The organism is Streptomyces sp. NPDC001914 (assembly GCF_042891215.1).
In the GTDB taxonomy this organism is placed as follows: domain Bacteria; phylum Actinomycetota; class Actinomycetes; order Streptomycetales; family Streptomycetaceae; genus Streptomyces.
The window spans coordinates 1-115,343 of record NZ_JBIASW010000020.1 but is presented as its reverse complement, the minus strand read 5'-3'; the positions used below and the strand labels follow the sequence as shown (position 1 = coordinate 115,343).

The window sequence follows — 115,343 nt, the reverse complement described above, 5'->3', positions numbered from 1 at the left end:
TATTCCGCGAGATCAGTCCACTGTCACCGGCACGCGGTGACCGACGCCACGTGCGACGGCACGGCTCGGGGCGTGTGCGACGAGGCGTGAACGCAGTGCCACGAGGGTCGCCAGAGCCAGTGCCGTACCGGCCATCGGCACCAGGAAACCGGCGCCGTCCCAGAGCCTGTCCTCGAGCTGTCCGGCGACCGTGACGGCCGCCGCCTGGCCGAGCGCGACGGCACCGGTGAGCCAGGTGAAGGCCTCGGTGCGGGCCCCCTGCGGGACGAGGCTCTCGACCAGGGTGTAGCCGGTGATCAGGCTCGGAGCGATGCACATGCCCACCACGAGGCCGAGGCCGGCGAGCACGATCACCGAGTTGGCGGCCCACAGTCCGGAGGCGGCGACCGCGAGGGCCGCGTACCCGACGACGAGCCGTCGCTGCGGGGCCACCTTCCAGGCGATGGCGCCGCAGACGATGCCCGAGAGCATGTTGCCGGCCGCGAAGACGCCGTACAGGACACCGTTCAGGCCGGGCTCGCCGATCGACTCGCTGTACGCGGCCAGCGAGACCTGCATGCCGCCGAAGACGGATCCGATGCCCAGGAACGTCATGACCAGAACGCGCACTCCGGGGATGCGCAGAGCGGAGACGTGCTCCACGCGCGCGTGCCCGGCGGCGGACACCGCGGGCTGGGTGCTCCTCTGCGCGGCGAACAGCAGACCGCCGACCAGGGTCAGCGACGCCTCGGTCAGCAGGCCCGCGGCGGGGGCCACGGTCGTGCACAGCGCGGTGGCGAGCAGCGGGCCGAAGACGAAGGTCAGCTCGTCCGTGACGGACTCGAAGGCGGCCGCGGTGGACATCAGGGGCGAGCCCTGGAGCTTCACGCCCCAGCGGGCCCGCACCATGGGGCTGATCTGCGGCACCGAGGCACCGGTGGGCACCGCGGCGGCGAAGAGCACCCACAGGGGGGCGCCCCCCAGCGCGAGCGCGGTCAGGGAGAAGCCGGCCACGGCGTGCACGAGGACGCCGGGGAGCAGGACGGCCCGCTGTCCGTGCCGGTCGGCCAGACGCCCGGTGAACGGAGCGAACAGGGCCATCGAGACACCGGTGACGGCCGCGACGGCGCCGGCCGCCCCGTACGAGCCGGTGGTGTGCTGTACGAGCAGCACGATGGAGATCGTCAGCATGGCGAACGGCTGACGGGCGGCGAAGCCGGGGAGCAGGAACGTCCAGGCGCCGCGGGTACGCAGCAGCTGTCCGTACCCGGGGCGGGAGGTGACCGTGGATGCCACGGCCCGTGCCTTTCTGCCGCCTGGTAGCGCGCCCGTGCGGGGGGCGCCGAGAGCTGTCCTCTTGCGCGGATCTGCGGTAGATACCGGCGTCCTGGCCAAAGGACGTCACGGCCGCCATACGGTCGCGCCAGCTCTGCGTCAGGCAGAGTTGGTTCGATCAAGGTGTGCGTTCATCGTACAGGGGGTGGCCGCCCCGCCGGGCCTGTGAAAAAGAGCACTCCGCGTCCGTGGGCCTGTGAAAGCCCGCCGCATTCGGTTTCTCGTTCGATGTCTCGTAAGGCCCGGAGGGGTTTCGTAAGACGCGGGTCCGTAGTTCCGTAAGAACCGGCCGGGGACCTGCGCCCGCGTCACAGGCCCGTTCTGTGCTGGGTCCGGTGTTCCGTCCCGTCGCCGCCGTCGATGCCCAGCCAGTCGGCGAGCTTGCCGCCCTGGCCCACCGCGCGCAGGCGTCTCTCGGTCGCGTCGCGCACCGGGTCGGTCGCCACGACGAGCAGTTCGTCGCCGAGCCGCAGCACCGTCGTGGGCAGGGGGACGAAGGACTTCGACTCGCGGACGACGAGGGTGACCGCGGCGCCCGGGGGCAGCCGCAGCTCGCCCACCTCGACACCGTGCATGCGCGACCCCTCGGGGATCGCGACGGACAGCAGATGGCCGCGCAGCCGCTCCAGCGGCGCCGACTCGATGCCGAGGTCGGCGGCCCCCGCGGACACCCCGAGACGGAGCTTGCGGGCCAGCCACGGCAGGGTCGGACCCTGGATGAGGGTGTAGACGACGACCAGGACGAAGACGATGTTGAAGATCCGCTTGCTCTCGGCGACGCCGCTCACCATCGGGATCGTCGCCAGGATGATGGGCACGGCGCCGCGCAGTCCCGCCCAGGACAGCAGCACCTGCTCCTGCCACGGGATGCGGAACGGCAGCAGGCCCGCGACCACGCTCAGCGGCCGCGCCACCATCGTCAGCACCAGGCCGATGACGAGGGCCGGGACGATGTCGTCGCCCATCTCGTGCGGGGTGACCAGCAGGCCGAGCAGCACGAACATGCCGATCTGGGCGATCCAGCCGAGCCCCTCGGCGAAGCCGCGCGTGGCGGGCCAGTGCGGCAGCTTCGCGTTCCCGAGGACCATGGAGGCGAGGTAGACGGCGAGGAAGCCGCTGCCGTGGGCGAGCGCGCCGGCGGCGTAGGCCGCGACGGCGATCGCCATGACCGCGATCGGGTACAGGCCGGAGGCCGGCAGTGCCACGTGCCGCAGTCCGTACGCGCCCAGCCAGCCGACCGCGACACCGATGGCGGCGCCGATGGTCAGCTCCAGCGCGATCTCGCCGAGCAGCGTGTACCAGTGCTCGACCGGGCCCGCGGTGGAGAACGCGACGACCAGGATGACCACGGGGGCGTCGTTGAAGCCCGATTCGGCCTCCAGAATGCCCGTCACGCGCGTGGGGAGGGGGATCTTCCGCAGGACCGAGAAGACCGCCGCCGCGTCCGTCGAGGAGACGACCGCCCCGATGATGAACGCCTGGTGCCATTCGAGGCCGATCAGGTAGTGCGCGCCCGCGGCCGTGACGCCGACGCTCACCGCTACGCCCACCGTCGCCAGCGAGGAGGCCGCCGGCAGGGCCGGTCTGATCTCCTTCCACTTCGTGCCGAGTCCGCCTTCGGCCAGGATCACGACCAGGGCCGCGTATCCGATGACCTGGGTCAGTTCGGCGTTGCTGAACTGGACGTCGCCCACTCCGTCCTGGCCGATCGCGACGCCGATCCCCAGGTAGACGAGCAGCGTGGGGAGCCCGCTGCGTGAGGAGATCCGGACCGCCGCCACCGCGACGAGGAGGACGAGCGAGCACACGAGCAGGAGCTGGTTGAGGTGGTGGACAGTCAGGGGCTGTTCCTTTCTCGCCGATCCGGTTCCGCCGGGGACGGCAACCGGATCCCAGCACCGGAAGCCGGCTACTTCAGTGCAAGTACTTCGTTACCTTACCTAACTCTTGACGCTTTCTTGACGTTCCCGGAGGCAAGATCGAACTGTCGTGCTTCCCGGTTTCCTACTCCGCGTCAAGGCGCGGTGGGCCCTGCGCCTATGGTTGCCCCAGCACTCCAGGACCGCCTGCCGCTCGCGTTAGGACAGCAAGGACAGCGATGCCCCCCAACACCACCGCCTCTTCCGGCCAGCAGCCCGGCAAGTCCGGCAGGAAGAAGGGGCGCAAAGCCCGACTGTTCTTGATTGTCCTGGTTCTCGCCATCATCGGAGGCCTCGCCTTCGGCGCGTACTGGAGCATCAGTACGGTCCGGGCCTCCTTCCCGCAGACCAAGGGATCCATCCAGATCGACGGGCTGTCCGGGCCCGTGACCGTGCAGCGCGACGGCAACGGGATCCCGCAGATCTACGCCTCGTCCGACGAGGACCTGTTCATGGCCCAGGGCTTCGTCCAGGCGCAGGACCGGTTCTACGAGATGGACGTGCGCCGCCACATGACCTCGGGCCGGCTCTCCGAGATGTTCGGCGCGGGCCAGGTCAAGAACGACGAGTTCCTGCGCACGCTGGGCTGGGACCGGGTCGCGAAGAAGGAGTACGACACCAAGCTGTCGGCCTCCACGAAGAAGTACCTCCAGGCGTACTCCGAGGGGGTCAACGCCTACCTCAAGGGCCGGAGCTCCAAGGACATCTCCCTGGAGTACGCGGCCCTCGGCTTCACCAACGACTACAAGCCGACCGCGTGGACCCCGGTCGACTCGGTGGCCTGGCTCAAGGCGATGGCCTGGGACCTGCGCGGCAACATGCAGGAGGAGATCGACCGCTCCCTGATGACGAGCCGGCTCGGCCCGAAGCAGATCGCGGACCTCTACCCGGAGTACCCGTACAGCCGGAACAAGACGATCGTCCAGACGGGCTCGTACGACAGCGTCACCGGGACGTACGGCCCCTCGGACACCACCTCGGCGTCGGGCGCGGGCACGGGCCTGGCGGGCAACACGCAGACGCCCACCGGGTTCCAGAGCCAGCTCTCGGGGCTCTACGACGTCCTCGACGACCTGCCCACCGCCGTCGGCGTGAACGGCAACGGCATCGGCTCCAACTCCTGGGTCGTCGCCGGAAGCCACACGATCACCGGCAAGCCGCTGCTGGCCAACGACCCGCACCTGTCGGCGTCGCTGCCCTCGGTCTGGTACCAGATGGGCCTGCACTGCACCGCGGTCTCCGCGAAGTGCCAGTACGACGTCTCCGGCTACACCTTCGCGGGCATGCCCGGCGTGGTCATCGGCCACAACGCCGACATGGCCTGGGGCATGACCAACTCCGGGGTCGACGTCACCGACCTCTACCTGGAGAAGATCACCGGCGAGGGCTACGAGTACGACGGCAAGGTGCTGCCCTTCACCACCCGCAAGGAGACGATCAAGGTCGCGGGCGGTGCCTCCAAGTCGATCATCGTCCGGCTGACCCAGGACGGGATGCCGCTGCTCTCCGACCGCGACGACGAACTGGTCCAGGTCGGCAAGAAGGCCACGGTCGACTCCGAGGCGCCCGACCGCGGAGACGGTTACGCGATAGCACTGCGCTGGACCGCGCTGGACGCGGGCAACACCATGGACGCCGTCTTCGCGATGGACAAGGCGTCGAACTGGAACGAGTTCCGCAAGGCGGCCGCGTCCTTCGAGGTGCCGTCCCAGAACCTGGTCTACGCCGACGGCGCCGGCGCGAGCGGCAACATCGGCTACCAGCTCCCCGGCAAGATCCCCACCCGCGCCAAGGGCGACGACGGCTCGCTGCCCGCGCCCGGCTGGGACTCGAAGTACCGCTGGACCGGCTACATCAAGCAGTCCGCCCTGCCCTACGAGTACAACCCCAAGCGCGGCTACATCGTCACCGCCAACCAGGCGGTCGTGAACCCGGACAAGTACCCGTACACGCTCACCACGGACTGGGGCTACGGCACCCGCAGCCAGCGGATCACCGACCTGATCGAGTCGAAGACCAGGGGCGGCGCCAAGATCTCGACCGACGACATGCGCCAGATGCAGCTCGACAACAGCAGCGAGATCGCCAAGCTGATCGTGCCCAAGCTGCTCAAGATCGACGTGCCCGACAAGGACGTCCGCGAGGCGCAGAAGCTCCTGGAGGGCTGGGACTACACCCAGGACGCCGACTCCGCGGCGGCGGCGTACTTCAACGCCACCTGGCGAAACATCCTCAAGCTCGCCTTCGGCAACAAGCTGCCCAAGGAGCTGCGGGTCAAGGGGCAGTGCCTGTGGGTCGAGCGGGCCGACACCACCGGTCCCGCCGACGAGGACCAGACGGTGCGCGAGTGCGGCGAGCGCGAGCCGGACCAGGCGCAGCCGGACGGCGGCGACCGCTGGTTCGAGGTGATCCGCAAGATCATCGACGACGAGCACAACGACTGGTGGAAGCTGCCGCAGATGCGTACCGCGGAGGCGTCCACCGACCGGGACAAGCTGTTCAGCCGGGCCATGACGGACGCCCGCTGGGAGCTGACCGCCAAGCTCGGCAAGGACATCGACACCTGGAGCTGGGGCCGGCTGCACCGTCTGTTCCTGAAGAACCAGACCCTCGGTACCGAAGGCCCCGGTTTCCTGCAGTACATGCTCAACCGCGGCCCCTGGAACCTCAGCGGCGGCGAGGCGACGGTCAACGCGACCGGCTGGAACGCGGCGGGCGGCTACGGAGTGGTCTGGGTGCCCTCGATGCGGATGGTCGTCAACCTCGCGGACCTCGACAAGTCCAAGTGGATCAACCTCACGGGCGCCTCGGGGCACGCCTACAGCGCGCACTACACGGACCAGACGGAGCTGTGGGCCAAGGGCGAACTCCTGCCGTGGGCCTTCAGCAAGAAGGCCGTCGACGACAAGACGACCGACACCCTGGTCCTGAAGCCCTGACGCTTCGGCGGCCGTCGGCGCCGGCGTCCGCGCCGTGCCCGACGCCCTGAAGCCGGCGCCGGACGAAAGTGGCCCTCCACGCACGCGTGGAGGGCCACTTCGCGTCCGCCGTCCGCCGTCCGCCGTCCGCCGCCTTCGGCCGCTGCGTCGCCGCCGGTCCCGCGTCAGCGGAAGCGGCGTACTCCGGAAGGAGTCACCACCGCGTGGACGGGCCGGTCGTGCGCCTCCTCCGGGACCCGGCCGACGACTTCGGAGTCGTACAGGAGCACCACCAGCGCGGGATCGGCGCCCGAGCGCTCCAGGCGGGCCAGCACGCGGTCGTAGGAGCCTCCGCCGCGCCCCAGCCGCATCCCACGGGCGTCGACGGCGAGTCCGGGGAGCAGGACGGCGTCGGCACCCTGGACGGCCTCCGGTCCCAGCCGCTCGCCCGCGGGCTCCAGGAGGGCCATCTTCCCGCCGTGCCGGACCTCCGTGAGGGAGTCCGGCCCCGTGTACGCGCCCCAGTCGAGGTCGTTGTCCGGCAGCAGCACCGGCAGCAGGACGCGCACCCCGCGTGCGTGGAGCGCGTCCAGGAGTGCGAGGGTGCCCGGTTCGCTCCCCACGGACACATAGGCGGCGACCGTGCGGGCTCCCGCCAGTTCGGGAAGTTCCAGGGCGCGGGCGGCGAGCGCGGCGGCGGTCTCCCGCACGTCACCGGCCGTCAACCCGTTTCTCACCGACAGGAGCCCTCGCCGCAACATTCGCTTGTCAGGCTCTGGTTCGGGTCCGACGTCTCTCACAGGTGACTCCTGTAGCTCTCATAATCCGTTCAAATGATCGTGAATTAACCGGAGCCACAGATTCTGCACATAGCCACCGGTTATGGTTGCGGACATGACTGAGTCACACCCCAGGATCACCAAGGCTGTCATTCCCGCGGCAGGCCTCGGCACCCGGTTCCTGCCGGCCACCAAGGCCACTCCCAAGGAGATGCTGCCGGTCGTCGACAAGCCGGCGATCCAGTACGTGGTCGAAGAGGCCGTGTCGGCGGGTCTTGACGACGTCCTGATGATCACCGGACGCAACAAGCGCCCCCTGGAAGACCACTTCGACCGCAACTACGAGCTGGAATCCGCCCTCCAGAAGAAGGGCGACGCGAGCCGGCTCGCCAAGGTCCAGGAGTCCAGCGACCTCGCGACCATGCACTACGTGCGCCAGGGCGACCCCAGGGGCCTCGGCCACGCCGTCCTGTGCGCCGCCCCGCACGTCGGCCGCGAGCCCTTCGCGGTCCTCCTCGGCGACGACCTGATCGACCCCCGCGACCCCCTCCTCGCCCGCATGGTCGAGGTCCAGGAGCAGTACGGCGGCAGCGTCATCGCGCTCATGGAGGTCGCGCCGGAGCAGATCCACCTCTACGGCTGCGCCGCCGTCGAGGCCACCGACGAGGGCGACCTGGTCAAGGTGACCGGCCTGATCGAGAAGCCGGACAGGGCGGACGCTCCCAGCAGTTACGCCGTCATCGGACGGTACGTCCTGGACCCGCACATCTTCGACATACTGCACAAGACCGAGCCGGGCCGCGGCGGCGAGATCCAGCTCACCGACGCCCTCCAGCAGCTCGCCGCGGACGAGAAGGTCGGCGGCCCCGTGCACGGCGTCGTCTTCAAGGGCCGCCGCTATGACACCGGCGACCGCGGCGACTACCTGCGTGCCATTGTCAGACTCGCATGCGAACGTGAAGACCTGGGCCCGGACTTCCGGGCCTGGCTCCGCAGTTACGTAGCCGAGGAGATGTAGGGATTTGAGCAGCGCCGCGACCCGCACCACCGGCCAGGAACACCTCTGGTCGGTGGACGACCACCTGGAGGACATCCTCACGACCGTCCGCCCCCTCGAACCCATCGAGCTACAACTCCTCGACGCCCAGGGCTGCGTCCTGCTCGAGGACGTCACGGTGCCGGTGTCCCTGCCGCCGTTCGACAACAGCTCGATGGACGGGTACGCGGTCCGGATCGCGGATGTCGCGGGCGCGAGCGAGGAATATCCGGCGGTCCTGACGGTCGTCGGTGATGTCGCGGCCGGCCAGGCCGACCAGCCCCACGTGGGCCCCGGCCAGGCCGCCCGCATCATGACCGGCGCCCCGCTCCCGCCGGGCGCCGAAGCCGTCGTCCCCGTCGAGTGGACGGACGGAGGACTCGGCGAGGGACCGGTCACCGGGATGCGCGCGCACAGCGCGTCCCCCGAGGGCTCCTACGGACAGGTCCACGTCCACCGCCCGGCCGGAGCACGCGCGCACGTGCGGGCGATGGGCAGCGACGTGAAGGCGGGCGACCGCGCCCTCGAAGCCGGCACCGTCCTCGGCCCCCCGCAGATCGGCCTGCTCGCCGCGATCGGCCGCGGCACCGTGCGGGTGCGCCCCCGCCCGCGCGTGGTCGTCCTGTCCACCGGCAGCGAACTCGTCCAGCCCGACGAGCAGTTGGGCTCCGGCCAGATCTACGACTCGAACAGCTTCGCCCTGTGCGCGGCCGCCCGTGACGCGGGAGCCATCGCCTACCGCGTCGGCGCCGTCGCCGACGACGCCGAGACCCTGCGCTCCACCATCGAGGACCAACTCGTCCGCGCGGACCTGCTGGTCACGACCGGCGGGGTGAGCGTCGGCGCCTACGACGTCGTCAAGGAGGCGCTGTCGTCGGTCGCCGACGAGGACGAGGAGGGCGGCGGCATCGACTTCCGCACCCTCGCCATGCAGCCCGGCAAGCCCCAGGGCTTCGGCTCCATCGGCCCCGACCACACCCCGCTGCTCGCGCTCCCCGGCAACCCCGTCTCCTCCTACGTCTCCTTCGAGCTCTTCGTGCGCCCCGCGATCCGCACCCTGATGGGGCTGCGGGACGTCCACCGGCCCACGACCCGGGCGAAGCTCTCCGCGGACAAGGCGCTGACCTCGCCGAAGGGCCGCCGGCAGTTCCTGCGCGGCACGTACGCGGACGGCACCGTGACGCCCGTCGGCGGCGCCGGATCGCACCTGGTCGCCGCCCTCGCGCACGCCGACGCCCTGATCGTCGTCCCCGAGCAGGACACCTCCGTCGAGCCCGGCGCCGAGGTCGAGGTCGTCCTCCTCGGCTGAACCGCCGCCCGGAGCGGGAGCCCGCCGCGGCTCCCGCAGCCGGGCTCCCGGGCGGGCCAGGGGCGCAGGGCCCCTCACGGCGGCGTAGCGGTGGACGGGCGGGCGGTAACGTGTCGCGCACACCAGGCCCACGCGCCGCACCGCGACGGGCCCTGACCGGGAGCGCCCACGCACATGACTGTTCCGTCCCGGGGGGAGACCTCCGGACCCCCCGTGCAGAACCGGCTGACACACATCGACGAGGCCGGCGCCGCCCGCATGGTCGACGTCTCCGCCAAGGACGTGACCGCCCGCACCGCGCGCGCGAGCGGACGGGTCCTGGTCTCGCCGCGTGTCGTGGAGCTGCTGCGCGGCGAAGGGGTCCCCAAGGGCGACGCCCTCGCCACCGCCCGCATCGCCGGGATCATGGGAGCCAAGCGCACCCCGGACCTGATCCCGCTGTGCCATCCGTTGTCGGTGTCCGGTGTCAAGATTGACCTGTCGGTCTCGGACGACGCCGTCGAGATCCTCGCCACCGTGAAGACGACCGACCGCACCGGCGTGGAGATGGAAGCCCTCACCGCGGTCAGCGTGGCGGCCCTCACCGTGATCGACATGGTCAAGGCTGTCGACAAGGGGGCGGTCATCACGGACGTACGGGTGGAAGAGAAGACCGGCGGGAAGTCGGGCCACTGGAGCCGGGCATGAGCGGCGACACCGTCACCGGCGGGGCCCTCACGGCCGGCTACAGCGCGCTGGTCGTCACCGCCTCCAACCGCGCCGCCGCCGGCGTCTACGAGGACAAGGGCGGCCCCCTGGTCGCCGCGGGCCTCACGGGAGCCGGCTTCGCGGTCGACGGGCCGTGGGTCGTCCCCGACGGGGACCCCGTGGAGGAGGCGCTGCGCTCCGGAGTCGAGGCGGGCTACGACGTCATCGTCACCACCGGCGGCACGGGAATCTCGCCCACCGACCTGACCCCCGAGGCGACCCTGCGCGTGCTCGACCGCGAGATCCCCGGAATCCCGGAGGCCATCAGGGCGTTCGGCAGGGACAAGGTGCCCACCGCGGCGCTCTCGCGGGGACTCGCCGGAGTCGCCCGGGGGACGCTGATCGTCAACCTGCCGGGCTCCACCGGCGGGGTCAGGGACGGACTGGCCGTCCTGGAACCCCTCCTCATCCACGCCGTCGACCAGATCCGCGGCGGCGACCACCCGAGACCCAGCGGCAGTGGGGGTGCGAGCTGAACAGCCCATCCTGGCCGGTCGAGCTGGTGGACGGCGACGTCGTCCTCCGGCCGATAAGGCTGCGCGACCAGCGGGCCTGGCGCGAGGTGAACCGGCGCAACCGCGACTGGCTGCGTCCCTGGGAGGCGACGATCCCGCCCCCCACGCCGAGCGGTCCGATCGCGCACCGGCCGACGTACCGGCAGATGGTCCGCCACCTGCGCGCCGAGGCCAACGCGGGCCGGATGCTGCCCTTCGTGATCGAGTACCAGGGCCGGCTCGTCGGTCAGCTCACGGTGGCCGGGATCACCTGGGGCTCCATGTGCTCCGGGCACATCGGCTACTGGGTCGACCAGTCGGTGGCGGGCCGCGGAGTGATGCCGACGGCCGTGGCGCTGGTGAGTGACCACTGTTTCCGCACGGTCGGACTGCACCGCATCGAAGTCTGTATTCGCCCCGAGAACGGGCCGAGCCGCAGGGTCGTGGAAAAGCTCGGATTCCGGGAGGAGGGGCTGCGCCCGCGCTATCTCCACATCGACGGCGCCTGGCGGGACCATCTCGTCTTCGCGCTCACCGCGGAGGAAGTGCCCGAGGGTCTGCTCGGGCGCTGGCGTCGGACGCGTTCGGCGCAGGGGCGCTCGGATCAGGTCGGATCGGAACAGGCCGGTTCACAGAACCCGAGCAAGCGCGGACACCCCGGAAAATGAAATAGGTGTTCGAAAATGATCGGCAGGCGATCGCGTCGGGGCATTAAATTCGCGCTCGCGGTGGCCTGCTGATCGCATCGGTCACAAAAAAAGCTCGAAATATCAGCCGGATCGTGCGACACACCGGCGCAATTGGCAGATGGCCTCATACAAACCCCTCTACCGTGTGAGGCGTGAGCAGCAGCGGCCTCATCTACGCAGTCATTGTCGGGGCCTGGGCCGCCTACTTGGTGCCGATGTGGCTCCGTAGGCAGGACGAGCTGAACGAAGCCCGTCCGACGGAACGCTTCAGCACCGCCATCCGGCTGCTGTCCGGACGGGCGGGCATGGAGCGTCGATACGCCAAGGACCTGCGCGCACGCTCCACCGAGGAGGAGGAGCCCAGCGCCGACCCGGACGGCGTCACCGATTCGGTGGACGTCCGGGCCTTCGCCGTATCCCCGCCCCGGCCCCAGGCGACGGACCGGCACCGTCCGCACGTACAAGAACGTGTGCAGGTGACGGAGCCGGCCCAGGAGCAGCAGGAGCCGGGCGCACGCGCGACCGGCAACGAGAGCGGAGCGTACGAGACCTCGGGCACCGCCCGGTCCGTGCCGCACCAGGCGGGCCCGGCCGCGCCGAGACCCGCGGCCAAGCCCACGCCCCAGCAGGCCGCGGCGGCCACGCCCGGCACGCGCCGGGCGGCCTCGGCGGAGGCCGCCGCGCGGGCCCGGCGCACGAAGGTCCTCGCACGCCGTCGGCGTACGACGGTCCTGCTGTTCCTCGCCTTCAGCCTCGGCGCGATCGTGGCGGCCGTGGGCGGGCTCGCGTTCCTGTGGGCACCCGGCGTGCCGGCCGTGATGCTGAGCTCGTACATCGTGCATCTGCGCGTCCAGGAGCGGCGGCGCTTCACCTACACCATGGACCGCCGCCGGGCCGAGGCCGCGGCGCAGCGGCTCCGGGAGCGGCAGCCCCGCCGCCGGACGGCCGCCGAGCCCGTGGCGGACGAACCGGAGGCGGGCCCCGCCCCCGACACCGACCCCGGTCTCCTCGCGCTCGCCGCCGACCGCCGCGCGCTGGTCGAGCAGACCGACCACGCCGAGTGGGTCGACCAGCAGCGTGAACGGCAGTGCGGGCCGGCGCAGGGCGACAGCTGGGACCCGGTGCCGGTTCCCCTGCCGACCTACGTGACCGCGCCGGTCGCGCCCCGGGCGACCTCCAGCGTGGACCTGGGCGCCCCGGACGCGTGGAGCTCCGCGCGTTCGAGCGCGGTGGAGCCGAACGCGCCCGGGGCGGAGACGGCCGAAGAGGACCTGCCCGAGGGCTCCGAGGGCGCCGGGGCGGCGGACGACACGCGCAGCGACGCCCGGCGGGCCGCGTCCGCGCGGCGCGCCCGCGAGCGCGGGCGGACGCCGCTGTTCGACCAGTACGAGGACGGCGAACGGCCGCGTGCGGCCAACGAGTGACGGGTGCGGCGACGGGTGTGCGCGGGGGTCCGGCTGACCAGGCAGGAACGGATTACCGAGCACCTCGATCGGGATGCTAGAGTTTCACTCGTTGCAAGGGCCTGTGGCGCAGTCTGGTAGCGCACCTCGTTCGCATCGAGGGGGTCTGGGGTTCAAATCCCCACAGGTCCACCGCAACAAGAGGCCCGTTCCCATCCGTGGGAGCGGGCCTCTTGCCATGTCCGGACACGGTGGCGGCAACTCCCGCCGGTGGCCCCGGGACTGGCGGTCCTTCGGACGGCGCCCGTGCCCGGTCGCGGGAGGCGGACGCCGGGGCGGCGGCCGGGCCGGCCGCCGCTCCCGACGGCCGGACGGGCACCGCCCCGGTGTCTAGAGGGCCTTGGCGTAGCAGAGGCTCAGTTCGTGGAAGCGGTAGTAGCCGAACTTGGTGCACGGCTCGTAGCCGCTCGACGCGTAGAGGGCGACCGCCTCGGGCTGCTTGGAGCCGGTCTCCAGGACCATGCGGGTGCGGCCGGCCGCGCGGGCGTCCTCCTCCAGGGCGGACAGCATGCGCCGGGCGAGGCCGAGACCGCGGGCCTCGGGGATCACGTACATGCGCTTGAGCTCGGCGTCCCCGTCCGTGTAGCCCTCGTCGTTCTCGTCCTGGGTGCGCCAGCCGCCCGTGGCCACCGGGCGGTCCCTCTCGTCGTACGCGATCAGGTAGAGACCCGCCGGAGGGGCGAACATCCGCGGGTCCAGATGCGTCGCGTCGCCGCCGTCGCCGTAGCGCACGGCGTATTCGGCCTGGACCTGGTCGTTGAGCTTCACGGCGTCGGGGTGGTCGAAGGGGACCGGGCGGAAATTCATGCGTAATACCGTACATCTATGCGATATGAATGAGTGTGCCGGCGATACCGGAGGCCGGCCGCCCCGATGGAGATCGAGTTCTGGGCGGCCGTATGGATTAAGTATCGTGCCCGGGTGCTGACTGTGACCTCTGTGAATGTGAACGGGCTCCGTGCCGCCGCGAAGAAGGGTTTCGTGGAGTGGCTCGCGGGGACCTCCGCGGACGTGCTGTGCCTCCAGGAGGTGCGGGCGGAGCCGGGGCAGCTTCCCGAGGAGGTGCGCGCGCCCGAGGGGTGGCACGTCGTGCACGCCCCCGCCGCCGCCAAGGGCCGCGCGGGTGTGTCCCTCTACACACGCCGAGAGCCCGACCGGGTCCGCATCGGCTTCGGGTCCGAGGAGTTCGACTCCTCCGGGCGGTACGTCGAGGCGGACCTGCCCGGTGTCACCGTCGCGAGCCTCTACCTGCCCTCGGGCGAGGTCGGGACCGACCGCCAGGACGAGAAGGTCCGGTTCATGGGCGAGTTCCTGGCCTACCTGAAGGATCTTCGGGTGCGGGCCGCCGCCGACGGACGCGAGGTCGTCGTCTGCGGCGACTGGAACATCGCCCACCAGGAGGCCGACCTCAAGAACTGGCGCGCCAACCGGAAGAACTCCGGCTTCCTGCCCGAGGAGCGCGAGTGGCTGGGCCGGGTCCTCGACCCGCAGGACGGCGGCTACGTCGACGTCGTACGCACCCTGCACCCGGACGCGGAGGGCCCGTACACCTGGTGGTCTTACCGGGGGCGGGCTTTCGACAACGATTCAGGGTGGAGGATCGACCTCCATGTCTCCACGCCGGGGCTCGCGGGCAAGGCGGTCAAGGGGTTCGTGGAGCGCGCGGCGACGCACGAGGAGCGCTGGTCCGACCACGCCCCGGTCACGGCGGTCTACGACCTCTGAGCGGCCTCGTCCCGCCCCTCGGGTCCAGGGGCGGGACCGTCCTGCGGGCCCCGGTGATCCCGCAGTCGGCGGTCCATGGCCATCGACAGTTCCGCCTCCACCACGCTCTTGGCCAGGGGGCGCAGGCGTTGGAGGTCGTCGGGGGTGCGGTCCTCGGTGAGGACCAGGGTGGTGAAGAGTTCGGCCAGGGCCTCGGTGTGCTCGCGTACGCGGCGGGCCGCCGTCAGGACGTCCGCGAGCGGAATGCCCTCGCGGACCAGGGCGGCCGAGACGTCGAGGAGGCGGCGGCTGATGTGGACGATCTCGCCGCCGTCGGTGCCGAGGTAGCCGAGGTCCAGTGCCGCGGCGAGGTTCTCGCCGGTGGCCTGGCCCGCGAAGACGTCGGCCAGTTCCTCGGGGGAGAGGCGGACCGGGGTCTCCTCGCTGGGCTCGCCGAGGCCGAGCAGTTCGCCGACGTCGCGTCCGTGGTCGAAGGCCTCGGCCAGTTCCGCGATGCCGTTCAGGGTGTGGCCGCGCTCCAGCAGGGCCGAGATCGTGCGCAGCCGGGCCAGGTGGGTGTCGTCGTACCAGGCGATGCGGCCCTCGCGGCGGGGCGGCGGTATGAGCTTGCGCTCGCGGTAGAAGCGCAGCGTGCGCACGGTGATGCCGGCCATCTCGGCCAGTTCCTCCATGCGGTACTCGCGGCGGCCCGGGTCCTGCGCGGAGCCGGTGGGGGCGGTGAGCGGCCCGGGGCCGGGTTCCGGGGCTCCGTGCGCCGCGTGTGCCGGGCGGTCGCCGGCGTTCCGCGTCGCCGCGCCCCCTGTCCGCGTCTCCGCGCCGCGCTTTCCTGATCCCTCGGCCACGTCCGCACCCTACGTCGTACCCCCGGTAACTTTCCCGGTCGCGACCCCTACCCATGAGTACGAAGCTGCTCTACCCTCCCGATTGTGCCAGTGTTCACTGGCAGGATCGTGCGGGCTAGGGAGGCGTCGGGATGACCGAGCACGAGCATGTACGGGTGGCGGTGATCGGATCCGGGTTCGGCGGGCTGGGCGCCGCCGTCCGGCTGCGACGCGAAGGGATCACCGACTTCGTGGTCCTGGAACGGGCCGGCGGCGTCGGCGGCACCTGGCGCGACAACAGCTATCCCGGGTGCGCCTGCGACGTCCCCTCGCACCTGTACTCGTTCTCCTTCGCGCCCAACCCCGAATGGCCGCGCACCTTCTCCGGGCAGGAGCACATCCGCGCCTACCTGGAGCACGTGGCGGACGTCTTCTCGCTCCGGCCGCACCTGCGGTTCAACTCCGAGGTCACGATGATGACCTGGGACACGGACAAGCTCCACTGGCGCATCGAGACCAGCGGCGGGACCCTGACGGCGGACGTCGTCGTGTCCGCGACCGGTCCGCTCTCCGACCCCAAGATCCCCGCGGTCCCGGGGATCGACACCTTCCCCGGCAAGGTGTTCCACTCGGCCCGCTGGGACCACGACTACGACCTGCGCGGCAAGCGGGTCGCCATGATCGGCACCGGCGCCTCCGCCATCCAGATCGTGCCGGCGATCCAGCCGGACGTCGCCCGGCTGACGCTGTTCCAGCGCACCCCGCCGTGGGTGATGCCGCGGGTCGACCGGGCCATCAGCGGCCCCGAGCGGTGGCTGCACCGGCAGCTTCCCTTCACCGCGCAGGCCCGCCGCGGGCTGCTGTGGGGCATCCGGGAACTCCAGGTGCAGGCGTTCACCAAGCGGCCCGACGAACTCGGCCTGGTCGAACGGCTCGCCAAGCGGAACATCTCCCGCGCCGTCAAGGACCCGGAGCTGCGCGCGAAGCTGACGCCCGACTACCGGATCGGCTGCAAGCGGATCCTGCTCTCGAACACCTACTATCCGGCGCTCACGCAGCCCAACGTGGATCTGGTGGCCTCCGGGCTCGCCGAGATCGACGGCTCCACGCTGGTCGCCGCCGACGGCACCCGGGCCGAGGCCGACGCCATCGTGTTCGGGACCGGCTTCCACGTCACGGACATGCCGATCGCCGAACGGGTCGTCGGGGCGGACGGCAGGACACTCGCGCAAGCCTGGGAGACCGGCATGAAGTCGCTGCGGGGCGCCAGCGCGGCCGGCTTCCCCAACTGGATGTCGATCATCGGACCGAACACCGGCCTCGGGAACTCCTCGATGATCCTGATGATCGAGTCCCAGCTCAACTACATGGCGGACTTCGTACGGCAACTGGGCGTCCTCGGGGGACGCGTGGCGCTCGACGCCCGCCCCGGCGCCGTCGACGCCTGGAACCACCGGGTCCAGGAACGCATGAAGCGCACGGTGTGGAACACCGGCGGCTGCACCAGCTGGTACCTGGACGCCAACGGCGTCAACACGACCGTGTGGCCCGGCACGACGACCGAGTTCCGGGGCGCCACGCGCCGCGTCGACCTCGCGGAGTACGACGTACTGCGCGCGGCGGACCCCGCACCGGGGGACGAGCCGGGGAGCGCGCCCGAGCCGCGCACGAAGAGCACCCGCAAGAAGAAGGTGGAGGCAGGAGCGTGAGCCGACTGACGCACGAGGCGCAGGGGGCGTACGCGCCACCCGTACCGGCGCGGGAACTGATCGCGCACTCCGCGGACGGCGCGCGGCTGCACGTCGAGGTGCACGGCCCCGAGGGAGCGCCGGCCGTCGTCCTCGCGCACGGCTGGACCTGCTCGACAGCCTTCTGGGCGGCCCAGATCCGGGACCTCGCCGCCGACCACCGGGTCATCGCCTACGACCAGCGCGGGCACGGACGCAGTCCCGCGAGCGAGGCGTGCAGCACCGAGGCGCTCGCCGACGACCTGGAGGCGGTGCTCGCGCCGGGCGAGAAGGCCGTGCTCGCGGGCCACTCCATGGGCGGGATGACGCTCATGGCGGCCTCGGCCCGGCCGCGCTTCCAGGAGCACGCGGCGGCGGCGCTGCTGTGCAGCACGGGGAGCACCCGGCTGGTGGAGGAGGCGCGGGTGCTGCCCTGGCGCGCGGGACGGCTGCGGACGCGGCTGACCGGGGCCGTGCTCGGCTCGCGCGCGCCGCTCGGGCCCGTCACGCCCGTCGCCCGGCGGATCCTCAAGTACGCGACGATGGGCCCGGGTTCGTCCCCCGTGATGGTGGAGGCGTGCGCGCGGATCGTGCACGCCTGTCCGCGTGGCGTGCGCCACGCCTGGTCGGCCGTGCTCTCCACACTCGATCTCGACGCGGGGGTGCGGGAGTTGAAGGTGCCGACGGCCGTGATCGCGGGCAGCGTGGACCGGATGACACCGGTCGTGCACGCGCGCGCCCTCGTCGCGGCGCTGCCGAACTGTGTCGGCAGCACCGAGCTGCCGGGTCTCGGGCACATGACCCCGGTGGAGGCGCCGGAGCTGGTGACCGCCCGGATCAGGGAACTCGTCGCCACGTACGCCGTGAAGACCGCGGAAGCCGGTCAGGTCGCAGAGATCAAGGAGGGCGCATGAGCAAGGTGAGCCTGGAAGGGCAGGTCGCCGTCGTCACGGGGGCCGCACGCGGTGTCGGCGAACTCCTCGCCCGCAAGCTCTCGGCGCGCGGGGCGAAGGTCGCGCTGGTCGGCCTGGAGGCCGACGAGCTGAAGCGGGTCTCGGAGCGGCTGAGCGGCGAGAGCGACCACTGGTACGCGGACGTCACCGACCACGAGGCGATGGCGCGGGTGGCCCGGGAGGTCGAGCAGCGGTTCGGGAAGGTGGACATCGTCGTCGCGAACGCGGGTGTCGCGAGCGGCGGGCCCTTCGTGGACTCCGACCCCGTCGCCTGGCGGCGGGTGATCGAGGTGAACCTGATCGGATCGGCCGTCACCGCGCGGGCGTTCCTGCCGGCGCTGACGGCGAGCCGGGGCTATCTGCTCCAGATCGCGTCGCTCGCCGCGATGACTCCCGCCCCGATGATGTCGGCCTACTGCGCCTCCAAGTCCGGTGTGGAGGCGTACGCGCACAGCCTGCGGGCCGAGGTCGGTCACAAGGGCGTTCGCGTGGGCGTCGGGTATCTGTCCTGGACCGACACCGACATGGTGCGCGGAGCCGATCAGGACGACGTGATGCGGGAGTTGCGGCAGCGGCTGCCGTGGCCGTCCAACAAGACCTATCCGCTGGGGCCGGCCGTCGACCGGATCGTGGCCGGCATCGAGCGCCGCTCCAGCCATGTGTACGCGCAGTGGTGGCTGCGCGGGATGCAGGGGATCAGGGGCTACCTGCCCGGTGTCATCGGGTCGGTCGGGCAGCGCGAGATGCGGCGGTTCGAACCGCGGCTCGGCGCGGTGCGTACCGGGCTGGTCGGGGCCGGCGGCGCGGCCGACGAGCAGGAGCGGAAGCCGGCGGCTCCCTGAGGCGACGAGAGCCGGCGGCGGGGTCCTGAAGGGGGCGTGGAGGCGTCCCGAGGGACTGCGGAAGGCGCCCCCGAGGGGCTGCGGGAGACCTCCGGAATGCGTCCCACCGGCAGGTCTCACGGTGAGTGACTGACCGAAATGCGTGGTGTGTTCCTGCGTGTCAGTCTGGTCGAGGCCCGGACCTCTCCCCCTCCCGGGGAGAGATCGAGGGCCGGATCCCTCACCCGCAACAGGAGTGAATCTCATGAGCATGCAGGACCAGTTCAAGGACAAGGCCGAGCGGATGAAGCAGCAGGGCAAGAAGAAGACGCGCCCCGAGGGCCGTCACCCCGAAGGCCGCCAGGACGAGGCGAGCCGCCGCTCCCCGGCCGGCCGTGAGGACGCGATGCCGGCGTCCGAGCGTGCTCAGCACGAGGCCCAGGACCGCTTCGACCAGGACTACGACGCCTGACCGAAGCACCTGCTCGGCCTGAACGAACGAGGCGCCCTCCTCACGGAGGGCGCCTCTTCGCGCGCTCGGGCCTGTCGTGTGCTCGGTCGGGCCGATTCGTGTGCTCGGGCCCGTCGCGTGCCCGGGCCCTTCGTGCGCTCGGGCCCTCCGTGCACCCGGGCCCCTCCGCGCGCTCGGGCCCTTTGTGCGCTCGGGCCCTTTGTGTGTCCGGGTCAGTGCGGTCTCGGGGGAAGCTTCGGGCGTCGTCTGTCGGGCACGTCCGAGTGGTCCGGCGGGGAGGCCGCCGGGTGGGTGCGCAGCAGGTCGAGGGAGAGCTGGATGGCGTCGTCCAGCTGGGCGTGGCGGCCCTCGGCCCAGTCGAGCGGGGTGCGCAGGATCTCCAAGTCCGGTGCGACACCGTAGTTCTCGACGGACCAGCCGTACGCGTCGAACCAGGCGGCGTTCATCGGCACCGTGATGACCGTGCCGTCGCCGAGACGGTGGCGGCCGGTCATGCCGACGACGCCGCCCCAGGTGCGCTGCCCCACGACCGGGCCCAGCTTCAGCAGTTTGAAGGCGGCGGTGATCATGTCGCCGTCGGACGACGTCGCCTCGTCGGCCAGGGCCACCACCGGGCCGCGCGGGGCGTTGGAGGCGTACGACACCGGCTGGGCGTCCCGCGTGAGGTCCCAGCCCAGGATCGTGCGGGTCAGCTTCTCGACGACGAGTTCGCTGATGTGGCCGCCCGCGTTGCCCCGCACGTCGACGATGAGGGCCGGGCGCGAGACCTCCATCCGCAGGTCGCGGTTGAACTGGGCCCAGCCGGAGCCGCCCATGTCCGGGATGTGCAGATAGCCGCAGTGGCCGCCGCTCAACTCCCTCACCACCTGGCGGCGTTTGGCCACCCAGTCCTGGTAGCGCAGGGGGCGTTCGTCGATCAGCGGGACCACGGCCACCCGGCGGGAGCGGCCCTCGCCCTCCGCCGGGGTGAAGGTCAGCTCCACCGTCGTGCCGCCCGCGCCCGCGAGCAGGGGATACGGTCCGGTAACCGGGTCCACCGGGCGCCCGTCGACATGGGTGAGGACCGCGCCCTCGCGGATGCCGGCACCGGCCAGCGGTGAACGCGCCTTGGAGTCGGAGGAGTCGCCGGGCAGGATGCGCTTGAGCATCCAGCTCCCTTCGCGGCAGACGAAGTTGGCGCCCAGCAGGCCCTGCCAGCGCTGGTACTGGGGCGGGCCCTCGTTGCGGCGCGCCGGGCTCACGTACGCGTGCGAGGTGCCCAGTTCGCCGAGCACCTCGCGCAGCAGGTCGGCGAACTCGTCCGGGGAGGAGACGCGTTCGACCAGGGGGCGGTACTGCTCCAGGATCGCGTCCCAGTCGATGCCGCACATGTCCGGGTCCCAGTAGTAGGCGCGGATGATCCGGCCGGCCTCCGCGTACGCCTGGCGCCACTCGGCGCAGGGGTTCACCTCGTGCAGGATGCGGCGCAGATCGATCCAGACGGTGGAGTCGCTGTCGCCGGACTCGGTGGACGGGACGGCGCGCAGGTCTCCCTCGTCGACGACGACCAGCCGGGAACCGTCGCCGCTCACGGCGAACCAGTCGAGGTGGTCGACGAGTTCGGACTTCTTCGCCTTGGTGATGTTGAAGTACTCCAGGGTCGGACGGCCGGTCGTGTCGTCCGGGTTGGCGAACGTCTCGCCGAGTGCTCCGGAGATCGGCCAGCGCAGCCAGACCAGGCCGCCGCCCGCGACCGGGTGCAGCGCCGAGTACTTGGAGGCGGTGACCGGGAAGGGCGTCACCCGGCTCTCCAGGCCTTCGAGCTCGACGGTCGTCGCGGTGCCGTCGCCCGATCCGTCCTCGACCGGGTCGAGGCCCCCGGCGACGGGCCGTCCGTCGGGGTTCAGCGCGAACGGGGACGGGGTCGCGGAGGACAGGGGGACGAGATAGGGGCGGCAGCCGAGGGGGAAGGACAGGTCGCCGGTGTGCACGTCGTACACGGGGTCGAAGCCGCGCCAGGAGAGGAAGGCGAGGTAGCGGCCGTCCCGGGTGAACACCGGATTCTCGTCCTCGAAGCGGCCGTTGGTGACGTCGACGATCAGCCGGTCCTTTATGCGCGCCATCTTGATCTGCCGCAGGGAGCGGCCGATCCCGGGATGCGACCAGGTCAGCCAGGCGCCGTCCGGCGAGAAGGCGAGGTCCGTCACCGGCCCGTTGATGGACCGGATGAGCTCGACGACCTCCCCCGCACCGCCCGGGGATCCCCCGGACTCCACCCCGCCCCCGTTTCCGGCCGCGACGTCAGCCCCTGCCCCGGTCCCAGCCCCGCCCCCGTTTCCGGCCGCGGCCCCAGCGCCTGCCTCGGTCCCGGCCCCTGCCCCGCCCCCGGCGCCTGTCCCCGTCGCGTCCGTGGCACCGTCCCCGGGCTCGGTCCGCGAGTCGCCGTCGGAGCCACCGGCACCAGCCCCACCAGCCCCACCAGCACCAGTTCCTTCGACCTCGTCGGCCTTCACAGCCTTCCCGGCCGCCTCGGCCTCCCCGGCTTCCTCGGCCCCTCCCGGCTCCTCCGGCTCATCGAGGCCGTCGGGTTCGTCCAGCCCGCCGAACCCGGCCTCCTCCTCCGGCTCCGTGGCGTCGAGCAGCAGCAGGCGTCCGTCGTTCGAGGCGATGGCGAGGCGTTCACCCTGCGGGTCCGACACCAGTTCCTGTACGCGGCCGAGCCGGCCAGAGGCGAGGCGGCGCGGCTCGCGGGCGCCGGTCGCGCGCGGCAGGTACGCGATCTCGACGGCGTCCTCGCCCTCCGCGTCGGTGACGTAGGCGACCTGGCCGCCCGAGCCGAGCATCTCCGGAAGCCGGACCCGTACGCCCGGGGTGTCGGCGATGGTGCGCGCGGGCCCGTCGCGATGGGTGAGCCAGTACAGGCTGCCGCGGACGACGACGGCGCTGGCCCGGCCCGTCTCGTCCACGGAGATGCTGTCCACGTGCTGCGCGGCCGGCACCGGGTACGTACGGCGTCCCGCGCGCGGACCGCCGAGGACGACGTCGAGGCGGCGGGGGACCGACTCGGGGGAGAGGTTGTCGACGATCCACAGGTCGCCCGCGCACTGGTAGACGACCCGGGTGCCGTCCGAGGAGGCGTGCCGGGCGTAGAAGGCGTCGTGGTCGGTGTGGCGGCGCAGGTCGGAGCCCTCGTACGTGCACGAGTAGAGGTTGCCGATGCCCTCGTGGTCGGAGAGGAAGGCGATCCGCCCGTCGACGAACATCGGACAGGCGAGATGGCCGCCGAGCTCGGCGACGAGTTGCCGTCCGTGCAGCCAGATACGGCCCATGGCCCCGCCCCGGTACCGCTTCCAGGCGGCCGGTTCGTGCGGCGGGGTGCCGGTGAGCAGCAGGGTCTTCCGTTCGCCCGCGATGTCGGCGACGCCGATGTCCGAGACCGGGCCCCAGGGCTGTTTGCGGCCGGGGTCGCCGTCGGTGGAGACGCAGTAGGCCCAGGTGAAATAGGAGAAGGGCTGGCCGTGCGAGGCGACGGCGAGGATGTCGCCCTCGGGGGACCAGCCGCACACCTGGGTGTCGGCGCTGCCCCAGTAGGTGAGCCGGCGGCCCGGTCCGCCGTCCACGGGCGCCAGGTGGATCTCCGGGACGAGGCTGCGCCAGCTCGTGTACGCGATCCGCCGGCCGTCGGGGGAGAAGCGGGGGTGGCCGACCTTCGTGCGGTCGACGGTGAGCCGCCAGGCGCGTCCGCGGCCGTCGAGCGGGGCCAGCCACAGGTCGTCCTCGGTGACGAAGCACAGCCGGTCGCCGCTCAGGTGCGGGAAGCGCAGGTAGCCGGGGGAGTTCTCGTCCGTGGTCGCGTTCTCGTACTCGTCGCTCACCTCCCCATGCTTTTCCGCTGGAGTGACCCCGGCAACTCGTGGCGCCGGGGGCGCGTTGTGGGACGTGGGTGCGGGCGGGGATACGGGAGGTGCGCGTGGGGCGCGCAGAGGAACGTACGCGCCCCGCGGGGAACCGGCGTGACCCAGCACACGTACGAAACGGTTTCGTTTCGCTGGTGTCGGAGGGTATCTTCAGGGACATACGAATCCGTGTCGTCGAAGCGGGAGAGGTGAGTGGGATGGCTGAAGCCGCAACGGCGCGACGCAGTCGGATCACGCCCGAGCGTGAGGCCGAGCTGTACAAGGCCGTGCTCGACCTGCTTCGTGAGGTCGGCTACGACGCCCTCACGATGGACGCCGTCGCCGCCCGTACCCGTTCCAGCAAGGCCACCCTCTACCGCCAGTGGGGCGGCAAGGCCGAGCTCGTCGTGAAGGCTCTGCGGCACCAGAAGCCGCTGAAGTTCTCCGACCTGGACACCGGAAGCCTGCGGGGCGACTTCCACGCACTGACCCTCCGGCAGGACGACTGCCAGATGGAGCAGGACTCCGCGCTGATGCGGGGCCTGGCCATGGCGGCGCACTCGAACCCGGATCTGCTGAAGGCGTTCCGGGAATGGCTGATCGAGCCGGAGCTGGAAGAGCTGCGCCTGGTGCTCCAGCGCGGTGTCGACCGAGGTGAGATCCGTGCGGACAACCCGGCGATGGAGTACGTGATGCACATGCTCATCGGCGCCTTCGCCGCCCGCACCATGATCGACGAGCTCCCGCCGACGCAGGCCTTCCTGCATTCGTATGTCGACGCCGTGGTCCTCCCCGCTCTCGGCGCCTGACGTCCCACCCGACCCCGCACCACCCCCTTCCGCAGATCCCTGCATTCCCCCGCATTCGCACCTGACGCGCCGCTCACGTCGTCGGGCTGATCCCCCCTGCCCCCACACGGGTGATCACACCAGCCCCTGCCCTTCCACGACCTGACCGGGAGTACGCCCTCGTGGCCACGTTCCTCTACAAACTCGGCCGACTCGCCTTCCGGCGACGGCACTTCGCCGCCCTGATATGGGTGGCGCTGCTGACGCTCGCGGGTGTCGGCGCCGCCTCCGCGCCCGTCGCGGGATCGTCCTCCTTCTCGATCCCCGGCACCGAGGCCCAGAAGGCCTTCGACCTGCTGGAGAGCCGCTTCCCCGGAATGAGCGCCGACGGAGCGACCGCGCGGGTCGTCTTCAAGGCGCCCGCCGGCGAGAAGATGGCGGACAAGGACAACAAGGCGGCGGTCGAGAAGGCCGTCAAGGTGCTCGGCACCGGTTCCGAGGTCACCTCCGTCAGTGACCCGTTCAAGACCCGGGCCGTGAGCAAGGACGGCTCGATCGCCTACGCCTCGGTGACGTACGAGGTCTCCGGCATGGAGCTGAAGGACGCCTCGAAGGACGCCCTGAAAGCGGCCGCCGAGGACGCGCGGCACTCCGGGCTGACCGTCGAGGTGGGTGGTGACGCGCTCCAGGCGACGCCCGAGACCGGTTCCAGCGAGGTCATCGGCATCGCGATCGCCGCGGTCGTCCTCGTCATCACCTTCGGCTCCCTGATCGCGGCCGGACTGCCGCTCCTGACCGCGCTGATCGGCGTCGGCATCGGCGTCTCGACGATCACCGCGCTCGCCAGCGCGCTCGACCTCGGCTCCACCACCTCCACCCTCGCGATGATGATCGGCCTCGCGGTCGGCATCGACTACGCCCTCTTCATCGTCTCCCGCTACCGGGCCGAACTGGCCGAGGGCCGCGAACGCGAGGAAGCGGCCGGACGGGCCGTCGGCACGGCGGGATCGGCCGTGGTGTTCGCCGGACTGACCGTCGTGATCGCGCTGGTCGGACTGTCGGTCGTCAACATCCCTATGCTCACGAAGATGGGTGTCGCCGCGGCGGGCACCGTCGCCATCGCCGTCCTCATCGCCCTGACGATGATCCCCGCGCTGCTCGGCTACGCGGGCCGCAGGGTCAAGCCGGCCGGCGAGAAGAGCAAGCTGCTCGGCGGCGGCCGCGCCGCCAAGAAGCAGGGCCGGCCCAACATGGGCACGCGCTGGGCGAGCTTCGTCGTCCGCCGTCCGCTCGCCGTGCTGCTGCTCGGCGTGATCGGCCTCGGCGCCGCCGCGGTTCCGGCCGCCTCGCTCCAGCTCGGCCTGCCCGACGACGGCTCCCAGCCGGTGTCCACCACCCAGCGCCGCGCCTACGACCTGCTCTCCGAGGGCTTCGGCCCCGGCTTCAACGGTCCGCTGATGGTCGTCGTCGACGCGAAGGCGAGCGAGAAGCCCAAGACGGTGTTCAGCACCGTGCACGACGAGATCAAGGACCTCAAGGGTGTCGTGAGCGTGAGCCCGGCGACCCCGAACAAGGCCGGGGACACCGCGATGATCACGGTGATCGCCGACTCGAAGCCGTCCTCCGTGACGACCGAGGACCTGGTCCACACGATCCGCGGCACGGGTGCCGACATCAAGGCCGACACGGACGCCACGGTGCTCGTCACCGGCTCCACGGCCATGAACATCGACTTCTCGCAGAAGCTCAACGACGCGCTGATCCCGTATCTCGCGCTCGTGGTCGGTCTCGCCTTCCTGCTGCTGATCGTGGTGTTCCGCTCGATCCTCGTTCCGCTGAAGGCGGCGCTCGGCTTCCTGCTCAGCGTGATGGCGGCCCTCGGCGCGGTCGTCGCGGTGTTCCAGTGGGGCTGGCTGTCCGGCCTGATGGGCGTCGAGGAGACCGGCCCGATCATGTCGATGATGCCGATCTTCATGGTGGGCGTGGTCTTCGGTCTCGCCATGGACTACGAGGTGTTCCTCGTGACGCGTATGCGCGAGGCCTTCGTCCACGGTGAGAAGCCGGGCCAGGCGATCGTGACCGGGTTCAAGCACGGCGCGCGGGTCGTCACGGCCGCCGCCGTCATCATGATCGCCGTGTTCTCCGGGTTCATCGGCTCCAGCGAGTCGATGATCAAGATGATCGGCTTCGGTCTCGCCATCGCCGTCTTCTTCGACGCCTTCATCGTCCGGATGGCGCTCGTCCCGGCCGTGCTCGCGCTGCTCGGCAAGCGGGCCTGGTGGCTGCCGAAGTGGCTGGACCGCCTGCTGCCGAACGTCGATGTCGAGGGCGAGGGCCTGCGCGCGCTCGAGGAGAAGCCGCGCGACGGCGACCACGACCGGAAGCTGGTCGGCGTCTGATCCTCGGCTTCCGCCGCAGGACCGCCGTTTTGAGGGAGGGCCCTCGCCGAGAACCTCGGCGAGGGCCCTCCCTCATGTGCCGTTTCGCGGCGGGCCGGCGTGCGCCGTTCCTCAGGGGGCACTGCGTGCCGTTCCTCAGTGCGCCACCGGAGTGGCGGCCATGTACGTACGGCGGAGGAACCGCATGAGCGCCTTCGTGTCGAGCTGTACGACCGCCACCCCTTGCGCCGAGTGGAACTCCAGGACGGCCTGGACGCGGCCGCACGGCCAGATGCGGACCCCACCGCTGTCGACGGGGACGCGCAGACCCTGTTCCAGGAGTTCGCGCTCGAAGGTCCATTCGTGCGGGCCGGGCAGCGTGACGCACACCCGGCGGGGGTCCTCCTCCGGGTCGTACCGGAGGGCCACCGGGACGGCCCGGTGTTCGTCGTCTGCTGAGTCGGCGGTGTCCGTCACGATATGAGCGCGGGCGTACTGTTCGACGGCGTGCATGAACCGACTCCTCACACTGCGTCACCTATGTGGAAGATGTGAATTCCGTCACCATTCCAATGTCGCACATCTCGCGGAAACCGCTCTCCGGCCGTCCGTGACCCTCCCTCAGGGAACGCCTGCCCGGTCGTGGCGGGTCCATGTGTCCGGTGTCCGGATCCGCCGCGGGGCGGATCACTCTGACGCGGTGCAGGGCTCCCACGCGCCCGCCGGGCACCCGCGAACTGCTCCCGTACGCCTGCCCGCCGTCAATTGTTCGCACTTCCTCGCTCTTGCAAGTCATTCGCAACAAGGCATTATCATCGGACGGTGCATGTACCTGACGGATTCATCAATGCCCCGGTCTCCGCGGTCACCGGCGTGGTCGCCGCAGGCGCCGTCGCCGTGAGCCTGCGAGGTGCCCGCCGTGAACTGGACGAGCGGACCGCGCCGCTCGCCGGTCTGGTCGCCGCCTTCATCTTCGCCGTGCAGATGCTGAACTTCCCGGTCGCCGCCGGGACCAGCGGACATCTGCTCGGCGGCGCGCTGGCCGCGATCCTCGTCGGCCCCTTCACAGGCGTCCTCTGCGTCTCCGTCGTCCTGCTCATGCAGGGCATCCTCTTCGCCGACGGCGGGCTCACCGCGCTCGGCGTGAACGTCACCGACATGGCGATCGTCACCACGGTCGTCGCGTACGCCGTCTTCCGCGGCCTGGTGAAGGTGCTGCCCCGCACCCGGCGTTCGGTCACCGTCGCGTCCTTCGTCGCCGCGCTGCTCTCCGTGCCGGCCGCCGCCGTCGCCTTCACCCTCATCTACGCGGTCGGCGGCACCACCGACGTCGCGCTCTCCAAGGTCGCCACGGCCATGGTCGGGGTCCACGTCCTCATCGGCATCGGCGAGGCCGTGATCACCGCGCTCACCGTCGGCGCCGTCATCGCCGTGAGGCCCGACCTCGTGTACGGCGCCCGCGGCCTGCAGCAGCGCCTCAAGCTGCGGGTGAACGGGGAGCTCGTCGACACCCCCGCGGCGGCCCCCGCCGCCCCCGTCGCGGCCCGCTCCTCGCACCGCCCGGTGTGGATCACCGGCCTGGTCACCTCCCTCGTCCTCGCCGGGTTCGTGAGCTTCTACGCCTCCGCGAGCCCCGACGGCCTGGAGAAGGTCGCCAAGGACAAGGGCATCGACACCCAGACGAAGGCCCACGCCTCCGAGGACTCGCCCCTCGCCGGATACGGCGTCAAGGACATCTCCGACGCCCGTGTCTCCGGCGGGCTCGCGGGGGTGATCGGTGTCGGTGTCACGATCGTCGCGGGCACCGGCGTCTTCTGGGCGATCCGCAGGCGCCGTACCGCCGACTCCTCGCCCGCCGCCGTTCCGGAAGGCGTCTGAGATGGGGGCGGGGCACGCCCACAAGCTGTACGTGCACGGGAACTCGCCCGTGCACGCCCTGCCGCCGCACACCAAGCTCGCCGCCACCCTCGCCTTCGTGGTCGTGGTCGTCTCCACCCCGCGCGAGGCGATGTGGGCGTTCGCGCTGTACGCCCTGCTGCTCGCGATCGTCGCCCACCGGGCCCGCGTACCGGCGGGACTGCTGCTGCGACGGCTCCTGATCGAGATCCCCTTCGTCGCGTTCGCGGTGCTCATGCCGTTCGTGGCGGAGGGCGAACGGGTGGACGTGCTCGGCCTGTCCCTGAGCGTCAACGGCCTGTGGGGCGCCTGGAACGTCCTCGCCAAGGGCACCCTCGGCGTCGCCGCCTCCGTCCTGCTGGCCTCCACCACCGGACTGCGCGAACTGCTCCTCGGCCTCCAGCGGCTGAAGCTCCCGCCGCTCCTGGTGCAGATCGCGTCTTTCATGATCCGCTACGGCGACGTCATCACCGACGAGATGCGGCGCATGCGGATCGCGCGGGAGTCGCGCGGCTTCGAGGCGAGCGGCCTGCGCCACTGGGGGGTGCTCGCGAAGTCGGCGGGCGCGCTGTTCATCCGCTCCTACGAACGCGGTGAGCGCGTGCACCTGGCCATGGTGAGCCGGGGGTACGCCGGTTCCATGCCCGTCATCGACGAGGTGACCGCGTCCCGGGCGCAGTGGTCGTACGCCCTCGCCCTTCCGTTCGCCGCCCTCGCCGTATGCCTGTTGGGATGGACGCTGTGACACCTGCCGCAACTTCTCTGGAGGTCTCCGGCCTCGCGTACGCCTACCCGGACGGGCACCAGGCCCTCTTCGGCGTGGACTTCTCGATCGGGCGCGGCGAGCGCGTCGCCCTGCTCGGCCCGAACGGCGCGGGCAAGACCACCCTCGTCCTGCACCTCAACGGCATCCTGACCGGCGGCGCCGGAACGGTGACGGTCGCCGGACTCCCGGTCGGCAAGCGGCACATGGCGGAGATCCGGCGCAGGGTCGGCATCGTCTTCCAGGACCCGGACGACCAGCTCTTCATGCCGACCGTGCGCGAGGACGTGGCCTTCGGTCCGGCCGCCGCCGGCATGAAGGGCGCCGAGCTGGAGGAACGCGTCCGCACGGCGCTGGAGCGCGTCGGCATGGAGTCCTTCGCCGACCGCCCGCCGCACCACCTGTCCTTCGGGCAGCGGCGCCGGGTCGCCGTCGCGACGGTCCTGGCGATGGAACCGGAGATCCTCGTCCTCGACGAGCCCTCCTCCAACCTCGACCCCGCTTCCCGGCGTGAACTCGCCGACATCCTGCGCTCGTTGGACGTCACGGTCCTCATGGTCACCCACGACCTCCCGTACGCCCTCGAACTGTGTCCCCGCTCCCTCGTGCTCAGCGACGGCGTGATCGTCGCCGACGGCGCGACCGGTGACGTCCTGTCCGACGACGAGCTCATGCGCACCCATCGTCTGGAGCTTCCCTTCGGGTTCGACCCGCGCTCCGTGACAATGGGGGCGTGACGAAACAAGAGGACGTCGGGCCGCCGGCCGGGTCGCTGCTGCTCGACGACCAGTTGTGCTTCGCGCTGTACGCCGCCCAGCGGGCCGTGACCTCGGCGTACCGCCCGCTGCTGGACGAGCTCGGCCTCACCTACCCGCAGTACCTCGTGCTGCTGGTCCTGTGGGAGCGCGGCGAGACCACGGTCAAGGAACTGGGCGCCGCCCTGCACCTCGACTACGGCACGATGTCGCCGCTGCTCAAACGGCTGGAGTCGGCGGGGCTCGTACGCCGTGAGCGCTCGGCGCACGACGAACGCTCGGTGCGTGTCGCCCTCACCGGGCGCGGCGAACTGCTCAGGGAGCGGGCGGAGGACGTGCCGCAGGCCCTGCTCACGGCGACCGGCCTGAACGAGGCCGATGTCGCCCGGCTGCGCGACGAACTGCGGCGGCTGGCCGAACGCGCGGAGGGCGCGGCGGCACGCGGCCGCTGATCCGGCACGCGGCCGCCGGCCTGACACGCGTTCGCCGGCCCTGGCGGGCCGCCCGGTGGCCTGGGCGGACCTGGGCGGGGCGGACCGGACCGGACCCGGGCGGGGCGGAACGGACCTGTGCGGGGCTGCCGGGCCTGGGCGGACCGGGGCGGACCGAACCGGGGCGGGGCTGCCGGACCTGCGTGGGCCGGGGCGGGTGTGACCGAGGTGGGGCGGGTCGAGGGCGGGGTGGATCACGGTTGGGGTGATCGGTACCCCGAGGGTTCCCGTGCTCCATACCGGCCAGTACCTTGTGCGCTATGCACTTGTGCGCGATGCATCTGTGCGTCACCTTCTGATGCCCGCCCCGGGGAGGTCCTTCCGTGATCGACGGCGCCGTTGCCGACACCCGTCCGACGAAGATCATGTATGTCGCCGAGGCGACCGCGCACGGCGGCCGGAGCGGCTATGTGACCAGTCAGGACGGGCAGCTCGAACTGAAGGTGGCGATGCCGCCGGCGCTGGGCGGCGACGGCAACGGCACGAACCCCGAGCAGCTCTTCGCGGCCGGATTCAGCGCCTGCTTCCACAACGCCCTGGTCATGGTCGGCCGCCGGGCCGGCCTCGACCTCTCCGGTTCCACCGTCGCGGCGAAGGTCGGGATCGGCCCCAACAAGCAGCGCGGCTACGGACTCGCGGTCGCCCTGAGCGTCTCGCTCCCCGTCCTCGACGAGGACGTGGCGGCGAAGCTCGTGGACGCGGCCCACGAGGTCTGCCCCTACTCGAACGCCACCCGCGGCAACATCGAGGTCACGATCGTGCTGGGCTAGGAATCCAAGGCCGCGGACGCGTGTTGCACTCATCATCGGCAGTGGTGAGGCGACAGGGAGCGCGGGCGTGGACGTGAACGGCACGGTGGCGGAGGGCTTCGAACCGGTCAGGGAGGCGTTCGCGGCCAACTTCGCGACGCTGGGGGACCGGGGCGCCGCCGTCACCGTCTACCGCGACGGGCACAAGGTCGTCGACCTGTGGGGCGGCACCCGCGACGTCGACGGCACCGAGCCCTGGGAACGGGACACCGCGCAGATCGTGCGCTCGGCGACGAAGGGCGTCGCCGCCGCCGTACTCCTCCTCCTCGCCCAGCGGGGACAGCTCGACCTGGACGCGCCGGTCGCCGCCTACTGGCCCGAGTACAAGGCGAACGGCAAGGAACACACCCGCGTACGGCATCTGCTCGCGCACCGGGCCGGGGTCCCCGCCGTCGACCGCCCGCTCACCCCCGCCGAGGCCGCCGACCCCGACCTGACGGCCGCGGCGGTGGCCGCCCAGACGCCCGCCTGGGAGCCCGGGACCGAGCACGGGTACCACGCGCAGACGTACGGCTGGCTGACCGGCGAGCTGGTCCGGCGCGTCACCGGGCGCACGATCGGCCGGTGGATCGCGGACGAGCTGGCCCGGCCCCTGGACCTCGACCTGTGGGTCGGGCTCCCCGCGGCGGTGGCCGGCCGGGTGGGCCGGGTCGCGCAGACCGAGGCGCCGGCCGCGCCGGGCGCCCTCAGGACCCGCCCCAAGCGGGCGGTCTCCGACGCCTACGCCGACCCCGGCACCCTCACCCGCCGCGCCTTCGCCGCGATCACCCCGGCGCCCGACGAGAACGACCCCGCCTACCGCGCCGCCGTCCTGCCCGCCTCGAACGGCATCGCCACCGCCGACGGCCTCGCCCGCTTCTACGCCGCGCTGATCGGCGAGGTGGACGGCGTCCGGCTGTTCACCCCGGAGACGCTGTCGGCCGCGCGCTCGGAGCAGTCCGCGGGACCCGACCGGATCCTCGTCGTCAACACCCGCTTCGGTCTCGGCTACATGCTCCACGGCGGAGCGTCGCCGCTGCTCTCCCCGGGTTCCTTCGGCCACCCCGGCCGCGGCGGCGCCCTCGGCTTCGCCGACCCCGAGTCCGGCATCGCCTTCGGCTACGTCACCAACGGCTTCCGCAAGAGCGTGACGGCGGACCCACGGGCCCAGGCCCTCGTACGAGCGGTACGCACCGCCATCACGGCGTAGCCGCCCGGCTCGGTCACGCTCCGGCCGGATGCCCGGGCCGGATGCCCGGGCCGGATGCCCGGCCGGCTCTTCGGCCGGAGGCGGGGGACGGGGTGCGGCTTGACCGCTTTCACGCCCGGGACGGCTTCCGGGGCGCTACCCCGATACCCGCCCCCCTGTGCCGCGGGCCCCGCGCGGGGGCAGCTCGGTCCGGCCTCGGCTTCGCACACCACGGGGACCCACCGACAACGGCCCCGGGACGACAACGGCCCCGGGACGACAACGGACCCGGGACGACAACGGACCCGGGACGACAACGGACCCGCGCCGACAGCGGCGCGCGCCCCCCTACCCGGCCCCCGCGTGCAGCATCAGCCCTATCCCGACGACCAGGAGCCCCGCCGCCGCGATGCGCGGCGCGCCGAACCGCTCCTTGAAGAAGACCGCCCCGATCGCCGCTCCGACGATGATCGAGGACTCCCGCAGCGCCGCGACCGGTGCCAGCGCGGCGCGGGTCTGGGCCCACAGGACCAGGCCGTAGGCCGCGACGGAGAGCGCCGCGCCGAGGAAGCCCACGGCGGCGTGCGGCCGCAGCCGCGCGAGCGTCCCGCCGCGCCAGCGGTACAGCGCGTACGCCGGGATGGCCACGCCCTGCAGTGTCATCAGCCAGGCGATGTAGCCGAAAGAGGTCCCGGAGGCGCGTACGCCCAGGCCGTCGACGACGGTGTACACGGCGATCGCCACGCCGGTCGCGAGCGCGGCGCCGATCGCGGCCCAGTCGGGGCGCCGGCCGCGCAGACCCCACAGGGCGACACCCGTCAGACCCGCGCAGGACAGCGCGACGCCCGAGGCCGCCCAGCCGTCGGGCACCTCGTGCGCGAAGACGGCCGCCAGCACCGTGACGACCAGCGGTGCGGAGCCGCGCGCGATGGGATACGCCTGCCCGAAGTCGCCGAGCTTGAAGGAGCGCATCAGCAGCATCATGTACGCGACGTGGACGACGGCCGAGGCGAGCAGGTACGGCCATGCCCCCGCCGACGGGAGCGCCACGAACGGCGCCATGGCCAGGCCGAGCAGCACTCCGCCGCCGGCTATGAGCGTGAAGCCGACGAGCTTGTCCTCGATGCGGTGCGCGAGCGCGTTCCAGCCCGCGTGCGTGACCGCGGCCAGCAGCACGGCCGCGGCGACGAGCGGCGTCACGCGATCGGCTCGCTCACATCCACCAGCGTGCCGCCCGCCTGCGCGATCAGGCTCCTCGGGTCCATCGGGAAGACGGTGGAGGCCGTGCCCGCCGATGTCCACACCGTGTCGTGGCCGAGCAGTGAACGGTCCACCAGGACACGGATCCTCGTACGGTGCCCGAAGGGCGGTACGGCGCCCGGTCCGTACCCGGTCGACTCCTTCACGAGCTGGGCCCCGGCCCGGGTGAGCTTCGCGGCGCCCAGTTCCCGTCGGACGAGCTCCATGCCGACGTGCGCCGAGCCGTCCAGCAGCACCAGCACCGGAGCCCCGTCCGCCGCGAAGAACAGCGACTTGCAGATCTGGCTCGGCTCGCAGCCGATCGCGGCGGCGGCCTCGGCGGTGGTGCGGGCCGTGTCCGGGAAGCGCCGGACCCGTCCGATCACCTCACCGAGCCCCAGCTCCCGCAGGGCCTCGGCGAAACGGGGGTCGGGGTCGCTCACGACGGAGGACCGGCCCTCTCCGGCGTTCTCATCGGTGACGTTCATGCACGGCACGCTAGCGGTCGGTGTACACCCCACGCGACCGGGCCCCGGCAGGCCCCCCGGCCTGTCGCCTCAGTCCCACCAGAAGCTCCACATCGAAGCGCCGACGAGGGACGCCGCGTACCGGGGGAACGGGGTCGGCGGGTCGTCGACGATGTTGTCGGCCGTGGTCAGCAGGTGTTCGAGGGCGATGTGCGTGGCCTGCCGCTCGTCGCGCGGGGGCCTCGCGACGGAGACGTACAGCGTCGATCCGATCACGCCGACCACCCGCGCCCCGAAACGGTCCTCCCAGCTCCGCAGCAGTGCGCAGAGCAGGGGGAGGGGCGCCTCCGAGCGCCAGCCGAGGACGGCGGGGATGTCGGCGCTCCGGGCCGCCTTCACGAGGCCGAGCGAGACGCCCGGCTCGCCCACGTGATGAAGGTGGGCGACGACCGCCGCCAGGGCGGCCTCGTCCGGGTCGGCCGCCGGGGCGGGGAGGGCGGCGGGGGCGAGTCCGGGCCACCGGTCGAACGGCGGGCCGGGGTCGTCCTCCCAGGGCTCGACGTCCTCGGGGCAGTCCAGCGGTTCGGGCGGCGCCGCGCGCCAGGCGAGCCGGCGTCGGCGGTCGTCGTGCCACCCCTGCTCCAGCTCGGCTTCGAGGTCGACAGAGGCTATTTCGCAGAGGTCGAGCGAGTCGGGGTGGTCGTTGTCGGCGTAGCAGAGGACCGGCCTGAGGCCGGTGGCGTCCTGCTGCCGCTGGACGCGGGCCCAGGCGTCCAGCAGCGTGGCGTACGGCATCTTGTCGGCGTACCACAGGACCGGTGAGCCGGCCGGTACGCCGCGGGCGGGCGGCAGGCCTTCCGGAAGCGAGAGCGTCATGCGCGGAGGCTAGGAGGTCCCACTGACATCGGGGCGCTTCCCGGGGCCGTAGGACGACGGAGCCGGTGCCGGTGGGTGGGTGTCAGGTGGCGCTGCCGGCCTTCAGGAGGGCTGCCACGATCGGGCCCGCCGTGCTGCCGCCGTGGCCGCCCTGCTGGACGACGCCGGCTCCCGCCAGGTCGCCCTTCCACGCGGTGAACCAGCCGTTGGGCTGCTTCTGGTTGTCGACCTCGGCGGAGCCGGTCTTGGCGCCGTAGTCGGGGCCGAGTCCGGCCATGGCCTCGGCGGCGGTGCCGGCGGCGGCCGTGTACTGCATGACCTCGCGGAGCTGGGCGAGCGTGGTCGCGGACATCGTGCGGGACGCCTTGGCCAGGGTGCGGTGATCGACCGACGGGGCGACCAGGTAGGGCTGGCGGAACGTGCCGGACTGGACCGTGGAGGCCACCGAGGCCATGTTCAGCGGGTTCATGCGGACCCCGCCCTGGCCCATCAGCTCGGCCGCCATCTGCGCGGCGCTCTGCACGGGCACCGAGCCGTCCGCGGAGGGCACGCCGATGGCCCAGTTGTTCAGGCCGAGACCGAACACCTGCTGGGCCTGCTTGGTCAGGTCGTCGTCCTTCAGCTTCTTGGCCTGGGTGATGAAGGCCGTGTTGCAGGACCGCGCGAAGCTCGCCTTGAACGTGCCGTTCTTGATCTCGAAGTCGTCGTCGTTGTGGAACTTCCAGCCGCCGTACGTCGCCGTCTTGGGGCAGGGGTGCGGCTTGTCGGGGGAGGCGAGGCCCTTCTCGAAGAGCATCGACGCCGTGATGACCTTCATCGTGGAGCCGGGCGCGAGGGAGCCCTGGAAGGCGGTGTTGAAGCCGTGGCCGCTGTTCGCGACGGCGAGGATCTCGCCCGTCGAGGGGCGCATCAGGACCACCGACGCCTTCGGCTTGGCGGCCACCAGCTTCTCGGCCTCCGCCTGGAGGGTCGGGCTGAGTGTCGTCTGCACCTTGCCGGGCGTGCCCGCGCTGAGCGTCAGCAGGGTCTTGTCGGGGGTCTTCTGCTTGCCCTTGGCCGCGGCCTTGCGGACCACGCGCAGTTCGATGCCGGCCTTGCCGCCGGCCGTCTTGCCGTACTTCTCGCGCAGCCCGTCGAGGACCGTGCCCAGGGAGGGGTACTTGGCGGCGGTCAGCTCACCGCCGTGCCGGTCGATGGCCGTGACCGGGGGCGTCCCGGCCGCGCCGGTCACCAGCCGGTCGCCGTCCTGGAGGTCGGGGTGGACCACGGACGGCTTCCAGCCGACCAGGGCCACGCCGTCCTTCGCCCGCCGTACGACGGTCAGTTTCGAGGTGTACGACAGCGGCTTGGTCCTGCCCTTGTAGGTGACGGTGGCCTTGACGGTGAAGGGGACGTCGGCGCCGGAGCGCTTGCCGCCGGTCAGGGTCACGCCGCTGATGTGGGCGTCCTTGCCGAAGCCGGTCAGCGTGGTCGTGGCCGCGGCCGAGTCGTCGGTCGCCGCGGCGGCCCCTTTGACGTCGCCGCTCTGCCAGGCCTTCAGGAAGGTGCTGGACGCCATGCCGATCTCGGCGGCGGAGAGCGGGCCCGTCTTGACGGCCTTGCGGGTGGTGGCCGTGACGCCCTCGTCGGCCGCCGCCCCGCTGCCGTAGAGGCTGTAGGCACCCAGCGCGGCGCCGACGACGGCGACGGCGATCACCCCGCCGAGGACGGCGGGCTGCTTCGTCTTCGGTCGCTCGGCGACGCGCCTTCTCTTGCCCCTCTTGCCCACAGCCTCGTGTCCTCCGCCGTCCCCTGGTGCCCCGTGGTGCCCTGTGATGCCCCCGTGCCTCTCGTTCCTCAACGAGAGGCACCACCCTAGGGTCCCGTCCTGTGGGGAGCGACTTCAGCCGCCCGTTCGTAGCACAGCTGCGACGATCGGACCGGCGGCCTGTCCGCCGTGCCCGCCCTCCTGGGTCATGGCGGAGGCCGCGATGTCGTTGCGGTATCCGGTGAACCAGCTGTTGGACTTCGCCTGGCCGTCGACCTCGGCGGAGCCGGTCTTGGCCCCGATGCTGCCGCCGAGCCCCGCCATCGCCTGGGAGGCGGTGCCGCTGACGGCCGTGCGGTTCATCATCGCGCGGAGCTGGGCGACCGTACCGGCGGAGAGGCCCTTGGCGGTGGCCAGTTCACGGCCGTCGAGGGAGCGCGGCACGATGACCGGCTGGCGGAAGACGCCCGTCATCGCGGTGGCGGTCACCGACGCCATGTTCAGCGGGCTCATCTGGACCTGGCCCTGGCCGATCATGTTGGCCGCCGTGTCCGGGCCGCCGGAGGCGGGCACCGAGCCGTCGAAGGACTCGATGCCGGTCTTCCAGTTGTTCTGCCCGAGTCCGAAGCGCTGCTCGGCCTCGTTGGTCAGCGAGTCGACCTTCACGTCGTCCGCGTACTTCACGAAGGCGGTGTTGCAGGAGCGCGAGAAGCTGTCGGAGAGTGTGGCGTTCTCTTGCGGCTGCATGCCCGTGAGGTTGTGGAAGGTCTGGCTCTGCCAGACCGCGGTGTCGGGGCAGGTCGCGGGCCCGTTGGCCGTCGTGATGCCGTTGTCGATGAGGGTCGCCGCGCTGATGATCTTCATCGTGGAGCCGGGGGCGAGCTTGCCGAGGAAGGCCGCGTTGAAGCCGTCCGCGCGGTGGTTGGCGACGGCGAGCACCTCTCCGGTGCTGGGCTTCACCGCCACCACCGAGGACTCGGCGTAGCGGGTGACGGCCTTCTCCGCGGCGGCCTGCGCGTTCGCGCTGAGGGTCGTGCGGACCTTGCCCGGCCGTCCCTTGGCGAGGGTGACCAGGGTCGTGTCGCCGCCGGTGCCCTCGGCGGCGTGCCGGATCGACAGCTCGATGCCGGGCGTGCCGCCCGCCTTGTCGCCGTACTTCTCCCGGAGCGCGTCCAGGATCGGCCCCAGGGACGGGTACTTCTCCTTCGTCAGGACAACGTTGTTCCGGTCGACGGCCTCGATCGCCGGGCTCGCCGACTCGCCCGTGACCAGGGTGTCGCCGTCCTTCAGCTCCGGGTGGACGACGGAGGGCTTCCAGCCGACCAGGGCCTTCCCGGTCGTCTCGCCGCGTACGACGGTCAGCTCGGAGTCGTACGCGAACGGCTTGCTCTTCCCGTCGTAGGACACCGTGGCCTTGACGGAGAACGGCACCCGGGCCCCGGACGCGGCCCCCGGGGTGATCTTCACGTCGGTCAGATGGGCGTCGTCGCGGTAGCCGGCGAGCAGGCCCTCGGCGCTCGACGCGTAGTTCGTGTACCGGGCGGCCCCGGCCGCGTCGCCCTTCTCCCAGGCCGCGAAGAAGGCGCGGCTGGCCTCCTTGACCTCGGCGCTGCTCGGCGGCCCGGTCTTCACCTCCGCGGGCCCGCCGGCTCCCGTACCGCCGTCCCCGCTGATCGCCGTCACCACGTTGTAGGCGCCGTACCCGGCACCCCCCACCATCACCGCGAACACGCTGCCTATGACGGCAGCCCTGGCCCCCTTGCGCATCCCGCGATCCCTCCCCGTGACCCCTCCTCTGAACTTCTGAACGCGTTCAGAAAAGTCGGTGCATGCTGCACTCTAGGCGCGGGAGGGGCGGATGGTGCAGACCTTCGCCGAATCGTTAGCCACAAAAACGGACGCATCCGTGAACATCGTTCATGGATGCGTCTCGCCGGTTCTTTTCAGCCAGTCAGGTCGACGAGGAGATCACAGTGCGGGTCGTCCGGGGCCGGCCGCCGGTACTGCTCCTCCTCGACGAGGGAAGGCAGCGAGGCGATGAGCGCGGTGGCGGGGATTTCGGTCAGGCGGATGTCCGCGCCGATGACACCGGGCCGGTCAGCGCGCTGTACGTAGAGCCGCAGCAACCCGTCGCCGCGCATCAGAAAGCCGATCAGGAAGGGGTTCTCGTCGTCGCCGGGGCCGGACAGCGCCCGCACGACGGTGAGTGCCCGGCCCTGCTCGGGTTCCGGGTCCGGGGTGATCTCCTCCGGGCGCAGGCGGACCAGCGTCATCCCCATGACCTCGTCGACATCGCCGCTGCCGTGGATCCGGGGTCCGGTCAGGACCGTACGCAGCAGGCCGGGGATCCAGTAGGGCGTCACCGTGTCGTTCGGGATCTCGTAGAGCAGGTCCATGACGTGCTCGCCCTCGCCGGCACGGACGGCGATCCGTACGGCGCCGGGCGCGGGCAGGACACCGAGCAGGCGGCAGTGATCGGCGACCGGGGCGTTCAGGTAGTACAGCAGGCGGCGGGTGACGTCCGCCTGCTGCTCCCGGTCCTCGGGGTCCGTCCACCCGGCCCCACCCGCGGGTCCGCTCACCCGGCTAGACCCACGTATCCAGCCACATCCGTGACCGCCACTGTTCGATCGGGATCGCTGTGCCCGTGTACAGGGGCCAGAAGTAGATGAAGTTCCAGAGGATCAGGAGGACCAGGACGCCGGCTCCGGCTGCGCCGATGACCCGGCGGCGTTCTCCCGAGCCGGGTGGGCCGAGGATCGCGCCGATCATCATCGTCACCGCCAGGCACAGGAACGGGACGAAGACGACGGCGTAGAAGAAGAAGATCGTGCGCTCCTGGTACAGGAACCAGGGGAGATAGCCGGCCGCGATGCCGCAGGCGATGGCGCCCGCCCGCCAGTCGCGGCGGAACGCCCAGCGCCACAGCACGTACAGGATCGCGAAGCCCGCCGCCCACCACAGCAGCGGCGTGCCGAGCGCCAGCACCTCGCGGGCGCACTTGTCGCCCGCGTCGGAGGGGCAGCCGTCCTTGCCGGGCAGCGGGGACTCGTAGAAGTACGAGACCGGGCGGCCCAGGACGATCCAGCTCCACGGGTTGGACTGGTAGGTGTGCGGCGACGACAGTCCGACGTGGAACTTGTAGACCTCGTGCTCGTAGTGCCACAGGCTGCGCAGCCAGTCCGGCAGGAAGGTCCAGTTGCCACCCTTGCCGTCCGTCACGGCCCAGTTGCGGAAGTAGCCGCCCTTGCCGTTGTCCGGCGAGAGGATCCAGCCGGTCCAGGAGACGAGGTACACCGACACGGCCACCGGGACCGTCGCCAGGAACGTGATGCCGGTGTCGTGCCTGAGGGCCGCCGCGTAGGGGTTGCGGGCGCCCGCGACCCGGCGCGAGGCCACGTCCCACAGGACCGCCATCACGCAGAACGCGGCGAGGATGTACAGCCCGTTCCACTTGGTGCCGATGGCCAGGCCCAGCATCAGGCCGGCCGCCCAGCGCCAGGGCCGCCAGCCCAGCCGGGTGGTCTCGGCGACGTCCCGGTCGGGGCGGGCCGAGCCGTACTCGTCGACGGGCAGGGCCGCCGCCAGTCTCGCCCGCGCCTTGTCACGGTCCACCACCAGACAGCCGAAGGCCGCCAGCACGAAGAACATCAGCACACCGTCGAGCAGCGAGGTGCGGCTCATCACGAAGTGCAGACCGTCCACCGCCATCAGCAGGCCCGCGAGGCAGCCGAGGAACGTCGAACGGAACAGCCGGCGCCCGATCCGGCACAGCAGCAGCACCGACAGCGTGCCGAGCAGCGCGGTCATGAAGCGCCAGCCGAAGGGGTTGAAGCCGAACATCCACTCGCCGAGCCCGATGACGTACTTCCCGACCGGCGGGTGCACGACATAGGCGGCGTCGGCCGGGACCTTCACGTGCCCGTTGGACTGGAGGATCAGGTCGTTGGCGTCCTTCGCCCAGTTGACCTCGTAGCCGCGGTGGAAGAGCGCCCAGGCGTCCTTCGCGTAGTACGTCTCGTCGAATATCACCGCCTTCGGGCTGCCCAGGTTCCAGAACCGCAGCAACCCCGCGAGCAGGGTCACCAGGAGCGGGCCCACCCACCCCGACCAGCGGTTGAACCGGTCGGCGACCTCCTGACGCAGCCCGAGCGCGGCCCAGATCCCCGGGCCTGGCTGGGCGTACGGCGGCACGAGGCGGTCGCGCACATCACTTCTGGGCGGCGCCGTGTAGCCGAATCGGCGCAGCCGCTGCTGCCACGACGGCCGCTGAGCGTCGGCGGCCTGGCCCTGCCGGGTGTCCGTGGAGGACGCGGTACTGGTCACCGCGCCATCGTAGGGAACAGGTCTGTGGGAGTCCCGTGCATGGGGCCCTTCCGGTCGGATGAGCTTGCCGGGCCGCACCCCTGCGAGGATGGGAGCGTGACAGGAATCCTTGTGTTGGCAGGCACTCCCATCGGCGACATCTCCGACGCGCCGCCACGGCTCGCCGCGGAACTGACCGGGGCCGATGTCGTCGCCGCCGAGGACACCCGCAGGCTGCGCAGGCTCACCCAGTCCCTCGGCGTGCAGCCGACGGGGCGGATCGTGTCGTACTTCGAGGGGAACGAGGCCGCCCGGACCCCCGAGCTCGTCGAGGCGCTCGTCGGCGGGGCGCGGGTCCTGCTCGTGACCGACGCCGGGATGCCGTCCGTGTCGGACCCCGGCTACCGGCTGGTCGCGGCCGCGGTCGAGAAGGACATCAAGGTCACCGCCGTCCCCGGCCCCTCCGCCGTGCTCACCGCGCTCGCGCTGTCCGGCCTGCCCGTCGACCGCTTCTGCTTCGAGGGCTTCCTGCCCAGGAAGGCCGGCGAGCGGCTGTCCCGGCTGCGGGAGGTCGCCGAGGAGCGCCGCACGCTCGTCTACTTCGAGGCGCCCCACCGGCTCGACGACACCCTCGCCGCCATGGCCGAGGTCTTCGGCACCCAGCGCCGCGCCGCCGTCTGCCGCGAACTGACCAAGACGTACGAGGAGGTCAAGCGCGGCCCGCTGGGCGAGCTGGCCGCCTGGGCCGCCGAGGGGGTCCGCGGCGAGATCACCGTCGTCGTCGAGGGCGCCCCCGAGAAGGGCGCCGAGGAACTGGACGCCGCCGAGCTGGTGCGCAGGGTGCGGGTGCGCGAGGAGGCGGGGGAGCGGCGCAAGGAGGCCATCGCCGCCGTCGCCGCCGAGGCGGGACTGCCCAAGCGGGACGTCTTCGATGCGGTCGTGGCGGCAAAGAACGCAGAACGAAGCGGCCCATAGAAGGGCAAAGGACTATCGTGAAAAGCAAAGCTCAGGCCGTGTGACAGGAGCCTTCCGACAAGGAAAGGCCAAAACGGCTCCAACACTCGGCAGGCCGGATGCGTTCGCGCCGGGAGAGGCGTCCACTGGACGAAGGGACGCACCCGTCCCTCGCCTCCGGCGAACCGGTGGAATTCCGGGGGAATCCCGCCGACGGGGGTGCTTGTCCAGCGGACAAGAGGAGCGGCTGGCATGAGTGAGACCACAGGACGGACCGGCGGCGGCAGCGCCGGTCAGGTCACCGAACAGACCCGGCACCGCGGCACGGCGACGGCCGTCGTCCACGAGTCGTATTCCTTCGCCTGCATGCGCTGCGGGCACGGCTGGGAGCAGTCGTACGAGATCGAGCACCACCGCGACACCGAAGGCTCCGAGTTCGTCGTGTACGTGGCGGACGGCGAGGTCGTGCCGTCGCCGCTCAGCCGGCCCACCTGCCTGAACTGCGACAGCCACGTGGTGCGCATCATGCGCGCCGGCCAGGTGTCCTTCGCCCTCGGCTCGATGCACTCCGCGACGCACCGCGCGCGCAGGTCGGCCCGGCCGCGCAAGCCCGGGGACGACGCGCACGGCGAGACGACCGACGCCCCGGACGCCTCCGACGCCCCGAAGGAGCCGCGCCACTGGCACCTGTCGGACCTGCTCCACCCCTTCCAGCACCGCCGGGCGGGATGACCCCGGCGGGCGGGGCGGCCTGCCCGCTCCCCGCGAGGTGAGGCCGGGCATGCCTCCTTCGTAGGATCGGGGCATGCCTTCCTCCGCCTCCGCCGCCGACAAGAACGCCGCACCGCCGCTCCCCGCGCCCCTGCGCGTTCCCGTCGCCGACTCGCACACCCACCTCGACATGCAGTCCGGCACGGTCGAGGACGCCCTCGCCAAGGCCGCCTCGGTCGGCGTGACGACGGTCGTCCAGGTCGGCTGCGACGTGAAGGGCTCCCGCTGGGCGGCCGAGACCGCGGCCACGCACGATGCCGTCCACGCCACCGTCGCCCTGCACCCCAACGAGGCGCCCCGCATCGTGCTCGGCGACCCCGACGGCTGGTCACGTCAGGGCGCGCGGGTACCGGGCGGCGACGCGGCCCTGGACGAGGCGCTCGCCGAGATCGACCGGCTCGCCGCCCTCCCGCACGTCAAGGGCGTCGGCGAGACCGGACTGGACTTCTTCCGCACCGGGCCCGAGGGCAAGGAGGCGCAGGAGCGCTCGTTCCGCGCCCACATCGAGATCGCCAAGCGGCACGGCAAGGCCCTGGTCATCCACGACCGCGACGCCCACGCCGACGTCCTGCGCGTCCTCGCGGAGGAGGGCGCCCCGGAGCGGACCGTCTTCCACTGCTACTCCGGCGACGCCGAGATGGCCGGGATCTGCGCCCGCGCCGGGTACTTCATGTCCTTCGCCGGCAACATGACCTTCAAGAACGCCCAGCCGCTGCGCGACGCGCTGGCCGTGGCCCCGCTCGAACTCGTCCTGGTCGAGACCGACGCGCCCTTCCTGACGCCGGCGCCGTACCGCGGACGGCCCAACGCTCCGTATCTCATTCCGGTCACGGTGCGCGCCATGGCCGCGGTGCGGGGGATCGACGAGGACACGCTGGCGACCTCGATCTCCGCCAACACCGCGCGCGCGTTCGATTACTGATCCATAACGGTTCCGGGGGGTTTTCCCGGTCGCGCCGCGGGGTCCGGCGAGAGGGTGTCGCGACACAGCGTAGCCGCGTTGCTTGGGAGAGTGACGATCGCTCCGCTAGGTTCTGGTCGCCCGATCCGGACCCAGGAGCGTGTCGTCGTGAGCAGCTCGCGGTACGAGCCGTACAAGACGTACGGACCGAACGGTGGCCCCGAGGCCACCACCGTCGTCGTCGGTGTCACCGACGCCGCCGCCGTGGCCGGTGCGCCCACCGTGGCGGCCCCCCTCGGCATGGCCGGCCCGCCCGGCGGCCCCGGAGCGCCCGGGGGCTTCGGACCGCCCGGGGGGCCCGAGGCGTTCGGACCGGTCGGGGCGCCCGAGGGATTCGGGAGCTTCGGACCGCCCGGCGGCCCCGGAGGCTTCGGGCCGCCCGGAGTGTTCGCCCCGGCTGGCCCGGCTGGCCCGGCAGGTCCGGCTGGCCCGGCATGTCCGGCGGCTCCGGCAGGTCCGGCGGGCCCGGTCGGCCCGTACGCGGGAGGCGGGACGGCCGGTGCGATGCCGGCCGACCACGAGGGGTACCGCGGTCACGGGGAGTACCGGGGGTACGAGGCGCGGACGCACTTCGGGCCCCAGGCGTACACCGGCCACGAGGCTCACCCGGTACAGGCGCAGGACCACTCCGGTCGGCGGGCGTCCTCCCCGCACGAGGCGTACACCGGCCACGAGGCCCATCGCGGCCCCGAGGCCACCTCCGCGTACGACCCGTACTCAGGCTCCCCGGCGTACGGGACCCCCGAGCCGTACGCCGTGCTCTCCCCGGAGTCCTGGGGCCCCGCCCACGAGCCGCGTGCCACCGGGCCCGCGGGGTGGGAGGCGCCCCCGGCCCCGCCGTACGGCGTACAGGGCGTGCCCGGCGCACGCGGCGGACGCACGGTCCCGGTGGCCCCCGACGCGCCGACCGAGCCCCGCCTGCCGCGCCCGCAGCCGGACACCCCGGCCGCGACGCCCGCCGGAGGCTCGGGCGCCGCCGAGGGGCGGACCGGGGAACGCGGCACGGGCGGCCGGGCCGAGGCGCGGCGCGCGGCCCGGCGCAGGCGGGGCTTCGAGCGCCCCGAGGCCCAGGCCCTGCGCCGGCTGCTCCCGCAGGCCCTGGTCGTGGCCTTCCTGGCCGGCGGCACCTCCGCGTTCGTCGCCAACGACAAGGCGATCGAGCTCAGCGTCGACGGCAGACCGCGCACGCTGCACACCTTCGCGGACGACGTGACGGAACTGCTCGCCGACGAAGGCGTGAAGGTGGGCGCGCACGACGTGGTCGCGCCCGCCCCCGGCACCGCCCTCGCCAGCGGGGACGAGGTCGCGGTGCGTTACGGGCGCCCGGTGCACCTCACCATCGACGGGGAACGGCGCAGGGTGTGGACGACGGCGCACACCGTGGACGGAGCGCTCGGCCAACTGGGGGTGCGCGCCGAGGGCGCCCATCTGTCGGCCTCGCGTTCCCGGCCCATCGGCCGTGAGGGGCTGGACCTCGACGTACGGACCGAACGCGCGGTCACGATCATGGCCGACGGCCGGGCCCGGACGATCCGCACCAACGCGGCGAGCGTCGCGGAGGCCGTGCGGGAGGCCGGGATCACCCTGCGCGGACAGGACATGACCTCCGTGCCCGCCGGGAGCTTCCCGCGGGACGGGCAGACGGTCACCGTCCTGCGCGTCACCGGGACCCGGGAGGTCCGCGAGGAACGGATTCCGTTCGAGGTGCGGCGGGCCGACGACGACTCGCTGTTCGAGGGCGTCGAGGTCGTCGACGACCCCGGCCGGTACGGAGCGCGGCGCCTGACGTACACCCTGCGCACCGTCAACGGCGTCAGGCAGCGGCCCCGGCTCGAAGGCTCCGAGGTCGTACGTCGGCCGCAGCCCCGGATGGTCCGGGTCGGCACGAAGCCGCGTCCCCCGTCCCGCGGCGGAGCCGACCACCTGAACTGGGCGGGGCTCGCCGCCTGCGAGTCCGGCGGCCGGCCCCGTGCCGTGGATCCCTCAGGCAACTACGGCGGCCTCTACCAGTTCGACACCCGCACCTGGCACACCCTCGGCGGGACCGGGCGCCCCCAGGACGCCTCGGCGGCGGAGCAGACGCGCCGGGCCAAGAAGCTGTACATGCGCCGCGGGGCGACCCCGTGGCCCCACTGCGGCCGCCACCTGCACCGCTGACACGGGGCCACGCGGACCCGTCGGCCACGCCCCGGCTCCGGCCGCCGCGTGGCCACACCTCGGCTCCGGCTGCCGCGTGACTGCGTGCCCGCACCCCGGGTTCGCCCGCCGTGTGGCCGCACCCCGCTTCCGGCCGCCGCGGGTCCGCGTGGCCGCACCTCGGCCGCGGCATCGCGGCGCCCGGAGCCGTGCGCCGGTTCCGGCACCGCGGGTCGGGGTGCCGTACGCCGCCACCGGTACCGAGCGCCGGTGACCGTTCGGCCGGTATGCGTGTCGGCGGGCCGGTGTCGCCTGGCCCGTGTCCGCGGGGCGGGCCGGTGGCCGCAAGGCACGTCAACATGTCTGCGGGCCTGTCGTCGCAAGGCCCGCAGACATGGCGGCGGGCCGGTGGCCGTGTGGTCGGTACCCGTGCCGCCGGGCCGCGGCTGCACGGCCGGGGTCCGGCCCCCCGTACCCTTGGCTCGTGACCAGCCCCACCTCCGACGCCCTCCTGGGCCCCGCCGAGATCCGCGAACTCGCGGCCGTCCTCGGCGTCCGGCCCACCAAGCAGCGCGGCCAGAACTTTGTGATCGACGCGAACACCGTGCGCCGCATCGTGCGGACCGCGGAGGTGCGGCCCGACGACGTGGTCGTGGAGGTCGGCCCCGGCCTCGGCTCGCTGACGCTCGGCCTGCTGGAGACGGCGGACCGGGTCGTCGCCGTCGAGATCGACGACGTCCTCGCGAGCGCGCTCCCGGCGACGGTCCAGGCCCGCATGCCGCAGCGCGCCGACCGTTTCGCGCTGGTGCACTCCGACGCCATGCAGGTTCAGGAGCTGCCCGGCCCGCCGCCCACCGCGCTGGTCGCGAACCTCCCGTACAACGTCGCCGTGCCCGTCCTGCTGCACATGCTCGACACCTTCCCGACCATCGAGCGCACCCTCGTGATGGTCCAGGCGGAGGTCGCCGACCGGCTCGCCGCCCCGCCCGGCTCGAAGGTGTACGGCGTGCCGTCGGTGAAGGCGAACTGGTACGCCGACGTGAAGCGGGCCGGATCGATCGGCCGCAACGTCTTCTGGCCGGCGCCCAACGTGGACAGCGGTCTCGTCGCGCTCACCCGGCGCACCGAGCCGATCAGCACGACGGCCACGAAGGGCGAGGTGTTCGCCGCGGTGGACGCCGCCTTCGCCCAGCGCCGCAAGACGCTGCGCGCCGCCCTCGCCGGGTGGGCCGGTTCCGCGCCCGCCGCCGAGGCCGCGCTCGTCGCCGCCGGGATCTCGCCGCAGGCCCGCGGCGAGTCGCTGACGGTCGAGGAGTTCGTCCGCATCGCGGAGAACCGCGCGACGGCGGAGCGCGGCGACACCGGCACCGGCCGGAACTACGCCGGGAGCGACGCCACGCAGAGCGGCACCATCGAGAACGCCCCCGAGAACGAGGAGTCGACCCAGCCGTGACGGAGACGGTGACGGTACGCGTCCCTGCCAAGGTCAACGTCCAGCTCGCGGTCGGCGGCGCACGCCCCGACGGCTTCCACGACCTGGCCAACGTCTTCCTCGCGGTCGGCCTGTACGACGAGGTGACCATCACCCCCGCGGACGAGCTGCGTGTCACCTGCGCGGGCCCGGACGCCGGCCAGGTGCCCCTGGACCGCACCAACCTCGCGGCCCGCGCCGCCCTGGAACTCGCCCGCCGTCACGGCGTCGACCCCGCCGTCCACATCCACATCGCCAAGGACATCCCCGTCGCCGGCGGCATGGCCGGAGGCAGCGCGGACGGAGCGGCCGCGCTGCTGGCCTGCGACACCCTGTGGGGCACGAACACCTCCCGCGACGAACTCCTCGACATCTGCGCCGAGCTGGGCAGCGATGTGCCGTTCTCCCTGGTGGGCGGGGCGGCGCTCGGTACCGGCCGCGGCGAGAAGCTGCGCGTCCTGGACGTCGGCGGGACCTTCCACTGGGTGTTCGCGATGGCCGAGCGCGGACTGTCGACCCCCGCGGTCTTCCGGGAGTTCGACCGGATGAACGAGGGCCGGGACGTCCCCGAGCCGGTCGCCTCGCAGGACCTGCTGGACGCGCTGGCGAAGGGCGACGCCGACGCGCTCGCCCGTACCGTCTCCAACGACCTCCAGCCCGCGGCGCTCTCCCTCTTCCCGGCCCTCGCCGACACCCTCGCGGCGGGCCGCGCGGCCGGCGCGCTCGCCGCGCTCGTCTCCGGGTCGGGTCCGACCACGGCGTTCCTCGCGCCGGACGCGGAGTCGGCGCGGACCATCGGCCAGGCACTCCACGCCTCCGGCACCTGCCGCGCGGTCCGCGTCACCCGGTCCCCGGCGCCCGGGGCGACCGTGCTCGGCTGAGGGGACGCCGGACGCGCGGCGGGGGACGCCCGCCGCGCGGACTACCCTTGAGGGTCGATCCTCGAGGGTCGATCGTCCCGCTTGTCAGGAGAGAAATGGCCGTCAACCTGGTCAATGTCGAGTCCGTCAGCAAGGTGTACGGCACCCGTGCGCTGCTCGACGGAGTCTCCCTCGGCGTCAGCGAGGGCGACCGCATCGGCGTCGTCGGCCGCAACGGTGACGGCAAGACCACCCTGATCCGCATGCTGGCCCGCCTGGAGGAGCCCGACACCGGCCGGGTCACGCACTCCGGCGGCCTGCACGTCGGCGTGCTCACCCAGCACGACTCGCTCGACCCCACGGCCACCGTGCGCCACGAGGTCATCCGGGACATGGCCGATCACGAGTGGGCGGGCAACGCCAAGATCAGGGACGTACTCACCGGTCTCTTCGGCGGTCTCGACCTGCCCGGCTTCCCGCAGGGCCTCGACACCGTGATCGGCCCGCTCTCCGGCGGCGAGCGCCGCCGCATCGCCCTGGCGAAGCTCCTCATCGACGAGCAGGACCTGATCGTCCTCGACGAGCCCACCAACCACCTGGACGTCGAGGGCATCGCCTGGCTCGCCGGGCACCTGCGCGAGCGCCGCTCCGCCCTGGTCTGCGTGACGCACGACCGGTGGTTCCTCGACCAGGTCTGCACCCGGATGTGGGACGTGCAGAAGGGCGCGGTCTACGAGTACGAGGGCGGCTACTCCGACTACGTGTTCGCCCGCGCCGAGCGTGAGCGCATCGCCGCGACCGAGGAGGCCAAGCGGCAGAACCTGGTCCGCAAGGAGCTGGCCTGGCTGCGCCGCGGCGCCCCGGCCCGTACCTCCAAGCCGCGCTTCCGCGTGGAGGCCGCCAACGAACTGATCGCCGACGTGCCGCCGCCCCGCGACAAGAGCGAGCTGATGCGGTTCGCCAACTCCCGTCTCGGCAGGACCGTCTTCGAGCTGGAGGACGTGACCGTCCAGGCCGGGCCCAAGGTGCTGCTCAAGCACCTGACCTGGCAGCTCGGCCCCGGTGACCGCGTCGGTCTCGTGGGCGTGAACGGCGCGGGCAAGACCTCCCTGCTGCGGGCCCTCGCCGAGGCCGCCCGCACCGAGGGCGAGAAGCAGCCCGCCGCCGGCCGGATCGTCACCGGCAAGACCGTCAAGCTCGCCTACCTCTCCCAGGAGGTCGGCGAACTCGACCCCACCTGGCGGGTCCTCCAGGCCGTCCAGTCCGTCCGCGACCGCGTCGACCTCGGCAAGGGGCGCGAGATGACCGCGGGGCAGCTCTGCGAGACGTTCGGCTTCAACAAGGAGAAGCAGTGGACGCCGGTCGGCGACCTCAGCGGTGGTGAGCGCCGCCGGCTGCAGATCCTGCGCCTGCTGATGGACGAGCCCAACGTCCTCTTCCTCGACGAGCCGACGAACGACCTCGACATCGAGACCCTCACCCAGCTCGAGGACCTCCTCGACGGCTGGCCCGGCTCCATGATCGTGATCTCCCACGACCGCTTCTTCATCGAGCGCACCACGGACAACGTCTTCGCGCTCCTCGGTGACGGCACCCTGCGGATGCTTCCGCGCGGTATCGACGAGTACCTGGAGCGGCGCAGGAAGATGGAGGAGGCGGCAGCGGCCACCGTGCTCGCCTCCGCCCCCGCCCCGGCGAAGGCCGCTTCGGCCGCCGACGCCCGCGCCGCGAAGAAGGAGCTCCAGAAGATCGAGCGGCAGCTCGACAAGATCTCCGAGAAGGAGACGAAGCTGCACGCCCAGATCGCCGACAACGCCACCGACTTCGGAAAGGTCGCCCAACTCGACGCCGAGCTGCGCGAGTTGGCGGGCGAGCGGGAGGAACTGGAAATGCGCTGGCTGGAGCTGGCCGAGGACGCGTGACGCGGCGGGCGCGTGACGCGGAGGACCGGACGCGTGACGCGAGGGGCAACCGCCCCTCGACCGGGCTGTTTTGCCCGCTCGGACCCTGAAGGCCCCCGCACGCGACGCCCGTTCGAGCCGGGGGCTCCGACGCACGGTGCCCGCTCGGTCCGGGAGGAGCCCGGCGTGCGGCGCCTGCTGGGGAGGGGAGGCCCCCGACAAGCGGCACCTGCCTGGGCGGGGAAGCCCCCGACGCGCGGCACCTGCTCGGGCGGGGAAGCCCCCGACCCGGGGTGCCCGCTTGAGCCGGTGGGCTCGACGACCGGAACCTGCTTGAGCCGGGGGCTTCGACGTGCGCGGCCTCCCGGGCGCGGGGGCGTCGCCGACCCGGCGTACGGGTCCGGCGTGCGGGTCCGGCGTGCGCGGCCCGTTCCAAGGGCACGCAAGTGCCGCCGCGCGCCCCCGAGTTGCCGAGAGCGCCCCTCGCGACGGCCGTCCCGCCGCGGTGAACTCGCCCCGCGCGCCCGGCGTGAAGGGTGCGTGAAGACGCGTAACGACGGCATCACAGCCCGGTCCTCCCTTGGGAACAGGGCGCGCACCGGCCCCCTGCCCGCGCCCCCTGGAGTGATAGAAAGAGCGGTCTGAGAACAGTCTGAGATCCACCGGACGAGGCGCGAATCCGGCGCCGCCGGTGAGGGGTCACATCAGTGAAGAGGGGGACGCGCTGATGAGTCAGCCGCCGAGTCAGCCGCCGCAGGGCGGTTCCGGAGCACCGCAGGACCAGCCGCCGGCAGGTGGTGCCGGCGCATCGCCCGACCCGCGCTCGCAGGCCGGTTTCGGCGCGCCCCAGGGCACGCCCCCTCCTCCCGCGCAGCCGCCCCAGGCGCCCGCGCCCCAGAGCACGCCGCCCCCCGGGCCCCCGCAGCCCGGCTACGGATACCCGCAGCAGCCCGGCCCCTACACCCAGTCGGGTCCGTACGGACAGCCGCAGCAGCCCGGCCCGTACGGACAGCCGCAGCAGCCGGGTCCCTACGGGCAGCCCGGACCCTACGGATACGGTCAGCAGCAGGGGTACGGCTATCCGCCCCAGGCGCCCTACCCGGGCGCACCCGGCACCCCGCAGCCCGGTGGTCCCGGCGGCGGCTCGAAGAACCCCTTCAAGGGGAAGCCCGCGCTCGTGATCGCCGCCGCGGTGGCGGGTCTGCTCGTCGTCGGAGGCACCGTCTGGGCCGTCACCAGCGGTGGTGACGACAAGAAGCCCGTCGCCGAGAAGAGCCCGAGCCACAGCCCGTCCGTGTCCGCGCCCGCCTCGGACGATCCGGTCAACCCCGGCGACGGCAGCGGTGACGGCGGCGAGGAGAACGAGGACCTGAACGCCGGCCGCAAGGCGGGCGAGGCGAAGGTCCTCTGGTACAAGTCGGCGCCGGACGCACCCGGTTCGGGCGCCGACGCCCCCGGCATGTGGATCACCGGCAAGGCGGCGGTGAAGGCCGCGTACAAGCAGCTCTTCGCGTACGGCGTCGAGGACGGCAAGCCGGCCTGGGACGCCGTGACGTTCCCGGAGAAGATCTGCGCGGCCACCCCGCAGAAGACGGCCGACGACAAGATCGTCGTCGCCTACATGAGCGGCTCCGCCAGCAGCGCGAAGTGCAACCAGCTCCAGCAGATCGACCTGAACACCGGCGCCAAGGGCTGGACCGCGAAGGTCTCGGAGGGCGAGCTGTTCGACAGCACGATCTCGCTCGAACTGTCCATCACCGGCAAGACGCTGACGGTCGGCCGCTCGATGTCGGGAACGGCGTACGACGTCACCAGCGGCAAGAAGCTGTGGGACAAGAAGAAGTACGGCTCCGGCTGCTACCCGGCGGGATTCGCGGGCGGCCCCAAGCTGCTGTCCGTCTCCTCCTGCGGGGCCGGCAGCAGCACCGAGCACGACGAGGTGCAGGAACTGGACCCGGCCACCGGCAAGGTCCGGTGGACGAAGAAGATCCCCAAGGGCTGGCGGGTCGGACGCGCCTACTCCGTGGACCCGGTCGTGCTCTACCTGACCAACGACGCGAAGAAGACGGTGAACATCACCGTCCTGAACGACAACGGCGACCTGCGCTCGCAGCTCAAGAGCGACGACGGCTTCGCGCCCGAGTGCGGCTTCGCGATCCTCGACCGCGATCTGACGGGCTGCTTCGGTGCCGTCGCCGACGCCGACACGCTCTATCTGCCGACCGAGGCGAAGACCGGCCCGAACGAGATCGTCGCGTTCGACCTCTCGACCGGCAAGGAGAAGTGGCGCGTCAAGTCCCCGACGGACGCGACCATGATGCCGATGAAGACGGACGGCGGCGCGCTCGTCGCCTATGTCGAGGCGTCCTACGACGGCGGCGGCCGCGTCGTGTCGATCCCGACGGGCGGCACCGGCCACACGCCCACGAAGCTGCTCCAGAACCCGCAGGGCACGGCGGCCATCGAGGCCGGCTTCTACTCCAAGGCCGTCGACTTCGTGGACGGACGCTTCTACATCTCCACGACCCGGCTGACGGGCAACGACGAGGCGAAGGAGAAGCTGATGCTGGCCTACGGCAAGTGACCGACGCCCCCGCCCCGTTCCCCCGCGTCCCGCACGCGCACAGGCCCGCCGTCCCCACGCATTCCGAGGTATTCACGTCATGAGTCAGCCGCCCCCGCCGCCGAACGAGCCCCCGAAGGGCTTCGGCGCACCGCAGGAACCCTCCCCGGGCGCGCAGCAGAGTCCGGGCGGGGCAGACCCCGAGCCCGGCGCCCCGCAGGAAGCGCCCGCGCAGGGTTTCGGTGCCCCGCAGGACCCGCCTCCGCAGGGTTTCGGTGCCCCGCAGGACCCGCCCGCCCAGGGCTTCGGCGCTCCGCAGGACCCGGGCCCGGCCGCCGGCGGGTTCGGCCCGCCGACCCCTCCGCCGCCCGCCGCGGGCGCGGGCTACGGCTACCCCCAGACGCCCCCGCCCGCGTCCCCGCAGCAGCCGTACGGCTATCCGCAGACGCCGCCTCCGGGCCAGGCCGGCTACGGCTACCCGGGCCAGCCGCAGGCCCCGTACGGCGCCCCCGGTCAGCCGAGCCCGTACGGCTACCCGCAGCCGCCGACCATGCCGATGCAGCCGCAGGCCCCGCAGGGCGGCGGCGGGCGCAGGAACAACGCCCCGCTCCTCATCGTCGTGGCGGCCGTGGTGCTCATCGCGCTGATCGTCGGCGGCGGTGTCGTGTACTCGCAGCACTCCGGCGGCGGCACCAAGCACAGTGCCGGCGGATCGGGCGGCACCGGTGGCAAGGGCGACGGCAAGGGCGGTGACAAGAAGGGCGGCGACGGCGGGGAGAAGGTGCCGGCGAACACCAGCTCCGACCTGCTCTTCCAGGTGCCCGCGCCTGCCGTGGCCAAGGACGTCAACAGCGTGACCACGGCCGGTTCCTGGCTCACCGACAAGGTGTACGCCAAGACCGGCATCGCCGAGATCAACGGCTACGACCCGACGACCGGCGCCAAGACCTGGACGATCAAGCTCCCCGGCCCGGTGTGCCAGGCCAGCCGGCACAGCACGGACGCCAACCGCTCGGCGATCATCTACGAGCCGGCCATGCCCACCAAGGCGCAGCCCTCGCACGGATGCACCCAGCTCGCCGCGATCGACCTCGACGCGGGCGCGAAGCTCTGGACCCGGACGATCAAGTCCGGTGACCAGGAGATCAACCTCGACAACGTGACGATCAGCGGGAACACGGTCGCCGCGGGCAGCACCGGCGGCGGCGGAGCGTTCGACATCTCCACCGGCAAGGCGCTGTGGGCCCCGAAGACGGGCGACAGCTGCTACGACTCCGGTTACGGCGGCGGCGAGAAGCTGGTCGCGGTCCGCAAGTGCGGCGAGTACGGCAGCACGCGCCAGCTCCACATCCAGACCATCGACCCGAAGTCCGGGAAGGTGCTCTCCGAGTACAAGATGTCGCCCGGCATCGAGTACGCCAGCGTCGTCTCCACCGACCCGCTGGTCGTGGCGGCGGACGTCGGTGACTCCGCCGGTGACGGCAGCGGCATCTCGGACTTCTTCTCGATCGACAACAAGACCGGCAAGCTGCGGGCGAAGATCTCGGCACCCGGCAAGACGTACGCCGCCAAGTGCGACGGCATCACCCGGATCGAGTTCTGCAAGTCGCTCGCCGTCGGCAACGACAAGCTGTACGTCCCGACGGAGGAGCACGACGGCTCCGGCGACTACAGCCGGACCAACGAGATCGTCGCCTTCGACCTGGCCACCGGCAAGCAGACCGGACAGCGCGCGGACGCGGGCGACGGCTACAGCATCACCCCGCTGCGCATGGACGGCACCAACCTCCTCGCGTACAAGCGGCCGCCGTACGACAAGGGCGGGCAGATCGTCTCCATCGACGGAACCTCCTTCAAGGAGACGAAGCTGATGGAGAACCCGGCCACCCAGTCGACGCGCGACGCGGAGGCGAGCATGCTCCCGGACTACGCCGAGATCCTCTACGGCGACGGCCGGCTGTACATGTCCCAGGTCTACGCGGACAAGCCGACCTCCGCGACGGACAAGGAGTACCTGGCGATCGCCTTCGGAACGAAGTAACCGTCACCTTTCGAGTGAACCAAAGTGATCATCTTCGAAAGAATGCGGTGATCGTTTCCCCGGATTGATTTGTTCGGGCCGAAACACCGTGTGCGGCCCCGTCCCTGTTCAGGGACGGGGCCGCACACGTACCCCGCATCACTTCCTATTGGGTGGGATTTCGATATTCCGGGGCACTTCTCTCCAGTAGGGGAAGCGCAACGTCGAACAAGCGTGTAGCTTCCGGGGGATGGAGAGCCGGGGGGCTCCTGATCCACGGGGAACCAGTGGGGATGTTCGGGGGGACTGGGGGGTTGCCTGATGGGAGTCCGGCTGATGGTGGTCGACGACCACCGACTGCTCGCCGAGGCGCTGGCCTCGGCACTGAAGCTGCGCGGGCACCGGGTGCTCGCCGCGGCGGCGCCCGCCGCGGGGGCGGCGGAACTGGTGATCACACGGGCACCCGAGGTGTGCCTGATCGGCACGGCGGCACCCGCGGAACCGGGGATCTTCGACCCGGTGGTGCGGATCAAACGGGAGCGCCCGCAGGTGGCGGTCCTGGTGCTCGGACCGGTGCCGAACCCGCGCGGGATCGCGGCCGCGTTCGCCGCCGGCGCCTCCGGCTACGTACGCCATGACGAGCGGATCGAGGGTGTCGAACGCGCGATCATGAAGGCGCGGGCGGGTGAGGCGGCCGTGGCCCCGCAGTTGCTCCAGGGTGCCTTCAGCGAACTGCTCAACCCCGCGGCCCAGCCCGACGACGAGGGCCAGCGGCTGCTCCAGATGCTCACACCCCGGGAGGTGGAGGTCCTGGTGCGGGTCGCCGACGGTGAGGACACCCGGCTGATCGCGGCCGGGATGGGCATCGCCCCGTCCACGGCCCGCACCCATGTCCAGCGGGTCCTGATGAAACTGGGCGTCGGCTCCCGCCTGGAGGCGGCGGCACTGGCGGCCCGCACCGGCCTGCTGGACCGCGCGGGCCCGATCCCGGCCCAGAAGACCCCGCTCGGCCACCCGGACACCACCCGCTGAGACGTACGGGTCCCAGGGGCCGCCGGCTTTGGGAGCTGCCGGGTCCAGGGACCGCCGGTCCGCGGCCGGACCCGGCCGCGGGTTCACGCGTGGGCGGGGCTACGAGGAAGGGGGCTTCCCCTCCTCGAAGCTGGCGAAGTACGCGGCGGCCATGTCCTCGTCCCCGTGACCGAGGGCACCGGCGCGGGCGAAGCGTTCGGCGGCGGCCTCGGCGACGTCGAGACGCACACCGTGCCGCTGTCCCGCGCGCACGATCAGGCGGGCGTCCTTCTCGGCGGTGGTCACGGCGAAGCTGGCCGGGGACAGCCGGTCCGTCAGGACGAGGTCGGCCTTGGCCCGCAGATAGCCCATGTCGAGCGGGCCGCCGTCGATGAGACCGAAGAAGTCCTCCGGGTCCACTCCGAGACCCTCGGCCAGGGCCAGCACCTCGCCGGTCGCGGCCGTGGCGGCGAGGACCCAGCTGTTGGCGACGAGCTTGAGCCGGGTCGCGCTGCCCGCCGCGCCGTCCTCGCCGGTCCACACGGTACGGGCGCCGACGGCGTCGAAGACCGGCGTCACGGTGTCGCGGGCGGCGCTCGGACCGGCGGCGAGCACGGTGAGCTGTCCGGCCTCCGCGGGTGCGCGTGTCCCGAGGACGGGTGCGTCGAAGAAGGGGAGCCCGTGCGCGCCGGCGAACCCGGCGAGCTCGGCGAGGGCTTCGGTCCCGGCGGTCGTGGACTGCACCCAGACGGCCCCCGCCCGCAGCCCGGGTGCGGCCCGGCGCATGACGTCGAGGGCGGCCGGACCGTCGTGGAGCATGGTCAGGACGACGTCGGCGCCCCGCACGGCCTCCTCCGGGGTGTCCGTGACGTGCACGCCGTCGGCGGCCAGCGGCTCGGCTTTGGCCCGGGTGCGGTTCCAGGCCCGGACACCGTGCCCGGCCCGTGCGATGTTGCGGGCCATGGCGGCCCCCATGATGCCGGTGCCGAGAACACTGACAGTGAGTTTGTCGGTCATACACCTCACCCTTCCCTCTCACCCGTACTTCTCCCGCGTGAGAGGGAAGGGACGCCACGGCGGGCCCCGGCGGCGGTCTCAGTAACCGTCCTGGAGGATCCGCCGGGCCACCTTCACCCGCGCGTCGGCGAGTTCCCCGGCGATCCGGCGCTCCCGCTCGTCGTCGGCCACGACGGCCGGGGGTTCGGTGTCCCCGATCAGCAGGCACGCGTGGCGCAGATGGGTCGGAGGGTGGGTCGCGTCGACGCTGTGGCCCCGAAGTACACCGACCCTGCGCAGACGCTCGCGCTCGAGGTCCGGAATCGACGCCAGGTCCGTGACGACGCGTCCCCACAGCTCCTCTGCCCAGGCCGTGGTCTGCTGCCTGCCGCGCGGGCCGTTCAGGGCGGCGCGGTTGACCTCGCGCCGGAGTGTCACAGCGGCTGAATCCGAGATCAGCAGCCGGTCCATGAGCTCCAGCGCGGCCTGGGTGGACCCGGCTCGGGCGGCGACGCGGTCGGCGAGGTATTCGGCCCGCTGGGAGGCACGGAGGGTCAGCCGGTCCAGGACCGCCAGGACGCAGCGGACGAGTAGACGGGGCGGCGCGTAGAGCAGGTTGAGGAAGAGCATGAGCGGGCCGGAGTCGTCGAGCGGCTCGAAGTCGACCGGCTCGAAGTAGTAGTGCCAGGTGGTCAACGAACTGAAGGCGGTTCCGACGACCAGGCCGTGGCGGGTGTCCCCGTTGACGTAGTGGCCCATTTCGTGACCCAGCAGCGCGATCCGCTGCTGCGGTGTGAGGGCTTCCCACAGAGGAAGCCCCAGGGTGAGCAGCCGCCGCCCCCGCACGCCGTAGCTCTGCACGCTCGCGTTGGTCTCGGCATCGAGGGCAATGGCGTCGACACCGCGGGTGCCGGCCACGCGGGCGATCTCGTCGACGAGCGCGAAGAGTTCAGGTGCGTCGGCACGGTGCAGCACGGGGGTGTTCGTCGGCAGCCGGTCGAACCGGGGCCGCAGCGACCACCCCAGGGCGAGAAGGAAGGCGCCCGGCACCATTTCCCAGCCGCCCCATCCTCGGACAAGGAGCCAGATGCCGCCCGCGGTCAGGGACAGGGTCAGGGCGTGGACGATGACCGCGACCGCGACGGCGAGGACGGTCGCGGAGTCGCGTCGGGCGCGCAGGCTCCCGCCGGAGTTCAGCTCCGCCAGCAGTCGCTCACCGTGCCGCTGCGCCAGGGCACGCCGGGCCCTGGCGAGCCGTCCCCGCTTCTCCTCCGGCCGTCCCGGATCGACGTTCCAGTCGCAGGCGGCGCACCACGTGACGAACCGGGCGTCGCATCGGACCTCGGCCCCGCACTCCGGGCATGGCTGAACCGTCTCCACCGTGGCGGTGTCCATCGCTGACTCTCCCCTGCCCCACGGCCCCTCCCCAGAGGCCGTCCGTACCTGTTCTGGCGAAGGAGATCACAGAGGTGTCGCGGCGTAAAGGGCCAGGTCCGAGCCGCTTTCCAGTGCCGGGGCCGGAGTTCGTGCTGAACTCCGGCCCCGGGTGCGGGAGTCAGTCCTTCGGCGGAGCGTGCTCCTCGGCCGGGCTCTCCGGGGCCGGAGCCGGAAGGGGCCGCAGCCACAGCCAGGCCAGGAAGAACAGGCCGAGGGCGAGCATGCCGAGGCCTGTCCAGAGGTTGATGTTGATGTCGCCGGCCTTGGCGAGGTCGGCGTCGGAGGCCGTGATGCCGGCGATGGTGACGATGACGCCGTAGATCACGAACAGTCCGCCGATGATGCGGCGGATGTCGAACAGCCGGGCGGCGGTCGTGGACTGCTTCTCGAGCTCCGCGACCTCGCGCTGGACGTCGTTTTCCGAGTAGTCGGACATAGCTTCTCGATTCTCCCTCGTCGGGACGGGCCGGACTCGTCGGAACGGGATCAGAACGAGAACGGGATGTAGCAGGCGGCGGCCAGGATCACAGCACCCCAGCCCAGCAGCGCGGGCCTGCGGTACCAGGCGTCGTCACCGGCGGCCGGCGGCTCGGCCATGCCGGGGGAGACCGTGCCGTACACCAGGCCCTCCAGCTCGGGCGCGGGCTTGGGGGCGGTGAAGAGGGAGACCCCCACCATCACCACGCCGCCGGCCACGAAGGCGACGATCGCCGAGACGAAGTTGGCACCCTGGTCGGAGGGGAAGCCGACGACGCCCTGCTTGTAGAGGACGAAGTAGTTCACCATCGCCGCCGTCGTCCCGGTCAGCAGGCCCCAGAAGCCCGACTTCACCGACGCCCGCTTCCAGAACATGCCGATGATGAAGACCGCGAACATCGGCACGTTGAAGAAGGAGAAGAGCGTCTGGAGGTAGCTCATGATGTTGGAGAAGGACGAGGCCAGGAAGGCCGTGCCGATCGACGCCAGCACGCCGATCACCGTGATCAGCCGGCCGAAGCGCACGTAGTAGCCGTCCTCCCGGCCCCTGACCACGTACTTGGCCCAGATGTCGGTCGTGAAGACCGTGTTGAAGGACGAGACGTTGGCCGCCATGCCCGCCATGAACGCGGCCAGCAGGCCGGTCACCGCGATGCCGAGGACACCGTTCGGCAGCAACTCCTGCATCAGGTAAGGGATCGCGTCGTTGTACTGGAGGTCCGAGCCGGGGGTGCCGATCTTCGGGACCAGGACAGCCGCCACGAGACCCGGGATCATCACCAGGAACACGATGAAGATCTTCGGGTAGGCCGCGATGAGCGGGGTGCGCTGGGCCGCGGAGAGGTTCTTGGCCGACAGCGCGCGCTGCACCTCGGCGAAGTTCGTCGTCCAGTAGCCGAAGGACAGCACGAAGCCGAGACCGAGCACGATGGTCAGCCAGTTGGCGCCGAGCGGGTTGGCGCTGCCGATGCCCGTGCCGCCCCAGGCCGTCGTGAAGTCGGTGCCGTGGCTCTTGTCGAGGGAGTCGGTCAGACCGCCCCAGCCGCCCACCCGGTGCAGACCGACCACGGCGATCGGGATCAGGGCCGCCAGGATCACGAAGAACTGGAGCACCTCGTTGTAGATCGCGGAGGAGAGCCCGCCGAGGGTGATGTACGCGAGGACGAAGAACCCGGCGACGACGATCGCCACCCACTGCGGCCAGCCGAGCAGTGCCTCGACCACGATCGCGAGCGAGTAGAGGTTGACGCCGGCGATGAGGACGGCGGCGAAGGCGAACAGGATCGAACTCAGCAGGTGCGCCCATTTGTCGAAGCGCAGGAGCAGGAACTCGGGAACCGAGCGGACCTTGGAGCCGTAGTAGAACGGCATCATCACCAGGCCCAGGAAGACCATCGCCGGGATGGCGCCGATCCAGTACCAGTGCACGGTGTAGACGCCGTACTGCGCGCTGTTGGCGGCCATGCCGAGGATCTCGGTGGCCCCGAGGTTGGCCGAGATGAACGCGAGACCGGTGATCCAGGCGGGCAGTGAGCGGCCGGACAGGAAGAAGTCGAGGCTCGTCCGCACCGAGCGGCGGGCCGCGAAGCCGATGCCCAGGACGACCACGAAGTAGATGCCGAGGATTGTGTAGTCGAGTGCGTTCGTGGGGAGACGCAGCTCGGCGGCGAGCAGGGTGCCGGCTTGGAGCGGATGTGTGGGGGACTGCATCAGAACTCGCTTCGTCGCATGAACCTATCGGACCGGAATCTATGCCTCCGCATTCAGCAGATGCACCCTCCTGATGGTGACCTTTGTTTGATTGTGACGTTGACTGTGCTGGTGGCTTGTGGTTTGTTGTGTTCGGTTATGTTTGAAGGTTTGATCGGGTGCTGATGGGGAGTCCGACTGTGAAGAAGACCTCGACCCGGCTCGCCGACGGTCGTGAGCTCATCTACTACGACGCGGGCGACGACCAGGTGCGCGACGCGGTGGACCGGCGCCCGCTCGACCCCACCGTCACCACCTCCGAGGTGCGCCGCGACCCGCTGCTCGGCGACTCGGTGGCCATCGCCTCGCACCGCCAGGGGCGCATCTACCACCCCCCGGCGGACGAGTGCCCGCTGTGCCCGTCCTCGGGCGACCGGCTGAGCGAGATCCCCGAATCCTCGTACGACGTCGTCGTGTTCGAGAACCGCTTCCCCTCGCTCGCCGGAGACTCCGGCCGCTGCGAGGTCGTCTGCTTCACCTCCGACCACGACGCGTCCTTCGCGGACCTGACGGAGGCGCAGGCGGCCCTCGTCCTGGAGGCCTGGACGGACCGCACCGCCGAACTCTCCCATCTGCCCTCCGTCCAGCAGGTCTTCTGCTTCGAGAACCGCGGCGCCGAGATCGGTGTGACACTCGGTCACCCGCACGGGCAGATCTACGGCTACCCCTTCACCACCCCCCGTACCGCACTGATGCTGCGCTCCCTGGCCGCGCACAAGGAGGCGACCGGCGGGGAGAATCTGTTCGACGACGTCCTCGCACGAGAACTCGCCGACGGCTCCCGGATCGTCCTGTCGAGCGACCACTGGGTCGCCTTCGTCCCGTACGCGGCCCACTGGCCCTACGAGGTCCACCTCTACCCGCGCCGCCGCGTGCCCGACCTGCTCGGCCTCGACGAGGACGCGCGCACAGAATTCCCCCAGGTCTATCTGGAACTCTTGAGGCGCTTCGACCGGATCTTCGACGGACCGGACGGTGGGAAGGACGGGACGGGCGAGCCGCCGACGCCGTACATCGCGGCGTGGCACCAGGCTCCCTTCGGCCCGCTGGAGGAGTTCGAAGGCGTCAACCGGGACGACTTCGCGCTCCACCTCGAGCTTTTCACCATTCGCCGCACTTCCGGCAAGCTGAAGTTCCTCGCGGGTTCCGAGTCCGGCATGAACGTGTTCATCAACGACGTGCCGCCGGAGACCGCGGCTCAGCGACTGCGAGAGGTAGCGAGTACATGAGTGGGAAGTACCTGGTCACGGGTGGAGCCGGCTACGTGGGCAGCGTGGTCGCGCGCCACCTGCTCGAGGCGGGCCACGAGGTCACCGTCCTCGACAACCTCTCCACCGGATTCCGCGAGGGCGTGCCCGCCGGCGCCGCCTTCGTCGAGGGCGACATCCGCGACGCCGCCAAGTGGCTGGACTCCTCCTACGACGCGGTCCTGCACTTCGCCGCGTTCTCGCAGGTCGGCGAGTCCGTGGTGAAGCCCGAGAAGTACTGGGACAACAACGTCGGCGGCACCATGGCCCTGCTCGCCGCGATGCGCGAGGCGGGCGTGCGCACGCTGGTCTTCTCCTCCACCGCAGCGACCTACGGCGAACCCGAGACCACCCCGATCGTGGAGTCCGCGCCGACCCGGCCCACCAACCCCTACGGCGCCTCCAAGCTGGCCGTCGACCACATGATCACCGGCGAGGCGGCGGCGCACGGACTCGGCGCGGTCTCCCTGCGCTACTTCAACGTGGCCGGCGCCTACGGCGAGAGCGGCGAGCGGCACGACCCCGAGTCGCACCTCATCCCGCTCGTCCTCCAGGTCGCGCAGGGCCGCCGCGACGCGATCTCCGTCTACGGCGACGACTACCCGACGCCGGACGGCACCTGCGTCCGCGACTACATCCACGTCGCGGACCTCGCCGAGGCGCACCTGCTGGCCCTTTCGGCCGCGGCCCCCGGCGAGCACCTGATCTGCAACCTCGGCAACGGCAACGGCTTCTCCGTCCGCGAGGTCATCGAGACCGTGCGCCAGGTGACCGGACACCCGATCCCCGAGGTCATGGCACCGCGCCGCGGCGGGGACCCGGCGATCCTGGTCGCCTCGGCCGAGACCGCCCGGGAGAAGCTCGGCTGGAACCCGTCCCGCGCGGATCTCGCGGGGATCGTCGCGGACGCGTGGGAGTTCGCACAGCACAGCACGGCGAAGGGGTAAAGCGTGGAGCAGGTGGGGGTACGTGAGGGCTTCGAGGAGCTGTACGGGGCCGCGCCCGAGGGCGTCTGGGCGGCGCCCGGCCGGGTCAACCTGATCGGCGAGTACACGGACTTCAACGAGGGGTTCGTGATGCCGTTCGCGCTGCCGCACACGGCGGTCGCGGCGGTGTCCCGCCGGTCCGACGGAGTGCTGAGGCTGCACTCGGCGGACATCGAGGGACCCGTCGTCGAGCTGCGCGTCGACGAACTGACGCCCCGGTCGGACACCGGCTGGGCCGCCTATCCGGCGGGTGTGGTGTGGGCGCTGCGCGAGGCGGGCCACGCCGTCGGCGGCGCGGACATCCATCTGGCCTCCACGGTGCCCACCGGGGCCGGGCTGTCCTCCTCGGCGGCCCTGGAGGTCGTCACCGCCCTCGCCCTCGACGAGCTCTACGGACTCGGGCTCACCCGGCCCGAGCTGGCACGGCTCGCCCAGCGCGCCGAGAACGACTTCGTCGGCGTGCCCTGCGGGGTCATGGACCAGACGGCGTCGGCGTGCTGCACCGAGGGCCACGCCCTGCACCTGGACTGCCGTGACCTCTCCATCCGCCAGATCCCCTTCGACCTCGCCTCCCAGGGCCTCGAACTCCTCGTCGTCGACACCCGGGTGAAGCACGCGCTCGGCGACGGGGCGTACGCCGAGCGGCGTGCGGGCTGTGAGGAGGGGGCGCGGCAGCTCGGGGTGTCCCATCTGCGCGATGTCCCGTACGAGGGGCTGGACGCGGCCCTCGCCCGCCTCTCCGACGAGCGGGTGCGCCGCTACGTCCGCCACGTCGTCTCCGACGACCACCGGGTGGACCGGGTGGTCTCCCTGCTGGACGCGGGGGACGTCCGGGCGATCGGGCCGGTCCTGACGGACGGTCATGCCTCGCTGCGGGACGATCTGCGGATCTCGTGTGCCGAGCTGGATCTCGCCGTGTCGGCGGCGAACTCCGCCGGTGCGCTGGGGGCCCGTATGACGGGGGGCGGGTTCGGGGGGTCCGCCGTCGTGCTGGTGGAGTCCGCCGACATCGACGGGGTCACCAAGGCCGTGGTGGAGGCCTTCGCCGAGGCCGGCTTCACCGCTCCGCGGGTCTTCCCCGCCGTCCCTTCGGCCGGGGCCCGGCGGATCGGCTGAACGTTTGGCTCAGAACCGCTTCGTCAGGGTGTACTCCGTGATTCCCGGGGGGTAGTCCGGGATCACGGACACCACCTCGTAGCCCTGTTTGCGGTAGAAGTCCGGGGCCTGGAAGTCCCAGGTCTCCAGGCGGGCCGCGGTGCAGCCGCGTTCGGTGGCGGCCTGTTCGGCCTCGGTCAGGAGCCGGGTGCCCAGACCGGTGCCGCGGTGGCGGTCGTCGACCCACAGATAGGTGACGTGCAGCCAGGTCGTCCAGGTGTGGCCCACCAGCCCGCCGGCCAGGCCGCCGTCCTCGTCCAAGGCCCAGACGTGGAGCGGGAGTTCCCGCTCACCTGGGGTTCCGCGCAGCTCGCGCAGCACCGGGGACGCCGCCGTGTTCGTGTCCAGCAGCGATCTGCGGAGCAGATCCCGACGCTCCTTGTCTTCTCCTGTCTCGATATGAAACATACGGCTCACCCTAAACGCGCTGGCCAACCAGTTCTGCAAATTGGCTTCCGCTCTCCGCCCCCGCCCGTACTCTGATGAACAGTGCCGGTGGGGGCCGGTGCTGATCAGGGGGCGAGACAGTCGGGTACGACGCCCGAAGTGGGGGTAGCACTTCCAGCACGGCGGCGGCCGTGCGGCGGAGGCACCTCGTTTTCCGGGTCGCAAGCGGGCCCGGGATCACCTCGGGCGCCGTACCCGTACGGATCGTCCCCCGACAGTGGGGGTTTCTGTGGTTCGCATCCGAGTACTGGTCGTCGACGACCATCGCATCTTCGCCGAGTCGCTCGCCGCCGCGCTCGCGGCCGAGCCCGACGTCGACGTGTCCGCCGCCGGCAGCGGTCCGGCCGCGCTGCGCTGCCTCGAACGCGCGGCGGCCGAGGGCCGCCGTTTCGACGTCCTGCTCGTCGACGCCGACCTGGGCGGCAATCTGCCCGGCATGCGTCCGGCGGTGCCCGTCCAGGAGAGCAACGAGGACGGCCTGGTCGACGGCATATCGCTGGTCGCCGGGGTGCGTTCGGGACAGCCGGGCGTACGGACCGTCGTGCTGGCCGAGAAGGACGACCCGCGCCGGGCCGCGCTCGCCCTGCAGGCCGGGGCCTCGGGGTGGGTCGCCAAGGACTGCTCGCTGTCGCGGCTGCTCACCGTCATACGGGGTGTGCTGCGTGACGAGACCCATCTTCCGCCCGCCCTGCTCACCGGGGTGCTGCGCGAGCTCACCGCCGCGCGCAAGCACCGCACCGAGAGCGAACGGCTCGTCGAGTCGCTGACGCCCCGCGAGCGCGAGGTGCTGCGGTGCATGGTGGCCGGGCTCGGGCGCAAGGCGGTGGCGGAGCGGCTGTTCCTGTCGCCGCACACGGTCCGCACCCACATGCAGAACGTCCTCGGCAAGCTCGGCGTGCACTCCACCCTCGCCGCCGTCGCACTGGCGAGGCGCGCCGGGGTCGGACCCGTCGACCTAACCGGGGATGTTGTCGAACGGGGCGGTCAACTGGCGTAGCAGTCCGGCCAGTTCACCGCGCTGTGCCCGGCTCAGCTCGGCGAGGATCGCGCGCTCCTGGTCGAGCAGGCCGGCCAGTGCCTGGTCGGCGCGGTCGCACCCCTCGTCCGTGAGGCGGACGAGCACGCCCCTGCGGTCGCTCGGGTCCGGGAGGCGTTCCACCAGACCCTTCTTGGTCAGACGGTCGATGCGGTTCGTCATCGTGCCGGAGGTGACGAGCGTCTGGGTCAGCAACTGCCCGGGAGAGAGCTGATACGGGGATCCCGCGCGCCGCAGCGCCGTCAGGACGTCGAACTCCCAGGGCTCGAGGCTGTGCTCGGCGAAAGCGAGCCGGCGCGCACGGTCCAGGTGCCGGGCCAGCCTGCTCACCCGGCTGAGCACCTCGAGCGGTTCCACGTCGAGGTCCGGGCGCTCCCGGCGCCACGCAGCGACCAGCCGATCGACCTCGTCCTCCATGACGATCAGTGTAGTGGTTGTGTCGACATGAAGTCTCTTGATGTGGAGTTTCTCGACAGCAAGTCTCTTGACGTCGAGATATATTTGCTGTGAGGCTGGAGATCCGAACGGTCCGGTCACCGCCGCCCCTTCAGCGGTCCGCGACCCCGCGGCGACTTCGAGGAGGCCACCCATGGCTGCCACCCCCACCTGGGACCCGGGTCAGTACCTGCGCCACTCCCGGCACCGGGCCCGTCCCTTCGCCGACCTGCTCGCCCAGGTCACCGGCCTGCCGCGCGACCCGGCCCGCATCGCCGACCTCGGCTGCGGCCCCGGCAACGTCACCGTCCAGCTCGCCGCCCGCTGGCCCACCGCCCACATCACCGGCTACGACAACTCCGCCGACATGCTGGCCAGGACCGAGGAGCACGCCGGTCCCACGGCCGGCGGCGGACGGCTCGACTTCGCCCACGCCGACCTCACCGACTGGGTGCCCGCCGAGACGTACGACCTGATCACCTCGAACGCCGCCCTCCAGTGGGTGCCCGGACACCTGGACTCGCTCTCCGGCTGGCTCGACGCCCTCGCGCCCGGCGGCACCCTCGCCTTCCAGATGCCGCACAACACCGACGCCCCGCTGCACGTCATCCTGCGCGAACTCGCCTCCTCCCCGCGCTGGAAGGGACTCCTCGGCGACACGCTCCGCCCCGCCGACTCGGTCCACGACCCGCTCGTCTACCTGGACCGGCTGGAGGGCGCCGGCTGCCGGACGGACGTCTGGGAAACCACGTACATGCAGCTGCTGAGCGGCCCCGACCCCGTTCTCGACTGGGCGAAGGGGACCGCGCTGAGGCCCGTGCTGACCGCCCTCGCCGACGACCCCGAGGCCGCGGACGCCTTCCTCACCGCCTACCGGGACCTGCTGCGCGAGGCCTACCCCGCCCGGCCGTACGGCACCGTCCTGCCGTTTCGCCGGCTGTTCGCCGTGGCCCGGAAGGAGGCCTGATGCTCACCGCCCTCGACCATGTCCAGCTCGCCGCCCCGCCGGGTTCCGAGGACCTGCTGCGCGCGTACTACGTCGACGCCCTCGGCATGACCGAGACACCCAAGCCGCCCGTCCTCGCCGCCCGCGGGGGCTGCTGGTTCCGGGCGGGAGCCGTCGAGCTGCACCTCGGGATCGAGGCCGCCTTCCGTCCCGCGAAGAAGGCCCACCCCGGGCTGCGCGTCACCGGCATCGACGCCTGCGCGGCCCGGATCGCCGCCGCCGGATTCCCCGTCACCTGGGACGGGGACCTGCCCGGCCACCGGCGCTTCTTCTCCGAGGACCCCGTAGGCAACCGCCTCGAATTCCTGGAGCCGGAACCGGAGCCGGAGTCCGGCTGACGGCACCGACGGGCCGAGCCGCTTCCCCGCGTGGGAGAGCCGGGGCCGAAAGGCCGGGGAGCCGGAGGGCGGGGGTGGAGACCGGGGGGCCGGGGGACGGGCGGTCCGGGGGCGCGGGGGGCTCCCGGACCGTTCGCTAGGCCTTGCGGTGCCCTATCAACCGCGGCTTCGGCTCCAGCCCGTCCAGGCCGTGCCACGCCAGGTTCACCAGATGCGCGGCGACCTCCGCCTTGCGCGGCTTGCGCACGTCCAGCCACCACTGGCCCGTCAGCGCGACCATGCCGACCAGGGCCTGGGCGTACAGCGGCGCCAGCTTCGAGTCGAAGCCGCGGCTCTTGAACTCGCGGCCCAGGATGTCCTCCACCTGGGTGGCGATGTCCGAGATCAACGACGCGAACGAACCCGTCGACTGCGGGATGGGGGAGTCACGCACCAGGATGCGGAACCCGTCCGTGTACTCCTCGATGTAGTCCAGGAGGGCGAACGCCGCCTGCTCGCACAGCTCGCGCGGATGGCCCGCCGTCAGCGAACTGGTCACCATGTCCAGCAGCCGCCGCATCTCACGGTCCACCACCACCGCGTACAGGCCCTCCTTGCCGCCGAAGTGCTCGTAGACCACCGGCTTGGAGACACCGGCCTTGGCCGCGATCTCCTCCACCGACGTGCCCTCGAAGCCCTTGGCCGCGAACAGGGTGCGGCCGATCTCCAGCAGCTGCTGACGGCGCTCGGCGCCCGTCATGCGGGTGCGGCGCGCGCGCCGCGGCTTCTCGCTGCTGCTCGGGGTGCTGCTGGAGTCGGTCGCCACGCCGTCAATCATGCCGCTTCAGCGGTTTCCGTCTTGCGCCGGGAGCCGTTCCCGCCCTCGCTGCGCCGGGAATCGAGACGCGAGCGGGACGGCCAGCGCACGTCGTAGGCCCATCCGAGCTGCTCGCACCAGCGGATGATCCGCGCAGAGGAGTCGATCTGGCCGCGGTCCACACCGTGCCGGGCCGACGTGGGATCGGAATGGTGCAGGTTGTGCCAGGACTCCCCGCACGAGAGGACGGCCAGCCACCACACATTGCCCGAACGGTCACGCGACTTGAACGGACGCTTGCCGACCGCGTGACAGATCGAGTTGATCGACCAGGTCACATGGTGCAGCAACGCCACCCGGACGAGTGACCCCCAGAAGAACCCGGTGAACGCGCCCCACCACGACATCGTGACCAGACCGCCGATCAGGGCCGGCAGCGCCAGCGAGAGCAGCGTCCAGAGGATGAACTGACGCGAGATCGCCCGGATCACCGGGTCCTTGACCAGATCGGGGGCGTACTTCTCCTGCGAGGTCCGCTCCTCGTCGAACATCCAGCCGATGTGCGCCCACCACAGGCCCTTCATCAGCGCGGGGACCGTCTCGCCGTACCGCCACGGCGAGTGCGGGTCACCCTCCGCGTCGGAGAACTTGTGGTGCTTGCGGTGATCGGCGACCCAGCGCACGAGAGGGCCCTCGACCGCCATCGACCCCGCGATCGCGATCGCGATCCGCAGGGGACGCTTCGCCTTGAAGGAGCCATGGGTGAAATAGCGGTGGTAGCCGATCGTCACGCCATGGCAGCCCAGGTAGTAGAAGAAGACCAGCAGGCCGACATCCAGCCAGCTCAGCCCCCATCCCCAGGCCAGCGGCACCGCCGCCAGCAGCGCCAGGAACGGAACAGCGATGAAGAGAAGAAGGGTGATCTGTTCGAGTGACCCCTTCCTCTCGCCGCCGAGGGTCGCGGCGGGGAGCGAGGTGTCGTCGTCCGCCCGCGGGGCGTCGTCGATCACATCGGAACTCGTGGTCATGGGGCGTCCCCTGTGGGGTTCGAGGGTGAGGAACGGCGGGCAGGAGAGTCCGGGTGTGAACCAGGGTCCCCCCGCCGTCCGACGGGAATACCTACGGGTCCGTAACCTACGGCGTCGTAAGTATGTCAGCGCGTAGCCCGGCGGCAAGAGCCCGTGAGCCTGCGCGTCCGGGAGGACACCTATCCTTGGTATCGGTCGGACAGCGCGGTCCGCTCTGATTACTTCCCGGATGCCACCTCCCTAAGCGGCACCCGCCGCGCGCGGTCGTCACCCGGGTTCCCTCCCAGACGAGCTTCGAACGAGATTCCCCACTCTTCAGACGAGCTTCACCACTGCAAGGAGCCGCACCTGTGAGCAGTGCCGACGACCAGACCACGACGACCAGCAGCGAACTGCGCGCCGACATCCGCCGCCTGGGCGACCTGCTCGGCGAGACCCTCGTCCGGCAGGAGGGCCCCGAGCTCCTGGAACTGGTCGAGAAGGTCCGCCGCCTGACCCGCGAGGACGGCGAGGCCGCCGCCGAGCTGCTGCGCGGCACCGAACTGGAGACCGCCGCCAAGCTGGTCCGCGCCTTCTCGACCTACTTCCACCTCGCCAACGTCACCGAGCAGGTGCACCGCGGCCGCGAGCTGCGCGCCAAGCGCGCCGCGGAGGGCGGCCTCCTCTCCCGGACGGCCGACCGGCTCAAGGACGCCGACCCCGAGCACCTGCGGCAGACGGTCAAGAACCTCAACGTCCGCCCCGTCTTCACGGCCCACCCCACGGAGGCGGCCCGGCGCTCGGTCCTCAACAAGCTGCGGCGCATCGCCGCGCTCCTGGAGACCCCGGTCATCGAGGCCGACCGCCGCCGCTACGACACCCGCCTCGCCGAGAACATCGACCTCGTGTGGCAGACCGACGAGCTCCGCGTGGTGCGCCCCGAGCCCGCCGACGAGGCCCGCAACGCCATCTACTACCTGGACGAGCTGCACGCCGGAGCCGTCGGCGACGTCCTGGAGGACCTCACCGCCGAACTCGAACGTGTCGGCGTCGCCCTCCCGGACGACACCCGCCCGCTCACCTTCGGCACCTGGATCGGCGGCGACCGCGACGGCAACCCGAACGTCACCCCGGACGTCACCTGGGACGTCCTGATCCTCCAGCACGAGCACGGCATCAACGACGCCCTGGAACTGATCGACGAACTCCGCGGCTTCCTGTCGAACTCCATCCGCTACACCGGCGCCACCGAGGAACTCCTGGAATCCCTCCAGAGCGACCTGGAGCGCCTGCCGGAGATCAGCCCCCGCTACAAGCGCCTCAACGCCGAGGAGCCCTACCGCCTCAAGGCCACCTGCATCCGGCAGAAGCTCGAGAACACCAAGCACCGCCTGGCCAAGGGCACGCCCCACGAGGACGGCCGCGACTACCTCGGCACCGCCGAACTGCTGCGCGACCTCACCCTCATCCAGACCTCGCTGCGCGAGCACCGCGGCGGCCTCTTCGCCGACGGCCGCATGAACCGCACCATCCGCACGCTCGCCGCCTTCGGCCTCCAGCTCGCCACCATGGACGTACGCGAGCACGCGGACGCCCACCACCACGCCCTCGGCCAGCTCTTCGACCGCCTCGGCGAGGAGTCCTGGCGCTATGTGGACATGCCGCGCGACTACCGCGCCAAGCTCCTCGCCAAGGAACTGCGCTCCCGTCGCCCGCTCGCACCCACCCCCGCGCCGCTGGACGCCGCCGGACAGAAGACCCTCGGCGTCTTCGAGACCGTCAAGCGGGCCCTGAAGGTCTTCGGACCCGAGGTCATCGAGTCGTACATCATCTCGATGTGCCAGGGCGCCGACGACGTCTTCGCCGCCGCCGTCCTCGCCCGCGAGGCCGGACTCCTCGACCTGCACGCCGGCTGGGCGAAGATCGGCATCGTGCCGCTCCTGGAGACCACCGACGAGCTCAAGGCCGCGGACACCATCCTGGAGGACATGCTCTCCGACCCCTCCTACCGCCGTCTCGTGGCGCTGCGCGGGGACGTCCAGGAGGTCATGCTCGGCTACTCCGACTCCTCCAAGTTCGGCGGCATCACCACCTCCCAGTGGGAGATCCACCGCGCCCAGCGCCGGCTGCGCGACGTCGCCCACCGCTACGGCGTACGCCTGCGGCTCTTCCACGGCCGCGGCGGCACCGTCGGCCGCGGCGGCGGCCCCTCGCACGACGCGATCCTCGCGCAGCCCTGGGGCACCCTGGAGGGCGAGATCAAGGTGACCGAGCAGGGCGAGGTCATCTCCGACAAGTACCTGGTCCCCTCGCTCGCCCGCGAGAACCTCGAACTGACGGTCGCCGCCACCCTCCAGGCGTCCGCCCTGCACACCGCGCCCCGCCAGTCCGACGAGGCACTGGCCCGCTGGGACGCGGCGATGGACGTCGTCTCCGACGCCGCCCACTCCGCCTACCGCAGGCTCGTCGAGGACCCCGACCTGCCGACGTACTTCCTCGCCTCCACACCGGTCGACCAGCTCGCCGATCTGCACCTGGGCTCGCGGCCCTCCCGCCGCCCCGGCTCGGGCGTCTCGCTCGACGGACTGCGCGCCATCCCGTGGGTCTTCGGCTGGACCCAGTCCCGGCAGATCGTGCCCGGCTGGTTCGGCGTCGGCTCCGGCCTCAAGGCGCTGCGCGAGGCGGGCCTCGACACCGTGCTCGACGAGATGCACGAGCAGTGGCACTTCTTCCGGAACTTCCTCTCGAACGTCGAGATGACCCTCGCGAAGACCGACCTGCGGATCGCCCGCCACTACGTCGACACCCTCGTCCCCGACGAGCTCAAGCACGTGTTCGCCGTCATCGAGGCCGAACACGAGCTCACCGTGCGCGAGGTGCTGCGCATCACCGGCGGCGAGAAGCTGCTCGACACCAACCCGGTGCTCCAGCAGACCTTCGCCATCCGGGACGCCTACCTGGACCCGATCTCCTACCTCCAGGTGGCCCTCCTCAAGCGCCAGCGCGACGAGGCCGCGACCGGTGCGGCCGTGGACCCGCTGCTCTCCCGGGCCCTGCTCCTGACCGTCAACGGTGTGGCGGCGGGCCTGCGCAACACCGGCTGACCCGACGGCTCCGCCGGACACCGGCGGACAGACCAGAAGGCGCCCTTCACGCTCGTACCCGTACGAGCGTGAAGGGCGCCTTCCGGCTGAAAGGAGCCCCGGACCGGCTTCGGACCGGCCCCGGTCTACAGAACCAGGAACGTGGCCGTCAGCAGGGCCAGCCCCGCGCCCGCCATCAGCCAGGCCGCCCGGGTCAGCCGCAGACCGCCCGCCACCACCACCGAGGCGAGCAGCAGGGCGCCGCCGAGCGGAACCCAGGCGTACAGCAGACCGGCCGGGCCGCTGCGCACCACCTCGTCGCTGCCGGGCTTCACCGTGACCGTGTACGTCCGGCCCTTCTCCACCGCCACCGACTGGTCGATGACGACATGGGACCGTGCCTTCGAACCCGGCGACACCGGCGTGTACGGACCCGTGCAGACGTCCCCCGAGCACGACCGCACCGCGATCGTGCCCTGCTCCCTGCCCTTGCTGAGCATCACGTGCTGCGCGGTGCCCCAGGAGGCCCAGACGCCCGCGATCAGGATGAGCCCGGTGACCACGCCCATCGCCGCGCGCTGTCCGAAACGCAGCGCGGGGTGTGCGCTCCGGCGGGGGCCTCGATGTGCGGCGACGGCAGGCATGGCGGGGATCATTGGCCATGGCTGCGCGCTCGGTCAACCCCGGCTGGGGACAAGTCGTCAGTTGTACGGGTACGTCGGCCACCGGTACCGGCCGCCCGGGCTCCGCGCGCATCCCGGAGCCGAACGGGCCGCCCCTCGGGGAGCCCCCGCGGCCCGTTCCTCAGGAGTTGTACGTCCCCTGGGCCCGCTCCAGGCCCTCGATCACCAGACACTCCACCGCGTCCGCCGCCCGGTCCACGAAGTAGTCCAGCTCCTTGCGCTCGGCCGAGGCGAAGTCCTTCAGCACGAAGTCCGCGACCTGCATGCGGCCCGGAGGGCGCCCGATGCCGAACCGCACCCGGTGATAGTCCGCGCCCATCGCCTTCGTCATGGACTTCAGACCGTTGTGGCCGTTGTCGCCGCCGCCCAGCTTCAGCCGCAGCACGCCGTAGTCGATGTCGAGCTCGTCGTGGACCGCGACGATGTTCGCCGTCGGCACCTTGTAGAAGTCGCGCAGCGCCGTCACCGGGCCACCCGACAGGTTCATGAACGACATCGGCTTGGCCAGGATCACCCTGCGGTTCGCCGGACCCGGCGGCCCGATCCGCCCCTCGATCACCTGGGCCTGCGCCTTGCCCGCCCGCTTGAACTTCCCGCCGACCCGCTCCGCCAGCAGATCGGCCACCATGAAGCCCACGTTGTGCCGGTTCATGGCGTACTCGGGGCCGGGATTGCCGAGGCCCACGATCAGCCAGGGCGCATTGGCGTCGGTCGTCACGTCCGTGTCTCCCATGTGTCCTAGATACGCGGCAGCCGCCGCTCCCGGGAAGGAGCGGCGGCTGACACAGATGAAGATTCCGGAGGGATCAGGCCTCGGCGGCCGCGTCGCCCTCGGTCTCGCCCTCGGCGGCCGGCTCCTCGGCCTGGGCGGCCAGGACCTGGATGACGACCGCGTCCTCGTCGATCGCCAGCGTGGTGCCCTTGGGGAGCTTGATGTCCTTGGCGTGGATGGAGGCGCCGGCCTCCAGGCCCTCGATGGAGACGGTGACCGACTCCGGGATGTGGGTGGCCTCGGCCTCGACCGTCAGGGTGTTCAGCACGTTCTCGACGAGGAAGCTGCCCGGGGCCAGCTCGCCCTCGGTCTGCACGAAGACCTCGACGGTGACCTTCTCGCCGCGCTTCACGAGGAGCAGGTCGACGTGCTCGAGGAAGCCCTTGATGGCGTCGCGCTGGACGGCCTTCGGGATCGCGAGCTCGGTCTTGCCGTTCAGGTCCAGGGAGAGCAGGACGTTCGGCGTACGCAGCGCGAGCAGCAGCTCGTGGCCCGGCAGCGTGATGTGGACCGGCTCGGTGCCGTGGCCGTAGACGACACCGGGGACCCTGCCCTCACGGCGGACGCGGCGGGCGGCACCCTTGCCGAACTCGGTGCGGGACTCGGCGTCGAGCTTGACCTCGGACATGTTCACTCCTCGTAGAACGTGGGGAAGAAGGTCACCCGGCCAAACCATCGGCCTGCTACGAAGAGCGCGTCGATAACGGACCGCCGCACACAAGTGCGGCCTCCCTCGCCGAGCAACTGTGACAGCTTACGGGGCGGGGAGGCCGTACAAGAAATCGATCTAGGCGACCGGTCCGCGGCGAGGACTCAGGTCCGCCGCCGACCGGCTGCGGTGAGGCCTACTGCTCCTCGAACAGGCTCGTCACCGAGCCGTCCTGGAAGACCTCGCGCACCGCGTCGGCGATCGTCGGGGCGATCGACAGCACCGTGATCTTGTCGAGCTCCAGCTCGCCCGGGGTCGGCAGGGTGTCCGTGAACACGAACTCGCTGACCTTGGAGTTCTTCAGACGGTCGGCCGCCGGGCCGGAGAGCACACCGTGCGTGGCCGTCACGATGACGTCCTCCGCGCCGTGCGCGAAGAGCGCGTCGGCGGCGGCGCAGATGGTGCCACCGGTGTCGATCATGTCGTCGACCAGGACGCAGACGCGGCCCTTCACGTCACCGACCACCTCGTGGACGGTGACCTGGTTGGCGACGTCCTTGTCACGGCGCTTGTGCACGATGGCCAGCGGAGCGTCCAGACGGTCGCACCAGCGGTCGGCGACCCGCACCCGGCCGGCGTCCGGGGAGACGACGGTGAGCTTGGACCGGTCGACCTTGGCGCCCACGTAGTCGGCGAGGATCGGCAGAGCGAACAGGTGGTCCACCGGGCCGTCGAAGAAGCCCTGGATCTGGTCCGTGTGCAGATCGACCGTGAGGATGCGGTCCGCGCCGGCCGTCTTCATCAGGTCCGCGATCAGACGCGCCGAGATCGGTTCACGTCCACGGTGCTTCTTGTCCTGACGGGCGTAACCGTAGAAGGGCACGATCACGGTGATGCTCCGGGCGGAGGCCCGCTTGAGAGCGTCGATCATGATCAGCTGTTCCATGATCCACTTGTTGATGGGAGCCGTGTGGCTCTGCATCAGGAAGCAGTCGGCGCCGCGCGCGGACTCCTGGTAGCGGATGTAGATCTCGCCGTTCGCGAAGTCGAAGGCCTTCGTCGGGACGACCCCGACACCCAGCTTGTGGGCGACCTCCTCGGCAAGCTCGGGGTGGGCGCGGCCGGAGAAGAACATCATCTTCTTCTCGCCGGTCGTCGTCTTGATCCCGGTCACAGCACTGTCTCCTCAGAGGTCATCTCAGTGGGCGTGAGAGGCCTTCTCAGCTGGGTTGCGAGAGGGCTTCTCAGCGGGGGTGCGGGTGTGCACTTATCACGGTACGCCGTCCCAGACGTGCCGTTTTCCGGTCAGCCTTCGCCTTCCGGTTCCCGGGAGGCGGTCTCCGCAGCCTTCGCGGCGGCGCTTCCGGGACGCTTGCGAGCCACCCAGCCCTCGATATTGCGCTGCTGGCCACGGGCCACGGCCAGCGAACCGGGCGGCACGTCCTTGGTGATGACGGAGCCCGCCGCGGTGTACGCGCCGTCCCCGACCGTGACAGGAGCCACAAACATGTTGTCCGAACCCGTACGGCAGTGCGAGCCGATCGTGGTGTGGTGCTTCTCCTGGCCGTCGTAGTTCACGAACACGCTCGCGGCGCCGATGTTCGAGTACTCGCCGATCGTCGCGTCACCGACGTACGACAGGTGCGGGATCTTCGTCCCCTCGCCGATCGTCGCGTTCTTCGTCTCGACGTACGTGCCGACCTTGGCCTTCAGGCCGATCCGCGTGCCCGGACGCAGATAGGCGAACGGGCCCACCTTCGCCTCTGGACCCACCTCGGAGGTGTCGGCCACGGTGTTGTCGACGCGGGCGCCGGCGCCCACCCGGGTGTCCTTCAGACGGCAGTTGGGCCCGACCTCGGCGCCCTCGGCGAGATGCGTGGCGCCCTGGAGCTGCGTCCCGGGGTGCACGATCGCGTCCTGCTCGAAGGTGACCGTCACGTCGACCCAGGTCGTCGCGGGGTCGATGACGCTGACGCCGGCCAGCATGGCCCGCGTGAGCAGCCGGTCGTTCAGGATGCGGCGGGCTTCGGCGAGCTGGACGCGGTTGTTGATGCCGGCGATCTCGCGGTGGTCGGCGGCGACGGCCGCGCCCACGCGGTGCCCGGCCTCGCGCAGGATCCCGAGGACGTCCGTCAGGTACTCCTCGCCCTGGCTGTTGTCCGTGCGCACCTTGCCGAGCGCGTCGGCGAGGAGGCGGCCGTCGAAGGCGAAGACACCCGAGTTGATCTCACGGATCGCGCGCTGCGAGTCGGTGGCGTCCTTGTGCTCGACGATCGCGGTGACCGCGCCGCTGGCGCCGTCCCGCACGATGCGGCCGTAGCCGGTGGCGTCGGGGACCTCGGCGGTCAGCACGGTCACGGCGTTGCCGTCGGTGCTGTGGGTCGAGGCCAGCGTGAGCAGGGTCTCACCGCTGAGCAGCGGGGTGTCGCCGCAGACCACGACGACGGTGCCGTCCACGCCGCCGCCGAGCTCTTCGAGGGCCATCCGTACCGCGTGCCCGGTGCCGTTCTGCTCGGCCTGCACCGCCGTCCGTACGCCCGGGTCGATCTCCCCGAGGTGCCCGACGACCTTCTCGCGGGCGTGCCCGACGACGACGACCAGGTTCTCGGGGTCCAACTCGCGCGCGGCGGCGAGCACATGACCGACGAGGGAGCGTCCGCAGATGTCGTGCAGAACCTTGGGTGTGGCCGATTTCATACGGGTGCCCTCACCCGCTGCAAGTACGACGACGGCTGCCGGGCGATTGGCGCTCACGGGGTTGCCCTTCGGCTTCGGATGGCGGGGTGTGGACATCCGCAGGATACCGGGGCGAATCAGGAGGGATATGAGGAAGGGTCCTGACAGCAGTCAGGACCCGAACCGAGCATGGCTCCCCCGCCAGGACTCGAACCTGAAATACATCATCCAAAGTGACGTGTGTTGCCGATTACACCACGGGGGATTAACGGGTGAAGCCTACGCGGTTCGCCGCTCGGCCTCCACCACCATGCCAGACCACCAGCCTTCGATGCGACGGTACAACTCGGCGCTCTTCAGGACCCTGATGACCAGACAACCCCTATACGCGTCGCCGATGTTCTTCCGGACCGTCTTGGGGTTGTGCTTCTTGAGTGTCGTCGGCTGGAGGGCGGAAACGTCGACCCCGACGAAGGTGGACCAATACTGTTCGGCGGCGGCCACGTCCGCGGTTTCGTGGATCATGACGCGGAAGCGCACCCGGTCTCGTGGCACGTCCAGCAGATCCAGCCACTCGAGGTAGACCCGGACGACTCCCGGGTCGCTGTTGATGAAGATCACGTTCTCGCGCCTCGCGTAGGGCTTGTCCTTGGTTCCTTCGGCCCAGTACAGAGCGACGCCGGTCATGAACAGTTCGCGGTCGGTCATCGTGCCGATCTCGTTCGCGGCGGCCGTCTTCGTCCGCCGTCGCTCCTCGTCCCGTACCGCGAGTTCGTGGTCCCACCTCTTGCGGCCCGCCAGTTTCGCCTGCTCGACGGAGTCCCGGCGGTCCGGTTTCGGCAGGTCCCGGACCCACAGGGAGATCGAGCTCTTCGAGCAGCCCAGTTCGAGCTGGATGCGGTCGTAGGTCCAGCCCTGCAGGCGTAGCTCGCGGGCCCTGGCGCGGAGGTCGTCCTTGGCCCGTGGGCGCCTGGTCCAGTCCGGGGGCGGTTCGCCCTCCAGGAGACGGTTGAGGATGTCGTTGTTGTAGATGTGGAGACGGTCACGGATCTGGCGGCGGCTGAGCCCCGCCCGGCGCAGCGTCACCGCTTGTTCGCGCAAGGAGTCGAAATTCGGGTGCCGGCTGTGGGGGTGTGTCATGGGTAAACCGTCGTGCCGGAATGCGGGCTTCCATGGTCGAACGGTGATCGATTCAATAGTTCGAGGGATATCGGCAGGTTTCGCTTCTGTTCGAAGGTGGGGTGTGGTGTAGGCCAGTCGGCAAAACTCACCGGAAATGGTCCGGGGTGCGACCGTAGGCTGGAGGCATGACCACGACGGGGGAAGAGCACACCGGGGCCGGGAGCGGGCCGTGGTGGTGGGGTGGATGGCGTAGTGCGGTGCTGGACGCGGGTCTCGCCCTGGCGTCCGCGTTCGAGTGCGGTGGCGAGGGGGTCCGCTTCGCCCACGACGCGGGACTGCCCGCTCCGGTGGGTGTCGCGTTCGGGACGGCGGCCGGGTCCGTGCTGCTGGTGCGGCGGAAGTGGCCGATCGCGGTCGTCCTGGTGTCCATCGCGGTCACGCCCGCCCAGATGGGGTTCCTGATGGGACTCGTCGGGCTGTACACGCTCGCCGCGTCCGAGCTGCCGCGGCGCATCACCGCGGCGCTGGCCGGGATGTCCTTCGCCGGCATGCTGATCGTCACGTTCGTCCGGGCGCACCAGAGCGTCGTGGACGGGGACGTGCCGATGGGGAACTGGCTGGTCCCCTTCGCCTCCATCACGACGGCCATCGGGATGACCGCTCCGCCCGTGCTGCTCGGGCTGTACATGGGGGCCAGGCGTCGGCTGATGGAGAGCCTGCGGGAGCGGGCGGACTCGCTGGAGCGGGAGCTGCAGCTTCTCGCGGAGCGGGCGGAGGAGCGGGCGGAGTGGGCGCGCAACGAGGAGCGCACGCGGATCGCGCGGGAGATGCACGACGTGGTCGCGCACCGGGTCTCCCTGATGGTCGTCCACGCGGCGGCTCTCCAGGCCGTGGCCCGGAAGGATCCCGAGAAGGCTGTGAAGAACGCGGCCCTGGTGGGGGACATGGGGCGGCAGGCGCTCACGGAGCTGCGCGAGATGCTGGGTGTGCTGCGCACGGGGGACGGGTTGCAGGCGCGGGTGCCGTCGGTGCCGTTGGCGGCCGTGGGGGCCGCGGCGGCCGCCGCGGCGTCCCGAGCGGCGGGTGACTCCTCCGGGGCCGGTGAGGGGCCGAGTCTGGCCGAGATCGATGAGTTGATCGGGCAGTCGGCGGCGGCGGGGATGGTCGTGGCGCTGTCGGTCGAGGGGGACATGCGGGCGTACGCCCGGGAGATCGAGCAGACCGCCTACCGGGTGGTGCAGGAGGCGTTGACGAACGTCCACAAGCACGCGGCGGGGGCCAAGACGTATGTCCGGCTGGCGCATCGGGTGTCCGAGATCGCGATGCAGGTGGAGAACGAGTGTCCGCCCGAGGTGGGGGTGGGGTCCTCGGTCGGGTTGCCCAGTGGGGGGAACGGGCTGCTGGGGATGAAGGAGCGGGTGGCGGCTCTGGGGGGTGTGTTCGTCTCGGGGCCCACTGATGCGGGTGGGTTCCGGGTGTCGGCGGTCATCCCGGCGTAGCCCTCCGGGCGGTGTCGCGGGGTCCGGCTCCGGTTTCGGTCCGGTGGGTGGGTCGGGGCCGCGCCGGTGCATCAGGCCGTCGCTGTCGGGCAGAGAAGTGACCGTTAGTGGCGACGGCCATCGATGTACCGGCACGTCCCCTTCCGCCGCATCCCGACTGCGGGTGCGCCGTGGTGCCCCGTCCGGGCCACACCGTGCCGCTGGATCCCGGCTGCGGGTTCCGTCGCAGCCCCGACCGGCGGAAGTTTCCAGCTCCGGCCGGGGAAAAAATCCAGCCCCGGCCGACGAAAGTCTCCAGCTCCAACCGGGAAAATCCAGCCCCGATCGGCGAAAGTCTCCAGCCCCGGCCGGTGAAACTCTTCAGCGCGGGCCGGGAAATCCAGCCCCTCCGGCGTTTGAGGAGCGGGGTCTGGGGCGGAGCCCCAGGGGGCGCCTCTCGGGTGCCGGGCACGTTTCAGCCCCTCCGGCGATTGAGGAGCGGGGGGGCGGGGGGCAGCGCCCCCGGTATGGGACGGGTAGGGGCGGAGGGGGCGAGGGAGGGCTTGTGGGTCAGGTTGTGGTCAGGCGGGGTGGGGTGGTGCCGGTGAGGAGGGTGGTCAGGGCCGCGTCGATGTGGGGGCCCAGGAACCAGTCACCGGTGTGGTCGAGGGTGTAGACCCGCCCCTCGGCGTCGATGGCGAGCAGCGCGTGAGAGTCGGGTTCCTCGCCCAGCGGGCAGACCTCGGTGTCGAGCGCGCGCCCGAGATCACCGAGGGTGCGGGCCATGTGCAGCCCGTGCAGGGGATCGAGGTCGAGCAGGGCGGGGGCGACCTGACGCCCTGGCCCGGCGGCGCCGACACGCAGCCCCCCGAACTCCGCCCACGCCTCGACCGCCGCCGGGAACACGGAGTGCCGGTGCCCGGCCGGCGAGGCGTGTCCGCGCAGTTCGTCGGCCCAGTACTCGGCCTGCTTTATGTCCCAGCGTCCCGGCTGCCATCCGGCCGCGCGCAGCGCGGCGTCCACGGGCTCGGGGAAACGGGTGGCCGGTCCCCCCTGCCCGGAGGGGGAGAAGAGGCTGGAGGAGGAGCGTTCGGAGTGCATCTGCCCTTCGTTCGTCGAGGGATGGGACTCGGCGTCGCGGGACGCCGTCATACGTACGTGTGCGGGGAAGGGGGAGTTCAGGCGTCGGGTGCGGCCGGGTCGACGATGCGTACGCCGAAGTGGCCGCTGAGCGCGGTGCAGGAGCGGCAGGGTGCGGCGAAGCCGCCGTGCAGCGGGTCGCCGTCCTCGCGGATGCGGCGCGCGGTGAGTTTGGCTCCCTTGAGGGCCTTGCGGGCCTCGCCGTTGGTCATGGGCCTGCGGCCGGCGCGCTTGCTGCGTTCGGCGTCGGCGGAGGCGATCTGCCGGGAGATCAGGATGGCCTCGGCGCAGCGGCCGGTGAAGCGGTCGCGTTGCGCGTTCGTGAGGGTGTCGAGGAAGTCCTGGACCAGCGGGTGAAGGGCGGGTGCCTGGTCGCCGCGGGCGGCCGTTCCGGTGAGGGTGGCGCCGCGGACGGAGAGGGCGGCGGCGACGGTGGGGAGTATGCCGTCGCGGCGGTACAGCAGGGCCGGAGCGTGCAGCGTCTCGGCGCTGCTCCAGCCGACCCGGGGGTCCCCGGACGTGCTCGTATGCGTCGCGTTCATGATCGTCTTTCCCTCCCGTGCATCCCCCGGTGCGGAGACAGACTGCCAAATGCCGTGGCGGGAGCGGTAGCTGGGGCGCCGCGACACGCCAGGTCTTCGGCATACGGTCACTGCGGGGTGACGGCTGGTCACGGAACCGGAGGCCCGGTGACCGGTGTCGTACAACCGAATAGGCTGTCGACATCCGCGCTCCATCCAGCTACTGAAGACGCCGCAGGGGGCAACCGCCATGACGACAGGTCGGCTCGGGCAACAAGCCGCGCCGCCGAACGCGGCCTACGCCGGGCAAGTCGTGCACTTCCCGGATCCGGTCCGGGCAGCGCGCCACCCCAGAGGTGTGCGGATCGACGAGCGCGGTTATCCCGACTTCTCGCTCTACGCGCGTGCCGCGGCGGAGATCGCCGAGCCCCCGGAGGGCTTCGGGGTCGACGAGTTGAGGCTGACGGACTACGTGTCCGCGAACGCCGCTCTCGCCGCGTCCGGGCACGAGCTGTGGGACACCATTCCTTCCGTGGCGACCCCGCACGGCTGGACGTGGCACCACGTGGCGGGCACGCGGCGGCTCGAGCTGGTGCCGGTCGAGGTGAAGGCGCTGCTGCGGCACCACGGCGGTGTCGCGACGGCCGCCGTCGACCATGCCAAGCGCGGGACGCGGCCGTTGCAGGAGACGCGGCCCGCGCACTTCGGACTGCCGAAGTCGTCCGTCGCGGTGTCCGAGCAGCAGGTGCAGGCGGTCGAGGAGGATCTCGGTTACCGGCTGCCCGGTGCCTACCGGTCGTTCCTGAAGGCCGCGGGCGGCTGCGCCCCGGTGGGTGCCGCGCTCGACGCGGAGCTCGGACTGCTGGTGGACCAGCCGCTGTTCACGGTGCGCGACGAGGCCGCGGTCAACGACCTGGTGTACGTCAACAAGTGTCTGCGCGACCATCTGACCAAGGACTACCTGGGTGTCGGGTTCGTGCAGGGCGGTCTGCTGGCCGTGAAGGTCAAGGGCGACCGGATCGGTTCGGTCTGGTTCTGCGCGTTCGACGACGCCCGTGACACGGACGCGTGGCCGGCGGCCGAGCGGGTGGAGCGGCTGCTCCTGCCGTGCGGTGAGGACTTCGACCAGTTCCTGTCGCGGCTCGCGGGCAATCCGCCGGAGTTGGAGACGGTGGCGAATCTGATGGTGGACGGCGGCTTCGCTCACGCCGTGCCCGTCTCTTCGGTGGGGGAGTGAGGTTGCGATGGTGACCTTCGCGCAGGCGCAGGAGCGCGCGGAAGAGTGGATCAACGGGGACGTGCCCGGGTACCAGCACCGCGAGGTGCGGGTGCGCGAGTTCGAACTCGGTTTCGTCGTATGGGCGGAGGACCGTGCCGAGGGGCCGCGTTCCGACGGGGGCGCGCAGCGGCTCGTCATCGCGCGGGACAGCGGGGAGGCCACGTTGTGGCCCGCGCTGCCGGTGGGTGAGGTCATCCGCCGTTACGAGGAGGAGTACGGGGGGCCCGCCGGGGCTCCCGAACCGGCGCCGGCGCCCGCGGCGCGGGTCGATCTGAACCAGACGTCGTTCCTGCTGAGTCCCCCGGAGTGGCTGCAGGAGGCCGCGGACAGGATGGGGATTCCGGACCGGCGTGCCGGGGCGGGATCGTCCGGTTCCGACGGGGCGGGGTCGCGTCCGGCCGCCGCCTCGGCGGGCGGTTCCGCGAACGGGGCCGTCGCGGGCGGGAGTTCGCCCGCGGGTGCCTCGGGTGTGTCGGGGGATTCCGGGGAGCACGGCGCGGTGGCCGCGCCGGGAGTGCACGGCGCTTCCCCCGAGACCACGCCGGGTGTGCCCTCGCCGGCCTCCGCTTCTCCCGCGCCGGTTCCCGGCGGTGCCACCCCGTGGCCGGACGCCGCGACCGACGACGAGGTCCCGGACCGGCAGGACATGAGGCCCCCGGTTCCCGCCGACGCGACCCCGTGGGCGGGGACGGACACGAACGCCGATCCAGGGGACGACCGTTCCGTACCGCTGCCGGCGACCGTGTTCGCCCCGCAGCTGACGGACGCCGACGACGCGCACACGCCGCCGCCGGTGGCCGCGCACGACCAGACCGCCATGATCTCCGGGGGCAGCCGGCTTCCGCGCACCACGCTCTCGCCCGTCGCCGGCGACCCGAACGCGCCCGCGCAGCAGGGTGGTTCGGCGGGCCACGGGCTGCCCGGCGCCTCCGCCTACGGCTATCCCCAGGGACCCGGCGCGGGTCAGGCCACTCCGCCGCCCGGCGCTCCGTCGGCTCCGGGTGCCCCCGGTACGCCGCCGCCCGCCGTACCGTCGCGGCCGCTGCCGCCGAACGCGGGTGACATCGCCGACGCCGCGACCAGCAAGGCGCAGCCGCCCCGGGCGGCGCGCGGCCCGGCGGGTGCCCCGCCTCCGCCGAGTGCCCCGGGTGTGCCGGGAGCGCGGCCGGGCAGTACGCCCCCGCCGCCCGGACCCGGCGCGTCCTCGGGCGGCTACGTGCCGACGCAGCTCGTGTCGCAGCTCGGGCCGGACGGGCCCGAGGGGGTGCCCGGCGCGCCCACGCCGCCCGGCGCCACGCCTCCTCCGGGCCATGTCCACCATGCCGCGACGATGCTGGCCGGCCCCGCGGTCGGCGGCCCCGGCGCGCCGCAGCCGCCGGGTCCCCCCGGTGCTCCCGGCGCGCCCTGGCAGCAGCCCGCCGCTCCCGGTGTGCCGGCCCCGCCGGGCGCCACGCCTCCTCCGGGCGGGGCGCACCATGCCGCGACGATGCTGGCAGGGCCCGCGGTCGGCGGTCCCGGTGCGCCGCAGCCGCCGGGTGCTCCCGGTGCTCCGGGTGCTCCGGGGGGCTCGCCCTCCGGTGAGGTGCATCACGCGGCGACGATGTTCGCCCCTCCGGCCGGTGGCCCCGGTGTGCCGCAGCCTCCGCAGGCTCCCGGCGTGCCGGTGGGCGCCCCTCAGCCGCTGCCGGGACAGCAGCCGGCGTACGGCTATCCGCAGACGGGGCAGCCGACCGTCGGACCCGGCTATCAGGCCGTGCTGCGCTACCGGGCCCAGGACGGGTCCGAGCAGCAGCTCATCCGGCGGTCCGCGCCGGGTACGCCGCACCCGGAGTGGCAGATCCTGCACGAGCTGCGGGCGATGAACGTACCGCCGCAGCAAGTGCTCGAACTGCACACGGAGTTGGAGTCCTGTGAGCTGCCGGGCGCGTACTGCGCGCGGATGATCAGGGAGACGTTCCCGCAGGCGCGGATCACGAGCATCGCCCCGTACGGCACGGATCACGCGAGCCGGCAGCAGGGTATGCACCAACTTCTCGCGCACCACAGCGAGTTGCACCAGGTCGCGGACGGGCCGGCGCGTCCGGCGCCGGTGCGGGCGCCGATTCCGCCGGTGCAGCCCGCGCCGCCGGTCCCGCCGGAGGCGATCGCGCAGGAGCTGGCGGCGGCGTTCGGACCGGGGGTGTTCCGGTTCGACCACGCGGCCGTGTCGCGGCAGGGCGTCCCGCCGATCGTGGCGCACACCCTGGTCGTGGCGGGTCTGCCGGTCGACATGGGCCCGTTCTTCTGGGCGCAGGCCCAGCCGGGCCGTCCCGTGCCCACCCTCGCCGAACTGGCGCAGGAGCGCGGGGTGGCGGCGTCCCAGGACGCGGGCTCCTACCTCGTCATGGGCAGCGACTTCGGCAAGGCGATCTGTGTCCAGTACGGCACGGCGAACATCGTCGCGGTGCCGGTGGAGGCCGGTCCCGGGGGCGCTCCGGTGCCGCCGCAGTTCGTGAACACCGGCCTGCCCGAGTTCGCGCGCTGCCTGGCGCTGCTCGGCCGGATGTGGCGGCTGCGGTTCGGTCTCAACCAGGAGCAGGCGGGCCGCTGGACGGTCGACTTCCAGGCCCAGCTCGTCGCGCTCGACCCGGCGGCGCTGGCCTCGCCCGAGAGCTGGTGGTCGGTCCTGCTGGAGGAGATGTGGGACGGGCTGCTCTAGGGGCGGCTTCCCGCGGACAGCGGGGCAGCCGAGTTGTGCGACAGGCAGGACAAGGCGGTGGATGAGGCGCTCGGCCCGGGTCACGGGTCGGGCGCCTCGTCCGTTCCTGCCGCCGTCGCCGTCCTCGAAGTGCATGACCGTGACCCGTCTCGGGGCCGAATGGGCGGGCGGAGTGTCGCGTTATGAACACTTCCGCGTGATCCATCAAGATGTGCGCGAAATCGTCTTTTCGTGTGGGTCGGGCGGAGAGGGGTCCAAGGATGAGCAGCGCACGGGTGTCGCCGCACGGCTTCATGGCCGTACGGGGGCGTGGCTACCGTCCCGAACAGGTCGACGCGTACGCCGCGGCGTTCTCCCGTGACCGGGACGCCGCCTGGGAGCGGGCCGCCCGGCTCACCGTGCTGGAGAGGGACATGGAGGCCGAGGCGGAACGGCTGCGGGAGGCCGTGACGCGGCTGGCCCCGCAGACGTACGAGGAGCTGGGCGCGCGGGCGCGGCGGATCTTCGAGCTCGGCGAGGAGGAGGCCGAGGCCCTGCGGGAGGAGGCCCGGCAGGAGGTCCGGGCCGAGGCCGAGGCGGCCGAGTCGGTGGGGCGTGACGTGCGGGAGGCGGCGCGGGCGTACGCCGACGAGGTGCGCGACGAGGCGGAGGAATGGGCCGCGGGACGGCTGGCCGGCGCGCGGGCCGAGGCCGACGAGGTACGGGTCTCCGCGCGGCGGGAGGTCAAGGAGGGGCGGGGGGAGGTGCTCACCGTGCTGCGCGAGGTGCGGCGGCGTGCCGAGGTCCTGGTCGCCGCGCAGGAGGCGGAGCATGCCGCGCGGTGGGCGGAGTTCGAGCGGGCCGCCGGTGAGCGCGAGGCCGCGGCCGAGGCGGGGCTGCTCGACCGCGAGGCGCGCGCCGGGGAGTCGCTCGCCCGGGCCGAGCGGGCGCTCGCGGAGGCGAAGGAGTGGGACCGGCACCGGCAGGAGGACGCGGGGGCGCGGGCCGGGGAGCTGGTCGCGGAGGCGCGGGTCAGTGAGGAGCGGATCGCCCGGGAGACGGATCGGGTGCTACGGGAGCACGGGGAGCGGTGGGATCACGTGCGGGCGCACATGGATCACGTCCAGAGCAGTCTGACGTCTCTTACGGGGCGGGCCCCGGCGGAGTAGCCGGACTCGGTGGGAGCCGGCCGCTCCGCGGTGCCTCTTCGCCGCTCCGCGGCATTTTTCCCACCCGCCCACCCGTCTCGGCCGGTTGCCATGGGGCCGTCGTCCCGGCCGGTTCACACCGGGCCGTCGTCCCGGCCGGTTCACACCGGGCCGTCGTCCCGGCCGGTTCACACCGGGCCGTCGTTCCGGCTTGGCGTTTGCCGGGGCCGTCGTCCCGGTCGGTTCACACCGGGCCGTCGTCCGGGTCGGTTCACTCTGGGCCGTCGTCTAGGCCGGTTCACTCCGGGGCGTCGTCTCGGCTTGGCGTTTGCCGGGGCTCTCGTTTCGGTCGGTTTGCGCCGGGTCGTCGTCCCGGTCGGTTCTCGGTGGGGCGGACGGTCCGGTTCATCTTCCCTTTCGTATCGCACCCGCCAGGATCCATCCCTCGACCGCCTCGTACTGCTTCCGTTGTTCTCCCGCCTTGCGGCGGCCCGAGGCCACCGTTCCGAGCCAGCCGTAGGCGAAGCCCAGCGGGATCGACACGATGCCGGTCGTGGTGAACGGGAACCAGTTGAAGTCGGCTTCCGGGAACGCGGCGGTGGGGGAGCCGGAGACGAGGTTGGTGCCGGGCATCAGGACGAGGACCGTGAGGGTGCCGCCGATGAGGGTGGCGAGCAGGCCCGCACGGGTGTAGCGGCGCCAGAAGAGCCCGTAGACCAGCGCGGGCGCGATCGCGGAGGCGCCGAGGCAGAAGGACAGGGTGACCAGGGGCTGAAGGCTGTGATGCTGGACGAGGGTGGCGAGCAGGATGGCCGGTGCTCCCACCGCCAGCGCGGAGATGCGGGCGAGGAGCATCTCGCGGCGCGGGGAGAGTTCGTCGCTCCGGCGGCGGCCGCGGAAGAGCCGGCTGTGCGCGAACACGTCGTGGGCGAGGGAGTTGGCGCAGGCCAGGATCATCCCGGCGACGGACGCGAGCAGGGTGAGGAAGATCGCCGTCGTCACGGTGGTGAACAGCAGGGTCTCGGCCGCGGAGACGGAGGTGCCGAAGGCGGCCTGGGAGCCCAGCAGGTAGGCGGTGTTGCCCTGCGGGTCGGCCGTCGCGATCGCGTCGCGGCCGATCAGGGCGGTGGCGCCGAAGCCGATGACGCTGACGATGAGGACGAACAGGGCCACGCACGGCACCGCCCAGGACAGCGACCGGCGTACCTGGCGGGCGCTGTCCGCGGTGTACATGCGCATGGTGATGTGGGGGAGGCAGGCGCCGCCGAGGACGACGGTCAGCTCCGAGGTGATCATGTCCAGGCGGGGGCTGGCGCCGCCCGCGAACTGGAGACCGGAGTGGAGGTAGGCGTCGCCCACACCGCTGTTGCCCGCCGCGGCGGCCAGCAGGGTGCCGGGGTTCCAGTCGAAGCGGTGCAGGACGAGGACGGCGACGACCACGCCCGAGCCGAGCAGCATCACGATCTTCAGGATCTGGATGAGGGCGGTGCCCTTCATGCCGCCGATCGCCGCGTAGCTGATCATCAGCGCGCCGAGGCCGATGACGCAGCCGGTCTTCAGGGAGTCGGCGGAGAAGCCGAGGAGGAACGCCAGCAGGTCGCCCGCGCCCGCGAGTTGGACCAGCATGAGCGGCAGCAGCGCCACGATGGTCACCGCGCAGGCCGTGTTGCGGACGGCGCGGCCGGGCATGCGGCGCGCGAGGGCGTCGCCCATGGTGAACCGGCCCGCGTTGCGCAGGGGTTCGGCCAGCAGGAACATCAGCAGCATCAGGGACAGGGCGGTGCTCAGGGCGAGGACCACGCCGTCGTAGCCGGCCAGCGCGATGACGCCGCTGGTGCCGAGGACGCTCGCGGCGGAGATGTAGTCCCCGGCGATGGCGAGGCCGTTGCGCATCGGGGAGAGCGATCCGTAGCCGGTGTAGAACTCGTCCAGGTCGTCCCGGTCCGGGCCGGTCATCACGCACAGGAGCAGGGTGATCGTGGCGACGGCCGTGAACGCCACGAGGGACATGGTCTGTGCGGAGGTGGTGAACCCCGTCATCGTCGGGCCTCCCGTTTCGCGTCCAGTTCGCTCTGTCTGCGGATCCGGTCCGCGACGGGGTCGAGGCGCCGGCGCGCGGAGTGTTCGTACAGGGCGATGGCCAGGCAGGTGACGGGGACCTGGAGCAGGCCGAGGAGCAGGCCGGTCGACAGCCCGCCGGAGACCGTGCTCGTCATGAGCGACGGGGCGAAGGCGGACAGGAGGAGGAAGAGGGTGAAGTAGCCGAGGGCGGTGAGGGTCGCGACGCGGCGCTGGCGGCGGTAGGCGCCGCGCAGCAGTCTGATGTCGCTGTGCTGTCCGAGGGGGCGGTGGCGCGGCATCCGCGGTTGCGGGGGCTCGGGCGGCCGGGGCCGGGGCTGCCAGGGGTAGGTCAGCTGGGTGGGGTCGGGGGCCGTGTGGGGCGGTGGGTGTCCGGGGTCGAGGGAGTCGCCCGCGGGGGGCGGGTACGGCTGGTAGAGCGGGGCTCGTGGGGACGGGGTCGGCGGGTAGGGGGGTTGGTGCTGTTGCTGCCGGTGCGACCTTGGGTGCTCGGGGGACGAGAACGTGTCGGGCATCCCGGTTCTCCTTGCGTGGCTCGGGTCCGGGGCGGGACCGCAGGGAGCGGGGGGTGAGCAGCGCGCACGCTACTCGTAGGTAGCGGGGCGGCGCGACCGTTTCGCCGAACTGGGCGGTCGGTACGCGCTTACTTCGGTGACCTGGGGTGTTACCCGCGTTTACCTGTGGAGTTCTCCTGGAGCAGCCCTGAAGGTTCTTCGGATTTCGCGTGGGGAAGCGGGTTCCTGGCGGAGGGCCGGGCCCGGGTGCGGTTCCGGTTCGGTGGGTGGGTCGGGGCCGTGCCGGTGCATCAGGCCGTCGCTGTCGGGCAGAGTCGTGACCGTTAGTGGCGCCGGCCATCGATGTACCGGCACGTCCCCTTCCGCGCGTACCCGGCTGCGGGTGCGTCGTGGTTGCCGACCATTCCGGCCCCGGCCGGTGAAACTTCATCCCCGGCCGGGAAGTTTCAGCCCCTGCGGCGTTTGAGCAGCGGGGTCTGGGGCGGAGCCCCAGGTACGGGACGGGTAGGGGCGGAGGGGGCGAAAAGGGCTTGTGGGGCGGTGGGGCCTCGAACATCCGCCCGGCTCGGGATGGCTTCCGGCGGTTGAGGAGTGGTGGCGGGAGTCAGTCCGTCGGGTCGTCGAGGACCGGGAAGCGGCGCGGGGCGACGAGGAGCAGGACCAGGAAGGCGAGCGCGGCGGCACCGGCGGCGCCTAGATAGACGGCGTGGACGGCGTCGGCGACCGCGTCGCGCAACCGCCCGTCCGGGGTACCGGAGTTCAGTGCGTGGGTCACCGCGTCGAGATCTCCGGCGCCGCCGAGCCGCGCGGCCAGCACCCCGTTGGCGACGGCGCCGAAGAGTGCGGCGCCGAGGGTCTGTCCGGTCTGCCGGCAGAACAGGACGGAGGCGGTGGTCGTACCGCGTTCGGCCCATCCGACGGTGGACTGGACGCCGACGATCAGGGGGAGCTGGAAGAGTCCGAGGGCGCCGCCCAGCAGCAGCATCAGCAGGACGGGCTGCCACGGTTCGCCCGGTGTGGGCAGGAAGGGGAAGGCGAGCAGGAGCAGGCCCGCCGCGCCGATGCCGATCACGGCGGTGTCGCGGAAGCCGATGCGGCGGTAGACGTGCTGGCTGAGCGCCGCGGACACCGGCCAGCTCAACGTCCATACGGAGAGCACGAATCCGGCGGAGACCGGGGCGAGGCCGAGGACCGCCTGGGCGTAGGTGGGCAGGAACACCGTGGGCGCGACCATGAGCAGGCCGAGGGCCCCGAGCGCCAGGTTGACCGCGGCGATCGTCCGGCGGCGCCACACCCAGCCCGGGATGATCGGCTCGGCGGCGCGCCGCTCCACGGCCACGACGACCGCGAGCAGGCACGCTCCCGCGGTGAACAGGGCGATCGAGGGGGCCGAGAGCCAGTCCCAGGCGACTCCGCCCTGCACGAGGGCGGTCAGCAGGACACCGCCGCAGGCGAACACCGCGAGGGCGCCCGCCCAGTCGATCCGCGGCCGCCGGGCGGGGAGGGTGCGCTGCGGTTCGCGCAGATGACGGGCGATCAGCCACAGGGCCAGGGCGCCGACCGGCAGATTGACGAGGAAGATCCACCGCCAGTCGGCATAGGTCGCGAGGACGCCGCCGAGGGCCGGGCCCGCGACGGCCGAGGTCGCCCACACCGTGGACAGTCTGGCCTGGATCTTCGGGCGTTCCTTGAGCGGATAGAGATCGGCGGCGAGTGTCTGCACGGTGCCCTGGAGGGCGCCGCCGCCCAGGCCCTGGACGACGCGGAAGGCGATGAGCGCGGCCATGTTCCAGGCGCCCGCGCAGAGCAGGGAGCCGAGGAGGAAGAGCGCGGCGCCCGCCATGAGGACCGGTTTGCGGCCGAAGGTGTCGGAGAGCTTGCCGTAGACGGGGAGGGTGACGGTGACGGCCAGCAGATAGCCCGAGAACAGCCAGGAGAAGACCGAGAAGCCGCCGAGGTCGCCGACGATCTGGGGGACGGCGGTGGACACGACGGTGGAGTCGAGCGCGGCGAGCGCCATCGACAGCATGAGCGCGGCGACGACGGCACGCCGTCGCCGGGTCTCGGCCCGGACCTCGTGGGCGGCGTCCTCCCGTACGACCGGTGTCCCGGTGTTCTGCTCGCCCACAGGATTCCTTCCCCCTGCACCTATCTGCCGTGGCCAGCTTCCCACTTGAGCCTCACGTCGGGGGAGGGTGGAGGCTCAGTGGGCCCGGAGGTGGACCCGACCCCGAGGAGTTGTCCACCGGAGGGTGGAGAACCCCTAGGGGGATCTCCGCACCAGGGGTCGGGGAGGGTTCGTCCCGCCGGAGGAGGAGACGGGCCGAAGCCGTTCTTAACCTGGTTTTACGTCGTCGGGGCCGCACTCCGGTCGTACGGACCGCACCTTCGGGGGTGGGGTTTTCCCCAGCAGAAGACGGGGCCGTGCACCAGCGCGTACGACCCCCCGGCGGCAGCAGACTTACGGACGTGGCCGGCGCACCGCGTCCGAACGGCGTGGACCTCCGCGGCCCGTCGCACCCGCTCGCAGACTTTCGCAGCCCGGCAGGTCCCCCTGTCGGCCGACTTAGGAGACATACCGTGACATCGGCTGTAAGCATTCCCAGGCACGAGGGCACTGGAGGGCGTACGGCCGTCGCCGCGCGGGCGCGACAGGTCGTCAAGGCGTACGGGTCCGGGGAGACCCGTGTCGTGGCCCTCGACCAGGTCGACGTGGACATCGCGCGGGGCCGGTTCACCGCGATCATGGGCCCCTCGGGGTCCGGCAAGTCCACCCTGATGCACTGCCTCGCCGGGCTCGACACCGTCACCTCCGGCCAGATCTTCCTCGACGAGACCGAGATCACCGGGCTCAAGGACAAGAAGCTGACGCAGCTTCGCCGGGACCGGATCGGCTTCATCTTCCAGGCGTTCAACCTGCTGCCGACGCTGAACGCCCTGGAGAACATCACGCTCCCGATGGACATCGCGGGCCGCAAGCCCGACCGGGCCTGGCTGAACCAGGTCGTGGAGACCGTCGGTCTCAAGGACCGGCTCAAGCACCGTCCGACCCAGCTCTCCGGCGGCCAGCAGCAGCGCGTCGCCGTGGCGCGGGCGCTGGCGGCCCGCCCCGAGATCATCTTCGGCGACGAGCCGACCGGAAACCTCGACTCCCGGGCCGGCGCCGAGGTGCTGGGCTTCCTGCGGCGCTCGGTCGACGAGCTGGGCCAGACCATCGTGATGGTCACGCACGACCCGGTGGCGGCCTCGTACGCGGACCGTGTGCTGTATCTCGCGGACGGCAGGATCGTCGACGAGATGCACCAGCCGACGGCCGATCAGGTCCTCGACCGCATGAAGGACTTCGACTCCCGCGGGCGGACGTCATGACCGTCCTCAAGACCTCGATGCGCAACTTCTTCGCGCACAAGGGACGCATGGCCCTGTCGGCCGTCGCCGTCCTGCTGTCCGTGGCCTTCGTCTGCGGGACGCTCGTGTTCAGCGACACGATGAACACGACCTTCGACAAGCTGTTCGCGGCCACCTCCTCCGATGTGACCGTGAGCGCCAAGAGCGCCTCGGACACCGGTGAGACGACGTCCGGCAACGGCAAGCCGCCGGTCATGCCCGCCTCGGTGCTCGACCAGGTGCGGTCGGCGCCGGGCGTGAAGTCGGCCGAGGGAACCGTCTTCTCCAGTGCCGTGACCGTCGTCGACGCCGACAAGGACAGCCTCTCGCCCTCCAGCGGCGCGCCCACCATCGTCGGCAGCTGGAACGCCAACGAGGCCCGCACGATGAAGGTGACCTCCGGTTCGGCGCCGGAGGGCTCCGGACAGGTGATGGTCGACAAGGACACCGCGGACAAGCACCACCTGAAGCTCGGCGACGAGGTCGGCGTGATCAGCGCGGTCGGCACGCACACCGCGAAGATCTCCGGCATCGCCACCTTCACCGTGACCAACCCCGGCGCGGCCATCTTCTACCTGGACACGCCGACCGCCCAGAAGACGCTCGTCGGCCGGACCGGCGTCTACACCAACGTGAACGTCACCGCCGCAGCCGGAGTGAGCGACGCCCGGCTCAAGCAGGACGTGAAGGCCGCGACCGGCGGCCACTACAAGGTGCAGACGGCCAAGGAGACCGCCGACGCCAACAGCCAGGACGTGAGCGGGTTCCTGGACGTCATGAAGTACGCGATGCTCGGCTTCGCCGGGATCGCCTTCCTGGTCGGCATCTTCCTGATCATCAACACCTTCTCGATGCTGGTCGCCCAGCGCACCCGCGAGATCGGTCTGATGCGGGCCATCGGCTCCAGCCGCAAGCAGGTCAACCGCTCGGTCCTGGCCGAGGCGCTGTTCCTCGGCGTGACCGGCTCGGTCCTCGGTGTCGGCGCGGGCATCGGCATCGCCGTCGGCCTGATGAAGCTCATGGGCATGACCGGCATGAACCTGTCCACCGACGACCTGACGGTGACCTGGACGACCCCGGTGATCGGCATGGTGCTGGGTGTCGTCGTCACGGTCCTGGCGGCCTACCTGCCCGCCCGCCGTGCCGGCAAGGTCTCCCCGATGGCCGCCCTGCGCGACGCCGGGGCCCCCGCCGACGCGAAGGCCGGAGTCGTCCGGGCCGTTCTCGGCCTGCTCCTGACCGGCGCCGGCGGCGCCGGCCTCTATCTCGCCGCCGACGCCACCAAGGCGAGCGAGGGCTCGATGTGGCTCGGCCTCGGCGTGGTGCTCAGCCTGCTCGGGTTCGTCGTGATCGGCCCGCTGCTCGCGAGCGGTGTGGTGCGGGTCCTCGGCGCGGTCCTGCTGCGGGCGTTCGGCCCGGTGGGACGCATGGCCGAGCGCAACGCCCTGCGCAACCCGCGCCGCACCGGCGCCACCGGCGCCGCCCTCATGATCGGCCTCGCGCTGGTCGCCTGCCTGTCGGTGGTCGGCTCCTCCATGGTCGCCTCCGCGACCGAGGAGCTCGACAAGACCGTCGGCACCGACTTCATCATCCAGAACGACGGTGGTCAGCCGATCACCCCGCAGGCCGTGCAGGCCGTGAAGAAGACGCCGGGTCTGTCCCGGGTCACCGAGTACCGGATCGCCGAGGGCGACTACACCACCCCCGACGGCAAGACGCTCAAGGACACCGACATCACGGCGGCCGACCCGTCGTACGCCACCGACCTGCGGACCAAGACCGTCGCCGGCGACCTGAAGGACGCCTACCTGCCCGACTCGATGTCCGTGCACGAGAAGTTCGCCAAGGACCACGGCATCCACCTCGGCTCGAAGATCAAGGTCGCCTTCAAGGACGGGGCCACCGCGAACCTGACGGTCCGCGCCATCACCAGCAGCGACGCCGTCATCGACAAGGGCTCGAAGTACACCTCGATCGCCACGCTCGCCAAGTACGTGCCGGCCGACAAGATGCCCCTGGACGAGCTGGTCTTCGCCTCGGCGAAGGAGGGACAGCAGGACGCGGCGTACAAGGCCCTGAAGTCCTCCCTGCACGACTACCCGCAGTACCAGGTCCGCGACCAGACCGACTACAAGCAGGCCATGAAGGACCAGATCGGGCAGCTCCTGAACCTGATCTACGGCCTGCTGGCCCTCGCGATCATCGTCGCGGTCCTCGGTGTGGTGAACACCCTCGCCCTCTCCGTGGTCGAGCGCACCAGGGAGATCGGTCTGATGCGGGCCATCGGCCTCTCGCGCCGCCAGCTGCGCCGCATGATCCGGATGGAGTCGGTGGTCATCGCCCTCTTCGGTGCGCTGCTCGGCCTCGGCCTGGGCATGGGCTGGGGCGCGACCGCCCAGCAGCTCCTCGCCCTGGAGGGTCTGAAGGTCCTCGACATCCCCTGGCCGACCATCATCGGGGTCTTCGTCGGATCGGCCTTCGTGGGTCTGTTCGCCGCCCTGATCCCGGCGTTCCGGGCGGGCCGGATGAACGTACTGAACGCGATCGCCACCGACTGACCGGGCCGTGTCCGGCCCAGGGCCCGTCCTGGGCCGGTCCTGGGCCGGTCCTGGTGTTCGGCGGGCGGTCGAAGGGGTCACCGCGTACGGGGGTCGCGGTGGCCCCGGCGGGCCCGGTCCGAGGAGACACACTCCTCGGACCGGGCCCGTCGCATGTCCGGGCCCGCGGCATGTCCGGGCCCGCCGGGTTCGGGGCCGGCCGGACATCCCTGGGCGCGCCGGATGCCCACGCCGGACAGCCCGGAGTGGGCGCCGGATGCTCGCGCCGGACACCCCGGGGCGGGGCGGGGCCCCGGTGGACGGTCACGCGCGGGTGGGCGCGGAGTCGTAGGCTGGATGCCCCCGGCCCGTCCCACGTGTCGGGCGTCTCGCGTTGCCCACTCCCCGGGATGGAAGCCCTTCATGAGCCTGCACGGTCTGCTCGACGCCGTCGTCAAGGACGCCGCCCTCACGGAGGCGGTGAAGGCCGCCGCCGACGGCAACCGGAGGCACGTCGACCTGGTCGGCCCACCGGCCGCCCGCCCGTTCGCCGTCGCCGCGCTCGCCCGCGAGACCGGCCGCACCGTCCTCGCGGTCACCGCCACCGGCCGTGAGGCCGAGGACCTGGCCGCCGCCCTGCGCTCCCTGCTCCCGCCGGACGGCGTCGCGGAGTACCCCTCGTGGGAGACGCTGCCCCACGAGCGGCTCTCGCCCCGCTCCGACACCGTCGGCCGGCGCCTCGCGGTCCTGCGGCGCCTCGCCCACCCGCGCCCGGACGACCCCGAGACCGGCCCGGTGTCCGTCGTCGTGGCACCCATCCGCTCGGTCCTCCAGCCCCAGGTCAAGGGCCTGGGCGACCTGGAGCCGGTCGTCCTGCGCACCGGTGTGAGCGCCGACCTGGGCGAGACCGTCGAGGCGCTCGCGGCAGCCGCGTACTCCCGTGTCGAACTCGTCGAGAAGCGTGGCGAGTTCGCCGTCCGCGGCGGCATCCTGGACGTCTTCCCGCCCACCGAGGAGCACCCGCTGCGGGTGGAGTTCTGGGGCGACGACGTCGAGGAGATCCGCTACTTCAAGATCGCCGACCAGCGCTCGCTGGAGGTCGCCGAGCACGGCCTGTGGGCCCCGCCCTGCCGCGAACTGCTGCTCACGGAGGACGTCCGGGCCCGGGCCGAGGCGCTTGCCGAGGCGCACCCCGAGCTCGGCGAACTCCTCGGCAAGATCGCCGAGGGCATCGCCGTGGAGGGCATGGAATCCCTCGCCCCGGTCCTCGTCGACGACATGGAACTGCTCCTGGACGTCCTGCCCGAGGGCGCGATGACGGTCGTGTGCGACCCGGAGCGGGTACGGACCCGCGCCGCGGACCTCGTCGCGACCTCGCAGGAGTTCCTCCAGGCGTCCTGGGCGGCGACGGCCGGCGGCGGCGAGGCCCCCATCGACGTCGGCGCGGCCTCCCTGTGGTCCATCGCGGACGTACGGGACCGGGCGCGCGAGCTGGACATGATGTGGTGGTCGGTGTCGCCGTTCGCCGCCGACGGGGAGCTCACGGACGCCTACGCCGGCGGCGTGGGGGACACCCTCAAGCTGGGCATGCACGCCCCCGAGACCTACCGCGGCGACACCGCCCGCGCGCTCGCCGACACCAAGGGCTGGCTGTCCGACGGCTGGCACACGGTCTACGTTACCGAGGCGCACGGCCCGGCCGCCCGCACCGTCGAGGTGCTCGGCGGCGAGGGCATCGCCGCCCGCCTGGACACCGACCTCACCGACATCGGCCCCTCCGTCGTGCACGTGGCCTGCGGCTCCATCGACTACGGCTTCGTCGACCCCGCCCTGCGCCTCGCCGTCCTGACGGAGACCGACCTCTCCGGCCAGAAGGCGGCCGGCAAGGACGGCGCCCGGATGCCGGCCCGCCGCCGCAAGACGATCGACCCGCTGACCCTGGAGACCGGCGACTACATCGTCCACGAACAGCACGGTGTCGGCCGCTACATCGAGATGGTGCAGCGCACCGTCCAGTCCGCGACCCGCGAGTACCTGGTCGTCGAATACGCCCCCGCCAAGCGCGGCCAGCCCGGCGACCGCCTCTACATCCCCACCGACCAGCTGGAGCAGATCACCAAGTACGTCGGCGGCGAGGCCCCCACCCTGCACCGCCTCGGCGGCGCCGACTGGACCAAGACCAAGGCGCGCGCCAAGAAGGCGGTCAAGGAGATCGCCGCGGACCTGATCAAGCTGTACTCGGCGCGGATGGCCGCCCCGGGCCACGCCTTCGGCGCCGACACGCCCTGGCAGCGCGAGCTGGAGGACGCGTTCCCGTACGCGGAGACCCCCGACCAGCTCACGACGATCGCCGAGGTCAAGGAGGACATGGAGAAGACGGTCCCGATGGACCGTCTGATCTGCGGCGACGTCGGCTACGGCAAGACGGAGATCGCGGTGCGCGCCGCGTTCAAGGCCGTGCAGGACGGCAAGCAGGTCGCGGTCCTGGTCCCCACGACCCTGCTCGTGCAGCAGCACTTCGGCACGTTCTCCGAGCGCTACTCGCAGTTCCCGGTGAACGTCCGCGCCCTGTCCCGCTTCCAGACGGAGACCGAGGCCAAGGCGGTCCTGGAGGGCCTGCGCGAGGGCTCGGTGGACCTCGTCATCGGCACCCACCGTCTGTTCTCCTCGGAGACGAAGTTCAAGGACCTCGGCCTGGTCATCGTCGACGAGGAGCAGCGCTTCGGCGTCGAGCACAAGGAGCAGCTCAAGAAGCTCCGCGCGAACGTCGACGTCCTGACGATGTCCGCCACCCCCATCCCCCGTACGCTCGAAATGGCGGTGACGGGCATCCGGGAGATGTCCACGATCACCACCCCGCCCGAGGAGCGGCACCCGGTGCTGACCTTCGTCGGCCCGTACGAGGAGAAGCAGATCGGCGCGGCGATCCGCCGTGAACTGCTGCGCGAGGGCCAGGTCTTCTACATCCACAACCGGGTCGAGTCCATCGACCGGGCGGCCGCCCGCCTCAGGGAGATCGTCCCGGAGGCGCGGATCGCCACCGCCCACGGCCAGATGTCGGAGCAGGCGCTGGAGCAGGTGGTCGTCGACTTCTGGGAGAAGAAGTTCGACGTGCTGGTCTCCACGACGATCGTCGAGTCGGGCATCGACATCTCGAACGCCAACACGCTGATCGTGGAGCGCGGCGACAACTTCGGCCTCTCCCAGCTCCACCAGCTCCGCGGCCGTGTCGGACGTGGCCGGGAACGGGGGTACGCCTATTTCCTGTACCCGCCGGAGAAGCCGCTGACGGAGACCGCCCACGAGCGGCTCGCCACGATCGCCCAGCACACCGAGATGGGCGCGGGCATGTACGTGGCGATGAAGGACCTGGAGATCCGCGGCGCGGGCAACCTGCTCGGCGGCGAGCAGTCGGGCCACATCGCCGGAGTCGGCTTCGACCTGTACGTGCGCATGGTGGGCGAGGCGGTCGCGGACTACCGCGCCTCCCTGGAGGGCGGTGTGGAGGAGGAGCCGCCGCTGGAGGTCAAGATCGAGCTGCCGGTCGACGCGCACGTCCCGCACGAGTACGCGCCGGGCGAGCGGCTGCGTCTCCAGGCGTACCGGTCCATCGCCTCCGCGAACACGGAGGAGGACGTCAGGGCCGTACGGGAGGAACTCGTCGACCGCTACGGCAAGTTGCCGGAGCCGGTCGAGAACCTGCTGCTGGTGGCGGGCCTGCGGATGCTCGCGCGGGCCTGCGGGGTCGGTGAGATCGTCCTCCAGGGCAACAACGTCCGCTTCGCGCCGGTGGAGTTGAGGGAGTCCCAGGAGCTGCGCCTGAAGCGCCTGTATCCGGGGACGGTCATCAAGCCGACGTCCCACCAGATCCTCGTCCCGCGCCCGAAGACGGCGAAGGTCGGCGGACGGCCGCTGGTGGGTCGGGAACTGCTCGGCTGGACCGGGGAGTTCCTGGCTTCGGTCCTGGGGTCGTAGCTACCGGGGGCGAGGAGAAGGGCTCGGGCGTCGGGTCGATCCGAGGGGCGGCGGGCGTCGGGTCGAGTCGAGGGCGCCGGGGCCGGTGGTGGCATCGGGCGGCGCCCGGCTGCGGGAACGCGCGGTCAGGGCTGCGGGGAGCGGAGCGGGCGGTCAGGACTGCGGGGAGCGGAACAGCATGCCCGTGAGGGCGTGGAAGACCTCGTCGGGGTCCTGTCCGCCCACCTGGCCGTCCAGGTTGTGGCTGATCAGCAGTGTGGCGAAGCCGTGGGCGAGGGACCAGGCCGCGATGCCGGCGAGGCGGGCGTCGGGGCCGCGGCCCTCCGAGGGGATCGCGGACACGGCGGCCCGCAGCCGCCCGCCGGCGAGCGTCCGGGCCGTCCTGAGCTCCAGGTCGTCCGCGCGGAGCAGTTCCGGGGCGAACATGACCTGGAAGTGGGCGGGATGCTCCCGCGCGAAGCGTACGTAGCGCACACCCGCGTCCCGCAGGTCCTCGGCGTCGTCGAGCGCGGTCGCCAGGAGCCCGAAGCCCTCCGCGGCGATGGCCGTGAGCAGGCCGACGCGGTCCTTGAAGTGGTGTGCCGGTGCCGCGTGCGAGACGCCCGCGCGGCGGGCCAGGTCGCGCAGGCTCACCGCGGCGGGGCCCTCGGCGGCGATGACGTCGAGAGCGGCACCGACGATGGCGCGGCGCAGGTCCCCGTGGTGGTAGGGGCGCGCTGAGCCGTCGGTCTTCGCGGTATTCATGGCAGCAGCCTACGCCCGATCTAGTCGTTGACAAGTTCGCGCGGCCGGTGCAATCTTGTCAGTGTCAAGTTGTGGAGCGTGTCGATACGTGACGAGGGGTGGAGTCATGTCCGGGAACGTGAGCGAGGCGGCGGGGGCGCGCGGGGCGGGGGCCATGGGTGCCGCGAGCGCCACGGGCGCCACGGGCGAGGAAGGCGCGCTGGGCGGCGTGCCGGGGGACGGTGGGGGCGTCGACCTCGGACGGGTGCGTCAGCTCTGGCATCTGCTGGAGCCCCTGCACGCCGTGCTGTACTACGCGCCGGAGGCCTTCGAGGAGGCGGCGGCGCTCGGGTACGGCACCGAGGAACGCTGGCCCAGCTATTTCCCCTACCGTGCGGCGCCGTTGGGTGCCGTCGGCGGCCGGCGGGTGGCCTCGGCCTTCTACAGCTTCAGTCCGCGCATGGTGGACGAACACATGGACTCCGCCTGGCGGAAGGCGAGTCCGGAGCAGGTGCTGGCCGCGCGCGAGCGGGCGGTCGACCGGGCCTACCGCGCGATCCTCGGCGACCGCGTCGGCAGCCCCGAGATGGCCGAGGCCGCCGCGCTGGCCCACCGGGCGGCCGAAGCCGCGGACACGGCGGGCCGTCAGCTCGCCGCGGCCAACGCCGAGTCGGCCTGGCCCGAGGCCCCGCATCTCCAGCTCTGGCACGCGGCGACGATCCTGCGCGAGCACCGCGGCGACGGCCACATGGCGGCCCTGCTCGTCGCGGGCCTGGACCCGGTCGAATCGCTGGTCTCCTTCGCGGCGATCGGCGCGGCCTCCGTGGAGCGTTTCGAGAGCCGTGGCTGGAGCCCGGGGGAGTGGGCCGCCGCCAGGGGCCGGTTGCTCGCCCGGGGGCTGGTGGACGAGCACGGCACGGCCACGGAGGCGGGGCGCGAGCTGCGTCGCGAGGTCGAGCGTCACACCGACCGGCTCGCCGCCGCGCCCTGGCAGGCGCTCGGCCCGGAGGCCGTCTCCCGTCTCGCCGATCTGCTCGGCGAGTTCTGGGTCGCGGTGCTGGGCTCGGGACTGCTGCCGTCGGAGACGACGCTGGGGATCGGGAAGGTCTGACGCGCGTGAAGACCCGGCCCCGGCGCGGAGGGGGAGGGTTCAACGACCCCGACCCCACCCGGCGGGGATGCCGCGGTGGGGCTCGGATTGGAGGGGATTGCTCGGATCGCTCCGGCTATGACTGTGGGGGCCGGTCGCGGTTGCGGTCCATGCCCATCGCGCCTTCGGCCTTCTGCTGCGCGTCGTCGACCTTGTCCGTGTACTTGTCGCCGGTCCTCTGGTTGACCTGCTTCTCAGCGGCATCGGACATGTCGGATGCTTTGTCCTGCGCCGTCTTGTTGTGCTTGAACTTGTCGAAGATGCCCATCCAGAGCTCCTTCCGGGGTGACTCACGATCGACGATACGCCCGGCGTGCGCCTCTTGCCCATTGATGCCCGGTATGGCGGGAGCATGCCGGCCATTACCTTGGGCAGACGGGAATCACGTCCGATCGGGCGGACCGGGGTGGTGAAGGGGAGGGGCGTCGTGCTGCGTGTGAGGGGTGGGGCGGCGGCTGCCGCGTTGGTGGTGCTCGTCGTGGGCGCCGGAGTCAGCGGCTGCAAGAAGGACGCGCTGGGCTCGGAGGGGCCGCCGGAGACGGCGGCCGGCGGTGGCGGCGCCGCGCTCACCGCCGTGGACTCGCTGGCCGTCAAGGGGCGGGCCCCCAAGACCGGGTACAGCAGGGAACGGTTCGGCACGGCCTGGGCCGACACCGACGCGAACCGCTGCGACACCCGTGACGACATCCTCAAGCGGGACCTGAAGGACGTGAAGTTCAGCGACGGCACGTGCAAGGTGTCCCACGGGGTCCTCGAACCCGATCCGTACGGCGGCAAGGACGTCACCTTCGTCCGCGGACGCAGCCTGGTCGACATCGACCACCTCGTCGCGCTCTCGGACGCCTGGCAGAAGGGCGCCAAGTACTGGGACGCGAGCAAGCGGATAGCGCTGGCCAACGACCCGCTCAACCTCCGTGCCGTCGGCGCGAGCGCCAACCGGAGCAAGGGCGACGGCGACACCGCCACCTGGCTGCCGCCGAACAAGGCCTACCGCTGCACGTATGTCGCCGCGCAGGTGGCGGTGAAGAAGAAGTACGGGCTCTGGGTCACCGGCGCCGAGAAGGCGGCCATGAAGAAGGTGCTGGGCGGATGCCCGGGGCAGAAGCTTCCCTCGGGCGGGAACCCGACCGAGGCGCCCGCGAGGTTCCACGCGAAGTGATGTGAGGGGGCGTCGGCTCTCCGGCGGCGGCCCCGTTCCCGCCCCGCGTGGGGACGGAAGCGGACGGGGCGCCGCTGTCGCCGAGTCCTCAGCCGAGTTCCGCCGCGGCCGACGCGTACTGGGCCGCCTGCTTCGGAGTGAGGTAGCGGGAGACCCGTACGAGGACCGGGCCGTGGACGTAGTCGTACTCGGCGAGGGCCGGGGAGGACTTGGCGATCGCGCGGATGGACTCCGCGCGCGCCCTGGCGTCCGCCGCGTCGGCGAACACCTCGACGGCGCCCCCGCGTTCGACGGCACCGGGGTCCGCGCCGGTCACCTGGGAAGCCTGCACCCAGCTGTCCGAGAAGGTGACCTTGGACGTGTACTCGCCCGGGCGGCCGAGCAGGTGGTTGGGGTCGTTCTCCGCCGTCACGGCTCCCGTGAGGGTCGCCGTTCGTACGTGCGCGGCCATGCTCCGGAAGGCGGCGTGCGCGGTGGGCGGTCCGTCCGTGCGCGTGCTCGCCCTCGCCGGTTCGTGGGCGTCGGCGGGGGAGTTCGCGGGTGCGTTGCCGCACGCGGTCAGGAGGGTCAGGAGGGCGACGACGGGCGCGAGGGCCGACGCGGCGGCGGAGGTGGTTCTGTGCATGCGGAAGATGCTGGCGTCCACGCCGCCCCGGTGCGTCTGTGTAGCCGACCTGTTACGGGGCGTTCCCCTGGTCGAGCCCGCGTTCGACTCGCGGACGGGCGGCCGTCGGGACCGCCTCCTCGGCCCCGCGCCCCCGCCGGACCGGTCAGCCGATCGTGAGCAGCAGCCGGGATGTGGTGCGGAGTTCTTCGTCCGGGTGGCCCTGGCCCGAGAAGGGGGTGTCGGTGAGGAGGCGCTTCGGCGAGGAGGCGTAGGAGGTGAGGGACGGGCGGAGTTCGTCCGGACAACGGCCCGTCGTGGCGAGGGCCTTGAGGGCGCTGAGGCCGACCGGGGTGGTGCCGGCCAGGTCGGCGAGGACGGGTACGGCGCGGTCCGGGGAACCCGTGATCCAGTGGTGGGCCTCGGCGGCCCCCTTGCGCGTCCAGTCGTCGCCGGACTCCAGCAGGGCCTCGATGCGGGGCAGCAGCGGAGCGGCGGCACCGCCCATCGGCTCCAGACCGCTCAGGTACCAGTGGGGCCGGCCCTTGGAGGAGAACAGCGACTCGTAGGTGCGGAGCGCGGTTTCGGGGTCGCCGGTCAGTTGGTGGTGGGCCACGGCGGCCGAGGCCCGAAGGGAGAGGTCGGTGCTCCGCGTGGCCTCGTGCAGCAGGCCGGTGATCTCCGGCGTGCTCACCCCGTTGGCGCCGAGCCGGCGGGCGGCCACGATGGCCGCGCGGCGGGTCCGGAGGCAGTCGACCAGCTCGGGCTGGGCCGCGCGGGCCTCGGCCCCGAACGGGTCCATGGCCCGGATGACGGCGATGCCGTCGTTCCCGGTGGCACCCGCGGCCAGCTCTCGGCGCATCACGGGTATCAGCCGGCCCGCCGCTTCCGGGAAGTGCCGCGCCGCCGCTTCGAGCAGCCGCGCGGTGGGCCGTGCGAGCACCAGGTCCAGGGCACGGGGGTCGCGGGAGTGTGTGAGGGCGAGGAGCGCCGCTTCGGCGGTCTCGTCGTCGGCGCCGGCGTACCGGTGGAGCGCGTCCCGCAGGTCGGCGTCCGGCTCGGGCAGGAGGTCGATCCAGTGGGCGATCACGCGGAAGCGCGCGCGGAGGGCGGCGGTGTCGCGCGTGTGCGGGAGCGCGGCCAGCGACAGGCTCAGGACCTCGCGCTCCTTGTCGCGCCAGCCCGCGGCGATGGATTCCGCGAGCCAGGAACCCTGTGAACCGATGTCTCCGGCCCCGATCCAGCGTGCGGCGACGGTGAGGCCGGCGTCCGGGTCCTGGGTGAGCAGGTCGGTCAGCCGTTGTTCCCGGGTGGTGGTGTCCGCCCAGGGGAAGTCGTCGTCCCCCGGGTCCGGCTCGGCGCCGTCCTCGGCGAAGATCTCCACGAGGTCCGGCGCGTACGGCGGCCCGGACCGTTCCGCGGCCAACTGGGCCGCGGCGAGCCTGACTTCGGGGAGCGGGCTGTCCAGCGGCTCCAGCATCCGGCCGAACCCGTTCAGGACGATCAGCGCGTCCGCCCGTACGGCCGGTACGGGATCGTCGGCGTAGAGCGCGTCGACCCGTTCGAGGGCCAGGGCCCTCGGTTCGTCACGGAGTACGTCGGCCACGGTGGCGACCATGCGCAGCGCCGCCCGGCGTACCCCGCGCTCGGGGTCCTCCAGACACGGCAGCAGCTCAGAAAGCACCGCGCAGAGTTCCGCGCAGATCGCCGCGACGTCACTGCGGGGCCAGTGCGGCGACGCGACGAAGGCGGGGCCGTGGTCGGCGAGGACGGCGAGCAGCATCAGCAGGTCCTCGCGCCTGCGCGGTGCGTGCAGGGCCGCGTGGGCGAGGAAGGGGACGGCGGGAGCGGAGGCCCGGTAGACCGTGCCCTGATGGTGGATGGTGCCGAAGAGCTCCTGGACCGCTTCGTCGGCGGCCTCCGCGTCGTCCCCGTAGAGCGCCCTGATCAGTTCGGGTACGTCCTCGGCGGGGCCGTAGGCGTGGGTCAGCTCGGACCACCGGACGTCGTCCAGCTCGGCCGGGGATCTCATGCGCGCACTCCTCGGTTGATCAGGTGCGCCGACCCTACCGACCTCCTCCGACAACGCACGCGGGGCCGTTCGGCGAGGCCCCGGTTCAAGGGGCCTCGCCGGGCGGCGTCAGCGCATGTACGGGTTGCCGGGCGCCTGGGCCGGCCAGGGGCCGCCCGCGCCGGCCAGGGCGTTCCTCGGCGTGGGCTTGTCGAACAGCGGGCCCAGCAGGAGCCACACGGCCAGGGCCGCGGTGGAGAGGAAGACCAGGCCCAAGGTCATGTTCCCCTTGTCCGCCGGGAGGTCCGCCAGCGACAGCGACCCCACCTCGTACAGCGCGAACGCGCAGAAGGCGCCCCAGTCGGATCCCCGCCCGCGGCGGATCGCCACGTACAGGAAAGGCACCCACACCAGCAGACCGACCGATCCGACCGCCAGAACCGACCACACCACCCGCTGGAACCAGCCGGCTTCCAAGCGCTTGTCCATCACACCCCCGATGTACCCGTGAACCCCCCGAGAGGATTCCCGGGCTCCCGAGAAGCGGCTCGGGGGCGCCATTTTCCCATCCGGTGGGTCACGCGTGCGCGTGTTCGGCCTTCAGGGAGGTCACGATCCGGGCGGTCAGCTTCTTCGCCGTGGCCGCGCCGTTGTCGGTGCCGTCCGTGGACAGCACCGTGACGACGTCCGTCCCGGACTGCGCGGCGATCAGCGTCGTTCCGTTCTGCCAGGCGCTGTTGGTCAGGGTGATGGTGTAGGCCGCGTCGCCGAGGCCGGTGGTGTCGGCCCCGGTGACCTTGACCTTGGTGTGCGTGTCCGCGTCGGTGTAGGTCGCGCAGGTGGCGACGGCCTTCTTCAGGTCCGCCATCACCTTCGCCGCGGTCGTGCCGCGGAAGGTGTCGATCTCCTGGGCGATGTCCTCGGTGGTGTTCTTGCTGACGTAGTCGTTCTGGGCGAAGGAGACGCCCTCGTGGCCGGTGATCGAGATCCAGCTCGTGCCGCCGAGGAGCGTGCAGTCGGGCTTCGCCGCGGGCGCGGAGCTCGGCGCGGTGTACGTGGTGCCGGAGTCCCGCGCGCCGCTCGGGTCCACCGCGAAACCGTCGGCGAAGAAGGAGGCGGGCGCCAGGGCCTTCTTGAGCTGCGCGCCCGTCAGCAGACCGGCGTTGGGCTCCTTGGTCGGCTTCTTCGCCGTGGTGGACGAGGACGAGGACGAGGTGCCGGTCGCGGAGGAACAGGCCGTCAGGGCGAGCGGGAGCACGGCGGCGGCGAGCAGGGCCTTGGCCGCGCGGGAGGGATGACGCATCGGATCTGTCCTTCGAGGATGAGGTCGGAACGGGCCGGGTGCCCGTCCGGGCGGAGCTTTCGGTTGCGGGACCGCGAACTCGCGGGCCACGCACACTCGGTGCGGTGCGGTGCGGTGCGGTGCGGTGCGGTGCGGTGCGGTGCGGTGCGGTGCGGTGCGGTGCGGTGCGGCGGGCTGAGGTGCCCGTGTCGTGCTGAAACGCTTGTGCCGTGGTGCGGCGACGGCGGAGGGCGGGGTCGTGTGGCGGGCGGGGTGGGGCGTGCGGCGGCGGGTCAGCCGGTTTTCTTCCAGTCCCCGCAGCCGGACGTCCTGAAGTAGGTGTCCTCGGCGCTGATCGTGACGACGGCCGTGCCGGTGACGTCGCCTTGCGCGATGAGCGAGCCCAGGCCGTCGCCGGCGTCCCTGGCGCGTTCCCAGTGGCAGGAGCCGGCGGTGTTGCCGGTGGTGCGATAGGTGCCGGGCTCGATGTCCGGGCCGACCCGGAAGTCGCCGTTCCCCGCGAACGCGGTCTTTCCGCCCGCGTGCGCCGAGACGACACCGATGACGACGAGGCCGACGGTGGCACTCAGCGCGGCCCGGCCTCTCATGCCCACGGCTGCTCCCCTTCCCTTCCCCCTGCGAACGCCTTGGTGGCGGCCGCTCGTTCGCTGGGTCAATAAGAGCAGAGCCTGTGAATCGAGTCAACACGGTTCACACCAAAACCCGTTCGCGCGGCGTGAACGGATGGAACCCGCCTGCGTCGGTATGCTCGACGCCACACAGGGCGAGTCGGGATGAGAGGAGCGGGGCGAGTGCAGGACAACGCGACCGAGGTGACCGCCGCCGGAATCGCACGGCTGGCCGGCGTCGGCCGCGCGGCCGTCAGCAACTGGCGCCGTCGGCACGCCGACTTCCCCAAGCCCGTCGGCGGTTCGGAGACCAGCCCGTCGTTCGCCCGCGCCGAGGTCGAGGCGTGGCTGCGTGACCAGGGGAAACTTGCCGAAGTGCCCCTGCGGGAACGCGTCTGGCAGCAACTCGTCGGCCACCCCGAGGGCCCGGCCACCGCGCTCACCCACGCCGGCTACGTACTGCTGCTCATCCATGAGCGGCCGATGGTCTGGCTCGAAGCGAGCGGCGGTTCCGACGAGCGCCTCGCCGCGCTGCTGCCGACCGCGCTGGAGCAGGCGGCCACCCCGCGGTTCGGCCCGGTGCGAGCTGAACGGAGTGTTCACGCCAGGGCGGGCGCGGCTCCCTCGGTGGCTGTGAACCGACCGGGGACTGTGAACACTTCGGAAGGCGAGGCAGAGGGATCTCCCGCCCCGCACACTCCTGACACTCCTGCCGCCCCCGTAACCCCAGCCGCCCCAGCCGCCCCAGCCGCCCCCACAGCCCCGGCCGTCCCCACCGCCGCGGCGACCCCGACCGCCCCCACCACCCCCACCACCTCGACCGCCCGCACAATCCACCTCCCCACCGGACCCCAGCTGCTGCCCTCGGTCCCCCTCCTCCGCGGTGTCGCCGAGTTCGCCGCCGAGCTGGGTGCCCGTCAGGCCTTCGAGTTCCTGCTCGGGCGGCACCTCGACGCCAACCCGCGCCAGTACACGCCCACCCCCGCCGAACTGGCCCGCCTCATGGCCGACCTCGCCGGCCCCGCCCGCACCGTCCTCGACCCGGCCTGCGGGACCGGCGCCCTGCTGTGCGCCCTCGACGCCCGCCCCGGTCTGGAGCTCCACGCCCAGGACAGCGCCCCCGAACTCGCCGCGCTCACCGCGCTCCGGCTCGCCCTGCACGGCCCGGCCACCGTGCGCGCGGCCGTCGGCGACACCCTGCGCGCCGACGCCTTCCCGGGGCTCCGCGCCGACACCGTCCTGTGCCACCCCCCGTTCAACGAACGCAACTGGGGCCATGACGAACTGGCCTACGACCCCCGCTGGGAGTACGGCTTCCCGGCCCGCGCCGAGTCCGAGCTGGCCTGGGTGCAGCACGCGCTGGCCCGGCTGCGGGACGGCGGCACCGCCGTCCTGCTCATGCCGCCCGCGACGGCCTCCCGCCGCTCCGGCCGCCGGATCCGCGCCGACCTGCTGCGCCGCGGCGCGCTGCGGGCCGTCGTCGCGCTGCCGGTCGGCGCCGCGGCCCCGTACAACATCCCCCTGCACCTGTGGGTGCTGCGCCGGCCCGAGACGGTGTCCGGCCGGCCCGAGGTGCTGCTCGCCGACGCCGGGCAGTTCGCCGGCGAGGGGCGTGGCGGTCCCGACTGGGGGGCCGTCAGGGACGTCGTGCTCGACGCCTGGCGGGCCCACGACCGGGACGGCACCCTCCAGGAACGGCCCGGACTGGCGCGCTCCGTGCCCGTCATCGAACTCCTCGACGACGACGTCGACCTCGCCCCGGCCCGCCACCTCCCGCCCCCGGCGGCGGCCGACGGTGCCGAGCAGCTGACGGCCGTGCGCGAATGTCTCGACGAGACGCTGCGCCTGGCCACCGGCCTCGCGCCCGCTCCCGCCCTGACGGCGCGGCCCGTCCGCTGGCCGCTCACCACCGTCGGCGAACTCGCCCGCGGGAGCGCCCTGGTGATGCGTACGGGCGGAAACGGCGGCCCCACGCGGGTGCCCGTCCTCACCGACCACGACGTGCTCGCCGGCACCGGCCCCAGCGGGACCCTGCCCGAGAGCGACGAGGAGGCCGTGCTGACGGAGCCGGGCGACGTGGTCGTGCCGGTGCTAGGCGGCGGATCGGTGGTCCGGGTGGTCGACGGCACGACGGCGGGCGCCGTCCTGGGGCGCAACCTCGTGCTCCTGCACCCCGATCCCGCGGCGCTCGACCCGTGGTTCCTCGCCGGGTTCCTGCGGGGCACCGCCAACAACCGCCAGGCCAGCAGCTACGCGTCCACCGCCACCCGCCTCGACGTGCGCCGGCTGCAGCTGCCCCGGCTCCCGCTGGACGAACAGCGGCGCTACGGTGCCCGGTTCCGCGCGCTCGACGAGTTCGAGCGGGCACTCAGACACGCGGGCCGGCTGGGGGACCAGCTCGTACGCGGCATGTACGACGGGCTGACGGACGGGACGGTGCCCCCGGGCTGAGGCCCCGCGCGGCCCGTCCGCGAACCCCGGCGCGCCCTGTCCGCGCGCCCGGCTGCCGAGGGTCCCTCCCCGTGCGTCACCTGCGGCGTCGTACGAGGTGACCAGCCTGACAACGGTTCCGTACAACCCGGGGCCGGTGCTCCGTGTCGGCCTATACGCTCGAACTCCTATCGAACCCAGGTCCGGGAGCAGTCATGTACGGCAACGACGGGGCGCCACCCACCCGCGGCGCGGCAACCGTCATCGCGTTGCGCGTCCTGTTCGCCGCCGCCGGGCTCCTGTCGTGCGGTCTGTTCGCCTGTCTTCCGCTGTTCCAGGTGGCGCTCCGGCGCGGGCGGTGGTTCGACTGGGCGGCGGCCTGGACGACGCTGCCCGTGTCGATCGGCCTGCTCATGGTCGTCGGTACGGTGCCGTACGACGACCACCGGGGTGATGTCGCGCTGACCGGGTCACTGGTCCTCAGTGCCGGCAGCGTCGCGTACTACCTGGTCAGCGACATCCGCTTCCACCGTGCGCGGCGGCGGTCGACGGAGTACGCCTCGCACCACGCGCAGACCGTCCCGGAGGGGCACGGCCACCCGCTGCCGTTGCCGTACGTCCCGCCGTACATCGGTCCGTCCGCACGGCAGCCGTACGTGCCCGAGCCCCCCGTGGCGGGCGCCTACCCCTCGGGAACGCCCATGCCCCACCCCGCGGTTTCCCGGCCCGCGCCGCCGGGGCCCGCCGCGCCCGCCCGCATCGACCAGGTCCGTGCCGAGCTCGACGAACTCAGCGACTATCTGCGCAGGCACGGGGACCGGCGCGAGGGCGACCACGAGGGCGGCCGGTGACCGCGGAAGCGGTCCGCGTCGTCGCCGGGCGGTACGAACTGGCCACGCTCATCGGCCAGGGAGGCATGGGCCAGGTCTGGACGGCCTACGACCAACGGCTCGACCGGCGCGTCGCGGTGAAGCTGCTGCGCCCCGACAGGGTGGCAGGCCAGGAGGCCGAGGAACTGCGCCGCCGCTTCGCGCGCGAGTGCCGGGTGACCGCCCAGGTCGACCACCCGGGACTGGTCACCGTGCACGACGCGGGCAGCGAGGGCGAGGAACTGTTTCTCGTCATGCAGTACGTGGACGGCGCCGACCTCTCCGATCACCTCGCCGAACACGACCCCTACCCCTGGCAGTGGGCGGTCGCGGTCGCCGCGCAGCTGTGCGCCGTACTGAGCGCCGTGCACGCCGTGCCGATCGTCCACCGCGACCTCAAGCCGCGCAACGTGATGGTGAAGCAGGACGGCACGGTGACCGTCCTCGACCTCGGCGTCGCCTCCGTCATGGGCGCCGACACGACCCGCCTCACGCACACCGGCTCCCCCATCGGCTCGCCCGCCTACATGGCGCCCGAGCAGGCGATGGGCGGCGCGGTGGGCCCGTACACCGACCTGTACGCGCTCGGTGTGCTGATGCACGAACTCCTCAGCGGCGACGTGCCGTTCACGGGCTCGACGGCGCTCGGGGTGCTGCACCGGCACCTGTACGAGGCGCCGCTGCCCGTGCGCCGGCTGCGGCCCGAGATCCCGGAGGCGCTGGAGAACCTGGTCCTGCGTCTGCTCGCGAAGGACCCGCAGCACCGGCCCGCCTCGGCGCAGGAGGTGTACGAGCAGTTGGCGCCGCTCCTGCCCGCGCGCGGAACACCCACCGGAGCGCCGCTCGACCCAACGCGCCCCTTCCTGCGTCCGCACGCCCCCTGGCCCGACCGTGCGCGCACGCCCGCACCCCGGCCCGCGCCCGCGGTGCGGGCCGCGGAGGAGAACGATGTCGCCGGTGCCGTCGACGAGGTGAAGCGCCTTCTGGGAGAGGGCCGCATCACCCAGGCCGTCGACGTCCTCGGCGCGATCCTGCCCGTGGCCGCGCGGCAGCACGGCGAGCGTTCCCCGGTCGTGCGCACCCTGCGCAAGCAGTACGCGGCCACGCTCATGGACGACGGCCAGTACCGGCGCGCGCTGCCCGAACTGCGCCGCCTCGCCGAGGAACGCGCCGCCGAGGCCGGTGCGGCCGACCCGCAGTCCCTGCGCCACCGCTACGAATCCGCCCAGTGCCTGGAGCAGTTGGGCGATCCGGCGGCGGCGCTCGCCGAGTACCGCGCGCTGCTGCCGTACTACGAGAACCGGTACGCGGCCGACGACCCGGAACTCGCCCTCGACGTGCGCCGCCGCATCGGGCACCTGCTGCTGGCGCTCGGCGACCGCGCCGCGGCCGGTGACACGCTGGCCCGGCTGCTGCACGACGTGGAACGGCTGCACGGCCCTGGACACCCGCTCGCGGCCGAGATCCGGCGGACCCTGCACTGGCTGGGGCAGGTGCACGGCTAGTTTTTGCCGTGCCCTGAGAGGATCTTGTGACTCTCCTGGGGCTTTCTTTCCCGAACAGGCATGCGCGGCCGGTTAGGTTGCGCTCTGCTTCGTGCCGCGCGCGCCCCGTTCCGCGCCGCGTGCGCCTTCATCGCACAACCGGCCGGTACCACCGGCACAACCAGGGGTGGATGCACATGTCCGACCATCGTCAGTCCAGGAAGCGCCGGTACATCACGTGGGGGGTGGCGGGGGTCGCCGTCGTCGCCGGTGCCGGTGTCGCCGCGCAGACCTCCATGGCCGCCACGACCTGGCCCGCCCAGAAGACCTACACGGGCCGTGCCTTCGACACCTGCGCCGCGCCCTCGCTCACCGCGATGAAGGCCTGGCACACCGGCTTCTACGGAGCCGCGGCCGTGTACATCGGCGGCAAGAACCGCGGGTGCAGCCAGCCCAACCTCACCGCGTCCTGGGTCAAGTCGGTCAGCACACTGGGCTGGAAACTCATCCCGCTGTACGTCGGCGCCCAGCCGTCCTGCCAGACCGGGAGCAGCCCCGAGAAGATCACCGCGGCGACCGCCGCCTCGCTGGGCGCGGCCGACGGAGCGGACGCGGTCGCCAAGGCCTCCGCCCTCGGCATGAAGGCCGGCAGCCCGGTCTACCTCGACATGGAGTCGTACGACATCACGAACAAGGCGTGCAACGACGCCGTGCTCACGTACGTGCGCGCCTTCGACAAGGCCCTGCGCGCCAAGACGTACCGCTCGGGGTACTACGGCTTCACCAGCTCCAGCGCGAAGGCCGTCGCGACCGCGACGGACAAGACGGACCTGCCGGGCAACCTCTGGTACGCGCTGTGGGACAAGACGAACACCACGACCGGCGACTGGCCCTGGGGCGCCACCCAGTTCACCGACCACAGCCGGGCGCACCAGTACATGGTCAACAGCAAGGAGACCATCGGCGGCGTCACGATCACCGTGGACCGCGACGCCTGGGACGCGCCGGTCGCCATCACCGGCTGAGGCGCGGACGGCCGCGGGTCACCCGTACGAGGGGGACCGCGGCCGTTCCGTGAGGCGGGGAACCCCCGGCGGTGCCCGAAGTCGTCGTGAATCGTTGGTCGAATGGCTGGCCGAGAGGCGGGCCACTGCCTACCATCGATCACCGCAAGACTTTGTGCACCGTCGCACAATCTCCTCGGGAGGCTTCCTTGCACCGCCGCCGTCGCACCGCGCTCGTCCTCTCCGCCGCGATCGTCGCCGCGGCCCCTCTGCTCACCGCGTGCGGCAGCGATGCCCATCCGGGTGCGGCGGCCGTCGTCGGCGACAGCCGGATCACCGTCGCGCAGTTGCAGGACCGGGTCGACGAGGTGCGCTCCGCGCAGCGGGCCGCCAGCAAGGACGACGCCCAGTACGCGCAGGTCGTCGCGAGCACCGCCACCCTCACCCGGGACACGCTGCACAGCATGGTCCTGGACCGGGTGCTGGACCGCGCGGCCGAGAACGCCGGCGTGAAGGTGACCCGCAAGGACTCGCAGCAGATGCGGGCCGCCCTGGAACAGCAGGCGGGCGGCTCGAAGGCGCTGGAGACGGCCTGGCTGTCGAACTACGGCGTGGCGCCCGGGCACCTCGACGACAGCCTGCGCACCGAGATCGAGGCCCGCAAGCTCGCCACCGCGCTCGGCGTCGACATGAACACCACCGACGGCAAGGCCGCCTTCTGGAAGGCCATGTCCGCCGCGTCCAAGGAACTCCACGTCGACCTGAACCCGCGCTACGGCACCTGGGACGTCCAGAAGAGCAGCCGCGTCGACGCCAAGACGCCGTGGGTGCGCGAGGTCTCCACGGCGGCGGCGCGGCAGCCCGCGTAACCCGCCGCTCGGGCCGGCGGACCGGCCGCGTCCCGGGGCCTGTGGACAACTCCGGGGCTGTCGGCCGCGTGGGTTACGTTCGAGGGGTGAACGCAACCAGTGAACCGACGGGGGCCGCTCAGGGCGGCGAGCGGACCGCGGCCGATGTGACCGCCGACGGTGCGGGCGCCGCCGACCCGGGCCGCATCGTCCTGCTCACCACCAGCCACCGGGTCGCGCCGGGCCTGCTCTCCTGGCCCGCCTGGCAGGCGCTGCACGGCGCGGACCGGGTGCTGTGCTCGGACGGCGCGCACCCGCAGGTGCCGTATCTGCGCGAGGCCGGTGTCGGGGTCGACGAGGAGTCCCCGACCGCGCGGGAACTGGTCGACGCGTGCGCCGGCGGCCGCACGGTCGTCGTCGTCGCCACCGGGGAGGGCGAACCCCGGCTCACCGACGGTCTGGCCCGCCTCGCGGGTTCCGGGCGCATGAGCATGCCGGACCTGGAGCTGCTGCCCGCCTCGTACGACCTGCCGGGCGCGCGGCTGCTCGACCTCGTGCAGGTGATGGACCGCATCCGCGCCGAGTGCCCCTGGTCGTCCCGGCAGACGCACGAGGGCCTGGCGAAGTACGGCCTGGAGGAGGCGTACGAACTCGTCGAGGCCATCGAGGAGGGGGACCGGGACGAACTGCGGGAGGAGCTGGGTGACGTCCTGCTCCAGGTCGTGTTCCACTCCCGGATCGCCGAGGACGACACGGACGCCCCGTTCTCGATCGACGACGTGGCCGGCGGGATCGTCGCGAAGCTGATCCACCGGCACCCCCATGTCTTCGGCGACGAGACGGCCACGACGCCCGAGGAGGTCAAGGAGCACTGGCTGCGCACCAAGGCCGAGGAGAAGCGGCGCACCTCCGTCACCGAGGGCGTGCCGCTCGGCCAGCCGGGCCTGGCCCTGTCGGCCAAGCTGTCGTCGCGGGCGCGTACGGCGGGACTCGAGGTTCCGCTGCCCGCGGGTGAGGGCGTGGGATACGAACTGCTGGCGATGGCCGTCCGGGCCGAGGCCGAGGGCGTCGACCCCGAGGCGGCGCTGAGAGCGGCGGCCCGTACGTACCGGGACGCGATCCGTGGGGCTGAGCGCAACGGGGCGCGGGAGGACGAGGGCGCGGAGGACGAAGGCGGGGAGGACGAGGGCGGGGAGAACTAACGGCCTCTGGTCAGTGGCCCGGAGTGCGGCCCGTCGGGTTGTGCCAGGCGGGTGGCGGGCGGTCCAGGAGCCACTGGGCCGCGCCCACCGGGCGGGGGCGGCCTTCCCCGGTCGGTGGCAGCGGGTCGTGGAAGACCCGCTCGGCGGGTGTTCCGAGAGAGGTGAGGGCGTCGCCGACCTCCTCGACGAGAACGGGCGGACCGGCGACGTAGACGTCGTGCCGGGTCCAGCCGGCCCGGTTGCCCAGCGCCGTGAGCAGCCGCTCGGTCGCCTGGGCCTTGGGCCGGCCGGGCGCGGGGGTGATGTAGGTGACGGTGAGCCCGGGGAGCGCGGCCCGCAGGCGTTCGACGGCGGTCCGGTCGTAGAGGTGCGCGATGTCGCGGGCCACGAGGAACAGCCGGGCCTCGTGGGCGGGTTCGAGCTGCTCCAGCAGGGCCTTCACCGGTGCCCAGCCCGTGCCGGCCGCGATCAGGGTGAGGGGCCGGTCGGCCGGTGTGCGCAGGGTGAGGCCGCCGCCGGGCGGGCCCAGCCGCAGTACGTCGCCCACGCGGGTCCGCCGGACGAGGGCGGTGGAGAGCACGCCGTCCTCGACGCGGCTGACGTGCAGGTCGACGGTGCGGTCGGTGCGGGGTGCGTTGGCGAGGGAGTAGGGGCGCCAGACCCGGGGCAGATGGGGCGCGCTGACGCCGACGTACTGGCCGGGGGAGTAGGTGAGCCGTTGCCGTGGCCGGACGGTGAGGACGACCAGGTCGTCGCCGTGCCGGGTGCGGGAGACTACCTCCGCGTCCCACCAGGGCGGTTCGCCGTGGTGCCGGGCCTTCCAGGCGCCCTCCAGCATGCTCCGGGCGATCGACCCGTACGCGGCGGTCCACGCCTTCTCCGCCTCGGCGCTCCAGGCCGAGCCCGAGACGACCGCGAACGCGGCGAGCAGGCTCTCGCCCACGGCGGCGTAGTGCTCGGGCCGGGTCAGGTACTTGCGGTGGTCGCGGCCGAGGCTGCGCAGGTACCGGGGCAGGTCCGGGTTCTCCAGGTTGTCCATGACGAAGGTGAGCGCCGCGAAGAGGCGGTCCCGCTGCCGTTCCATGTCCTGGGCGAGGTCCGCCGGGAACAGTGCGCGCAGTTGCGGGTTGTGGCGGAAGAGGTGCGAGTAGAAGTACTTGACCGCGAACTCGGCCCGTCGTTCCACGACCGCGAAGCTGGATCTGAGAATTTCGGGGTCCACGGCAGGAAAGTAGGGAGTTGCCGGGTGGCGGGGTCAAACAGCAGCCCATGCCAGGACAGTCCCGGACGAACCAGGCGGAGCCCCCTCCACCAGGCCGACCCCACCGCCCCGCCCGAAGCAAAGCCCCCCACGGACCCAACAACCCACGCCCAGGCCACGCCCCCTGAACTGGCCCACGCCCCACAAGCCCTTTTCGCCCCCTCCGCCCCTACCCGTCCCGTACCTGGGGCTCCGCCCCAGACCCCGCTCCTCAATCGCCGGAGGGGCTGAACTTTTGCCCCGTACCCGAGAAGTGGGCCCCTGGGGCTCCGCCCCGGACCCCGCTCCTCAATCGCCGGAGGGGCTGAACTTTTGCCGGCCGGGGCTGGGACTGTCACCACGATGCACCCGCAGTCGGGATCCGGCCGGAGGGGACGTGCCGGTACATCGATGGCCGTCGCCACTAACGGTCACTTCTCCGCCCGACAGCGACGGCCTGATGCACCGGCACGGCCCCGACCC

The 115,343-nt window shown here is 71.9% G+C and carries 93 protein-coding genes and 2 tRNA genes; 53 read left to right on the top strand and 42 right to left on the bottom strand.

What is annotated here, in order from left to right:
• Positions 1-12 precede the first annotated feature (12 nt).
• Both ACFYYF_RS36700 and ACFYYF_RS36695 read right to left on the bottom strand, forming a co-directional pair.
• On the bottom strand, positions 13-1,275 hold the full coding sequence (locus tag ACFYYF_RS36700) for an MFS transporter (protein WP_388782721.1): 1,263 nt from the start codon (positions 1,273-1,275) through the stop codon (positions 13-15).
• Positions 1,276-1,622: 347 nt separating this feature from the next.
• Positions 1,623-3,155 (bottom strand): potassium/proton antiporter, encoded by a 1,533-nt coding sequence (locus ACFYYF_RS36695; RefSeq protein ID WP_388782773.1) that lies wholly within the window; start codon positions 3,153-3,155, stop codon positions 1,623-1,625.
• A gap of 257 nt (positions 3,156-3,412) precedes the next feature.
• Here ACFYYF_RS36695 and ACFYYF_RS36690 point away from each other — a divergent pair, with 257 nt between their 5' ends.
• Positions 3,413-6,172 carry a penicillin acylase family protein gene (locus ACFYYF_RS36690; protein ID WP_388782718.1) on the top strand — a complete coding sequence of 920 codons (2,760 nt, stop codon included), beginning with the start codon at positions 3,413-3,415 and terminating at the stop codon, positions 6,170-6,172.
• 164 nt (positions 6,173-6,336) lie between these two features.
• Here ACFYYF_RS36690 and ACFYYF_RS36685 read toward each other — a convergent pair whose 3' ends face one another.
• Positions 6,337-6,912, bottom strand: coding sequence for a 5-formyltetrahydrofolate cyclo-ligase (locus tag ACFYYF_RS36685; protein ID WP_365482539.1), 576 nt, complete (start codon positions 6,910-6,912; stop codon positions 6,337-6,339).
• Between the two features lie 133 nt (positions 6,913-7,045).
• On the opposite strand from ACFYYF_RS36685, the gene galU reads away from it, so the two are divergent.
• The 7 genes from galU to ACFYYF_RS36650 all read left to right on the top strand — a co-directional run bounded on the left by galU (position 7,046) and on the right by ACFYYF_RS36650 (position 12,800).
• Positions 7,046-7,948 (top strand): UTP--glucose-1-phosphate uridylyltransferase GalU, encoded by a 903-nt coding sequence (gene galU / locus ACFYYF_RS36680; protein WP_388782714.1) that lies wholly within the window; start codon positions 7,046-7,048, stop codon positions 7,946-7,948.
• Positions 7,949-7,952: 4 nt separating this feature from the next.
• Positions 7,953-9,275 (top strand): gephyrin-like molybdotransferase Glp, encoded by a 1,323-nt coding sequence (gene glp, locus ACFYYF_RS36675; RefSeq protein WP_365482541.1) that lies wholly within the window; start codon positions 7,953-7,955, stop codon positions 9,273-9,275.
• Positions 9,276-9,449: 174 nt separating this feature from the next.
• Positions 9,450-9,962: a cyclic pyranopterin monophosphate synthase MoaC gene (gene moaC, locus ACFYYF_RS36670; protein ID WP_361683807.1), complete on the top strand. Its 513-nt coding sequence runs from the start codon at positions 9,450-9,452 to the stop codon at positions 9,960-9,962.
• The gene (locus ACFYYF_RS36665; protein WP_388782710.1) at positions 9,959-10,498 is read left to right on the top strand and encodes a molybdenum cofactor biosynthesis protein B; all 540 of its coding nucleotides are present in this window, start codon (positions 9,959-9,961) and stop codon (positions 10,496-10,498) included. Before moaC ends, ACFYYF_RS36665 begins: the two co-directional genes overlap by 4 nt.
• A 26-nt stretch (positions 10,499-10,524) precedes the next feature.
• Complete coding sequence (locus tag ACFYYF_RS36660; RefSeq protein ID WP_388782708.1) at positions 10,525-11,184, top strand: GNAT family N-acetyltransferase; 660 nt, start codon at positions 10,525-10,527, stop codon at positions 11,182-11,184.
• 173 nt (positions 11,185-11,357) lie between these two features.
• The gene (gene glpR / locus ACFYYF_RS36655) at positions 11,358-12,629 is read left to right on the top strand and encodes a gephyrin-like molybdotransferase receptor GlpR (RefSeq protein WP_388782705.1); all 1,272 of its coding nucleotides are present in this window, start codon (positions 11,358-11,360) and stop codon (positions 12,627-12,629) included.
• A 97-nt stretch (positions 12,630-12,726) separates the two neighbouring features.
• Positions 12,727-12,800, top strand: a tRNA-Ala gene (locus tag ACFYYF_RS36650).
• A 198-nt stretch (positions 12,801-12,998) separates the two neighbouring features.
• Here the strand turns inward: ACFYYF_RS36650 and ACFYYF_RS36645 are convergent.
• Entirely contained in the window at positions 12,999-13,475 is a 477-nt protein-coding gene (locus ACFYYF_RS36645; RefSeq protein ID WP_388782703.1) for a GNAT family N-acetyltransferase, read from the bottom strand.
• Positions 13,476-13,589: 114 nt separating this feature from the next.
• On the opposite strand from ACFYYF_RS36645, the gene ACFYYF_RS36640 reads away from it, so the two are divergent.
• On the top strand, positions 13,590-14,393 hold the full coding sequence (locus tag ACFYYF_RS36640) for an exodeoxyribonuclease III (protein ID WP_388782700.1): 804 nt from the start codon (positions 13,590-13,592) through the stop codon (positions 14,391-14,393).
• Here ACFYYF_RS36640 and ACFYYF_RS36635 read toward each other — a convergent pair.
• Entirely contained in the window at positions 14,381-15,064 is a 684-nt protein-coding gene (locus tag ACFYYF_RS36635; RefSeq protein ID WP_388782770.1) for a MerR family transcriptional regulator, read from the bottom strand. The two genes, ACFYYF_RS36640 and ACFYYF_RS36635, sit on opposite strands and share 13 nt — an antisense overlap.
• A gap of 302 nt (positions 15,065-15,366) precedes the next feature.
• On the opposite strand from ACFYYF_RS36635, the gene ACFYYF_RS36630 reads away from it, so the two are divergent.
• The 4 genes from ACFYYF_RS36630 (at position 15,367) to ACFYYF_RS36615 (ending at position 19,187) form a co-directional block, all read left to right on the top strand.
• The gene (locus tag ACFYYF_RS36630; protein WP_388782697.1) at positions 15,367-16,923 is read left to right on the top strand and encodes a flavin-containing monooxygenase; all 1,557 of its coding nucleotides are present in this window, start codon (positions 15,367-15,369) and stop codon (positions 16,921-16,923) included.
• Positions 16,920-17,855: an alpha/beta fold hydrolase gene (locus tag ACFYYF_RS36625; protein WP_388782694.1), complete on the top strand. Its 936-nt coding sequence runs from the start codon at positions 16,920-16,922 to the stop codon at positions 17,853-17,855. The genes ACFYYF_RS36630 and ACFYYF_RS36625 overlap by 4 nt, the downstream gene beginning before the upstream one ends.
• Positions 17,852-18,736: an SDR family oxidoreductase gene (locus tag ACFYYF_RS36620; RefSeq protein WP_388782691.1), complete on the top strand. Its 885-nt coding sequence runs from the start codon at positions 17,852-17,854 to the stop codon at positions 18,734-18,736. The genes ACFYYF_RS36625 and ACFYYF_RS36620 overlap by 4 nt, the downstream gene beginning before the upstream one ends.
• A 244-nt stretch (positions 18,737-18,980) precedes the next feature.
• Positions 18,981-19,187, top strand: a complete 207-nt coding sequence (locus ACFYYF_RS36615) for a hypothetical protein (protein ID WP_365482559.1) — start codon at positions 18,981-18,983, stop codon at positions 19,185-19,187.
• 212 nt (positions 19,188-19,399) lie between these two features.
• Here ACFYYF_RS36615 and ACFYYF_RS36610 read toward each other — a convergent pair whose 3' ends face one another.
• Positions 19,400-23,041: a S41 family peptidase gene (locus tag ACFYYF_RS36610; protein ID WP_388782687.1), complete on the bottom strand. Its 3,642-nt coding sequence runs from the start codon at positions 23,039-23,041 to the stop codon at positions 19,400-19,402.
• Positions 23,042-23,280: 239 nt separating this feature from the next.
• On the opposite strand from ACFYYF_RS36610, the gene ACFYYF_RS36605 reads away from it, so the two are divergent.
• Together ACFYYF_RS36605 and ACFYYF_RS36600 are read left to right on the top strand one after the other, a co-directional pair.
• Entirely contained in the window at positions 23,281-23,871 is a 591-nt protein-coding gene (locus ACFYYF_RS36605; protein ID WP_388782684.1) for a TetR/AcrR family transcriptional regulator, read from the top strand.
• A 161-nt stretch (positions 23,872-24,032) separates the two neighbouring features.
• Positions 24,033-26,249, top strand: coding sequence for an MMPL family transporter (locus ACFYYF_RS36600; RefSeq protein ID WP_388782681.1), 2,217 nt, complete (start codon positions 24,033-24,035; stop codon positions 26,247-26,249).
• A 135-nt stretch (positions 26,250-26,384) separates the two neighbouring features.
• Here the strand turns inward: ACFYYF_RS36600 and ACFYYF_RS36595 are convergent, their stop codons facing one another.
• Positions 26,385-26,741, bottom strand: a complete 357-nt coding sequence (locus ACFYYF_RS36595; protein WP_361683833.1) for an SsgA family sporulation/cell division regulator — start codon at positions 26,739-26,741, stop codon at positions 26,385-26,387.
• Between the two features lie 309 nt (positions 26,742-27,050).
• On the opposite strand from ACFYYF_RS36595, the gene ACFYYF_RS36590 reads away from it, so the two are divergent.
• The 6 genes from ACFYYF_RS36590 to ACFYYF_RS36565 all read left to right on the top strand — a co-directional run bounded on the left by ACFYYF_RS36590 (position 27,051) and on the right by ACFYYF_RS36565 (position 32,131).
• Positions 27,051-28,106 carry an energy-coupling factor ABC transporter permease gene (locus ACFYYF_RS36590; RefSeq protein ID WP_388782678.1) on the top strand — a complete coding sequence of 352 codons (1,056 nt, stop codon included), beginning with the start codon at positions 27,051-27,053 and terminating at the stop codon, positions 28,104-28,106.
• A gap of 1 nt (position 28,107) precedes the next feature.
• The gene (gene cbiQ, locus ACFYYF_RS36585) at positions 28,108-28,869 is read left to right on the top strand and encodes a cobalt ECF transporter T component CbiQ (RefSeq protein WP_388782675.1); all 762 of its coding nucleotides are present in this window, start codon (positions 28,108-28,110) and stop codon (positions 28,867-28,869) included.
• Positions 28,857-29,624, top strand: coding sequence for an ABC transporter ATP-binding protein (locus tag ACFYYF_RS36580; protein WP_365482571.1), 768 nt, complete (start codon positions 28,857-28,859; stop codon positions 29,622-29,624). The genes cbiQ and ACFYYF_RS36580 overlap by 13 nt, the downstream gene beginning before the upstream one ends.
• On the top strand, positions 29,621-30,094 hold the full coding sequence (locus ACFYYF_RS36575) for a MarR family winged helix-turn-helix transcriptional regulator (RefSeq protein ID WP_388782671.1): 474 nt from the start codon (positions 29,621-29,623) through the stop codon (positions 30,092-30,094). Before ACFYYF_RS36580 ends, ACFYYF_RS36575 begins: the two co-directional genes overlap by 4 nt.
• Positions 30,095-30,498: 404 nt before the next feature.
• A complete protein-coding gene (locus ACFYYF_RS36570) occupies positions 30,499-30,903 on the top strand; it encodes an organic hydroperoxide resistance protein (protein WP_388782768.1) in 405 nt (134 codons plus the stop codon).
• 67 nt (positions 30,904-30,970) lie between these two features.
• A complete protein-coding gene (locus ACFYYF_RS36565; RefSeq protein WP_388782668.1) occupies positions 30,971-32,131 on the top strand; it encodes a serine hydrolase domain-containing protein in 1,161 nt (386 codons plus the stop codon).
• 327 nt (positions 32,132-32,458) lie between these two features.
• On the opposite strand, the gene ACFYYF_RS36560 is transcribed toward ACFYYF_RS36565, so the two are convergent.
• The 7 genes from ACFYYF_RS36560 to ACFYYF_RS36530 form a co-directional block, all read right to left on the bottom strand.
• Positions 32,459-33,310 carry an EamA family transporter gene (locus ACFYYF_RS36560; protein WP_388782665.1) on the bottom strand — a complete coding sequence of 284 codons (852 nt, stop codon included), beginning with the start codon at positions 33,308-33,310 and terminating at the stop codon, positions 32,459-32,461.
• Positions 33,307-33,837, bottom strand: a complete 531-nt coding sequence (locus ACFYYF_RS36555; RefSeq protein ID WP_388782662.1) for a YbaK/EbsC family protein — start codon at positions 33,835-33,837, stop codon at positions 33,307-33,309. Before ACFYYF_RS36555 ends, ACFYYF_RS36560 begins: the two co-directional genes overlap by 4 nt.
• Before the next feature lie 69 nt (positions 33,838-33,906).
• Positions 33,907-34,692 carry a DUF4253 domain-containing protein gene (locus ACFYYF_RS36550; RefSeq protein ID WP_388782660.1) on the bottom strand — a complete coding sequence of 262 codons (786 nt, stop codon included), beginning with the start codon at positions 34,690-34,692 and terminating at the stop codon, positions 33,907-33,909.
• 82 nt (positions 34,693-34,774) lie between these two features.
• Positions 34,775-36,460, bottom strand: a complete 1,686-nt coding sequence (locus ACFYYF_RS36545; RefSeq protein WP_388782658.1) for a penicillin-binding transpeptidase domain-containing protein — start codon at positions 36,458-36,460, stop codon at positions 34,775-34,777.
• A 114-nt stretch (positions 36,461-36,574) separates the two neighbouring features.
• Positions 36,575-38,206 (bottom strand): penicillin-binding transpeptidase domain-containing protein, encoded by a 1,632-nt coding sequence (locus ACFYYF_RS36540; RefSeq protein WP_361683852.1) that lies wholly within the window; start codon positions 38,204-38,206, stop codon positions 36,575-36,577.
• Positions 38,207-38,382: 176 nt separating this feature from the next.
• Entirely contained in the window at positions 38,383-39,021 is a 639-nt protein-coding gene (locus ACFYYF_RS36535; protein ID WP_388782655.1) for a hypothetical protein, read from the bottom strand.
• 4 nt (positions 39,022-39,025) lie between these two features.
• Entirely contained in the window at positions 39,026-40,765 is a 1,740-nt protein-coding gene (locus tag ACFYYF_RS36530; RefSeq protein ID WP_361683858.1) for a phospholipid carrier-dependent glycosyltransferase, read from the bottom strand.
• A gap of 96 nt (positions 40,766-40,861) precedes the next feature.
• Here ACFYYF_RS36530 and rsmI point away from each other — a divergent pair, with 96 nt between their 5' ends.
• The 10 genes from rsmI (at position 40,862) to ACFYYF_RS36480 (ending at position 55,413) form a co-directional block, all read left to right on the top strand.
• Positions 40,862-41,719: a 16S rRNA (cytidine(1402)-2'-O)-methyltransferase gene (gene rsmI, locus ACFYYF_RS36525; protein WP_361683861.1), complete on the top strand. Its 858-nt coding sequence runs from the start codon at positions 40,862-40,864 to the stop codon at positions 41,717-41,719.
• 231 nt (positions 41,720-41,950) lie between these two features.
• Positions 41,951-42,430: a hypothetical protein gene (locus tag ACFYYF_RS36520; RefSeq protein WP_388782652.1), complete on the top strand. Its 480-nt coding sequence runs from the start codon at positions 41,951-41,953 to the stop codon at positions 42,428-42,430.
• 73 nt (positions 42,431-42,503) lie between these two features.
• Entirely contained in the window at positions 42,504-43,391 is an 888-nt protein-coding gene (locus ACFYYF_RS36515) for a TatD family hydrolase (RefSeq protein ID WP_388782649.1), read from the top strand.
• Positions 43,392-44,186: 795 nt separating this feature from the next.
• The gene (locus ACFYYF_RS36510) at positions 44,187-45,587 is read left to right on the top strand and encodes a ubiquitin-like domain-containing protein (protein ID WP_388782765.1); all 1,401 of its coding nucleotides are present in this window, start codon (positions 44,187-44,189) and stop codon (positions 45,585-45,587) included.
• A 463-nt stretch (positions 45,588-46,050) separates the two neighbouring features.
• Entirely contained in the window at positions 46,051-47,019 is a 969-nt protein-coding gene (rsmA, locus tag ACFYYF_RS36505; protein ID WP_388782646.1) for a 16S rRNA (adenine(1518)-N(6)/adenine(1519)-N(6))-dimethyltransferase RsmA, read from the top strand.
• Positions 47,016-47,918, top strand: coding sequence for a 4-(cytidine 5'-diphospho)-2-C-methyl-D-erythritol kinase (locus ACFYYF_RS36500; protein ID WP_388782643.1), 903 nt, complete (start codon positions 47,016-47,018; stop codon positions 47,916-47,918). The genes rsmA and ACFYYF_RS36500 overlap by 4 nt, the downstream gene beginning before the upstream one ends.
• Positions 47,919-48,013: 95 nt before the next feature.
• The gene (locus ACFYYF_RS36495; protein ID WP_388782640.1) at positions 48,014-49,819 is read left to right on the top strand and encodes an ABC-F family ATP-binding cassette domain-containing protein; all 1,806 of its coding nucleotides are present in this window, start codon (positions 48,014-48,016) and stop codon (positions 49,817-49,819) included.
• Between the two features lie 706 nt (positions 49,820-50,525).
• Positions 50,526-52,382: a PQQ-binding-like beta-propeller repeat protein gene (locus ACFYYF_RS36490; RefSeq protein WP_388782637.1), complete on the top strand. Its 1,857-nt coding sequence runs from the start codon at positions 50,526-50,528 to the stop codon at positions 52,380-52,382.
• 79 nt (positions 52,383-52,461) lie between these two features.
• Positions 52,462-54,402 (top strand): PQQ-binding-like beta-propeller repeat protein, encoded by a 1,941-nt coding sequence (locus tag ACFYYF_RS36485; protein ID WP_388782634.1) that lies wholly within the window; start codon positions 52,462-52,464, stop codon positions 54,400-54,402.
• 300 nt (positions 54,403-54,702) lie between these two features.
• Complete coding sequence (locus ACFYYF_RS36480; RefSeq protein ID WP_388782631.1) at positions 54,703-55,413, top strand: LuxR C-terminal-related transcriptional regulator; 711 nt, start codon at positions 54,703-54,705, stop codon at positions 55,411-55,413.
• Positions 55,414-55,512: 99 nt separating this feature from the next.
• Here ACFYYF_RS36480 and ACFYYF_RS36475 read toward each other — a convergent pair whose 3' ends face one another.
• The 4 genes from ACFYYF_RS36475 to ACFYYF_RS36460 form a co-directional block, all read right to left on the bottom strand.
• On the bottom strand, positions 55,513-56,409 hold the full coding sequence (locus ACFYYF_RS36475; RefSeq protein ID WP_388782628.1) for an NAD(P)-dependent oxidoreductase: 897 nt from the start codon (positions 56,407-56,409) through the stop codon (positions 55,513-55,515).
• Positions 56,410-56,487: 78 nt separating this feature from the next.
• On the bottom strand, positions 56,488-57,783 hold the full coding sequence (locus ACFYYF_RS36470) for a M48 family metallopeptidase (protein WP_388782625.1): 1,296 nt from the start codon (positions 57,781-57,783) through the stop codon (positions 56,488-56,490).
• A 160-nt stretch (positions 57,784-57,943) separates the two neighbouring features.
• The gene (locus ACFYYF_RS36465) at positions 57,944-58,261 is read right to left on the bottom strand and encodes a hypothetical protein (protein WP_388782623.1); all 318 of its coding nucleotides are present in this window, start codon (positions 58,259-58,261) and stop codon (positions 57,944-57,946) included.
• A 50-nt stretch (positions 58,262-58,311) separates the two neighbouring features.
• Positions 58,312-60,012 carry a sodium:solute symporter family protein gene (locus ACFYYF_RS36460; protein WP_365482612.1) on the bottom strand — a complete coding sequence of 567 codons (1,701 nt, stop codon included), beginning with the start codon at positions 60,010-60,012 and terminating at the stop codon, positions 58,312-58,314.
• Between the two features lie 179 nt (positions 60,013-60,191).
• Here ACFYYF_RS36460 and galT point away from each other — a divergent pair, with 179 nt between their 5' ends.
• Genes galT through galK form a run of 3 tightly spaced genes read left to right on the top strand, consistent with a single transcriptional unit; the run spans position 60,192 to position 63,400 of the window.
• Positions 60,192-61,280 carry a galactose-1-phosphate uridylyltransferase gene (gene galT, locus ACFYYF_RS36455; protein WP_365482614.1) on the top strand — a complete coding sequence of 363 codons (1,089 nt, stop codon included), beginning with the start codon at positions 60,192-60,194 and terminating at the stop codon, positions 61,278-61,280.
• Complete coding sequence (gene galE, locus ACFYYF_RS36450) at positions 61,277-62,245, top strand: UDP-glucose 4-epimerase GalE (RefSeq protein ID WP_388782620.1); 969 nt, start codon at positions 61,277-61,279, stop codon at positions 62,243-62,245. Before galT ends, galE begins: the two co-directional genes overlap by 4 nt.
• A 12-nt stretch (positions 62,246-62,257) precedes the next feature.
• Complete coding sequence (gene galK / locus ACFYYF_RS36445; protein WP_361684117.1) at positions 62,258-63,400, top strand: galactokinase; 1,143 nt, start codon at positions 62,258-62,260, stop codon at positions 63,398-63,400.
• A 9-nt stretch (positions 63,401-63,409) separates the two neighbouring features.
• Here the strand turns inward: galK and ACFYYF_RS36440 are convergent, their stop codons facing one another.
• On the bottom strand, positions 63,410-63,847 hold the full coding sequence (locus tag ACFYYF_RS36440) for a GNAT family N-acetyltransferase (RefSeq protein ID WP_388782618.1): 438 nt from the start codon (positions 63,845-63,847) through the stop codon (positions 63,410-63,412).
• Positions 63,848-64,115: 268 nt separating this feature from the next.
• On the opposite strand from ACFYYF_RS36440, the gene ACFYYF_RS36435 reads away from it, so the two are divergent.
• Positions 64,116-64,883 (top strand): response regulator transcription factor, encoded by a 768-nt coding sequence (locus ACFYYF_RS36435; RefSeq protein ID WP_326787288.1) that lies wholly within the window; start codon positions 64,116-64,118, stop codon positions 64,881-64,883.
• Here the strand turns inward: ACFYYF_RS36435 and ACFYYF_RS36430 are convergent.
• Complete coding sequence (locus ACFYYF_RS36430; protein ID WP_261703948.1) at positions 64,842-65,339, bottom strand: MarR family winged helix-turn-helix transcriptional regulator; 498 nt, start codon at positions 65,337-65,339, stop codon at positions 64,842-64,844. The two genes, ACFYYF_RS36435 and ACFYYF_RS36430, sit on opposite strands and share 42 nt — an antisense overlap.
• Positions 65,340-65,511: 172 nt before the next feature.
• On the opposite strand from ACFYYF_RS36430, the gene ACFYYF_RS36425 reads away from it, so the two are divergent.
• Positions 65,512-66,324 carry a trans-aconitate 2-methyltransferase gene (locus ACFYYF_RS36425; protein ID WP_388782614.1) on the top strand — a complete coding sequence of 271 codons (813 nt, stop codon included), beginning with the start codon at positions 65,512-65,514 and terminating at the stop codon, positions 66,322-66,324.
• Entirely contained in the window at positions 66,324-66,701 is a 378-nt protein-coding gene (locus tag ACFYYF_RS36420; protein WP_388782611.1) for a glyoxalase, read from the top strand. The genes ACFYYF_RS36425 and ACFYYF_RS36420 overlap by 1 nt, the downstream gene beginning before the upstream one ends.
• Before the next feature lie 136 nt (positions 66,702-66,837).
• On the opposite strand, the gene ACFYYF_RS36415 is transcribed toward ACFYYF_RS36420, so the two are convergent.
• Together ACFYYF_RS36415 and ACFYYF_RS36410 are read right to left on the bottom strand one after the other, a co-directional pair.
• Positions 66,838-67,518: a TetR/AcrR family transcriptional regulator gene (locus ACFYYF_RS36415; RefSeq protein WP_361683917.1), complete on the bottom strand. Its 681-nt coding sequence runs from the start codon at positions 67,516-67,518 to the stop codon at positions 66,838-66,840.
• A complete protein-coding gene (locus ACFYYF_RS36410) occupies positions 67,515-68,525 on the bottom strand; it encodes a fatty acid desaturase (RefSeq protein ID WP_361683920.1) in 1,011 nt (336 codons plus the stop codon). The genes ACFYYF_RS36415 and ACFYYF_RS36410 overlap by 4 nt, the downstream gene beginning before the upstream one ends.
• A 350-nt stretch (positions 68,526-68,875) precedes the next feature.
• Here ACFYYF_RS36410 and ppc point away from each other — a divergent pair, with 350 nt between their 5' ends.
• Entirely contained in the window at positions 68,876-71,608 is a 2,733-nt protein-coding gene (ppc, locus tag ACFYYF_RS36405; RefSeq protein ID WP_388782608.1) for a phosphoenolpyruvate carboxylase, read from the top strand.
• A gap of 125 nt (positions 71,609-71,733) precedes the next feature.
• Here the strand turns inward: ppc and ACFYYF_RS36400 are convergent, their stop codons facing one another.
• From ACFYYF_RS36400 to ACFYYF_RS36370, 7 genes are all read right to left on the bottom strand, one after another.
• Positions 71,734-72,243 (bottom strand): hypothetical protein, encoded by a 510-nt coding sequence (locus ACFYYF_RS36400; RefSeq protein ID WP_388782606.1) that lies wholly within the window; start codon positions 72,241-72,243, stop codon positions 71,734-71,736.
• Between the two features lie 148 nt (positions 72,244-72,391).
• Positions 72,392-73,003, bottom strand: a complete 612-nt coding sequence (gene pth, locus ACFYYF_RS36395; protein WP_361683929.1) for an aminoacyl-tRNA hydrolase — start codon at positions 73,001-73,003, stop codon at positions 72,392-72,394.
• Positions 73,004-73,076: 73 nt separating this feature from the next.
• Complete coding sequence (locus tag ACFYYF_RS36390; protein ID WP_388782602.1) at positions 73,077-73,670, bottom strand: 50S ribosomal protein L25/general stress protein Ctc; 594 nt, start codon at positions 73,668-73,670, stop codon at positions 73,077-73,079.
• Positions 73,671-73,887: 217 nt separating this feature from the next.
• Positions 73,888-74,865, bottom strand: coding sequence for a ribose-phosphate diphosphokinase (locus ACFYYF_RS36385; RefSeq protein ID WP_361683934.1), 978 nt, complete (start codon positions 74,863-74,865; stop codon positions 73,888-73,890).
• Positions 74,866-74,996: 131 nt separating this feature from the next.
• Entirely contained in the window at positions 74,997-76,445 is a 1,449-nt protein-coding gene (gene glmU / locus ACFYYF_RS36380; RefSeq protein WP_388782598.1) for a bifunctional UDP-N-acetylglucosamine diphosphorylase/glucosamine-1-phosphate N-acetyltransferase GlmU, read from the bottom strand.
• A 112-nt stretch (positions 76,446-76,557) separates the two neighbouring features.
• Positions 76,558-76,632 (bottom strand) — tRNA-Gln (locus ACFYYF_RS36375).
• Positions 76,633-76,646: 14 nt separating this feature from the next.
• A complete protein-coding gene (locus ACFYYF_RS36370; protein WP_388782595.1) occupies positions 76,647-77,507 on the bottom strand; it encodes a hypothetical protein in 861 nt (286 codons plus the stop codon).
• A 167-nt stretch (positions 77,508-77,674) separates the two neighbouring features.
• Here ACFYYF_RS36370 and ACFYYF_RS36365 point away from each other — a divergent pair, with 167 nt between their 5' ends.
• A complete protein-coding gene (locus tag ACFYYF_RS36365; protein WP_388782592.1) occupies positions 77,675-78,988 on the top strand; it encodes a sensor histidine kinase in 1,314 nt (437 codons plus the stop codon).
• 549 nt (positions 78,989-79,537) lie between these two features.
• Here ACFYYF_RS36365 and ACFYYF_RS36360 read toward each other — a convergent pair.
• Both ACFYYF_RS36360 and ACFYYF_RS36355 read right to left on the bottom strand, forming a co-directional pair.
• Positions 79,538-80,068, bottom strand: a complete 531-nt coding sequence (locus ACFYYF_RS36360; protein ID WP_361683947.1) for an SUKH-3 domain-containing protein — start codon at positions 80,066-80,068, stop codon at positions 79,538-79,540.
• A 77-nt stretch (positions 80,069-80,145) separates the two neighbouring features.
• On the bottom strand, positions 80,146-80,649 hold the full coding sequence (locus tag ACFYYF_RS36355; RefSeq protein WP_388782588.1) for a YwqJ-related putative deaminase: 504 nt from the start codon (positions 80,647-80,649) through the stop codon (positions 80,146-80,148).
• A 229-nt stretch (positions 80,650-80,878) separates the two neighbouring features.
• Here ACFYYF_RS36355 and ACFYYF_RS36350 point away from each other — a divergent pair, with 229 nt between their 5' ends.
• The 3 genes from ACFYYF_RS36350 to ACFYYF_RS36340 all read left to right on the top strand — a co-directional run bounded on the left by ACFYYF_RS36350 (position 80,879) and on the right by ACFYYF_RS36340 (position 85,753).
• Complete coding sequence (locus tag ACFYYF_RS36350; protein WP_361683953.1) at positions 80,879-81,865, top strand: SMI1/KNR4 family protein; 987 nt, start codon at positions 80,879-80,881, stop codon at positions 81,863-81,865.
• 7 nt (positions 81,866-81,872) lie between these two features.
• Positions 81,873-84,605 (top strand): SUKH-4 family immunity protein, encoded by a 2,733-nt coding sequence (locus ACFYYF_RS36345; protein ID WP_388782585.1) that lies wholly within the window; start codon positions 81,873-81,875, stop codon positions 84,603-84,605.
• 260 nt (positions 84,606-84,865) lie between these two features.
• Positions 84,866-85,753 (top strand): cellulose-binding protein, encoded by an 888-nt coding sequence (locus ACFYYF_RS36340; RefSeq protein ID WP_388782582.1) that lies wholly within the window; start codon positions 84,866-84,868, stop codon positions 85,751-85,753.
• 384 nt (positions 85,754-86,137) lie between these two features.
• On the opposite strand, the gene ACFYYF_RS36335 is transcribed toward ACFYYF_RS36340, so the two are convergent.
• From ACFYYF_RS36335 to ACFYYF_RS36325, 3 genes are all read right to left on the bottom strand, one after another.
• A complete protein-coding gene (locus ACFYYF_RS36335; RefSeq protein WP_361683962.1) occupies positions 86,138-87,772 on the bottom strand; it encodes a cation acetate symporter in 1,635 nt (544 codons plus the stop codon).
• On the bottom strand, positions 87,769-88,326 hold the full coding sequence (locus ACFYYF_RS36330) for a DUF485 domain-containing protein (RefSeq protein ID WP_388782579.1): 558 nt from the start codon (positions 88,324-88,326) through the stop codon (positions 87,769-87,771). The genes ACFYYF_RS36335 and ACFYYF_RS36330 overlap by 4 nt, the downstream gene beginning before the upstream one ends.
• A 604-nt stretch (positions 88,327-88,930) precedes the next feature.
• On the bottom strand, positions 88,931-90,454 hold the full coding sequence (locus ACFYYF_RS36325; RefSeq protein ID WP_388782577.1) for an MFS transporter: 1,524 nt from the start codon (positions 90,452-90,454) through the stop codon (positions 88,931-88,933).
• Between the two features lie 452 nt (positions 90,455-90,906).
• Between ACFYYF_RS36325 and ACFYYF_RS36320 the strand changes: the two genes are divergently transcribed.
• From ACFYYF_RS36320 to mfd, 3 genes are all read left to right on the top strand, one after another.
• Positions 90,907-91,695, top strand: a complete 789-nt coding sequence (locus ACFYYF_RS36320) for an ABC transporter ATP-binding protein (protein WP_037628177.1) — start codon at positions 90,907-90,909, stop codon at positions 91,693-91,695.
• Positions 91,692-94,271, top strand: coding sequence for an ABC transporter permease (locus ACFYYF_RS36315; RefSeq protein ID WP_388782573.1), 2,580 nt, complete (start codon positions 91,692-91,694; stop codon positions 94,269-94,271). The genes ACFYYF_RS36320 and ACFYYF_RS36315 overlap by 4 nt, the downstream gene beginning before the upstream one ends.
• 402 nt (positions 94,272-94,673) lie before the next feature.
• On the top strand, positions 94,674-98,225 hold the full coding sequence (gene mfd / locus ACFYYF_RS36310) for a transcription-repair coupling factor (RefSeq protein WP_388782570.1): 3,552 nt from the start codon (positions 94,674-94,676) through the stop codon (positions 98,223-98,225).
• Positions 98,226-98,378: 153 nt separating this feature from the next.
• Here the strand turns inward: mfd and ACFYYF_RS36305 are convergent, their stop codons facing one another.
• Positions 98,379-98,969, bottom strand: a complete 591-nt coding sequence (locus ACFYYF_RS36305) for a TetR/AcrR family transcriptional regulator (protein ID WP_388782567.1) — start codon at positions 98,967-98,969, stop codon at positions 98,379-98,381.
• Positions 98,970-99,075: 106 nt separating this feature from the next.
• Between ACFYYF_RS36305 and ACFYYF_RS36300 the strand changes: the two genes are divergently transcribed.
• Positions 99,076-100,059 (top strand): hypothetical protein, encoded by a 984-nt coding sequence (locus tag ACFYYF_RS36300; RefSeq protein ID WP_388782564.1) that lies wholly within the window; start codon positions 99,076-99,078, stop codon positions 100,057-100,059.
• A 115-nt stretch (positions 100,060-100,174) separates the two neighbouring features.
• On the opposite strand, the gene ACFYYF_RS36295 is transcribed toward ACFYYF_RS36300, so the two are convergent.
• The gene (locus tag ACFYYF_RS36295) at positions 100,175-100,366 is read right to left on the bottom strand and encodes an antitoxin (protein ID WP_361683983.1); all 192 of its coding nucleotides are present in this window, start codon (positions 100,364-100,366) and stop codon (positions 100,175-100,177) included.
• A gap of 159 nt (positions 100,367-100,525) precedes the next feature.
• On the opposite strand from ACFYYF_RS36295, the gene ACFYYF_RS36290 reads away from it, so the two are divergent.
• Positions 100,526-101,257: an HNH endonuclease family protein gene (locus tag ACFYYF_RS36290; RefSeq protein WP_388782561.1), complete on the top strand. Its 732-nt coding sequence runs from the start codon at positions 100,526-100,528 to the stop codon at positions 101,255-101,257.
• An 88-nt stretch (positions 101,258-101,345) separates the two neighbouring features.
• Here the strand turns inward: ACFYYF_RS36290 and ACFYYF_RS36285 are convergent, their stop codons facing one another.
• The 5 genes from ACFYYF_RS36285 to ACFYYF_RS36265 form a co-directional block, all read right to left on the bottom strand.
• Positions 101,346-101,882 (bottom strand): hypothetical protein, encoded by a 537-nt coding sequence (locus ACFYYF_RS36285; RefSeq protein ID WP_388782558.1) that lies wholly within the window; start codon positions 101,880-101,882, stop codon positions 101,346-101,348.
• 145 nt (positions 101,883-102,027) lie between these two features.
• Positions 102,028-103,893 (bottom strand): hypothetical protein, encoded by a 1,866-nt coding sequence (locus tag ACFYYF_RS36280; RefSeq protein WP_388782555.1) that lies wholly within the window; start codon positions 103,891-103,893, stop codon positions 102,028-102,030.
• A gap of 108 nt (positions 103,894-104,001) precedes the next feature.
• Entirely contained in the window at positions 104,002-104,361 is a 360-nt protein-coding gene (locus ACFYYF_RS36275) for a hypothetical protein (RefSeq protein ID WP_361683995.1), read from the bottom strand.
• 88 nt (positions 104,362-104,449) lie between these two features.
• On the bottom strand, positions 104,450-105,175 hold the full coding sequence (locus ACFYYF_RS36270; RefSeq protein ID WP_388782552.1) for a hypothetical protein: 726 nt from the start codon (positions 105,173-105,175) through the stop codon (positions 104,450-104,452).
• Between the two features lie 272 nt (positions 105,176-105,447).
• Complete coding sequence (locus ACFYYF_RS36265; RefSeq protein ID WP_388782761.1) at positions 105,448-105,762, bottom strand: hypothetical protein; 315 nt, start codon at positions 105,760-105,762, stop codon at positions 105,448-105,450.
• Positions 105,763-105,966: 204 nt separating this feature from the next.
• Here ACFYYF_RS36265 and ACFYYF_RS36260 point away from each other — a divergent pair, with 204 nt between their 5' ends.
• The 6 genes from ACFYYF_RS36260 to ACFYYF_RS36235 all read left to right on the top strand — a co-directional run bounded on the left by ACFYYF_RS36260 (position 105,967) and on the right by ACFYYF_RS36235 (position 113,620).
• On the top strand, positions 105,967-108,234 hold the full coding sequence (locus ACFYYF_RS36260) for an N-6 DNA methylase (RefSeq protein ID WP_388782549.1): 2,268 nt from the start codon (positions 105,967-105,969) through the stop codon (positions 108,232-108,234).
• 194 nt (positions 108,235-108,428) lie between these two features.
• Positions 108,429-109,064 carry a hypothetical protein gene (locus tag ACFYYF_RS36255; RefSeq protein ID WP_388782546.1) on the top strand — a complete coding sequence of 212 codons (636 nt, stop codon included), beginning with the start codon at positions 108,429-108,431 and terminating at the stop codon, positions 109,062-109,064.
• 38 nt (positions 109,065-109,102) lie between these two features.
• The gene (locus ACFYYF_RS36250; protein WP_388782758.1) at positions 109,103-110,587 is read left to right on the top strand and encodes a protein kinase; all 1,485 of its coding nucleotides are present in this window, start codon (positions 109,103-109,105) and stop codon (positions 110,585-110,587) included.
• Positions 110,588-110,763: 176 nt separating this feature from the next.
• Entirely contained in the window at positions 110,764-111,591 is an 828-nt protein-coding gene (locus ACFYYF_RS36245; RefSeq protein WP_361684010.1) for a glycoside hydrolase domain-containing protein, read from the top strand.
• A gap of 188 nt (positions 111,592-111,779) precedes the next feature.
• Entirely contained in the window at positions 111,780-112,439 is a 660-nt protein-coding gene (locus tag ACFYYF_RS36240; RefSeq protein ID WP_361684013.1) for a SurA N-terminal domain-containing protein, read from the top strand.
• Between the two features lie 146 nt (positions 112,440-112,585).
• A complete protein-coding gene (locus tag ACFYYF_RS36235) occupies positions 112,586-113,620 on the top strand; it encodes a nucleoside triphosphate pyrophosphohydrolase (protein ID WP_388782755.1) in 1,035 nt (344 codons plus the stop codon).
• Between the two features lie 10 nt (positions 113,621-113,630).
• Here ACFYYF_RS36235 and ACFYYF_RS36230 read toward each other — a convergent pair whose 3' ends face one another.
• Positions 113,631-114,842, bottom strand: a complete 1,212-nt coding sequence (locus ACFYYF_RS36230; protein ID WP_388782542.1) for a globin domain-containing protein — start codon at positions 114,840-114,842, stop codon at positions 113,631-113,633.
• Positions 114,843-115,343 lie beyond the last annotated feature (501 nt).

Excerpts from the sequence above, each read along its gene's own strand:
- ACFYYF_RS36690 (WP_388782718.1), top strand. The coding sequence starts at position 3,413 with ATGCCCCCCAACACCACCGCCTCTTCCGGCCAGCAGCCCGGCAAGTCC.
- ACFYYF_RS36685 (WP_365482539.1), bottom strand. The coding sequence starts at position 6,912 with ATGTTGCGGCGAGGGCTCCTGTCGGTGAGAAACGGGTTGACGGCCGGT.
- galU (WP_388782714.1), top strand. The coding sequence starts at position 7,046 with ATGACTGAGTCACACCCCAGGATCACCAAGGCTGTCATTCCCGCGGCA.
- moaC (WP_361683807.1), top strand. The coding sequence starts at position 9,450 with ATGACTGTTCCGTCCCGGGGGGAGACCTCCGGACCCCCCGTGCAGAAC.
- ACFYYF_RS36665 (WP_388782710.1), top strand. The coding sequence starts at position 9,959 with ATGAGCGGCGACACCGTCACCGGCGGGGCCCTCACGGCCGGCTACAGC.
- ACFYYF_RS36645 (WP_388782703.1), bottom strand. The coding sequence starts at position 13,475 with ATGAATTTCCGCCCGGTCCCCTTCGACCACCCCGACGCCGTGAAGCTC.
- ACFYYF_RS36635 (WP_388782770.1), bottom strand. The coding sequence starts at position 15,064 with ATGGAGGAACTGGCCGAGATGGCCGGCATCACCGTGCGCACGCTGCGC.
- ACFYYF_RS36630 (WP_388782697.1), top strand. The coding sequence starts at position 15,367 with ATGACCGAGCACGAGCATGTACGGGTGGCGGTGATCGGATCCGGGTTC.
- ACFYYF_RS36620 (WP_388782691.1), top strand. The coding sequence starts at position 17,852 with ATGAGCAAGGTGAGCCTGGAAGGGCAGGTCGCCGTCGTCACGGGGGCC.
- ACFYYF_RS36615 (WP_365482559.1), top strand. The coding sequence starts at position 18,981 with ATGAGCATGCAGGACCAGTTCAAGGACAAGGCCGAGCGGATGAAGCAG.
- ACFYYF_RS36605 (WP_388782684.1), top strand. The coding sequence starts at position 23,281 with ATGGCTGAAGCCGCAACGGCGCGACGCAGTCGGATCACGCCCGAGCGT.
- ACFYYF_RS36595 (WP_361683833.1), bottom strand. The coding sequence starts at position 26,741 with ATGCACGCCGTCGAACAGTACGCCCGCGCTCATATCGTGACGGACACC.
- cbiQ (WP_388782675.1), top strand. The coding sequence starts at position 28,108 with ATGGGGGCGGGGCACGCCCACAAGCTGTACGTGCACGGGAACTCGCCC.
- ACFYYF_RS36580 (WP_365482571.1), top strand. The coding sequence starts at position 28,857 with ATGGACGCTGTGACACCTGCCGCAACTTCTCTGGAGGTCTCCGGCCTC.
- ACFYYF_RS36570 (WP_388782768.1), top strand. The coding sequence starts at position 30,499 with ATGTATGTCGCCGAGGCGACCGCGCACGGCGGCCGGAGCGGCTATGTG.
- ACFYYF_RS36555 (WP_388782662.1), bottom strand. The coding sequence starts at position 33,837 with ATGAACGTCACCGATGAGAACGCCGGAGAGGGCCGGTCCTCCGTCGTG.
- ACFYYF_RS36550 (WP_388782660.1), bottom strand. The coding sequence starts at position 34,692 with ATGACGCTCTCGCTTCCGGAAGGCCTGCCGCCCGCCCGCGGCGTACCG.
- ACFYYF_RS36540 (WP_361683852.1), bottom strand. The coding sequence starts at position 38,206 with ATGCGCAAGGGGGCCAGGGCTGCCGTCATAGGCAGCGTGTTCGCGGTG.
- ACFYYF_RS36520 (WP_388782652.1), top strand. The coding sequence starts at position 41,951 with ATGAGTGAGACCACAGGACGGACCGGCGGCGGCAGCGCCGGTCAGGTC.
- ACFYYF_RS36515 (WP_388782649.1), top strand. The coding sequence starts at position 42,504 with ATGCCTTCCTCCGCCTCCGCCGCCGACAAGAACGCCGCACCGCCGCTC.
- ACFYYF_RS36495 (WP_388782640.1), top strand. The coding sequence starts at position 48,014 with ATGGCCGTCAACCTGGTCAATGTCGAGTCCGTCAGCAAGGTGTACGGC.
- ACFYYF_RS36490 (WP_388782637.1), top strand. The coding sequence starts at position 50,526 with ATGAGTCAGCCGCCGAGTCAGCCGCCGCAGGGCGGTTCCGGAGCACCG.
- ACFYYF_RS36485 (WP_388782634.1), top strand. The coding sequence starts at position 52,462 with ATGAGTCAGCCGCCCCCGCCGCCGAACGAGCCCCCGAAGGGCTTCGGC.
- ACFYYF_RS36480 (WP_388782631.1), top strand. The coding sequence starts at position 54,703 with ATGGGAGTCCGGCTGATGGTGGTCGACGACCACCGACTGCTCGCCGAG.
- ACFYYF_RS36475 (WP_388782628.1), bottom strand. The coding sequence starts at position 56,409 with ATGACCGACAAACTCACTGTCAGTGTTCTCGGCACCGGCATCATGGGG.
- ACFYYF_RS36470 (WP_388782625.1), bottom strand. The coding sequence starts at position 57,783 with ATGGACACCGCCACGGTGGAGACGGTTCAGCCATGCCCGGAGTGCGGG.
- ACFYYF_RS36465 (WP_388782623.1), bottom strand. The coding sequence starts at position 58,261 with ATGTCCGACTACTCGGAAAACGACGTCCAGCGCGAGGTCGCGGAGCTC.
- ACFYYF_RS36460 (WP_365482612.1), bottom strand. The coding sequence starts at position 60,012 with ATGCAGTCCCCCACACATCCGCTCCAAGCCGGCACCCTGCTCGCCGCC.
- galE (WP_388782620.1), top strand. The coding sequence starts at position 61,277 with ATGAGTGGGAAGTACCTGGTCACGGGTGGAGCCGGCTACGTGGGCAGC.
- ACFYYF_RS36440 (WP_388782618.1), bottom strand. The coding sequence starts at position 63,847 with ATGTTTCATATCGAGACAGGAGAAGACAAGGAGCGTCGGGATCTGCTC.
- ACFYYF_RS36430 (WP_261703948.1), bottom strand. The coding sequence starts at position 65,339 with ATGGAGGACGAGGTCGATCGGCTGGTCGCTGCGTGGCGCCGGGAGCGC.
- ACFYYF_RS36425 (WP_388782614.1), top strand. The coding sequence starts at position 65,512 with ATGGCTGCCACCCCCACCTGGGACCCGGGTCAGTACCTGCGCCACTCC.
- ACFYYF_RS36420 (WP_388782611.1), top strand. The coding sequence starts at position 66,324 with ATGCTCACCGCCCTCGACCATGTCCAGCTCGCCGCCCCGCCGGGTTCC.
- ACFYYF_RS36415 (WP_361683917.1), bottom strand. The coding sequence starts at position 67,518 with ATGATTGACGGCGTGGCGACCGACTCCAGCAGCACCCCGAGCAGCAGC.
- ACFYYF_RS36410 (WP_361683920.1), bottom strand. The coding sequence starts at position 68,525 with ATGACCACGAGTTCCGATGTGATCGACGACGCCCCGCGGGCGGACGAC.
- ACFYYF_RS36400 (WP_388782606.1), bottom strand. The coding sequence starts at position 72,243 with ATGATCCCCGCCATGCCTGCCGTCGCCGCACATCGAGGCCCCCGCCGG.
- pth (WP_361683929.1), bottom strand. The coding sequence starts at position 73,003 with ATGGGAGACACGGACGTGACGACCGACGCCAATGCGCCCTGGCTGATC.
- ACFYYF_RS36390 (WP_388782602.1), bottom strand. The coding sequence starts at position 73,670 with ATGTCCGAGGTCAAGCTCGACGCCGAGTCCCGCACCGAGTTCGGCAAG.
- ACFYYF_RS36370 (WP_388782595.1), bottom strand. The coding sequence starts at position 77,507 with ATGACACACCCCCACAGCCGGCACCCGAATTTCGACTCCTTGCGCGAA.
- ACFYYF_RS36365 (WP_388782592.1), top strand. The coding sequence starts at position 77,675 with ATGACCACGACGGGGGAAGAGCACACCGGGGCCGGGAGCGGGCCGTGG.
- ACFYYF_RS36360 (WP_361683947.1), bottom strand. The coding sequence starts at position 80,068 with ATGCACTCCGAACGCTCCTCCTCCAGCCTCTTCTCCCCCTCCGGGCAG.
- ACFYYF_RS36355 (WP_388782588.1), bottom strand. The coding sequence starts at position 80,649 with ATGAACGCGACGCATACGAGCACGTCCGGGGACCCCCGGGTCGGCTGG.
- ACFYYF_RS36350 (WP_361683953.1), top strand. The coding sequence starts at position 80,879 with ATGACGACAGGTCGGCTCGGGCAACAAGCCGCGCCGCCGAACGCGGCC.
- ACFYYF_RS36345 (WP_388782585.1), top strand. The coding sequence starts at position 81,873 with ATGGTGACCTTCGCGCAGGCGCAGGAGCGCGCGGAAGAGTGGATCAAC.
- ACFYYF_RS36340 (WP_388782582.1), top strand. The coding sequence starts at position 84,866 with ATGAGCAGCGCACGGGTGTCGCCGCACGGCTTCATGGCCGTACGGGGG.
- ACFYYF_RS36335 (WP_361683962.1), bottom strand. The coding sequence starts at position 87,772 with ATGACGGGGTTCACCACCTCCGCACAGACCATGTCCCTCGTGGCGTTC.
- ACFYYF_RS36330 (WP_388782579.1), bottom strand. The coding sequence starts at position 88,326 with ATGCCCGACACGTTCTCGTCCCCCGAGCACCCAAGGTCGCACCGGCAG.
- ACFYYF_RS36315 (WP_388782573.1), top strand. The coding sequence starts at position 91,692 with ATGACCGTCCTCAAGACCTCGATGCGCAACTTCTTCGCGCACAAGGGA.
- mfd (WP_388782570.1), top strand. The coding sequence starts at position 94,674 with ATGAGCCTGCACGGTCTGCTCGACGCCGTCGTCAAGGACGCCGCCCTC.
- ACFYYF_RS36305 (WP_388782567.1), bottom strand. The coding sequence starts at position 98,969 with ATGAATACCGCGAAGACCGACGGCTCAGCGCGCCCCTACCACCACGGG.
- ACFYYF_RS36300 (WP_388782564.1), top strand. The coding sequence starts at position 99,076 with ATGTCCGGGAACGTGAGCGAGGCGGCGGGGGCGCGCGGGGCGGGGGCC.
- ACFYYF_RS36295 (WP_361683983.1), bottom strand. The coding sequence starts at position 100,366 with ATGGGCATCTTCGACAAGTTCAAGCACAACAAGACGGCGCAGGACAAA.
- ACFYYF_RS36285 (WP_388782558.1), bottom strand. The coding sequence starts at position 101,882 with ATGCACAGAACCACCTCCGCCGCCGCGTCGGCCCTCGCGCCCGTCGTC.
- ACFYYF_RS36280 (WP_388782555.1), bottom strand. The coding sequence starts at position 103,893 with ATGAGATCCCCGGCCGAGCTGGACGACGTCCGGTGGTCCGAGCTGACC.
- ACFYYF_RS36275 (WP_361683995.1), bottom strand. The coding sequence starts at position 104,361 with ATGGACAAGCGCTTGGAAGCCGGCTGGTTCCAGCGGGTGGTGTGGTCG.
- ACFYYF_RS36270 (WP_388782552.1), bottom strand. The coding sequence starts at position 105,175 with ATGCGTCATCCCTCCCGCGCGGCCAAGGCCCTGCTCGCCGCCGCCGTG.
- ACFYYF_RS36265 (WP_388782761.1), bottom strand. The coding sequence starts at position 105,762 with ATGAGAGGCCGGGCCGCGCTGAGTGCCACCGTCGGCCTCGTCGTCATC.
- ACFYYF_RS36255 (WP_388782546.1), top strand. The coding sequence starts at position 108,429 with ATGTACGGCAACGACGGGGCGCCACCCACCCGCGGCGCGGCAACCGTC.
- ACFYYF_RS36245 (WP_361684010.1), top strand. The coding sequence starts at position 110,764 with ATGTCCGACCATCGTCAGTCCAGGAAGCGCCGGTACATCACGTGGGGG.